At 71.2% G+C, this 113,438-nt stretch carries 98 protein-coding genes and 10 pseudogenes (2 of these 108 cut by a window edge); 57 read left to right on the plus strand and 51 right to left on the minus strand.

Going from position 1 to position 113,438, the window contains the following annotated elements:
• Together HNR25_RS17850 and HNR25_RS17855 are read right to left on the minus strand one after the other, a co-directional pair.
• Nucleotides 1-555 (minus strand): IS3 family transposase gene (locus tag HNR25_RS17850; protein ID WP_184639040.1). Its coding sequence is split into 2 segments (ribosomal slippage): nt 1-255 and nt 255-555, totalling 1,212 coding nucleotides (it extends 656 nt beyond the left edge of the window); the frame shifts between segments, so codons are not numbered across the junction.
• Nucleotides 556-597: 42 nt separating this feature from the next.
• The gene (locus HNR25_RS17855) at nt 598-1,704 is read right to left on the minus strand and encodes a hypothetical protein (protein WP_184636967.1); all 1,107 of its coding nucleotides are present in this window, start codon (nt 1,702-1,704) and stop codon (nt 598-600) included.
• A gap of 254 nt (nt 1,705-1,958) precedes the next feature.
• Between HNR25_RS17855 and HNR25_RS17860 the strand changes: the two genes are divergently transcribed.
• Together HNR25_RS17860 and HNR25_RS17865 are read left to right on the plus strand one after the other, a co-directional pair.
• Nucleotides 1,959-2,723, plus strand: coding sequence for a DUF5919 domain-containing protein (locus tag HNR25_RS17860; protein ID WP_184636969.1), 765 nt, complete (start codon nt 1,959-1,961; stop codon nt 2,721-2,723).
• Nucleotides 2,716-3,183 (plus strand): NUDIX hydrolase, encoded by a 468-nt coding sequence (locus HNR25_RS17865; RefSeq protein WP_184636971.1) that lies wholly within the window; start codon nt 2,716-2,718, stop codon nt 3,181-3,183. The genes HNR25_RS17860 and HNR25_RS17865 overlap by 8 nt, the downstream gene beginning before the upstream one ends.
• Before the next feature lie 116 nt (nt 3,184-3,299).
• Here HNR25_RS17865 and HNR25_RS17870 read toward each other — a convergent pair whose 3' ends face one another.
• The 7 genes and pseudogenes from HNR25_RS17870 to HNR25_RS17890 form a co-directional block, all read right to left on the minus strand.
• Nucleotides 3,300-3,725 carry an HD domain-containing protein gene (locus HNR25_RS17870; RefSeq protein WP_246464509.1) on the minus strand — a complete coding sequence of 142 codons (426 nt, stop codon included), beginning with the start codon at nt 3,723-3,725 and terminating at the stop codon, nt 3,300-3,302.
• 23 nt (nt 3,726-3,748) lie between these two features.
• Nucleotides 3,749-4,048 (minus strand): porphobilinogen synthase, encoded by a 300-nt coding sequence (locus tag HNR25_RS26035; protein WP_221457676.1) that lies wholly within the window; start codon nt 4,046-4,048, stop codon nt 3,749-3,751.
• Nucleotides 4,049-4,058: 10 nt separating this feature from the next.
• Nucleotides 4,059-4,346: a hypothetical protein gene (locus HNR25_RS26590; protein ID WP_312862602.1), complete on the minus strand. Its 288-nt coding sequence runs from the start codon at nt 4,344-4,346 to the stop codon at nt 4,059-4,061.
• Nucleotides 4,347-4,421: 75 nt separating this feature from the next.
• Nucleotides 4,422-4,667, minus strand: a pseudogene (locus HNR25_RS26875) (hydroxymethylbilane synthase); the annotation flags it as partial.
• Nucleotides 4,601-4,882, minus strand: a pseudogene (locus HNR25_RS26595) (hydroxymethylbilane synthase); the annotation flags it as partial. The pseudogenes HNR25_RS26875 and HNR25_RS26595, both read right to left, overlap by 67 nt.
• 600 nt (nt 4,883-5,482) lie before the next feature.
• Complete coding sequence (locus HNR25_RS17885; protein ID WP_312862603.1) at nt 5,483-6,601, minus strand: methyltransferase domain-containing protein; 1,119 nt, start codon at nt 6,599-6,601, stop codon at nt 5,483-5,485.
• 305 nt (nt 6,602-6,906) lie between these two features.
• Nucleotides 6,907-7,830 carry a LysR family transcriptional regulator gene (locus tag HNR25_RS17890; RefSeq protein ID WP_184636973.1) on the minus strand — a complete coding sequence of 308 codons (924 nt, stop codon included), beginning with the start codon at nt 7,828-7,830 and terminating at the stop codon, nt 6,907-6,909.
• Between the two features lie 433 nt (nt 7,831-8,263).
• Between HNR25_RS17890 and HNR25_RS17895 the strand changes: the two genes are divergently transcribed.
• From HNR25_RS17895 to HNR25_RS17920, 6 genes are all read left to right on the plus strand, one after another.
• Nucleotides 8,264-9,907 carry a peptide ABC transporter substrate-binding protein gene (locus HNR25_RS17895; RefSeq protein WP_184636975.1) on the plus strand — a complete coding sequence of 548 codons (1,644 nt, stop codon included), beginning with the start codon at nt 8,264-8,266 and terminating at the stop codon, nt 9,905-9,907.
• A 70-nt stretch (nt 9,908-9,977) separates the two neighbouring features.
• Nucleotides 9,978-10,904 (plus strand): ABC transporter permease, encoded by a 927-nt coding sequence (locus HNR25_RS17900; protein WP_184636977.1) that lies wholly within the window; start codon nt 9,978-9,980, stop codon nt 10,902-10,904.
• Entirely contained in the window at nt 10,897-11,805 is a 909-nt protein-coding gene (locus HNR25_RS17905; RefSeq protein ID WP_184636979.1) for an ABC transporter permease, read from the plus strand. Before HNR25_RS17900 ends, HNR25_RS17905 begins: the two co-directional genes overlap by 8 nt.
• Before the next feature lie 11 nt (nt 11,806-11,816).
• Nucleotides 11,817-12,860, plus strand: a complete 1,044-nt coding sequence (locus tag HNR25_RS17910; protein ID WP_376767516.1) for an ABC transporter ATP-binding protein — start codon at nt 11,817-11,819, stop codon at nt 12,858-12,860.
• Entirely contained in the window at nt 12,841-13,866 is a 1,026-nt protein-coding gene (locus HNR25_RS17915) for an ABC transporter ATP-binding protein (RefSeq protein ID WP_184636981.1), read from the plus strand. The genes HNR25_RS17910 and HNR25_RS17915 overlap by 20 nt, the downstream gene beginning before the upstream one ends.
• Nucleotides 13,867-13,967: 101 nt before the next feature.
• Nucleotides 13,968-14,534, plus strand: a complete 567-nt coding sequence (locus tag HNR25_RS17920) for a GNAT family N-acetyltransferase (RefSeq protein ID WP_312862605.1) — start codon at nt 13,968-13,970, stop codon at nt 14,532-14,534.
• Between the two features lie 94 nt (nt 14,535-14,628).
• Here HNR25_RS17920 and HNR25_RS17925 read toward each other — a convergent pair whose 3' ends face one another.
• Complete coding sequence (locus HNR25_RS17925) at nt 14,629-15,318, minus strand: DUF4352 domain-containing protein (protein WP_184636982.1); 690 nt, start codon at nt 15,316-15,318, stop codon at nt 14,629-14,631.
• Nucleotides 15,319-15,989: 671 nt separating this feature from the next.
• On the opposite strand from HNR25_RS17925, the pseudogene HNR25_RS27085 reads away from it, so the two are divergent.
• A pseudogene (locus HNR25_RS27085) lies at nt 15,990-16,088 on the plus strand (hypothetical protein); the annotation flags it as partial.
• Nucleotides 16,089-16,203: 115 nt separating this feature from the next.
• Nucleotides 16,204-16,632: pseudogene (locus HNR25_RS27090) on the plus strand (ATP-binding cassette domain-containing protein); the annotation flags it as partial.
• A gap of 312 nt (nt 16,633-16,944) precedes the next feature.
• Here the strand turns inward: HNR25_RS27090 and HNR25_RS25395 are convergent.
• From HNR25_RS25395 to HNR25_RS17955, 6 genes are all read right to left on the minus strand, one after another.
• The gene (locus HNR25_RS25395) at nt 16,945-17,628 is read right to left on the minus strand and encodes a hypothetical protein (protein WP_221457678.1); all 684 of its coding nucleotides are present in this window, start codon (nt 17,626-17,628) and stop codon (nt 16,945-16,947) included.
• A 488-nt stretch (nt 17,629-18,116) separates the two neighbouring features.
• Nucleotides 18,117-20,087, minus strand: coding sequence for a glycoside hydrolase family 127 protein (locus HNR25_RS17935; protein ID WP_312862607.1), 1,971 nt, complete (start codon nt 20,085-20,087; stop codon nt 18,117-18,119).
• A gap of 8 nt (nt 20,088-20,095) precedes the next feature.
• Entirely contained in the window at nt 20,096-20,911 is an 816-nt protein-coding gene (locus tag HNR25_RS17940) for a carbohydrate ABC transporter permease (RefSeq protein WP_184636985.1), read from the minus strand.
• Nucleotides 20,908-21,891: a carbohydrate ABC transporter permease gene (locus HNR25_RS17945; RefSeq protein WP_221457680.1), complete on the minus strand. Its 984-nt coding sequence runs from the start codon at nt 21,889-21,891 to the stop codon at nt 20,908-20,910. Before HNR25_RS17945 ends, HNR25_RS17940 begins: the two co-directional genes overlap by 4 nt.
• 17 nt (nt 21,892-21,908) lie before the next feature.
• On the minus strand, nt 21,909-23,174 hold the full coding sequence (locus tag HNR25_RS17950) for a sugar ABC transporter substrate-binding protein (protein WP_184636988.1): 1,266 nt from the start codon (nt 23,172-23,174) through the stop codon (nt 21,909-21,911).
• Nucleotides 23,175-23,219: 45 nt separating this feature from the next.
• Nucleotides 23,220-24,245: a LacI family DNA-binding transcriptional regulator gene (locus tag HNR25_RS17955; RefSeq protein WP_184636990.1), complete on the minus strand. Its 1,026-nt coding sequence runs from the start codon at nt 24,243-24,245 to the stop codon at nt 23,220-23,222.
• Between the two features lie 243 nt (nt 24,246-24,488).
• Here HNR25_RS17955 and HNR25_RS17960 point away from each other — a divergent pair, with 243 nt between their 5' ends.
• Nucleotides 24,489-26,204, plus strand: coding sequence for a carbohydrate-binding protein (locus HNR25_RS17960; protein ID WP_184636992.1), 1,716 nt, complete (start codon nt 24,489-24,491; stop codon nt 26,202-26,204).
• Nucleotides 26,205-26,359: 155 nt separating this feature from the next.
• Here the strand turns inward: HNR25_RS17960 and HNR25_RS27230 are convergent.
• From HNR25_RS27230 to HNR25_RS17985, 6 genes and pseudogenes are all read right to left on the minus strand, one after another.
• A pseudogene (locus HNR25_RS27230) lies at nt 26,360-26,850 on the minus strand (IS30 family transposase); the annotation flags it as partial.
• Nucleotides 26,851-27,024: 174 nt separating this feature from the next.
• Nucleotides 27,025-27,372, minus strand: a pseudogene (locus HNR25_RS27235) (hypothetical protein); the annotation flags it as partial.
• A gap of 69 nt (nt 27,373-27,441) precedes the next feature.
• Nucleotides 27,442-27,861: a cupin domain-containing protein gene (locus HNR25_RS17970; RefSeq protein WP_312862609.1), complete on the minus strand. Its 420-nt coding sequence runs from the start codon at nt 27,859-27,861 to the stop codon at nt 27,442-27,444.
• Nucleotides 27,862-27,926: 65 nt separating this feature from the next.
• The gene (locus HNR25_RS17975; protein ID WP_184636994.1) at nt 27,927-28,757 is read right to left on the minus strand and encodes a phosphoenolpyruvate hydrolase family protein; all 831 of its coding nucleotides are present in this window, start codon (nt 28,755-28,757) and stop codon (nt 27,927-27,929) included.
• Complete coding sequence (locus HNR25_RS17980; RefSeq protein WP_184636996.1) at nt 28,754-29,980, minus strand: Tm-1-like ATP-binding domain-containing protein; 1,227 nt, start codon at nt 29,978-29,980, stop codon at nt 28,754-28,756. Before HNR25_RS17980 ends, HNR25_RS17975 begins: the two co-directional genes overlap by 4 nt.
• Before the next feature lie 237 nt (nt 29,981-30,217).
• Nucleotides 30,218-31,099, minus strand: a complete 882-nt coding sequence (locus HNR25_RS17985) for a helix-turn-helix transcriptional regulator (RefSeq protein WP_246463726.1) — start codon at nt 31,097-31,099, stop codon at nt 30,218-30,220.
• A 123-nt stretch (nt 31,100-31,222) separates the two neighbouring features.
• On the opposite strand from HNR25_RS17985, the gene HNR25_RS17990 reads away from it, so the two are divergent.
• Nucleotides 31,223-32,251, plus strand: coding sequence for an aldo/keto reductase (locus HNR25_RS17990; protein WP_184639497.1), 1,029 nt, complete (start codon nt 31,223-31,225; stop codon nt 32,249-32,251).
• A 217-nt stretch (nt 32,252-32,468) separates the two neighbouring features.
• Here HNR25_RS17990 and HNR25_RS17995 read toward each other — a convergent pair whose 3' ends face one another.
• Nucleotides 32,469-33,473 (minus strand): FkbM family methyltransferase, encoded by a 1,005-nt coding sequence (locus HNR25_RS17995; RefSeq protein ID WP_312862610.1) that lies wholly within the window; start codon nt 33,471-33,473, stop codon nt 32,469-32,471.
• A 290-nt stretch (nt 33,474-33,763) separates the two neighbouring features.
• Here HNR25_RS17995 and HNR25_RS18000 point away from each other — a divergent pair, with 290 nt between their 5' ends.
• The 10 genes from HNR25_RS18000 to HNR25_RS18045 all read left to right on the plus strand — a co-directional run bounded on the left by HNR25_RS18000 (nt 33,764) and on the right by HNR25_RS18045 (nt 43,086).
• Nucleotides 33,764-33,997 (plus strand): DUF3500 domain-containing protein, encoded by a 234-nt coding sequence (locus HNR25_RS18000; RefSeq protein ID WP_184637000.1) that lies wholly within the window; start codon nt 33,764-33,766, stop codon nt 33,995-33,997.
• Nucleotides 33,998-33,999: 2 nt separating this feature from the next.
• Nucleotides 34,000-34,704, plus strand: a complete 705-nt coding sequence (locus tag HNR25_RS18005; RefSeq protein WP_184637002.1) for a hypothetical protein — start codon at nt 34,000-34,002, stop codon at nt 34,702-34,704.
• 27 nt (nt 34,705-34,731) lie between these two features.
• On the plus strand, nt 34,732-35,313 hold the full coding sequence (locus HNR25_RS18010) for a HupE/UreJ family protein (protein WP_184637004.1): 582 nt from the start codon (nt 34,732-34,734) through the stop codon (nt 35,311-35,313).
• Between the two features lie 183 nt (nt 35,314-35,496).
• The gene (locus HNR25_RS26060) at nt 35,497-37,146 is read left to right on the plus strand and encodes a response regulator transcription factor (RefSeq protein ID WP_184637006.1); all 1,650 of its coding nucleotides are present in this window, start codon (nt 35,497-35,499) and stop codon (nt 37,144-37,146) included.
• Between the two features lie 155 nt (nt 37,147-37,301).
• Nucleotides 37,302-38,375: a methyltransferase domain-containing protein gene (locus HNR25_RS18020; RefSeq protein WP_184637008.1), complete on the plus strand. Its 1,074-nt coding sequence runs from the start codon at nt 37,302-37,304 to the stop codon at nt 38,373-38,375.
• A gap of 215 nt (nt 38,376-38,590) precedes the next feature.
• On the plus strand, nt 38,591-39,508 hold the full coding sequence (locus tag HNR25_RS18025; RefSeq protein WP_184637010.1) for an ABC transporter ATP-binding protein: 918 nt from the start codon (nt 38,591-38,593) through the stop codon (nt 39,506-39,508).
• An 81-nt stretch (nt 39,509-39,589) separates the two neighbouring features.
• Nucleotides 39,590-40,291 (plus strand): ABC transporter permease, encoded by a 702-nt coding sequence (locus tag HNR25_RS18030; RefSeq protein WP_184637012.1) that lies wholly within the window; start codon nt 39,590-39,592, stop codon nt 40,289-40,291.
• 2 nt (nt 40,292-40,293) lie between these two features.
• On the plus strand, nt 40,294-41,691 hold the full coding sequence (locus tag HNR25_RS18035; RefSeq protein WP_184637014.1) for a sensor histidine kinase: 1,398 nt from the start codon (nt 40,294-40,296) through the stop codon (nt 41,689-41,691).
• Nucleotides 41,684-42,325 carry a response regulator gene (locus HNR25_RS18040; protein ID WP_184637016.1) on the plus strand — a complete coding sequence of 214 codons (642 nt, stop codon included), beginning with the start codon at nt 41,684-41,686 and terminating at the stop codon, nt 42,323-42,325. Before HNR25_RS18035 ends, HNR25_RS18040 begins: the two co-directional genes overlap by 8 nt.
• Nucleotides 42,326-42,417: 92 nt before the next feature.
• Entirely contained in the window at nt 42,418-43,086 is a 669-nt protein-coding gene (locus HNR25_RS18045; protein ID WP_184637018.1) for a class I SAM-dependent methyltransferase, read from the plus strand.
• A gap of 170 nt (nt 43,087-43,256) precedes the next feature.
• Here HNR25_RS18045 and HNR25_RS26880 read toward each other — a convergent pair.
• Together HNR25_RS26880 and HNR25_RS26885 are read right to left on the minus strand one after the other, a co-directional pair.
• Nucleotides 43,257-43,850: pseudogene (locus tag HNR25_RS26880) on the minus strand (MFS transporter); the annotation flags it as partial.
• 76 nt (nt 43,851-43,926) lie between these two features.
• A pseudogene (locus tag HNR25_RS26885) lies at nt 43,927-44,181 on the minus strand (MFS transporter); the annotation flags it as partial.
• Between HNR25_RS26885 and HNR25_RS26890 the strand changes: the two are divergent.
• Nucleotides 44,093-44,281, plus strand: a complete 189-nt coding sequence (locus HNR25_RS26890; protein WP_312862746.1) for a hypothetical protein — start codon at nt 44,093-44,095, stop codon at nt 44,279-44,281. The pseudogene HNR25_RS26885 and the gene HNR25_RS26890 overlap by 89 nt on opposite strands.
• A 262-nt stretch (nt 44,282-44,543) precedes the next feature.
• Here the strand turns inward: HNR25_RS26890 and HNR25_RS18055 are convergent, their stop codons facing one another.
• Nucleotides 44,544-44,939, minus strand: coding sequence for a MerR family transcriptional regulator (locus tag HNR25_RS18055; protein ID WP_246463730.1), 396 nt, complete (start codon nt 44,937-44,939; stop codon nt 44,544-44,546).
• A 736-nt stretch (nt 44,940-45,675) separates the two neighbouring features.
• On the opposite strand from HNR25_RS18055, the gene HNR25_RS18060 reads away from it, so the two are divergent.
• From HNR25_RS18060 to HNR25_RS18080, 5 genes are all read left to right on the plus strand, one after another.
• Nucleotides 45,676-46,230: a PH domain-containing protein gene (locus HNR25_RS18060; RefSeq protein WP_184637020.1), complete on the plus strand. Its 555-nt coding sequence runs from the start codon at nt 45,676-45,678 to the stop codon at nt 46,228-46,230.
• A complete protein-coding gene (locus HNR25_RS18065; protein WP_184637022.1) occupies nt 46,227-47,786 on the plus strand; it encodes a PH domain-containing protein in 1,560 nt (519 codons plus the stop codon). Before HNR25_RS18060 ends, HNR25_RS18065 begins: the two co-directional genes overlap by 4 nt.
• 760 nt (nt 47,787-48,546) lie before the next feature.
• Nucleotides 48,547-49,296, plus strand: coding sequence for a metal-dependent hydrolase (locus tag HNR25_RS18070; protein WP_312862612.1), 750 nt, complete (start codon nt 48,547-48,549; stop codon nt 49,294-49,296).
• A 511-nt stretch (nt 49,297-49,807) separates the two neighbouring features.
• The gene (locus tag HNR25_RS18075; protein ID WP_184639503.1) at nt 49,808-51,352 is read left to right on the plus strand and encodes an OFA family MFS transporter; all 1,545 of its coding nucleotides are present in this window, start codon (nt 49,808-49,810) and stop codon (nt 51,350-51,352) included.
• 257 nt (nt 51,353-51,609) lie between these two features.
• Nucleotides 51,610-51,897: an antitoxin gene (locus tag HNR25_RS18080; protein WP_246463732.1), complete on the plus strand. Its 288-nt coding sequence runs from the start codon at nt 51,610-51,612 to the stop codon at nt 51,895-51,897.
• A 246-nt stretch (nt 51,898-52,143) separates the two neighbouring features.
• Here the strand turns inward: HNR25_RS18080 and HNR25_RS18085 are convergent, their stop codons facing one another.
• Both HNR25_RS18085 and HNR25_RS18090 read right to left on the minus strand, forming a co-directional pair.
• Complete coding sequence (locus HNR25_RS18085) at nt 52,144-52,764, minus strand: class F sortase (RefSeq protein ID WP_221457684.1); 621 nt, start codon at nt 52,762-52,764, stop codon at nt 52,144-52,146.
• Nucleotides 52,761-53,423 (minus strand): hypothetical protein, encoded by a 663-nt coding sequence (locus HNR25_RS18090; RefSeq protein WP_184639739.1) that lies wholly within the window; start codon nt 53,421-53,423, stop codon nt 52,761-52,763. The genes HNR25_RS18085 and HNR25_RS18090 overlap by 4 nt, the downstream gene beginning before the upstream one ends.
• Before the next feature lie 532 nt (nt 53,424-53,955).
• Here HNR25_RS18090 and HNR25_RS18095 point away from each other — a divergent pair.
• Nucleotides 53,956-55,485, plus strand: coding sequence for an ABC transporter permease (locus tag HNR25_RS18095; protein ID WP_184637026.1), 1,530 nt, complete (start codon nt 53,956-53,958; stop codon nt 55,483-55,485).
• A gap of 29 nt (nt 55,486-55,514) precedes the next feature.
• A complete protein-coding gene (locus tag HNR25_RS18100; protein WP_184637028.1) occupies nt 55,515-56,225 on the plus strand; it encodes an ABC transporter ATP-binding protein in 711 nt (236 codons plus the stop codon).
• Between the two features lie 103 nt (nt 56,226-56,328).
• On the opposite strand, the gene HNR25_RS18105 is transcribed toward HNR25_RS18100, so the two are convergent.
• Entirely contained in the window at nt 56,329-57,579 is a 1,251-nt protein-coding gene (locus HNR25_RS18105; RefSeq protein ID WP_184637030.1) for an MFS transporter, read from the minus strand.
• Nucleotides 57,580-57,690: 111 nt separating this feature from the next.
• Between HNR25_RS18105 and HNR25_RS18110 the strand changes: the two genes are divergently transcribed.
• On the plus strand, nt 57,691-58,068 hold the full coding sequence (locus tag HNR25_RS18110) for an ArsR/SmtB family transcription factor (protein WP_184637032.1): 378 nt from the start codon (nt 57,691-57,693) through the stop codon (nt 58,066-58,068).
• Between the two features lie 270 nt (nt 58,069-58,338).
• Here the strand turns inward: HNR25_RS18110 and HNR25_RS18115 are convergent, their stop codons facing one another.
• Nucleotides 58,339-59,100, minus strand: a complete 762-nt coding sequence (locus HNR25_RS18115; RefSeq protein WP_184637034.1) for an alpha/beta fold hydrolase — start codon at nt 59,098-59,100, stop codon at nt 58,339-58,341.
• 327 nt (nt 59,101-59,427) lie between these two features.
• Between HNR25_RS18115 and HNR25_RS18120 the strand changes: the two genes are divergently transcribed.
• Nucleotides 59,428-60,294 (plus strand): IS5 family transposase, encoded by an 867-nt coding sequence (locus HNR25_RS18120; protein WP_184637036.1) that lies wholly within the window; start codon nt 59,428-59,430, stop codon nt 60,292-60,294.
• Between the two features lie 23 nt (nt 60,295-60,317).
• On the opposite strand, the gene HNR25_RS25405 is transcribed toward HNR25_RS18120, so the two are convergent.
• The 3 genes and pseudogenes from HNR25_RS25405 to HNR25_RS18130 all read right to left on the minus strand — a co-directional run bounded on the left by HNR25_RS25405 (nt 60,318) and on the right by HNR25_RS18130 (nt 62,598).
• Nucleotides 60,318-61,133: an SNIPE associated domain-containing protein gene (locus HNR25_RS25405; protein WP_221457693.1), complete on the minus strand. Its 816-nt coding sequence runs from the start codon at nt 61,131-61,133 to the stop codon at nt 60,318-60,320.
• A gap of 106 nt (nt 61,134-61,239) precedes the next feature.
• Nucleotides 61,240-62,007: pseudogene (locus HNR25_RS27265) on the minus strand (DUF4041 domain-containing protein); the annotation flags it as partial.
• A 198-nt stretch (nt 62,008-62,205) separates the two neighbouring features.
• Entirely contained in the window at nt 62,206-62,598 is a 393-nt protein-coding gene (locus tag HNR25_RS18130; RefSeq protein ID WP_312862614.1) for an excalibur calcium-binding domain-containing protein, read from the minus strand.
• Nucleotides 62,599-62,954: 356 nt separating this feature from the next.
• On the opposite strand from HNR25_RS18130, the gene HNR25_RS18135 reads away from it, so the two are divergent.
• The 4 genes from HNR25_RS18135 (at nt 62,955) to HNR25_RS18150 (ending at nt 65,949) form a co-directional block, all read left to right on the plus strand.
• A complete protein-coding gene (locus HNR25_RS18135; RefSeq protein WP_184637040.1) occupies nt 62,955-63,170 on the plus strand; it encodes a hypothetical protein in 216 nt (71 codons plus the stop codon).
• 111 nt (nt 63,171-63,281) lie between these two features.
• Nucleotides 63,282-63,956 carry a response regulator gene (locus tag HNR25_RS18140; RefSeq protein ID WP_184639507.1) on the plus strand — a complete coding sequence of 225 codons (675 nt, stop codon included), beginning with the start codon at nt 63,282-63,284 and terminating at the stop codon, nt 63,954-63,956.
• On the plus strand, nt 63,953-65,470 hold the full coding sequence (locus HNR25_RS18145) for an ATP-binding protein (RefSeq protein WP_312862615.1): 1,518 nt from the start codon (nt 63,953-63,955) through the stop codon (nt 65,468-65,470). The genes HNR25_RS18140 and HNR25_RS18145 overlap by 4 nt, the downstream gene beginning before the upstream one ends.
• On the plus strand, nt 65,467-65,949 hold the full coding sequence (locus HNR25_RS18150) for an LPS-assembly lipoprotein LptE (RefSeq protein WP_184637042.1): 483 nt from the start codon (nt 65,467-65,469) through the stop codon (nt 65,947-65,949). The genes HNR25_RS18145 and HNR25_RS18150 overlap by 4 nt, the downstream gene beginning before the upstream one ends.
• Before the next feature lie 73 nt (nt 65,950-66,022).
• Here HNR25_RS18150 and HNR25_RS18155 read toward each other — a convergent pair whose 3' ends face one another.
• On the minus strand, nt 66,023-66,253 hold the full coding sequence (locus tag HNR25_RS18155) for a hypothetical protein (protein ID WP_184637044.1): 231 nt from the start codon (nt 66,251-66,253) through the stop codon (nt 66,023-66,025).
• A gap of 65 nt (nt 66,254-66,318) precedes the next feature.
• Between HNR25_RS18155 and HNR25_RS18160 the strand changes: the two genes are divergently transcribed.
• From HNR25_RS18160 to HNR25_RS18180, 5 genes are all read left to right on the plus strand, one after another.
• Nucleotides 66,319-67,086: a polysaccharide deacetylase family protein gene (locus tag HNR25_RS18160; protein WP_184637046.1), complete on the plus strand. Its 768-nt coding sequence runs from the start codon at nt 66,319-66,321 to the stop codon at nt 67,084-67,086.
• 259 nt (nt 67,087-67,345) lie between these two features.
• Nucleotides 67,346-68,113, plus strand: a complete 768-nt coding sequence (locus HNR25_RS18165; RefSeq protein ID WP_246463734.1) for an alpha/beta fold hydrolase — start codon at nt 67,346-67,348, stop codon at nt 68,111-68,113.
• A 350-nt stretch (nt 68,114-68,463) separates the two neighbouring features.
• Nucleotides 68,464-69,156: an ArsR/SmtB family transcription factor gene (locus HNR25_RS18170; protein ID WP_184637048.1), complete on the plus strand. Its 693-nt coding sequence runs from the start codon at nt 68,464-68,466 to the stop codon at nt 69,154-69,156.
• Nucleotides 69,153-70,487, plus strand: coding sequence for an MFS transporter (locus HNR25_RS18175; RefSeq protein WP_184637051.1), 1,335 nt, complete (start codon nt 69,153-69,155; stop codon nt 70,485-70,487). Before HNR25_RS18170 ends, HNR25_RS18175 begins: the two co-directional genes overlap by 4 nt.
• Nucleotides 70,488-70,537: 50 nt before the next feature.
• On the plus strand, nt 70,538-71,206 hold the full coding sequence (locus tag HNR25_RS18180; protein WP_184637053.1) for a class I SAM-dependent methyltransferase: 669 nt from the start codon (nt 70,538-70,540) through the stop codon (nt 71,204-71,206).
• A gap of 457 nt (nt 71,207-71,663) precedes the next feature.
• Here HNR25_RS18180 and HNR25_RS18185 read toward each other — a convergent pair whose 3' ends face one another.
• The gene (locus tag HNR25_RS18185) at nt 71,664-72,590 is read right to left on the minus strand and encodes an NAD(P)-dependent oxidoreductase (protein ID WP_184637055.1); all 927 of its coding nucleotides are present in this window, start codon (nt 72,588-72,590) and stop codon (nt 71,664-71,666) included.
• Between the two features lie 469 nt (nt 72,591-73,059).
• On the opposite strand from HNR25_RS18185, the gene HNR25_RS18190 reads away from it, so the two are divergent.
• Nucleotides 73,060-74,073 (plus strand): alpha/beta hydrolase, encoded by a 1,014-nt coding sequence (locus tag HNR25_RS18190; protein ID WP_184637057.1) that lies wholly within the window; start codon nt 73,060-73,062, stop codon nt 74,071-74,073.
• A gap of 304 nt (nt 74,074-74,377) precedes the next feature.
• Here the strand turns inward: HNR25_RS18190 and HNR25_RS18195 are convergent, their stop codons facing one another.
• From HNR25_RS18195 to HNR25_RS18215, 5 genes are all read right to left on the minus strand, one after another.
• The gene (locus HNR25_RS18195; RefSeq protein ID WP_184637059.1) at nt 74,378-75,415 is read right to left on the minus strand and encodes a hypothetical protein; all 1,038 of its coding nucleotides are present in this window, start codon (nt 75,413-75,415) and stop codon (nt 74,378-74,380) included.
• Between the two features lie 189 nt (nt 75,416-75,604).
• Entirely contained in the window at nt 75,605-76,093 is a 489-nt protein-coding gene (locus HNR25_RS27095) for an integrase core domain-containing protein (protein ID WP_184637061.1), read from the minus strand.
• Between the two features lie 25 nt (nt 76,094-76,118).
• Nucleotides 76,119-76,454 (minus strand): hypothetical protein, encoded by a 336-nt coding sequence (locus HNR25_RS18205; RefSeq protein ID WP_184639741.1) that lies wholly within the window; start codon nt 76,452-76,454, stop codon nt 76,119-76,121.
• Nucleotides 76,455-76,586: 132 nt separating this feature from the next.
• A complete protein-coding gene (locus HNR25_RS18210; RefSeq protein ID WP_184637063.1) occupies nt 76,587-77,189 on the minus strand; it encodes a response regulator transcription factor in 603 nt (200 codons plus the stop codon).
• Entirely contained in the window at nt 77,186-78,337 is a 1,152-nt protein-coding gene (locus HNR25_RS18215) for a sensor histidine kinase (RefSeq protein WP_184637065.1), read from the minus strand. The genes HNR25_RS18210 and HNR25_RS18215 overlap by 4 nt, the downstream gene beginning before the upstream one ends.
• A 163-nt stretch (nt 78,338-78,500) precedes the next feature.
• On the opposite strand from HNR25_RS18215, the gene HNR25_RS18220 reads away from it, so the two are divergent.
• From HNR25_RS18220 to HNR25_RS25410, 4 genes are all read left to right on the plus strand, one after another.
• Entirely contained in the window at nt 78,501-79,403 is a 903-nt protein-coding gene (locus HNR25_RS18220; RefSeq protein ID WP_184637067.1) for an ABC transporter ATP-binding protein, read from the plus strand.
• Between the two features lie 89 nt (nt 79,404-79,492).
• On the plus strand, nt 79,493-80,209 hold the full coding sequence (locus HNR25_RS18225; RefSeq protein ID WP_184637069.1) for an ABC transporter permease: 717 nt from the start codon (nt 79,493-79,495) through the stop codon (nt 80,207-80,209).
• A 178-nt stretch (nt 80,210-80,387) separates the two neighbouring features.
• A complete protein-coding gene (locus HNR25_RS18230) occupies nt 80,388-81,101 on the plus strand; it encodes a CPBP family intramembrane glutamic endopeptidase (RefSeq protein ID WP_184637071.1) in 714 nt (237 codons plus the stop codon).
• 81 nt (nt 81,102-81,182) lie between these two features.
• Complete coding sequence (locus HNR25_RS25410) at nt 81,183-81,506, plus strand: hypothetical protein (protein ID WP_221457694.1); 324 nt, start codon at nt 81,183-81,185, stop codon at nt 81,504-81,506.
• 7 nt (nt 81,507-81,513) lie between these two features.
• On the opposite strand, the gene HNR25_RS18240 is transcribed toward HNR25_RS25410, so the two are convergent.
• Complete coding sequence (locus HNR25_RS18240) at nt 81,514-82,128, minus strand: TetR family transcriptional regulator (protein ID WP_184637073.1); 615 nt, start codon at nt 82,126-82,128, stop codon at nt 81,514-81,516.
• A gap of 92 nt (nt 82,129-82,220) precedes the next feature.
• Between HNR25_RS18240 and HNR25_RS18245 the strand changes: the two genes are divergently transcribed.
• The 3 genes from HNR25_RS18245 (at nt 82,221) to HNR25_RS27100 (ending at nt 84,199) form a co-directional block, all read left to right on the plus strand.
• Nucleotides 82,221-82,871 carry an AbrB/MazE/SpoVT family DNA-binding domain-containing protein gene (locus HNR25_RS18245; protein ID WP_184637075.1) on the plus strand — a complete coding sequence of 217 codons (651 nt, stop codon included), beginning with the start codon at nt 82,221-82,223 and terminating at the stop codon, nt 82,869-82,871.
• A 2-nt stretch (nt 82,872-82,873) separates the two neighbouring features.
• Nucleotides 82,874-83,758 carry a CPBP family intramembrane glutamic endopeptidase gene (locus HNR25_RS18250; protein WP_184637077.1) on the plus strand — a complete coding sequence of 295 codons (885 nt, stop codon included), beginning with the start codon at nt 82,874-82,876 and terminating at the stop codon, nt 83,756-83,758.
• Between the two features lie 240 nt (nt 83,759-83,998).
• The gene (locus tag HNR25_RS27100; RefSeq protein WP_345606244.1) at nt 83,999-84,199 is read left to right on the plus strand and encodes a hypothetical protein; all 201 of its coding nucleotides are present in this window, start codon (nt 83,999-84,001) and stop codon (nt 84,197-84,199) included.
• On the opposite strand, the gene HNR25_RS18255 is transcribed toward HNR25_RS27100, so the two are convergent.
• Nucleotides 84,133-84,336 (minus strand): hypothetical protein, encoded by a 204-nt coding sequence (locus HNR25_RS18255; protein ID WP_184637079.1) that lies wholly within the window; start codon nt 84,334-84,336, stop codon nt 84,133-84,135. The genes HNR25_RS27100 and HNR25_RS18255 overlap by 67 nt on opposite strands.
• Nucleotides 84,337-84,383: 47 nt before the next feature.
• Entirely contained in the window at nt 84,384-86,273 is a 1,890-nt protein-coding gene (locus tag HNR25_RS18260) for a S9 family peptidase (protein WP_312862617.1), read from the minus strand.
• Nucleotides 86,274-86,413: 140 nt separating this feature from the next.
• Here HNR25_RS18260 and HNR25_RS18265 point away from each other — a divergent pair, with 140 nt between their 5' ends.
• The gene (locus HNR25_RS18265) at nt 86,414-87,154 is read left to right on the plus strand and encodes a MerR family transcriptional regulator (RefSeq protein ID WP_246463737.1); all 741 of its coding nucleotides are present in this window, start codon (nt 86,414-86,416) and stop codon (nt 87,152-87,154) included.
• A 618-nt stretch (nt 87,155-87,772) separates the two neighbouring features.
• Nucleotides 87,773-87,997 (plus strand): annotated as a pseudogene (locus HNR25_RS27105) (hypothetical protein); the annotation flags it as partial.
• 324 nt (nt 87,998-88,321) lie between these two features.
• On the opposite strand, the gene HNR25_RS18275 reads toward HNR25_RS27105, so the two are convergent.
• From HNR25_RS18275 to HNR25_RS18290, 4 genes are all read right to left on the minus strand, one after another.
• Entirely contained in the window at nt 88,322-89,149 is an 828-nt protein-coding gene (locus HNR25_RS18275; protein ID WP_246463739.1) for an SGNH/GDSL hydrolase family protein, read from the minus strand.
• 192 nt (nt 89,150-89,341) lie between these two features.
• Nucleotides 89,342-89,563 carry a hypothetical protein gene (locus HNR25_RS18280; protein ID WP_184635899.1) on the minus strand — a complete coding sequence of 74 codons (222 nt, stop codon included), beginning with the start codon at nt 89,561-89,563 and terminating at the stop codon, nt 89,342-89,344.
• Nucleotides 89,544-90,716 carry an IS4 family transposase gene (locus tag HNR25_RS18285; protein ID WP_026129722.1) on the minus strand — a complete coding sequence of 391 codons (1,173 nt, stop codon included), beginning with the start codon at nt 90,714-90,716 and terminating at the stop codon, nt 89,544-89,546. The genes HNR25_RS18280 and HNR25_RS18285 overlap by 20 nt, the downstream gene beginning before the upstream one ends.
• A 215-nt stretch (nt 90,717-90,931) precedes the next feature.
• Nucleotides 90,932-92,239, minus strand: a complete 1,308-nt coding sequence (locus tag HNR25_RS18290) for an acyltransferase family protein (RefSeq protein ID WP_184637083.1) — start codon at nt 92,237-92,239, stop codon at nt 90,932-90,934.
• 1,260 nt (nt 92,240-93,499) lie between these two features.
• On the opposite strand from HNR25_RS18290, the gene HNR25_RS18300 reads away from it, so the two are divergent.
• Nucleotides 93,500-96,646 (plus strand): ATP-binding protein, encoded by a 3,147-nt coding sequence (locus HNR25_RS18300; RefSeq protein ID WP_184637085.1) that lies wholly within the window; start codon nt 93,500-93,502, stop codon nt 96,644-96,646.
• A gap of 102 nt (nt 96,647-96,748) precedes the next feature.
• Here HNR25_RS18300 and HNR25_RS18305 read toward each other — a convergent pair whose 3' ends face one another.
• Nucleotides 96,749-97,417, minus strand: coding sequence for a response regulator transcription factor (locus tag HNR25_RS18305; protein ID WP_184637087.1), 669 nt, complete (start codon nt 97,415-97,417; stop codon nt 96,749-96,751).
• Nucleotides 97,405-98,622 (minus strand): sensor histidine kinase, encoded by a 1,218-nt coding sequence (locus tag HNR25_RS18310; protein WP_312862618.1) that lies wholly within the window; start codon nt 98,620-98,622, stop codon nt 97,405-97,407. The genes HNR25_RS18305 and HNR25_RS18310 overlap by 13 nt, the downstream gene beginning before the upstream one ends.
• A gap of 174 nt (nt 98,623-98,796) precedes the next feature.
• Between HNR25_RS18310 and HNR25_RS18315 the strand changes: the two genes are divergently transcribed.
• The 5 genes from HNR25_RS18315 (at nt 98,797) to HNR25_RS18335 (ending at nt 105,227) form a co-directional block, all read left to right on the plus strand.
• Nucleotides 98,797-99,504 (plus strand): ABC transporter ATP-binding protein, encoded by a 708-nt coding sequence (locus HNR25_RS18315; protein ID WP_184637089.1) that lies wholly within the window; start codon nt 98,797-98,799, stop codon nt 99,502-99,504.
• Nucleotides 99,504-102,059 carry an FtsX-like permease family protein gene (locus HNR25_RS18320; RefSeq protein ID WP_246463742.1) on the plus strand — a complete coding sequence of 852 codons (2,556 nt, stop codon included), beginning with the start codon at nt 99,504-99,506 and terminating at the stop codon, nt 102,057-102,059. The genes HNR25_RS18315 and HNR25_RS18320 overlap by 1 nt, the downstream gene beginning before the upstream one ends.
• 123 nt (nt 102,060-102,182) lie before the next feature.
• On the plus strand, nt 102,183-103,199 hold the full coding sequence (locus HNR25_RS18325) for an ATP-binding cassette domain-containing protein (protein WP_184639519.1): 1,017 nt from the start codon (nt 102,183-102,185) through the stop codon (nt 103,197-103,199).
• A gap of 151 nt (nt 103,200-103,350) precedes the next feature.
• Nucleotides 103,351-104,178: an ABC transporter permease gene (locus HNR25_RS18330; protein WP_184637091.1), complete on the plus strand. Its 828-nt coding sequence runs from the start codon at nt 103,351-103,353 to the stop codon at nt 104,176-104,178.
• Nucleotides 104,179-104,273: 95 nt separating this feature from the next.
• Entirely contained in the window at nt 104,274-105,227 is a 954-nt protein-coding gene (locus tag HNR25_RS18335) for a helix-turn-helix domain-containing protein (protein WP_184637093.1), read from the plus strand.
• A gap of 191 nt (nt 105,228-105,418) precedes the next feature.
• Here HNR25_RS18335 and HNR25_RS18340 read toward each other — a convergent pair whose 3' ends face one another.
• Together HNR25_RS18340 and HNR25_RS18345 are read right to left on the minus strand one after the other, a co-directional pair.
• On the minus strand, nt 105,419-105,631 hold the full coding sequence (locus HNR25_RS18340) for an MbtH family protein (protein ID WP_184637095.1): 213 nt from the start codon (nt 105,629-105,631) through the stop codon (nt 105,419-105,421).
• A 103-nt stretch (nt 105,632-105,734) separates the two neighbouring features.
• On the minus strand, nt 105,735-113,438 hold the 3' portion of the coding sequence (locus HNR25_RS18345; protein ID WP_184637097.1) for a non-ribosomal peptide synthetase. Its footprint extends 246 nt past the window's final position; only the last 7,704 of its 7,950 coding nucleotides appear in the window; its start codon lies beyond the right edge, outside the window; it ends in the stop codon at nt 105,735-105,737.

Raw genomic sequence — 113,438 nt, forward strand, 5'->3', positions numbered from 1 at the left:
TTACGTGGCCCTGCTCGCGCAGCTCGGCGGTGATCCTCGGCGCCCCGCAGGCGCGGTCGGCCGCGTGGATCGCCGCGATCCGGGTGGTCAGTTCGGCGTCGGCGGCCGCCCGCTGTTCACGCGCGCCTGCGCGGGCCCGCCAGGCGTAGTAGCCCGAGCGCGACAGCTGAAGCACCGCGCACAGCCGCTTGGCGCCGTAGGCGCCCTGGTGGTCCTGGACGAAGCAGAAGCGGCTCACTGCTTCATCTCTCCCGCGAAATAGGCGGCCGCCTTGCGCAGGATCTCGCGTTCCTTCTCCAGTTCGGCGATCTGGGCGCGCAGCCGTTTGTTCTCCTGCTGCAGCGGCTCGCCCGCGGGCGCGGCCTCTGCCGGGCGGGGGTGGGCCGGCGCGGCCGTCGCCGAGCGCTGCCTGTCGTCGATGCGGATCCAGTTGCGCAGCGTCTCGCGGTTGACGCCGAGCTCGTCGGCGATCTCGGCGATGGTGGCGCCGGGCCGGGACCGGTACAGCGCGACCGCGTCGGCTTTGAACTCGGCCGGATAGTGCTTCATGGCCATGGTGGTGGACTCCTCCTTGGTTTCCATTGTCGGAGATGTCCACTACTCAGGGGGAGGCTCCCCAGCCAAGGGCTCGCCGGCGAATGTGAAGTACCACAACGGCCGGTAGCACTCCCAGGCGGCGGGCCTCAGACCAGTGGGCCCGATGACGTCCTCGATCGCCACGCGTGCCTGCAAGTAGTGCTCCAGCTCCTGGCCTCCGGGGGTGCGCAGACCCGCCATGATCGAGTTGTGGGCCTGATAGACCTGGAAATTGGGGAACTCGGTGATATACGGAGCCAGCGCGCCGACACCTTCCAGTACCGCATCAAGCGGGTCCAAGCCCACGATGTAGGTGAACGAGGTGCTATGGCCGGCCGCCGATGCCCGACGGAGTACCCCCGGCATCTCCGATGCCACGAGGACGGCCTTGCTGGACTTCAGCAACAGGTTCCGGCGGGTGAAGCACTCCGCCGTCAGCCGCAGGACGAAGGGCGCGACGTCGGCAGCGAGTTGCTCGAACGCCTCATCGGATTCCAGGACCGACGTCAGGAAGCCGATGCGTGCTTCGACGTCTTGCTCGTCGAGGACCGTACGTAAGGTGCGCAAGTGTTGCACCGCCGCCGACTCACGCTCGAAGCAGCCGGTCGAGACGGTCACCTCACGCAGCTCCGTCAGGTCACGGCGCGGATGCTGCTCCCGCAGCGCCGCGAGGAGTTGGTGCAGGTCCCGCTGCTCCGACAGCCGCGGATCAGCCGCAGCCTCAAGAGTATTCGGGCAGAAAGCGCACCCCACACAACGACTGCGGGCATTGGGGTTCAGTGTGAGAGCGGTGTAGGCGTCCCGGAAGTACCCACCTACCGCCTCGTCCGCGTCGATGCGCTCCACGGTTCCGACCGGGGTGCTGCCCAGGGCGAGGCGCTCGCCTCTGAGCTGAAACGGAGAATCCGTGACGTTCAAGGGAACGATGAGTCGCCAGGGTACCGATGGGGCACTCGCCAACCGGACCTCGACGCGGGCGCGGTGACGTGGCACGTCGGAACCGATCCCATGCAGGTTGAGGGCGATCAGCAGTGCATCCTCGACCGGTACTCCGTACCGAGCCGCGAGCCGTCCCACCTCCCCGAGCGTGGAGGGCGTGCTGGTAGGCCCGTTGCGAATTGCCGTCATGCGCGTACTCCGTCCAGGCATCCGGGGGATGGCGCGCCGACAGCCGTGCAGGAGCCAGCCGCCGACGACAGGCACAGACTGCCGCGGAATGCGAGGACGTGGAACGTCGTCCCGGGATTCCTTCCTGGACGTCCCGGGACGTTTTTCGGCCTGGCGATCGGTTTCCCAAACCTGCGGCAGACAGACGCCCCGCCACGCAACTGGGGCGTGGAGCGCGCTTGCGGCAGGTGCCATGGTCCGGTTCACTTACCCGAGTGAATGAGCGACTCCGCGCCGCACTCATGCAATCCGGCATGACCGTGAAAGAGGTGGCCGACGCCTGCACGGTCGATCCGAAGACCGCTGGCCGCTGGATCAGTGGACGGGTCCCCCACCGTCGGCACCGCTGGACCGTCGCCAACTTGCTGCAGGTAGACGAGACGTACCTATGGCCGGATTCAGTCCAGAAGACGTCGCACTCCGGTGCCGCTCAGTCCGAGATTGTCGCCACCTATCCCCACCGCGCGAGCGTCCCCCGCGAGGTCTGGCTCTCCCTGCTGTTAGGGACGATGAAGCAGATCGATGTCCTGGTCTTCTCGGGGACCTTCTTCGCGCAGACGAATCCCCACATCGGACGCATGCTTCAAGAACGCGCGCAAGCTGGTGTGCGGGTGCGACTGTGCTTCGGCGATCCGACAGGAGAAGCGGTAGGTATCCGTGGCCACGAGGAGGGCATCGGCGACACCTTGTCCGCCAAGATCCGGGCGTCGCTCACCTACTACCGTGCGCTTGTCGGCCATCCAGGCTGCGAGGTGCGACTGCACGACACGACGCTGTACAACTCGATCTTCCGCTACGACGACCATCTTCTGGTCAACCCCCATATCTGGGGCCAGCCGGCCAGCGCAAACCCGCTCTTCCAACTCCGCCGTACCGCCAACGCCGAATGGTTCGAGCGGTACGCCGAGAGCTTCGAGGCAGTCTGGAACACAGCGCGCCCATGGGCGCCCGACGATCAGGAGCACCATCGCAGTGGGTAGGACTGAGTACTACTACGACCCCAAGGCCCCTAAGGCCAACACGTTGATCCCCGCCAGCAATCTGCTAGTCGTAAATAACGAGGGAGCCATTCTCCTCCAGCGGCGCCGCGACACCGGCCAATGGGCATTGCCCGGCGGAGCTCAAGACATCGGCGAGACTGCCGCCCAGTGCGCGGTACGCGAATGCGCGGAGGAGACTGGCATCGCCGCTGAGGTCACCGGATTCCTCGGTGTCTATACCAACCCGGACCACATCGTCGCCTACAGCGACGGTGAGGTTCGCCAGCAATACGAGAACGCTTACATCGGGCGCTCCTTCGGCGGCAAGCCCACCGTTAACGACGAGGCCGACGGTGTCCGCTTCGTGCAGCCTGCCGACCTCGACAAGTACGACATCCACCCCAGCATGCGCCAGCAGATCAGTGACTACCTCGCCGGGACCTACCCCTATCTCGGCTGAGCCGCCGATGCGGCCTCTATCCGCGCCACGGTAGCGAAGATCTGAGGCGATGCTCGACGGATGAACCGCCCCACTACGCTGTCATCTCCGTAGCGGACCGGATCTCCGCCACCCGCTCATCGGCAGTTGTCCGGTGCCCCGTCGGGCGTCGTCGTCATGTCGCAGTACACCAGGGCGTCCGCAAGTTGCTCATCGTCGACCACCGGAAATTCAGCTTCGAGCGCTTCGCGTAGCCCGCGCTGCTCTGCCTCCAGCAGCGCGAAGGAATGGTTCGCCACGAGACGGGCAACCCGGTCGTCTACCGAGCCGATCGTCCGTAGATGGCGTGCGCCGTCGAGGGGGCGGAAGCCGGTGTTGACGAGCGGTGGCGCATAGCCGATGTCATGCAGCACCGCTGCCGCCTCCAGCGCCTTGGCCCTGTCATCGACGAGAGGCGCCAGCTTCCGTGCGCAGGCGGCCACTCCCTGCGTGTGCGCCCATCGCCGAGGAAGTCGCTCCCGCAGCAGCTCTTCCACCAGAACGTACGCAATCCCGACCGTCATCACGCCGGAAGCATACGACTGCGTCAGAACATGTCGGTGGTGCCCGTCGCCGAAAGCGGGACAGAGCCCTCAACTTGACAGCCCCCGGCCTCAGCTTGGCGCAGGGCTTGGTCTCCGAGGATGCCGAGTGTCGCGTTGTGGTCGTAGCGCCCGTGGTGGTCGGTCAGCACGCAGGTGCGCGCGGTGGTGTAGGAGCACAGGCACGTCTCGGTCATCACCGCCATGCCCGGTGCCGCGTTCTTGGCGGCGCGGATGGCGCGGACCGGGCTGGAGCCGGTCACGGGTTCGGCGTCCTGCACGGTGGTCGGGGGGTGGTTCTCCACGGTGTTCTCCCTAACGGGGCGGTGGTGTGTCCCCGATCTGGGCGAGGATGTTCTCGGCGCCCTGGCCGAGGAGGGTGACTGCGGCGCGTTTGCCGAGGTCGGCGGGGGCGCTGCGTATCCCGGTCTGGGTGGTGCGGATGACGGCTGTGCCGTCGAGGCCGGTGACCTGGGCGGTTATGCGGAGACGGTCGCCTTCGGCGGTGGCGAGGGCGCCGACGGGCACGCTGCATCCGCCGTGCAGCTCGGCGAGCATGGCGCGTTCGGCGGTGACGGCGGCCGCGGTCGCGTCGTCGTGCACAGCGGCGAGCAGCTCCTGCAGGCCGGTGTCGTTCTCGCGGATCTGGACGGCGATGGCGCCCTGTGCGGGCGACGGCGGGAATGTGCGGGAGTCGAGTGCTTCAGTGATCTCCTCGGTGAGGTCGAGTCGGTGCAGCCCGGCGGCGGCGAGGATGGTGCCGGCCAGTCCCGTTTCCCGGCTGCGGCGCAGTCGCGGGGGACGTTGCCGCGGATCGGCACGGTGGTGGTGTCGGGGCGCAGCGCGAGGAGTTGGGCGATGCGGCGAGGGGAGCCGGTGCCGATTCGTGCTCCGGTGGGGAGGTCGGCGAGGGTGGTTCCGCAGAGGGCGTCGCGGGGGTCGGCGCGGTGGGGGACGGCGGCGATGACCGTGCCGGGGGTGCCGGGGGTGGGCGCGGTGGCGAGGTCTTTGAGGCTGTGCACGGCGATGTCGACTTCTCCGGCGAGGAGGGCGTCTTCGAGGGCGGTTGCGAAGACGCTGACGGTGGACGTGCCGAGTTCGGTGAGGCTGGTTGTGCGGTCTTTATCTCCCGAGGTCATCACCGTGTGCTGTTTCCATGTGATGTCGGGGCGGGCGGTGCGGAGGGGGCGGTCACTTCGGCGCCCATGGCTTTGGCGAGGTGGCTGCCGCGGGAGCCGACACGAATCGTTCGAGCTGACACCTTGTCAAATCCTGGTTATGTGTGGTAACGGATGCGCGTAGGTTATCGGTCGTCCGAGGCGTGGGAGACTCCCCCTTCCACGCCTCAGCGCGGCGGTCCGGTCGAATAGGCGGCGCTCCGCACCCACAGGTGGGCAAGGAGGAACGGGGCGGGTGCCGCCCTGCTGGGGGAGGGAGTCAGGGCGGCGCGGGGGACCGGGCGCCGGGCTCCCGCGGTTTTTGGGGCCTCCCCCCGACGCTCGGCCGTCTCGGTCGCACCGGTCAGGCCAGCGCCAGCGTGAATCTGTTCTATGTCTGCCAGGGGCCCTGCCAGGCCCCCAGCGCCCCGACGCGCGGGCATTCACGACGCCGGCGGAGGGCGGGCTCCGCTTCGCTTCAGGGGTTATGCGCTGACGGTGCGATCGGGTCGGTCACCCCATAGGCGGTGTTCGCCGCCTGGGTGACGGTGGACGTCAGGACTACGGCCTCGCCGTGGCCGGCTACTTCAGGGCCACGCGGGTGATGGGCGTATCCGGGGAGTCCAGCCACACCCGCTGCCCGTCGGCGTCCACGGTCAGCCCGAACCGGTCGACCTCGGGGCGGCCGCGGTCCAGCCACCACCGGTAGGCGGTCTCGACCTCGTCCCACAGCCGCCGCGGCCCCGACTGGTGCACGCGCACTTCCGGGCTCTCGGCCACAGCCGCGGCCCACGAGCGGTCGGTGATCCCGTACAGCCAGGCCGTGCCCTCGTGCACGGTGTGCGTGCAGGCGTCCACCAGCAGGCCCAGCAGCAGGCCGGTACCGCCGTAGGCGGGATCGAAGACCTCGTCGAGGGTGAGGTCCGAGCCGGTGACGGCGCCGGGCCAGTCGGTGACGTACTCCTCGTGGACCGGCCATTTTCGACGGTGCGAGCGAGCCTTCATGAACTCCGCCGGCCCCGTGAGCCGACCGCCGGCGGTTCCGTCGTCGCCGACGACCAGACGGGCGATGGCGTCCTGGCGACTGTAGTCGGTGCCCCACGGCGCCACGATCACCCCGCCCGGCCGGGTCTGGGCGATCCAGGCCGGCGGGATGGACCGCACACCCGCGGTGGCGATGACTCGGTCATACGGTGCACCCGGCGCGTGGCCCGCCAGCCCGTCGCCGACCACGACCGTGGGCGCGAAGCCGGCGGCCGCCAGCCGGGCGCGGGCTTGATCGGCCAGGACCTCGTCGACCTCCACGGTGGTGACGGCCCGGTCGCCGAGCCGGCAGCTGAGCAGGCCGGCGTTCCACCCGGTTCCGGTGCCGATTTCCAGCGCCCGCATGCCCGGCTCGACGTCGAGGTCGCGCAGCATCGCCGCGACGATGCTCGGCATCGAGGAGCTGGAGGTGTAGACACCCGGACCGGTCGGAGCTCCGTCGTCGTGCTGCACGGTCAGGGGCACGTTCTCCTCGGCCCACTGCGCCCACGCTTCGTACTCGGTGCGGCGATCGACGGGCGTGCTCGCCTCCCCGGCGGAGAAGGGCCAGATGACGTCGGGCAGGAAAGCGCCGCGCGGCACGGCGCGGAAGGCGCCGCGCCACGCGGGGGCCATGCGGCCCGATTCGAGGAGCAGCTGCTCCAGCTCAGGTGTCACTTCTCGTGCCGACCGGGCGGGGGGCCGCCGTCGGGGCTGGGCGGCGGCGGAGGCGGCGGGGGTTTGGGTTGGGGCTGCGGAGGGCCTTCGTGGCGCGCCATCCTGGTCTCCCTTCGTCCGGGGGCGGCTCCCTTTCCACGGTAGCCCGGTGATCACCTGCTGTAATCGGATCTGGCCGGGAGTGGACATCCGGGTAGGGGCAGGGCCGCCCTTGGCCCCCACCCGAATCGTCGGCGGCCTGCCGGTCCTGCCGGTCGCAGACGTGGTCGACGACCGTGCGGGCCGCGGCTTCCGCGCTCAGCCGCTCAGCCGGGGTGGGCCCCGTCGAGGTGTCCGGGGCCGTCCGTGTCGTCGGCGGCCTGCCAGTCGGAGACGAGGTCGACGAACGCCTGGGCCGCCGGCGACAGCGAGTCCGGCGGCCACACGAGCACGCCCCGGCGGGCCAGCGGCGGTGCGACGCTGACGACCACGGCTCCGAGGCCGGCCGCCTCCATGGCGAGCCGGTGCGGCAGCAGGGTCGCGCCGGAGCCGGCGATCACCAACGGCACGATCGCGGCGCGGTGCGTCGTCTCCACGGCGATGCGCGGTGACGACGCGGTGAGCGCGAGCGCGCTGTCGAGGGCGCTCCGGGTGGTGGTGCCGCTCGGAGTGGTGACGAGGTCCATCTCCGCGATCCGCTGCAGGGAGATCGGCTCCTCGGGCGGGTCCGCCGAGGGCGGGAGGACCGCCAGAACCTCCTGCTGAGGGAGGTCGAGCACCCGCATACCCGTGGTCGGGATGCCGTGCTCGGTGAGGCCGACCTCGCACTGCCCGCGGCGGACGAGGTCGACGATCGAGGCCGCGTTCTCCGCGTCGACGATGCGGAACTCCACACCGGGGTAGCGGTTGCGGAACGAACCGACGAGGGACGCGAGGGGGTCGACGGCCAGGGTGGTGACGGCGGCGATGTCGATCCGCCCCGACACGAGCCCCGACACCCGCTGGGCCGCGGTCTGCACCCGCATGAAGTCGTGCAGCACCTGGCGGGCGGGGTCCAGCAGCGCCTCTCCGACGGGGGTCAGCACGACGCCCCGCCCGACCCGGCGGAACAGCGGCGCCCCGACCTCGCGCTCCAGAACCCCTATTGCATAGGACAGCGACGGCTGTGCGATCCGCAGCGAGCTCGCCGCGCTCGTGAAACTCCCGTGGCTCGCGATCGCGAGGTAGTACTCGAGATGCTTCCGTTCCACACGATCTTCCTACGACTGCGCGAAGGGGGCGGCGGTACGCGCCCGCCCCGGCGGTCACCGGCCTGCGGCCTCCTCCGGCGCGGCCCGGTTTCCGGGCGCCTGTACGCACGGATACACGGCAACATACCCGACGAGGACGGCCGGGGGCGTGCAGCGGCAGGCGGGTCCGGCCCGCCGGAACCCGGCCGGCGGGCCGGACCGCGGGCTTCGTGCGATCGCACATTCGCCGGTCGGATCGGGGCCGGAGAATTCGAATCCCCGTACCGGGAAGTCGAATATCTGATCGATCGGTCCGGGGCCGGTCCGGCGCGTATGCGGGTGCGTGATCCGAACGTTACGGCCGTGGTGTCCCGGCGAAATTCAGGAGAAACGGATTCGGGCATACCTTTGGTCGTTATTCTTCGCTGTTCGTCCGGTGTTCCAGAGGAGGCCCATGAGTATGCGAGCAACCAGGTTCCGCACCGCGTTCGCGGTGGCCGCGGCGGCCGTCATGGCCGTCAGCGGCTGTTCGGGCGGTGGCGACGACGGCGACGCGGGCCAGACGACGGTCACCGTCGACGGCGGCCAACCGGAGAACCCGCTGGTTCCCGCCGATACCAACGAGGTTTTCGGCGGCGACGTCCTGGATACGCTGTTCTCCGGGCTCGTGCGCTACGACCCGGAGACGGCCGATCCGGAGAATTACGTCGCGGACTCCATCGAAACCGAGGACAACCAGACCTTCACTATCACCGTCAAGGAAGGGTGGACTTTCCACGACGGAACCGAGGTCACGGCCGAGAGTTTTGTGGACGCCTGGAACTGGGGCGCCTACGGGCCCAATGCGAATCTGAACGCGTACTGGTTCGAGCAGATCGAGGGCTATGACGAGGTCCACCCCGAAGCGGAGGACCCCGAGGCCGACCCGCCCGAGCCCGAGGCCGAGGAGATGTCGGGCCTGGAGGTGATCGACGACTACACGTTCGAGGTCACGCTGAACGACCCCTACGCGCAGTTCCCGATGCGCCTGGGCTACACCGCCTTCGCCCCGCTGCCGGAGGTCTTCTTCGAGGACCCCGAGGCGTTCGGCCGCGATCCCGTCGGCAACGGCCCGTTCCGGTTCGGCTCCTGGACCGACAACCAGGAGATCACCGTCGAGGCCTACGACGACTTCGCCGGCTCCCACGCCGCCCAGGTCGACGCCGTCACCTGGCGGATGTACGACGACCGCGAGGCCGCCTACGCCGACCTGCTCGCCGGCAACCTCGACGTCATGACCCGCCTCACCCCTGCCGCGATGGCCAACGAGGTCTACAAGGACGACCTCGGGGACCGCTACATCGAGCAGGAGGCCGGGCTGATGTTCACCCTGACCGTCACCGGCAACGAACCCGGCTACGACGACGCCCGGTTCCGCCGGGCCCTGTCCATGGCGATCGACCGCGAGGCGATCGTCGACGAGATCTTCGAAGGCACCCAGTTGGCGTCGAACGGCTGGGCCCCCGGCGTCGTCATCGGCGCCCAGGACGGCGCCTGCGGCGAGGCCTGCGAGCACTCCCCGGACCAGGCCAACGACCTGCTGCAGGAGGCCCTCGACGACGGGTTCGAGCCGCCGGAGGAAGTCGAGATCTGGTTCAACGACGACGCCGACCACCGCGAGTGGGTCACAGCCGTGGTCAACAGCATCAACCAGACCTTCGACGGTGAACTGGAGGCCGTCGCCAAGCCGGTGCCGACCTTCAGCGAGTTCCGCTCCGGCATCAACGGCGACCAGTACAGCGGCCTGCTGCGCACCGGCTGGCAGATGGACTACCCGCACCTGGAGAACTTCCTCTCGCCGCTGTACGAGACCGGCGCCTCCTCCAACGACGGCGACTACAGCAACGAGGAGTTCGACCGGCTGATGGCCGAAGGCCGCCAGGAATCCGACCGGGACGCGGCGGTCGAGAAGTACCGGGAGGCCGAGCGCATCCTCGCCGAGGACATGCCCGCAGTGCCGATCTACACGGCGCGCACCATCACGGGCTACTCCGAGGACATGAGCAACGTCGAGGTCACCCCGTTCGGTGTTCCCGCTTTCGCGAACCTCGAGAAGTAGGCGCACCGGACCGCAGCGGGAGGAGCGCCGCCCCGACGGGGCGCTCCTCGCCGCTTTCGGAAGGACGTGAATGGGTCGTTACGCGCTGCGGCGCCTGCTGCAATCGGTCCCCGTGGTGGTCGGGACCACCCTGTTGATCTACTGGATGATGTGGGCACTGCCCGGAGACCCCTTCGCGGGACGCTGCGGGGAGCGCGCTTGCCCCCAGGACTACATCGACGCCATGAACGCCCAGTTCATGCTGGACGAGCCGCTGCTGGTGCAGTACGGCGCCTACATGGCCAACCTGGTCCAGTTCGACTTCGGGCTCACCTACAACATGGTCCCCGTCGCCACGCTGATCGGCCAGACGTTTCCGGTCACCCTGCGGCTGGCGCTGATCGCGCTCGCCGTCGAAGCCGGCATCGGCATCGTCGTCGGGGTGATCGCCGGTCTGCGCCGCAACAGCTACTTCGACACCCTGGTGTTCGCCAGCACCCTGGTGGCGCTGTCGGTACCGATCTTCGTGATCGCCCGCTTCGCCCAATGGGGGCTGGGAGTCAACCTGGGCTGGATCACCCCCACGGTCTCCAACGAGGCCACCTGGGCGGAGCTGATCGTTCCCGGTGCGGTGATCGCCACGACCACCACCGCCGTACTCGCCCGCCTGGCCCGCACGACGGTCGCGGAGAACCTGAGCGCCGACTACGTCCGCACCGCCGTCGCCAAAGGGCTTCCGCGCAGCCGCGTGATCGGCGTGCACGTGCTGCGCAACTCGCTGATCCCGCTGGTGACCCTCCTGGGCCTGGACCTGGGCACCCTCATGGTGGGGGCGGTGGTCACCGAAGGGATCTTCAACATCGACGGGCTCGGCGGACTGGTCTACAACCACATCCTGCGGCTCGACTCCACCGTGGTCGTCCCGGCCGCCACCCTGTTCGTCCTGATCTACATCTTCGCCAACCTGCTCGTGGACCTGCTCTACGGCGTGCTCGACCCGAGGATCCGATATGAGTGAACCGGCTTCCGCCACCTCCGCCGCGGGCGAAGCGCCCCGCGGGCTGTGGGGCGACGCGTGGGACGAGTTGAAGCACCGGCCGATCTTCTGGGTCTCGGCAGGCCTGATCTTCGTCTTCGTGCTGATGGCGGCGGTCCCGCAGTTGTTCACCCGGGTCGACCCGCAGTGGGCCGACCTGTCGCTGAGCATGGAACCGCCCAGCTCCGAGCACTGGTTCGGCACCGACCGGCAGGGCCGCGACGTCTACGCCCGCACGATCTACGGTGCGCGGGCCTCCATCGTGGTGGGGCTGACCGCCACGGTGCTCACCACGCTGCTGGGCGGAACACTGGGGATGGTCGCCGCCTACCGCGGAGGATGGGTGGACGCCCTCATCTCCCGCGGCGGCGAGATCCTGCTGGGGCTGCCGTTCGTCCTCGGCGCCATCATCATCCTGTCCACCTTCGCGGGCTCCCAGAGCGACGCGGGCCCGGCCACGATCATGATGCTGGTGATCGCCACGCTCACGGTGCTGTCCTGGCCGATGGTGGCGCGCATCGCGCGCTCGGCGGTGTATGCCGTCAAGAACGCCGACTACGTCAACGCCGCCCGCGTCGTGGGCGCAGGACCGATGCGCATCCTGTTCCGGCACCTGCTGCCCAACGCGCTCGCGCCGATCATCGTCTACGGCTCGCTGCTGATCGCGACGTTCGTCAGCGCCGAAGCCACCCTGTCGTTCCTCGGCGTGGGCCTGCGGCCGCCGGTCATCTCGTGGGGCGTGGCCATCTCGGAGTCGGGCGACTTCATCCGCCAGGCCTTCTACCTCACCCTGTTCCCGACCGTCTTCCTGTGTGCCACGGTGCTGGCCTTCGTCCTGCTGGGCGACGCGATCCGCGACGCCCTGGACCCGAAGCTTCGCTAGGAGTAGTCGACGTGGCACTGAACCGCCCCGACAACGACGGGCGCCCGCACGGCGCGGACGACACGCCCCCACTGCTGGAGGTCGACGACCTCCACGTGGAGTTCCGCACCCGCACCGGCACGGCCGAAGCGGTCAACGGCGTGAGCTTCACCGTCGACGGCGGCGAGACCCTGGCCGTCATGGGCGAATCCGGCTCCGGAAAGAGCGTCACCGCGCAGGCGATCATGGGGATCCTCGATACGCCCCCCGGCAGGATCACCGGCGGCGGCATCCGGCTGCGCGGACGCGACCTGCTCGGCATGACCGCCGAGCAGCGCCGGCGCGTCCGCGGCGAGGACGTCTCCATCGTCTTCCAGGACGCGCTGTCGGCCCTGAACCCGCTGTTCCCGGTCGGCTGGCAGATCGCCGAGATGTTCCGGGTCCACCGCGGCTCCTCCCGCGCAGAAGCCAACAAGCGGGCGGTGGAACTCATGGACCTGGTGCACATCCCCGACGCGCGGCGCCGCGCCGGCGACTATCCGCACCAGTTCTCCGGAGGGATGCGCCAGCGCATCATGATCGCCATGGCGATCGCCCTCGACCCCGGGGTGCTCATCGCCGACGAGCCCACGACCGCCCTCGACGTCACCGTGCAGGCCCAGATCATGGAGCTGCTGGCCGAACTGCAGCGGGACCGGGGCATGGCCCTGATCCTCATCACCCACGACCTGGGGGTGGTGGCCGACGTGGCCGACCGGGTCGCGGTGATGTACGGCGGGCGCGTGGTGGAGTACGCGGGTGTGCACGACGCCTACCGCCGCCCCGCCCACCCCTACACCAAGGGCCTGCTGGAGTCCATTCCGCGGCTCGACCAGGTCGGGGCGGACCTGCAGGCGATCGGTGGCACTCCGCCGAGCCTGACGGACATGCCGGTGGGCTGCGCTTTCCACCCGCGCTGCCGCTACCGGCGCGACACCTGCGTCACCGATCCGCCCCCGATGCACACCGTCGCAGGCGACCGTGGAAGCGCGTGCCACTTCTACCAGGAGGTACTGGATGACCACACAGACCGGTGACCGGACCCCCGTCCTGGAGGCGCGCGCCCTCGTCAAGCACTACCCGCTGACCACCGGGGTGGTGTTCAAGCGGACGGTCGGTCGGGTCCAGGCCGTCGACGGGGTGGACTTCGCGCTGGAGCCCGGCGAGACCCTCGGGGTGGTCGGCGAGTCCGGGTGCGGCAAGTCCACTCTGGCCCGCATGCTCGTCGGACTGGAAAACCCCACGTCGGGCTCGATCCTGCTGGATGGGACCGACATCGCGGGCAAACGCGGCGGACAACTCCAGCAGATGCGCCGCGACGTCCAGATGATCTTCCAGGACCCGTACACCTCGCTGAACCCCCGCATGACGGTGGGCGACATCGTCGGCGAACCGTTCGACGTGCACCCCGGGGCGGCCCCGGCGGGCAGCCGCGGCGAGCGGATCCAGGAGCTGCTGGAGGTGGTGGGGCTCGACCCCGAGCACGTCAACCGCTATCCGCACCAGTTCTCCGGCGGGCAGCGCCAGCGCATCGGCATCGCCCGCGCCCTGGCTCTGCGGCCGCGGGTCATCGTGTGCGACGAGCCGATCTCCGCGCTCGACGTCTCCGTCCAGGCCCAGGTCATCAACCTGCTGCAGCGGCTGCAGCGGGAGTTCGGGATCGCTTTCGTCTTCATCGCCCACGATCTGTCGGTGGTGCGCCACATCGCCGACCGCGTGGCGGTGATGTATTTGGGTAGGTTCATCGAGACCGGCCCGGACGCCCGCGTCTACGACGAGACGCGCCACCCCTACACGCAGGCGCTGCTGTCGGCGGTGCCCGTGCCCGATCCCGAAGGCCGGCAGAACCGCCACCGGCGCATCCTCCCCGGGGACGTGCCCAGCCCCGCCGACCCGCCCAGCGGGTGCCGGTTCCGCACCCGCTGCCACAAGGCCGCGGACCTCTGCGCCCGCGAGGAGCCCGCGCTGGAGATCCGCCCGGGAACCTGCCACCCCAGCGCCTGCCATTTCCCCGAAACCGACGAAGCGGTCCGGGCGGGGTGAGCGGACGACCCGGGCCGCGGGCCGGGTCGTGCCCGAGTGCCGTGGGGCGCGGGCGGAGGCCCGCGCCCCACGCGCCGGGGCGGCTGTCCTAGGCTCGGAGCGTGGCGACCGGTGTGGAGATCGCGGGCCCGCGCATCCGACTGCGGGAGTTGGCGGAGGGTGATGCGCCCGGCCTGGAGCGCGTCTACGGGGACCGGGACGTCACCCGCCACCTCACGTTCCCGCCGCGCTCTCCCGAGCAGTGCGCGGACGTCGTCGGCTCCGCGATGTCCCACGCCGCGGCCGAACCGCGGACGATATACCTGCTCGCGGCGGTCGACGGCACCGACACGCTGATCGGCGTCGGCCGGCTGGGCATCGACGAGCACCCGCACAGCGGTCAGATCGGCTTCGTGCTGCGCGCCGACACGCGGGGGCGCGGCGTGGGCGGCGAGCTCGTGCGGCTGCTCCTGCGGCTCGGCTTCGAAGAACTGGGCCTGAGCCGCATCTGGGGCGCACGCTCACCCGAGAACGCCGCCTCCCAGCGGGTCATGGCCGGCGCCGGGATGGTGGAAGAGGGCCGGATCCGGCGCCACGTGCGCAGCTGGGGCGCGTGGCGGGACTCCGTCGTGCACGCGATCCTCGACGACGAATGGCAGCCGGAGGCGCCGTCGGACGTGCGGGGGTGATGAGGGCGGCTGCCCCCCCCGTTCGGGACCGGACCGTGCGACGTCCGCGCGCGCCGCCGCCCGGGCGGGACGGGTCCGCCGGGTTCGGGCCCGCTCACCGCTCCCCGGACACGTCCACCACGGCGGATTCGTCGAAGCTGACGAAGTCCCGCAGCTCCAGCCGGTCCAGTTCCACCCCTGCGGGCACGTCGAACACGAGTTCTCCCTCGACTTCGTTGCCGGGGTTGATCTCGTTCAGGAAGGACTCCGCGCCCCCCGTGATCTCCGCGGCCGTATCCGTCGAGTACTGCTTGTCGTCCACGTCCACCAGGGTCTGCGACGAAGAGTCGAAGTATCCGGACTCGTCGCCGATGTTCTCTACGGTCACGGCCACCACCACGTATCGGCCGTCCGGGGTCTCGGTGATGTACCCGGAGTCGTCCGAGACCTCCGCAACACCGGTCTCCACGCCGGTGACGGTGAACGCGAACGCCCCGGATTCGACGGTGTCGCCGATCCCCGCAGGCGTGTCCTCCTGATCCTCCTGCTGCTCCTGCGTGTCCTGTCGATCGCTGCCGCTGCCGCTGCCGCTGCCGGCCTGCGGCGGGTCGGTGGACTCGACCGTGTCACCGCCGGGCGCGGCCACGATCACGGCCATGCATCCGCCGAACAGCAGCATGAACCCGACGGCCGCGGCGATACCGCAGCCGAGTCCGATCTTGCTGCCGGTGGTGAGTCCGTCGCGGCGCGGCGGATTCGGCGGGACGGGCGGTGGGGGCGGCGGGGGGTGATCGCCGTAGCTCATGGTGCGCCCCTTTCCTCGGGTTTGAATACACAGACAGTTGATCACCGCCTGAAAGCAGTGTCAATACATATGAATGGGGTGTTGCGGTCCGCACGAACGGGTGGGCACGGCGCATCAACGGGGCATGCGCCACCGGAACGACCGGGCACGGCGCAGCGGCCACGCCGCCGACCGCCGCGGCGCCGGGGCTTCGCCGCGTACCCGAGTAATACGGACCGGACGCGCGCACCGCGGTCGACGCCCGCCGCCCGCCGAAGGGATCGTCGTGGGCGCGGCTGGCGACCGACCCGGCCCAGCGGTGGCGGCTGACCGTGCCGCGCGGCAGGCGCCGCGCCAAGGCTCCGACCCAGGAGGTACCGGCATGAGTGCGACCCGGCAAGCGGCGCCCGCGGACGCCGCGGCGATGGAGGACGCTCCCGGGTGGACGCCTACCCGCACCAGTTCTCCGGCGGCATGCGCCAGCGGCTGCTGATCGCGATGGCCGTGGCGCTGCGGTCCTCGGTGCTGATCGCCGACGATCCCACCACGGTGCTCGTCGTCACCGTGCAGGCCCAGAGCATGGAACTGCTGCACGACCTGCGGACCGAGCAGGACACGGCACTGGTGCTCATCACCCACGACCTGGCGGTCGCCGCCGAGCACGCCGACCGGGTCGCCGTGATGTACGCCGGATCCATCGTGGAGGCCGGGCCGGTCGCCGACGTCTTCGCCGCCCCCGCCACCCCTACACGCGCGGACTCCTCGACTCGGTTCCGGGCAGCCAGAACCGGGGAGAGCCGCTGCGGTACATCCCCGGCAGCCCTCCCGACCTGCGGGCGATTCATGCTGGAGCGGCCCGACCGCGGCACGCTGCGCTTCGACGGCCCCGACCCGCTGTCGCTGCGCGGGAAGGAGCTACTCGCCTGGCGCCGGCGGGTGCAGATGGTCTTCCAAGACCCGTCCGCCTCCCTCGATCCGCGGCTCAACGCCGCCGAGCTGATCGGCGAGCCCTGGCGCACCCACCGCGACCTCGTGCCCCGCGGCGACCGCGACCGGCGGGTGCGCCGGCTGCTGGACATGGTCGGGCTACGCGAGGCCGACGCGCGGCGCTACCCGCAGGAGCTGTCCGGCGGGCAGCGGCAGCGCAACGGGATCGCCCGCGCGCTGGCGCTGAAGCCCGACGTCATCGTGTGCGACGAGCCCGTGTCCGCGCTGGACCTGTCCGTGCAGGCGAAGGTCCTGAACCTGCTCGCCGAACTGCAGGCCGACCTCGGGGTGTCGTATGTGTTCATCTCCCACGACTTGTCGGTGGTGCGCCACGTCGCCGACCGGTGACCCGCCGTCGGGGTGCCGGTTCCGGACCCGGTGCTGGCGCGCCGAAGAGGTCTGCGCCCAACAGGCTCCTGCCGCCGAGGCGCACGGCGGTGCCCCGACGCACACGGCCGCGTGCCACGTCCCGTTGGAACCGGTGCCCCACGTGCCCGCCGGATCGGGCGTCGAGCGCGCCTGAGCGGCGCCGGTCACCGGTGAGCATGCCGGTCCGCCTGGCACGGCCCCGGGCCGCGCGGGGCGGACCGGCGGGTGGCGCCGGCCGGAACCGGCCGGTGCGGCCTGCTGTTGCGGTAGGCCTCCGGCGCCGCGGCGGAACTACACCGGTGCGCCGGAGGTCGCGCCGGCGGCGCCGCGCCGCCGAAGCGTCGCGGCCACCGCCCAGGCGGCCACCGCCACCGCCGCCGCGACCAGCAGCACGTTCGGGAGGCCGTTGGCGACGCTCACCCACGGGGTGTCCGCGCGCCGCCACAGATCCACCGCGGCCGCAGCCGCCAAGACCAGCAGCAGGAGCGGCCGCCGCCGGGCGTGGTAGCCGGCGAGGGCCCCGAGGACGGCGCCGACCACGGCCATCGGAAGCATCGGCGACAACGCCATCCCCAGTGCACTCTCCAGTGCGTCGGGCTCGGGAACAGCCGGGGGCGGGGGGTGGCCGAGAGACTCCCAGGCCTCCCGCCGGCGGGCGTCGGACACCTGCGCGAGGTAGGCCCCGGCGGTGTAGACGGCGAGCGCCGCCAGCGCGAACACGCCGCCGATGGCAGCGGCCCGCCCCGCCGACCGTGCGGCCCGGTAGGCCAGCAGGACCGGAACCGCGCACCATCCGAGGAACGTGTCGACGAGCGTGATCAGCGCGAAGTAGAGCAGGGTGGGCACCGTGTGGTCCTGTGTCCCGGCCTCGCGTGCCGTGAACGGGACCCGGTCGGCGCCCACCGAGGCCAGACCGACCGCGACCGCGCCGACCAGCAGGACCAGCACGACGACCAGCGCACGACGGTTCCCCACACATGCCTCCACGATGCTCGAACCGGACGGGTCGGGCGCTCACTGTGCCACATCCCGGGCGTGCGGCACGAAGCATGTTCCGGCCCGTCCCCATCGCGCCGGTCAGTCCACCTGCATGTCGATGACCCTCCAGTGCCGCTCTCATCCCGGTGGGGACGACGCTGCAGCCGGCCTCGGCGTCTCCGTCCTCCAGCGCGGCGACATAGGTCTTCGAGGTCTCGGCCGCGGCGGCCTCGGCTTCGGGGCCCGTGCTCGGCTGCACCGTCGGCGGGGACTGCCGCTCCTCCGCGGCCCGGGTCTCGGCCGGTTCGCCCGCGGAACAGCCCGCTCCAGCCGAGAGCAGCAGGGTCAGGGGATCAGGGCGCGGTGGATCGGTCGCACGTGGGGACTGCCTCCGCTCCGGCGCGCACTACACCCAGTTCTCGGTGCGCGGCCCAGAACTCCGCGCCGGGGTTGCCGGCCGGCCGCTGCGGGCACGGCCGTGGCGATCAGCCGCGGCCCCGGGCGCCGTTCTGCGCTTCCGGGAGGAACACCCGCATCGCCGAGCTTCCCCGACGCGCCCACCGGTAGTAGGGAACGAGGGGAACATCGCGCCACGCGGGCTCGGAGTCCTCGGAGCCCCCGCGCAGCTGCGGCGCCGACGACCGGTACGGGGGGTAGCCGGCGGCATCCGGCGGGGGAGGCGCCGGCCGCACGGCCGCCATCCGCACGACCGCGCCGTCCCCCTCGGCTCGGGGAGGGCGCGCGGTGTCGAGGCGGACGTCCTCCAGCGCCCAGGCTTCCGGAAGGTCGAGGGACTCCGCGCACAGCACGAGCGGCCCGCGCTCGACGGCGACGCAGCCGCGCACCGCGTCGATGCGGGGATCGGGTCGGCTCAACCGCGGTTCGACCGGCAGGTGCAGGTCGAGGACGGACCCGGGAGTCAGCGTGCTGCGCGCCGGCGCCCAGCCGGGTGCGACGCCGCGCGCGCCCGCGCCATCGGTCAGTGTGGCGCCGTGCGCCCAGTGCGGAACCCGCAGCCGCAGGTGCACTTCCCGGTCGGGCGCATCGACGACCTCGATGCGTACGGCCCCGTCGTCGGGATAGGCGGTCGTGATGCGCAGGACCAGGTCGCCGCCGTCCAGGGCCAGGCGCAGCTCGCCGGCCGCGTACTGCAGCAGCGTCACGGTGTCGCCCTCGACCGAGGCCGCGTAGCACTGCCAGGTGGCGAGCGTGCGTGCCAGGTTCGTGGGACAGCATGAGACGTCGAACCAGGGTGCACGCACGCCTCCCTCGGCGCGCGGGTTCACCCGGTCCGGCCCTGCGTCGGCCGCGGCGGTGCGCTGGTGCAGCGGGTTGGCGTAGAAGAAGGCGCGCCCGTCGGGGGCCGGCGAAGCGGCGACCACGTTGTAGAGCGTGCGCTCCATCAGGTCGGCATAGCGCACGTCGCCCGTGGCGAGGTAGAGCCGCCACGAGACCATGACGGAGGCGATTCCCGCGCACGTCTCGCAGTAGGCGCGATCGGGCGGCAGCTCCCAGTCCTCGCCGAAGCCTTCGTCCTGGTGCCGCGACCCCATGCCCCCGGTCAGGTACGTGCGCCGCTCGACCGTGCGCCGCCACTGCCGCTCGACGGCGTCCAGCAGCCCGGTATCGCCCGTGTCCGCGGCCACGTCGGCGGTCCCGGCCGCCAGGTACAGCGCCCGCACCGCATGGCCGCGCCACACCTCGGCCTCGCGGACCGGCACGTCGTCCTGGAAGTAGGCGGCGTCCAGCAGCGCGATGGGCCGCAACGTGCCGTGCCCGCGCCGTTCGACGAACAGGCGCGCCTGCTCGGTGTAGCGCGGTTCGTCCAGCACGCGCCCCAGTTCGGCCAGGCCGAGCTCGATCTCCGGGTGGCCGCACAGGCCCGCTCGGCCGGCGGGGCCGAACTCGCGGCACACGTGATCGGCGGCCCGGCGGGCCACCTCGACGAGCTTGTCCGGGCCGACGGTCCGCGCGCGGGCGACGGCGGCCTGCAGCAGGTGGCCGGTGCAGTACAGCTCGTGCCCGGATTCGAGGTCGGTGTAGCGGGAGCGCTGGCCGGCGTGGCCGAAGCAGGTGTTGAGGTAGCCGTCGCCGTCCTGGGCCGCGGCGATCCGGTCGACGAGCGATTCGAGCACCGTGTTCACCCAGTCCTCGCCCAAGCGACCGTATTCCCAGGCCAGGGCCTCCGCCAGCTTGTAGATCTCCGAGTCGGAGAAGGGCCACCCCGGTCGGGGGCCGTCGGTCGCGCCCTGCGATACCCGGTCGAAGTTCGCGATCCAGCCCAGCCGGTCCACCCAGTCGAGGCAGTGGCGCAGGGTGTTGCGCGCATTCGACCGCTGCATCCGTTCCCAGAAGCCGCCGGCAGGGCGGAATTCGTCGAGTCCGATTCCCCGGCGCGGACCGGTGGCCGGGGCGACCGCGACGGCGCGGGTGCGGGTGCGGGTGTCGTTTTCCACGTGTCAGTTCAGTCCTTCACAGCGCCGGCGGTCACGCCGGCGGCCACGTAGCGTTGCGCGACGACCAGCAGGATCGCCGCAGGAACAGACGCCACCACGGCGGTGGCCATGATGGCGTTCCACTGGGTGGTGTTGTTGCCGATGTACTGGTAGATGCCGAGGGTGATCGGGATGAATGCACCCGAGCGGTTGAGGGTGGAGGCGAAGATGAAGTCCGACCACGCCCACAGGAAGGCGAACAGCGACACCGTCACGGTGGAGTTCCTGCTCACCGGAAGCACGATCGAGGAGAAGATGCGCCAGACACCGGCGCCGTCGATGCGTGCGGCCTGGACGAGTTCGCGCGGGATGCCCGCCATGAACGTCGAGTACAGCAGCACCCCGAACGGGACCGCGATCGTCGAATCGGCCACGATCAGCCCCCAGACCGTGTTGAGCAGGCCCAGGCGCACATAGACCGCGTAGAAACCCATCGCCATGACCACCGCCGGGATCATCTGGGCGACCAGCAGCAGGAAGCTGAGCGTGCGTCCGCCCCGCAGATGCAGGACCGCCAGCGCGTAGCCGGCCGGAGCGGCGATCGCCACGGTGAGGGCCACACAGCCGAATCCGATGACCAGGCTCGTGCCCAGCGCCGGAAGCTGCTGCGACAGGGCGGCGGTGTAGCCGTCGAAGGTCGGGGCGCTCGGGAACCAGCGCGGGCTGTCGCGGCGCAGGTCCTGCGTCTGCGTCAGCGACACGTTCACCATCCAGTAGACGGGGAACAGCATGAACGCGGTGAGCACCGCGCCGAGCGCCGTCTTCCACCACGGGCGGGCCGTCATGATCCCTCCCCCGAACGCTGCATCCGCAGGTGGACGAATCCGAACACCAGCGCGATGACGATGAGCAGATTGCCGATCGCGGCGGCCGGCGAGAACTCGGGCTGGCCTGTGCCGAAGGCCTCCCGGTAGGACCACACCGCGAGGATGAGCGACGCGTCGCCGGGTCCGCCGGTGGTCATGATCCACACGACGTCGACCACTTTGAGGGTGTAGATGAAGCCGAGCAGCAGGGTGATGGCGGTGACCGGGCGCAGCAGGGGGACGGTGATGCGCCGGAACCGCTGCCAGGCCGTGGCCCCGTCCAGGGAGGCCGCCTCGTAGAGGCCGGCGGGGATCTGCTGCAGGCCCGAGTACAGGATCACCAGGTTGAACGGGATTCCCAGCCAGACGTTGGCGATGATCACCGAGATCAGGGCGGTTTCCGGCGAGGTCAGCCAGTCGATCTGCGGCCCGCCGAACGCCTGGACGACCGAGTTCACGATCCCGTACTCGCTGTTGAGCATCCACGCCCACGTCGAGGACGAGACGATCAGCGGCAGCAACCAGGGCACGAGGAACAGCGCGCGCAGCACGCTCGACAACCGGAAGTTCGCCTGGAAGAACACGGCTAGCGCCAGGCCGATCGCGTACTGGAACGCGATCGAGACGAGCGTGAACACGGCGGTGTTGACCAGGGCGACGCCGAACGTGCCGGAGGTGAACACCTCGGCGTAGTTCGCGAACCCGGCGAATTCCGGATCGCCCTGCACGAAGGCCCGCACGGTGTAGTCGTGCAGGCTCAGTTCGACGTTGCGCAACAGCGGGTAGGCGTAGAACGCCGTCAGATAGACCAGCAGGGGAGCGGCGAAACCGATCGCGCTCCACTGCTGCGAGGTGCCCGGGAGCCGGCGGCGTTCGCGCCGTGCCGGTGCGGCGGGCGCTCGGCCCGCCGCACCGCCGCCGGACACGCGTCCCGTCGTTTCGACCGGGGTGGTGGCCATGAGCGGGAGACTCCTCGTCATCGTCCGGTCGCGGCTTCGGCGTCGGCCTGTGCCTTCTTCAGCGCCTCGGCGGGCGTGGCCGATCCCGACAGCGCGTTCTGCACCGCGGTCCACATCGGCTCGGAGATCTTCGGGTAGTCGGTGCCGAGGTTGTCGCTGGTGCGCCCCTTGGCGTCGCGCACCGCCTGGACCCACGGGTCCAGCTCGGGCTGCTTCTGCAGCAGCTCCTCCTGGCCCGCCGCTGTCGGGGGGACGTAGTAGGCGAAGGTCGTAGCGGTCTCGACGAAGCCGGCGGGCGTGGTCATGCACTCCACGATCTGGCGGGTGACGTCGTAGCGGTCGGTCTCGGACTGCAGGGGGGTGACGATGAACTCGCCGCCGGTCGGTGCGGGCGCCGTTCCTCCGCCTTGGGCCGGGATCTGGATGACGCCGGTGTCGAAGTCGGCCTCGGCGGCGTTGTCGACCTGCCAGGTGCCGTTGACGGCGAAGCCGAACTCGCCGGTCGAGAACTCCTCCCAGGTGGTGTTCTGCGAGTTGTTGATGACCGATTCGGGGGCGTAGCCCTGCGCGAGCCAGTCGTCCCACAGTTCGAGCGCCTCGACGGCTTCGGGCGAGTCGAGGTCGCGCAGGTCGGCTCCGGAGCCCCAGAACCACGGCAGGAACTGGAAGGAGCCTTCCTCGGTGCCGGTGGCCGCGAAGGTGATGCCCTTGTCGCCGTTCTCGGTGACCCGGGCGAGTGCGTCGGTCAGCGACTGCCAGTCGGTGACCGACTCCGGGTCGACTCCGGCGGCGTCGAGGATCTCGGCGTTGTAGTAGATCGCCAGGGTGTTGGCGCCGATCGGGATGCCGTAGGTCTCGTCGTCCACGACGCCGGCGGCCAGGAGGTTCTCGTCGACCTCGCCGACCTCCAGGCCGATTTCGCCGACGCTGGCGAGCATGCCGGTGTCGGCCAGGGTGGGCACCGCCGGATTGTCCAGCAGGATGACGTCGGGGCTGTTGCCCTCCTGCGCGGCCAGCAGCGCCCGGTTGGTCAGGTCGGTGGTGTCGGAGGCGGTGCGTTCGATCTGCACGCCGGCCTGCTCGCCGCAGTCGTTCACACGCTCGGCCCAGTCGGAACCCTCGGTGTGCTGCGGATAGGGGTCCCACCAGGTGTAGGTGTCGGTGTCCTGGCCGGCGGCGCCGCCGTCGCCGGACGACGAGCACGCGGTCGCCAGGACGAGTGTTGCGGCGGCCAGGCCCGCCGACGCGCAGCGGGCGGCGGACGTGCGTCTGGTGTCGTGCATGGGGGGTTCCTTTCTGAACAGTCCCGGCCGCGGCCGGAGGCGCGGTCAATCCGCGGGCGGCGGGGCGGCGGTGCTGCCCCGGTCCACCAGATCCGGCGACACGAACCGCACCACGTAGGGCGCGTCGGCCGGGACCTCCTTCTCGACCCGCCGGACGAGCTGGCGTACCGCCATGCGCCCGAGCCGGTCGGGGGCGCTCTCGATCGAAGAGAACGGCAGGGAGAACGTCCGGGCGAACTCGTCGGAGTAGCGCCCGATGACGGACAGGTCCTCGGGTGCCGACAGGTTCCGTTCGTGCAGGACGGTCGGCAGGGCCGCGGCTGCGGCTTCGTTGTTGAGCAGCAGCCCGGTGGCGTCGGGGTAGGCGTCGAGGAGGGCGTGCAGCTCGCGCCCGATCTCGGGCTGGGCGGAGGAGCCGTAGACCGCGTGCAGGGTGATGCCGCGGGCGGCGGCGGTCTCGAGGGCGGCGTTCTGCAGGCGCCAGACGTAGGCGCCGCCGCGCTCGATCACGTGCTCGGGTTGCGAGACGAGGAGCAGTTCGCGGTGTCCGCGTGTGTGCAGGTGCGCGATCATGCTGCGGCCCGACTCCTCGAAGTCGAGGTCGAACACGTCGACGCCGGTGCAGTCGCCCGGCAGGCCCACCAGCGCTCCGTGCTGCGGCGCCGCCCGCAGCACGGGCAGGCGGTCGTCGTGCTCGGCGACGTTGAGCAGGACGACGCCGTCGACCATGCGCGAGTCGGTGATGCGCTTGAGCGCCGCGGGCCCGTCCGGGTCGGAGCTGAGCAGGATGTCGTATCCGGCGTCGCGGGCCGTGTTCGTCACGCCCTGGATGTACTGCAGCATGGCCGGCGCGAATTCGTCCGGCAGGAACTGCGCGAGCAGGCCGATCACGCGGGTCTGGGAGGTGGCCAGGGCGCGGGCGCCGGCGTTGGGCGCGTAGCCCAGGTCGCGCGCCGCCTGCCGGACCCGTTCGCGCACCTCGTCGGAGACGGCGCGCCTGCCGCTGAGGGCGTACGAGGCGGTCGAACGCGCGACCCCGGCGGCGCGGGCGACGTCCCCGATCGTGACCATGATCCACTCCCTTGCTCCGCTGCGAACCGGTTCGAACCATAGCGGGGTGTTTCTTCGACGTAAACCCCGTCTGAATCCGTTTCCCCAGATCAAAACTTTGTTGTATTCGGGGGCTTGTGGCGAACACGGTTCGAAATTAGCGTCCGCGGTCGATAGTGACGTCGAACCGGTTCGTCACGCACTACGAGGCCGCATACGGGGAGTCATGTCCATGCGACACCACGTCCGAGAAGGAGCCACACCATGCTTCGCTCCGTCCAACGAGCGTTGACGCGCCTGTGCGTCCTCGCGCTCGCCGCGGGCACCGCCGGCGTCGGCGCGGCCGCACCGGCCGCCGCCGCGGGCCTCACCCTCACGGTCGACGTCGGCCAGACCGTGCGCCCGGCGACCCAGGTCGCCTCGGGCGGCCTCTACGGCGTCGACTCCGACACCCGCCCGAGCACCGACATGCTGCTGCCGCTGAACCCCACGAGCTTCACCCAGCCCGCGCCCGGCACGGCCCACCTGCCCAACGGCGCGACCGAACCGTGCTGCGACGCCCTCGACGTCGGCCACAACATCACGCGGGCCGGCGCCCAGCAGTTCATCCGCATGCCCGACATCTATCCCGACTTCCCTTACCAGTGGCAGGGCTGGAGCGACTGGGAGCAGAAGGTCACCACGATGGTCCAGGACCGCCTGGCCGCGACCGAAACCACCAACATCCGCGGCTGGGAGCTGTGGAACGAACCCGGATGGACCTGGGACACCGAGGCGGCCGGCTCCTTCCACGACGGATGGACCCGCACCTACGACCTCGTGCGGTCCCTCGACGAGGTCACCCCCATCGTCGGTCCGAGCTGGTCCTACTACGAGCACGACCGCATGCTCGACTTCATGCGCCACGCCCGCGACACCGGCACACTGCCCGACGTGATCGTATGGCACGAACTCGGCGACGCTGACTGGGACTCCTTCGGCGACCACGTCGCCGACTACCGCGCGATCGAGCGGCAGTTGGGCATCGACCCGCGCCCGATCGCGATCAACGAGTACAACAGCGAGAACGAGATGGACATCCCCAGCGTCGCCGTCCACTGGATCAGCGTGCTGGAGCGCCACGGCGCGCGCGAGGCGCACCGCGCGTTCTGGAACGAGGCCGGCACGTTCGACGGGCTGTTCACCCTGGAGGGCCGGCCGACCGCCTCCTACTGGGCCTACCGCTGGTACGGGGAGATGACCGGCAACATCGTCGAGACGACGCCCCAGAGCTGGATCGACGGCGTCGCCTCCTACGATTCGAGCAGGCAGATCGTCACCACGGTGTTCGGCGGCGACTGGGGCGACAACACCGTCCGGGTCGAGGGGCTCGGCGCGCTGGGCCCGCGGGTCGACGTGCAGGTCCGCTACACCCCGGGCTCGGGCCGGCACACCCACGTGCCCGAGCCCAGCGTCGTGACCGACTCGACGATGCAGGTCGACAACGGTTCGATCAGCGTCCCCGTCGAGGACATGAACGCCGAGGGCGCCTACCAGCTCCTGGTCACCCCCGAGGGGGGACCGGCGACGTCCTGGCAGCGGGTCTACGAGGCCGAGAACGCGACCGTCGTCAACGCCGAGACCCTGTCCTCGGGCGAGGCCTCGAACGGGTACTACGTCGGCCGGATCGACGGTGACGCCGACATGCGGTCGGACTCCTTCGTCGACTTCACCGTCAACGTCCCCGAGAGCCGCGACTACACGATGTCCATCGCCTACGCCAACGGCACGGGGGAGACCGCGACCCACGGCCTGGCCTACAACGGCGGTGCGTGGTCCGCGGTCTCCTACGAGCCGACCGCGGGCTGGGGCCGCTTCTCCACCACGGACGTGACCGTCTCGCTGGAGGCCGGGTACAACGTCATCCGGCTGGCGAAGGGCTCACCGAACTTCGACGGCGGCACCGGCTACGCCGAACTGGACCGCATCACGCTGTCGTAACCGCCTCCGCCGCCGAGGGGCCGGGCCCGTGCGGCGGATTCTCGGGATCGTTGCAACACGTGAGGTCAGTTGCTCGCTTCGAGCAGCTTAGCCAGACGCTCGGCTGGGGTGTCCCAGCCGAGCGTCTTGCGTGGGCGCCCGTTGAGCTGCACGGCCACCGCCCGATCGGCGACCTCGGGCGGGCGTTGGCTGATCATCACCGTCGGTGCGGAAAAGCGTGGCTGGCGCTGCTGGGCCTGGCGGCGGGGTTTGCGCCGAGTGCGGCCCGAGCGCAGCGCCCCGGCGCTGTGCCCCGCGGCCCTGGACGTAGAGGGCCTGGTAGATCGTCTCGTGGCACGCGTGCAGCTCCGGACGGTCGGGCAGGTCCCGTTTGAGCCTACGGCTGATCTGCTCGGGGCTCCACCGCTCATCCAGCAGCTCCTGGACGCGGACACGCAGTTCGTGACTCAGCACGATCTTGGAGGGTTTGGAGCGTGCCATGCGGGCCTCGGCGCGTGCCTGGGCGGCGTGGGGGGCGGTAGTAGTGCCGGCCGCGCGGGTCCACAGTGGCGTTGCGGTTGATCTCCCGGCTGATGGTGGAGGGGAACCCAGGCCGCGGGTTCCGGCCCCTCCGGCGGCCGGTAGCGCGTCGAAGGGACCCTGTCCGGCCGGTCGCAAGGCTGCCGGCGGACGGAGCCGGCGGGAACGGGGCGCTCACACCCCCGACACGTCCACCACCGCGGACTTGTCCAAGCTGATGAAGCCCCGCAGCTCCAGCCGGTCCAGCGGGCACGTCGAATACCGGCTCTCCCCCGACCTTGTTCCCGGGGTTGATCTCGTTCAGGAACGACTCGGAGTCTGCCGTGATCTCCGCGGCCGTGTCCGTCGAGTACTGCTTGTCGTCCACGTCCACCAGGGTCTGCGAAGAGGAGCTGAAGAGGCCCGGAGTCGTCCGAGACCTCCATGACGCCGGTCTCCACGTCGGTGGCGGTGAACGCGAACGCCCCGGATTCGACGGTGTCGCCGATGGCCGCCGGCCGATCTCCCCGGTCGGCCTGGGCCGCCCGGCGGAGGAGGGTTTCCGCAACTCATGGCGCGCCTCGTGCTCGTCGGTGTTGAATACACCAAGGGTTGAGTATTGACTGAAAGTGTTGTCAATGTGCGAGGCTTGCGCCCGCTGCCCCGCCACGGCAGGCGGCCGGCGCCGATTGTCCAGTCGCAGGGGTCGCGACCTGCGGTTGCGTGTGGTTCCGGTGCCTCATTCGCGGTGGAGCCGAGGGACCGCGCCGGCGGGCAGCGCGGCGAAGTCCGGCAGGCCGCGCAGCGCCGCTTCCGCGCCGCCGGGGTTGTAGACCGCGATCAACCGCATCGGGGTCCAGCCGGTGTTCACGGTGCTGTGGAATACGCCCCGCGGCACGTAGACCACGTCGCCGGCGGAGATATCGAAGGGATCGGCGTCGTCCAGCATCTGCCGACCCGTCCCGGACAGCACGTAGAGCACTTCTTCCGCGTCGGGGTGGTTGTGCCGGTCGTGGCCGCGACCGGGGTTGAGCACCACTTCGCCGAACGTCAGCCCGGCCTCGGGGGTGTCGGTGTCCGGCTGGACGTACCACTTCGCCGAACCCCAGTCGAAGGTCATGGTCTCCCGGCTGTGCGGGTCGACCGCTGCGAGTCGCACCTCGTGGTCTCCTGTTCCGTCGCTGTGCACCCGGCTCGCCGGCCGGCCCGGTCCTGTCCGCCGGTTCAGCCCGCTGCGGGCCGCAGGCGCTTGAAGCGGCGCATGGTCTCGGTCATGGCGGTCTCGGTGGGAAGCCGCTCCATGCTGGAGGCGCCGAAGAAACCGGACACCCCGCGGGTTTCGGCCAGTACGCGGCCGGCGTCCTCGGGCTCGGCGATCGGCCCCCCGTGGCACAGCACGATCACCTCGGGCGAGGCACCGCGGGCGGCGTCGGCGATCTCCTGCACCCGCTGCGCCGACTCCTCCAGCGTGAGCGCGGTGCGGGCGCCGATCGTGCCCGACGTCGTCAGCCCCATGTGGGCCACCACGACGTCGGCGCCGGCTTCGGCCATGCTGCGGGCCTGGTCGGTGTCGAAGACGTAGGGGGCGGTCAGCAGGTCCAGCTCCCGCGCCTGGCGGACCATCTCCACTTCGAGGCCGAACCCCATCCCGGTCTCCTCCAGGTTCTCCCGGAAGGTGCCGTCGACGAGGCCGACCGTGGGGAAGTTCTGCACCCCGGCGAACCCCAGCGACTTCAGCTCCGCGAGGAAGACCTCCATCCGCCGGAACGGGTCGGTTCCGCACACCCCCGCCAGCACCGGGGTGTCGCGCACCACCGGAAGCACCTCGCGGGCCATGTCCACCACGATCGCGTTGGCGTCGCCATAGGGCATCAGCCCGGCCAGCGATCCGCGCCCGGCCATGCGGTACCGCCCCGAGTTGTAGATGATGATCAGGTCGCTGCCCCCGGCCTCGGCGCACTTCGCCGACAGCCCGGTGCCCGCGCCGGCGCCGATCACGGTCTCGCCCGCCCCGGATACGCGGTGCAGCCGGGCGAGTGCGTGGTCACGGTTCACTGGTGGCGCTCCTGCAGGAGTTCGGTCAGGCGGTCGGTCATCGCCGCGGCGAACCGCGGGTCGTTGACGTGGGTGTCGAGTTCGTGCAGCTCCACCCGGGCCGGGTCGACGCGTTCGCGCAGCGCGGCGAACAGCGCCTCGTCGGCACCGGGATCGTAGAACGGCCCGCCGGGGACCGACAGCGCGGACACTCCGCCCAGCGGCAGGAACAGCGAGACCGGACCGGCAGCCCCGTTCAGCCGGTCCGCGACGCGCCGGCCGATCTCGGCGCACTCCGCGGCCGTGGTGCGCATCAGGGTGACGTTGGCGTTGTGGTGGTAGAACAGCCGATCGGAGAATCCGGGCGGAACCGTCTCCGGAGCGGCGAAGTTCACCATGTCCACCGCTCCCACCGAGACCGCCTGGGGCAGGCCGAGGCGGCCGGCCGCGCGCAGCCGGTCCGCGCCGGCGCTCATGACCCCGCCGACGAGTTCGTCGGCCAGTTCGGTGGTGGTGATGTCGGCGATCCCGGCGAGGTAGCCGTCGGCGGCCAGCGCCTCCAGCGACTGCCCGCCGGTGCCGGTGGCGTGGAACACCAGAACCTCGAACCCGGCGTGCTCGAGGTTTTCGCGTGCCGCGGTGACGCTGGGCGTGGTGACCCCGAACATGCTGGTGCCCACCAGCGGCCGGGGTGCGGCCTCGGGTTCGGGGACGGGGGCGCCGGCCATACCCGCGGCCGCCGCAGCGGCGTTGCCGAGGATGCGTGCGGAGAAGCGGTTGATGCCGGAGATGTCGACGACCGAGTACATCATCGCCACGTCCCGCGCCCCCATGTAGGGGCGGGTGTCGCCCGAGGCCACCGTGGAGACGATGAGCTTGGGCGTGCCGATCGGCAGCGCGGCCATCGCCTCGGCGGCGATCGCGGTGCCTCCGGAACCGCCCACCGCCAGCGCCGCTTGGACCCGGCCCCGTTCGGACAGCCCGCGCAAGGTGGTCGCCGCGCCTTCGGCCATGCGCGCCACGGCCGCGCCGCGGTCGGCGTCCTCGCGCAGCGCATCGACCGCGGCGCCTGCGGCCCGGGCCACCTCGGCGGCGGCGATGTCGGGAACCGCCCCCGCAGGCGGGAACACCCCGCAGTCGATCAGCAGGGGCGTGCATCCGGCCGCGGCGATGCGCGCGCGGAGAAAGTCGTACTCCGCCCCTTTGGTGTCCAACGTGCCGAGTAGCGCGACCGTCGGCGCCATGGCCCAACTCCTCGACTCCGGGAACGGCTCCAGCCCTTGGACGCTAGACCGGCCCGTCGCGGCGCGTCAATGCCGCACTGCGGAGTGTGGAGGACGGCCTCGTGCGGGCCGCAGCCCCCGTCCGCGCCGCCCGCCACGGGTGCCCCGGACGCGGCGGCACCGGCACCGCCGCTCGGGGCCCGACCGCGGCGTCGTCGGTGCGCGGCCAGGAGGATCGGCTCGTGCACCGTCGGCGGTTCAGCCCACGGCGGCACCGGCGCTGGCCAGCAGCCGCAGTCGCTCGTCGCTGACCGACCCCGGAGCGGCGGTGTAGGTCAGCAGGATCTGGTCCCGGGCGTCGGGCAGCGGCATCTTCTCGAAGTACAGCTCCAACTCGCCCGCCGCCGGGTGGCCGAGCCGGTGCGAGCCGTGCAGGTGTTCGCGGACCTCGCGGGCCTCCCACAGCTCCCGGAACCGCGGGCTGTCGCGCCGCAGATCCGCGATCACCCGGCACAGCCGCAGGTCCTGGGGACAGCGGCCGGAATCGGAGCGCAGCTTGGCGGCCACATCGTGGCGCATGCCCTCCGGATCCAGGTGGAGGCCGGCCTCGTGCGGGTGCAGGAAAACCAGGCGGGCGATGTTGAGCTCTTCCGGCGGTACCGCGCCGATCCCGGGCCACAACCGTTCGGCCATCCGGTTCCAGGCGAGCAGGTCCATCCCGCGGCCCAGCACCAGTGCGGGAACCGCCTCCATCGTGTCGATCAGGAACCGGACTTCGCGGCGCACGCTCTGGCGCGGCATCTCCGGCTCTTCACCGGCCTGCGCGCTGCAGGGAGCGCCCCGCGGCCGCCGGGCACGCCGGTCGGCGACGTTGCGCAGGTAGACCCGTTCGGATTCGGAGAGCTGCAGCGCCCCGGCGAGCACGTCCAGCACCTCGGCGGACACCGCCCCGCCGCGCCCCTGCTCGATGCGGGTGTAGTAGTCGACGCTGACCCCGGCGAGCCGGGCGACCTCCTCGCGGCGCAGGCCGGGGACCCGCCGCCGGCTGCCGCCGTCGGGCAGGCCAGCGTCCTCCGGCGAGAGCGCATCGCGGTGGGCCTTGAGAAACAAGCCGATCTCGGCCTCGGCGCGCACCATCATGGGCCAAGTATGCAGCATGGCCCCGGCGGACCCGGGCTGAACCGGGCCTGGATCCGTCCCGCCGAGGCGGCCAGCATGGACCCCGGAGAACACACGGCACGGCCACAGAAGGACATGAGTCATATGCAGCGGCGCATTCTCGGGGGAACCGGCATCTCGGTCAGCGAATTCACGCTCGGCGCGATGATGCTGGGAGCCTGGGGCAACCCGGACCACGACGACTCCATCCGCATGGTGCACACCGCGCTGGACGCCGGGATCAACATCATCGACACCGCCGACATGTACTCCGACGGCGAGTCCGAGGAGATCGTGGGCAAGGCGCTCAAGGGCCGCCGGGACGACGTGGTGCTGGCCACGAAGTTCCACAACCCGATGGGCCCCGACGCCAACCACCGGGGCAACTCCCGGCGGTGGATCGTGCGCGCGGTCGAGGACAGCCTGCGGCGGCTGGGCACCGAGTGGATCGACCTCTACCAGGTTCACCGCCCGGACCCCGACACCGACATCGACGAGACCCTGTCGGCGCTGTCGGACCTGGTGCGCGCCGGCAAGGTCCGGGCACTGGGAACGTCGGCCTTCCCCGCGACCGAGATGGTGGAGGCCCAGTGGACCGCCGACCGGCGCGGACACCTGCGCCCGCGCAGCGAGCAGCCGCCCTACTCCGTCCTGGCGCGGGGGATCGAATCCGAGGTGCTGCCCACCGCCCAGCGCTACGGCGTGGGCGTCCTCACGTGGAGCCCGCTCAGCGCGGGCTGGCTGTCGGGCAAGTACGGCGGCGACCGGGGAACCGACCCGTCCCAGGCGCATCGCAGCGCCTTCCTGCCGGACATGTTCGACGTGAACCGGCCGGGCAACGCCGCGAAACTGGCGGCGGTGACCGAACTGGCGAAGGTGGCCTCGGACGCCGGCGTCACTCTGCCGCAACTGGCCACGGCCTTCGTGCGCCGCCACCCCGCGGTGACCTCGGTGATCATCGGGCCGCGCACGCACGATCAGCTCACCGGCCTGCTCGACGGCGCCGATGTAGGGCTGGACGACGACGTGATGGACCGGATCGACGAGATCGTTCCCCCCGGCACCGACCTCAACCGCGACACCGCCTTCCACTCCCCGCCCGCGCTGACGCAGGCGCACCTGCGCCGCCGCTGAACGGCACCGGACCCGTCCCCGACACCCCGGCGGCCCCGCGCCGCCGGGGTGTGTTCGGCGGCCCCGCGCGCCACGGGCCGGACGGGACGCCGCCTCACCCATACCTCCACGATGCGCACCACGGGACCGGACGGGCACCCACTGTGCCACGCTCCGGCAGGCGGCGACTCGGCGTCCCGCGCCCGACTGGCGCGAGGTTTTCGCCGGATCACCAGGCTCAGCGTGGTGAATCCTCCGCGATAGATCGGTACGCGCGGGTCGGCGTGCAATCCTGCAGAGCCCGGTGCCATCCCCGGGCCGACTCCCACTGGGCGCCGGCCGGCGGATGCGGCGCGAAGAGCCACATGCGCTGGTGCGGGGCGGCCCCGCCGCCGCTGATCGAGGTGCGTGCCGGGGCGGGGAACTCACCGTTCAACTGGTGCCAGGTGTAGTGGAGCGGACCCAGCAGCTCCGTCAGGCGCTCCTCGGTGTCGTGGCCCGGCAGGACCTCGCAGAAGATCCATGGGCGGGACCGGCGCAGTACGTCGACCCCTCCGGCGATGACGTCGGGTTCGGTGGTCTCGGTGTCGATCTTGACGACGGCCGGTGTGGTGCCGGTGCGTTCGCACCAGTGGGACAGCGTATCCACCTGCACCTGTATGCGGCCGGATCCGTTGCGGAAGCCCGCGGCGAGGGAGTTCGAGGCGTCCGATGCGGTGGAGAGCGCGAGTTCGGCGCTGCCGCTGCGGTCGGCCATCGCGAGCTCCTGGACCTCCACGGGAAGCCCGTTGGCGGCGGCGAGACTGCGCGCGGCCGCCGCGACGTGCGGGGTCGGTTCGAAGGCGTAGACGGAGCGGCGGGAGTGCGCGGCGGCGAGCAGCCCGTAGAGCCCCACATTGGCGCCGACGTCCAGGACCGCTCCCGGGTGTGCGTGCTCCAGCGCGGCGAGGAAGCAGGCGAGGGTCTCGGGTTCGAAGCCGGCGAGCCCGTTCGTTTCGAGCTTGCGGGGGACCCAGAGCCTTCGGGGGGTGGAGAAGGTGAGCGTCGCCGGTCCGGTGCCGGGGGCGCCGTCGCGGCGGGGGAGAGCCAGTTCGAAGTCGCGCGTATTCGTCGGCGGCTGCGTCTTCGCCGGTGGCGGTGGCGGTGGCGTCGGCCGCGCGGGCCGAGTTGCTCCCCGGAGGCGGTGGGGGAGGCGGGCGCGGAGACCGCGTGCCGCTCGGCGCACCGTCGGGTGGCGTCGCACGAAACGGCGCAATCGGTTCACGACCACGGGAGACCCCCAGGATTCTGGTGTGTGCCGGGGCGTCCACCGCGGGGAACGGGGGCGCCACTGGAGAACCGTGCCCAGTGTGGCCGGACGCGCTCGGGGCCCTGCCCGAGGCGCGCGACGGGCCCGGTTACATTAACCGACCCGTCATCGGGCGTCCATCCCGCACGGGTGGAGGGCCCGCGGACTGCGGACCAACAAACGCGGATCGTTGCTATGCCTGCACTTAGTGTTATCGGGGTCCGGGTCTCCTTATTTTGACCGGCATGAGCGCGCCGATCCAGCCCCTGTGTACCCGGGGGGTGATCGGCGGGCACCACCTCGCGCTCGCCAACACCTACACCGACGGCGAACCGGTCGGTGCGACCCCGTCGTTCCGGGGCGTCGGTCCGTCCGTCTGGATCGAGATGTCCATGCAGAACGGCGTCGTGCTCGACGGCGTCCACCCGCACGCCGTCTGGCGCGACAAGGACGACGACTACGGCGGCCTGACCTCCTGAGCATGCGCCTACCCGGATTGCTCGTCGCCGCGCTGACGATCGCGGTCGGAAGCGCGGCGGTCCTGCTCGCCGAAGCTCCCGCCGCGGCGCATGTGGTGCCGTCGACGACCATCGAGCTCGACGTCCACGACGACGACATCACCGCGACCGTCACCCCGCCCGCGGACGACCTCGCCACCGCCAGCGGCATCGACGCGACCGGCGGCGGTATCGACGAGGACACCGCGGCGAGCATCACCGACTATCTCGGCGCCCATTTCGACGTGACGCCGCACGGGCGCATGTGGGAAATCGGGTTCGGCGACGTCGCCCCCGCCCGGACGCGGCAATGGGGGACGCGCACGTCCCCGCCCGTCATCGTGGAGGCGCCCCTCACGCCCGCCCACGCCGACGATCTGCGCACCTTCACGCTCGGCTACGACGCCATCATCCACCAGGTCGTGACAGCCGACATCTTCGCCATCCTGAACAGCGACTGGGCCTCCGGCGAGTTCGGATCGGCGTGGGGGCTGGGAACGGTCGCGATCGACACGGCCACCGGACGGGTGGCCCCGCTCCAGGTCGCACTCGACGAAGGCGGGCTATGTCAGGGGTTCGCGAGCATGCTCGCCCTCGGCACCGCACACGTCGCCGAAGGCACGGACCATCAGCTCTTCCTGCTCACCCTGCTCCTGCCGGCGCCTCTTGTGGCCGTCGAGCGCCGCTAGAGCGGGACCGCCCCGACCGGCCGATCCGTGCGGCGCATCACCGCCATCACCATCGCGTTCACCATCGGCCATTCGGTCACGCTCGTGCTCGGAACGTTGGGGCTCCCCGTTCCGCAGCAGCCCGTCGAGGCGCTCATCGCCGTCAGCATCCTCATCTCCGCGGTCCACGCCGTCCGCCCCGTTTTCCCGGGGCGAGAGCCCCTGGTCGCGGGTGCGTTCGGCCTGGTCCACGGGATGGCGTTCTCCATGACGCTGGCCGCGATGGACCTGTCGGACCTGCGGCTGGGCCTCAGCCTGCTCGGGTTCAACCTCGGCATCGAGATCATGCAGCTCATCGTGCTGCCGCCGCTGGTCGCCCTTTCCCGGACGCGCATCTACACGCCGCTGCGTACCGTCGCGGCCGCGGTCACGGCGATCGCCGCGACCGGGTGGCTGCTCGACCGCGTCGGTCTCGCCAACCCGATCGGCGCGGTCGCGGACGCGCTCGGCGGTGTCTCGCCGTGGATCGTGCCGGGGGTGTGGGTGGCGGCGGCGGCCGTACTGGTCCGGCGGCGGGTGTGTGCGGGCCGAGCCGACAGGCCCGCCGATCGGGACACCGTGCGCAGCTGAAACGCCGGGTGGGCGGTGCCGTCCGGTGCCGACGTGCGCGTCCGCTGCTTCCCGGGGGCTGCCACGGCCGCGGAGGTGCCACTAATCTGGCGAGAGGGAGCGGATACCTGCCCGTCGGTCGCCGGGCCGCGCACCGCCCGGCGACCCGCGGTGCTCGCGGAGCGCGAAGTGGGGAGGTGGCCGATGGAAGCCCCGCTCGAACAGGCGCGTGACGCCTACGCCGATCTCCGCTGGCACGACGCCTACGTGCAGTTCCGCGCTGCGCGGGAGGCCGGGGAACTCGGCGTCGACGACCTGGCAGCGCTGGCCGACGCGGCGTGGTGGCTGGGCCGCAACGACGAGTCCCTGACGCTGTCGGAGCGGGTGTACCGCTGCCGCCTGCAGCACGACGATGCGGCTCGAGCCGCGCAACTCGCTGTCGAGGTCGGCTTCCTCTGGCTGATCCGGGGAGAACCGACCATCGGCTCGGGCTGGATCAGCCGCGCCGCCCGCCTCCTCCAGGACGTACCCGAGTGCGGGGCGCACGGCTACCTGCGCTATCTTGAGGCGGCCCAAGCTCTGGACCAGGGCCGCTTCGCTGACGCGCTCGACGCGGCCCGGCACATCCGACAGCTGGCCGACCGGTGCGACGATCGCACGCTGTACGCCGGAGGACTCGTCACCGAGGGCATCGCGGTCGTCAAGGAAGGGCGCGTCGGCGAAGGCCTCGCGGTGCTCGACGAAGCGATGCTGCCGGTACGCGCAGGAGAGGTCGCGCCCAAATGGGCGGGAAACCTGTACTGCCAGCTGATGAGTCTCTTCATCGAAACGGCCGACCTCCGCCGTGCCCGCGACTGGACCGCTGCGACGGAGCGCTGGTGCGACTGGCACAGCAGCCCCGCGATGTTCGCGGGCGTCTGCCGGGTGCACCGTGCCCAGCTACTGCGCCTCGCCGGGGCGTGGGGCGACGCCGAGCAGCACGCGACCCAGGCGTGCCGCGACCTCGCCGACATGAACGTCGGTGTGGTCGCGGAGGGCCACTACGTACTCGGCGATCTGTGCCGGCTCCGTGGCGACCTCGCCGGCGCCCGAGCCGCCTACGATCGGGCGGATGAACTCGGCCGGGATCCGCAGCCCGGCCGGGCCCTGCTACGGCTCGCCGAAGGCTGCTGCGCCCCGGCCGGCAGGGAGCTCCGTACCGCCCTGGCCGGTACCGACCAGCCGCTCGGCCGGGCGCCGCTGCTCAGTGCACAGGTCGATGTCGCGGCGGCCGCAGGCGACGCCGACCTGGCCCGCCGAGCCGCCGGCGAGCTGGGGGACGTCGCCTCCACCTACGGCACGGCCGGTCTCGTGGCCGCCGCGCGGCAAGCCGCGGGAACGGCACGACTGGTCGCGGGCGAGGCGGAGCGCGCCCTGCCGCTGCTGCGGGACGCGATGCGCCGGTGGCGCGCACTGGACGCCCGATTCGACGCGGCGCGGGCCCGGTTCCTTCTCGCGCGAGCGCTCCACGCCCTCGGCGACGTCGACGCGGCGGCCCGCGCGAGTGCCGCGGCCGCAGCGGTGTTCGCGGAACTGGGAGCGGCAGGCGCCCGGTGTGCGTTCGCCGCGCCGCCCGAGGCCGGCGCCGCGGGCGAGGGGGCGCTCCCCGGCGGCCTGTCGCCGCGGGAAGCCGAGGTGCTCACGTGCGTGGCGGCGGGCCACGCGAACCGCAGGATCGCCCACGCACTGGCGATCAGCGAGCGGACGGTCGAACGCCACCTCGCCAACATCTTCCGCAAGCTCGACGTCGCCTCGCGCACGGAAGCGGCATGCTACGCGTTCGAGCACGGGCTGGCCCACCCCCGCGGCTCCTAGCGTGGGCCGCCCGCCGGTGCGCCGGTCGATGCGTGGAAACACCCACGGCGCGACCGGGCGTGTGCGTGGTTTCGCGGAAGCCGCCGTGCGGCTCCGGCGCGCATGCTGGACCCGACTCGGAACCGACCGAGCTCCGACGAACCGGAGGTGCCGCCATGACCGCGACGATCGACGGGCAGCGGGTCCAGCAGTGCGCCGAGCGCGTGTTCGGGGCGTACGTGGAGAGCATGCTCGTGCTGATGATCGACCTGGCCGACCGGACCGGCCTGCTGGACGCGCTGGCCGAGGCACCCGGAACCAGTGCGGAGGTGGCCGACCGCGCGGGCCTCGCCGAACGCTACACGCGCGAGTGCCTCGGCGCGCTGGTGACCGGAGGCCTCGTCGAGTACGATCCCGCCGCCGAGCGGTACACGCTCCCGCCCGAGCACGCCCTGTGCCTCACCGGGGACGGGGCGAGGAACGTGGCCCCGGTGAGCCGGGTGCCGACGCTGCTCGCCCACTACGTCGCCGACGCGGCGAGCGTGGCCCGCGACGGCGGCGGCATCCCCTACGAGCGGTTCCGGCCCGACTTCACCGCGGTCATGGACGGGCTCTCCCGCGCGACGTTCGACCAGCACCTCGTCGGCTCCGTCCTGCCCGCCGCCGACGGTCTGGTCACCGACCTGCACCGCGGTATCCGCGTCGCCGACATCGGCTGCGGAACCGGCCACAGCACCGTCGTCCTCGCACGCGGGTTCCCGGAGTCGACCTTCGTCGGCTACGACGTGAGCGACGACGCACTTGCCGCCGGCCGCGCCGAGGCCGCCCAGGCCGGGACCGCGAACGTGCGGTTCGAGAACCTCGACATCGCCCGGCTCCCGGACGACCCGCCGTTCCACGCGGTCGTCGGCTTCGACGTCATCCACGACCAGGCCGACCCGGCCGGCGTCCTCCGGCGGGTGCACCGCGCGCTCGTACCGGGCGGGGTGTTTTTGATGATGGACATCAAGGCCTCCAGCCGCCTGGAGAACAACATCGCGAATCCGCTGGGGCCGCTCCTGTACTCCGTGAGTACGCTGCACTGCATGACCGTCTCGCTCGCCCAGGGCGGCGCCGGGCTCGGCACGGTGTGGGGCGAGGAGCTGGCCCTGCGGATGCTCGCCGACGCCGGCTTCGCGGACGTCACCGTCCACGAGGTTCCCGACGACCCGCTGAACCAGGTCTACGCGGCGCGTGCGGCGGCCGCCTGAACCGGACGCCGCCAGACGGCCGGGCGGACCGGCCGCGCGATCCCGGGCAGGTGGACCGGGACAAGCAGGGTGTGCCGGTCCGGCGCCGTTGCTCGCGAGGTGCCGGGGAAGGACGGCATCCACCGTTCGGCGGATGCCGGGGTCGGCCGGATCCGCGGCGCATCGGAACCGGACGGGCGATTCGCTCCGGACCCCGGCCCGCCAGGCTTGCGGGCATGGCGATCATCGAGGTCGAAGAGCTCGGCAAGAGGTACGGCGGCCAGGCGGTCCTGGACCGGGTCTCCTTTTCCGTTGAGGAGGGGGAGGTCTTCGGGATACTCGGTCCCAACGGGGCCGGTAAGACGACCGCGGTCGAGTGTGTGGAGGGGCTGCGGCGTGCCGACTCCGGGGCGGTGCGGGTCCTCGGGTTCGATCCGTTCCGCCAGGGCTCGGAGCTTCGGGAGCACATTGGCGTCCAGCTCCAGCACACGCAGCTGCCCGACAACATCAAGGTGTGGGAGGCGCTCGACCTCTACGCGTCGTTCTACGCCAAGCCCCGGGACTGGCGGGAGCTGCTGGAGCGGTGGGGCCTCGCGGACAAGCGGAACGCGCGGTTCGCGAAGCTGTCCGGAGGGCAGAAGCAGCGCCTGTTCATCGCCCTGGCCCTGGTCGGGGACCCGACGGTCGCGTTCCTCGACGAACTCACCACCGGACTCGACCCTCAGGCCCGCCGGGCCACCTGGGAGCTGGTCAAGCGGGTACGCGCCGAGGGCGTGACCGTGGTCCTGGTCAGCCATTTCATGGACGAAGTCGAAGAGCTGTGCGACCGGGTCGCGGTCCTCGACGAGGGGAGCGTCGTCGCGCTCGACAGCCCCGCAGGGCTGATCGACGGTGTCGACACCGAATATCGGATGAGTCTCCGGCTCATGGAGGGCGACACCGCCGATCCGGGCCACCTGCTGGAGAACCTCGACGGGGTGGCCTCGGTGTCGCGCTCGGGCGACCTGGTCGTCGTGACCGGGCGGGGCGACTTCGCCACCGCCGTCTCCGCCCGCCTGGCCCGCGAGGGTGTTCTCGTTCGCGACCTGCGCGTCGACAAGCGCACTCTGGACGACGCCTTCATCGCGCTGACCGGCCGCTCCCTGCAGGTCTGACGCCTGATCCGACCGACTCGACCGACCCGGCCCGAATCGGGCCCCGGACGGCCCGCCACCCCGAGAACGGAACGAACCGCCGTGAAGATCCTCGCCAAGCTCACCACCGTCGAGACCAAGCTGCTGGTGCGCGAACCCGGCGCCGTGTTCGCTCTGCTCCTCCCGCTCTTCATCCTCGTGGCCTTCGGGGGCGCGATCGAGGAGGGAGACACCGTCCTCCTGCCGATCGCGGTCACCATGGCGATCAGCCTGGTCGGCCTGTACCTGCTGCCCACGACCCTCGCGACCTATCGGGAAAGGGGCGTGCTGCGCAGGCTCTCGGTGACCCCGGTCCGCCCCGGCAACCTCCTCACCGTGCAGCTCCTGCTCCAACTGGTCCTCTCCGTACTCGGGGTCACCCTGCTGCTCGTCGTCGGAATCGGTTTTCTCGGGGCCCACGGGCCCGGGGCCCTGCGGTTCCTGACAGCCTTCGCGCTCGGCACGGCCGCGATGTTCTCCGTCGGTCTGCTCATCGCGGCGCTCGCCTCCAACGGGCGCTCCGCCAACGGCTTCGGCGTGCTGCTCTTCTTCCCGCTGGCCTACCTGGGCGGAGTCATGCAGCCCGTCGACCGGATGCCCGATATCCTGGCGCTCATCGGCGAGTACACCCCGATGGGCGCTCTGCGGCAGAGCCTCGACGATGTCTGGAGCGGCGGAGTCCTCGCCCTGTCGCCGTTGGTCACCATGGCCGTCTACGCCGTGGTCGTCAGCCTCGTCGCGGCCAGGTCCTTCCGCTGGGAGTGAACATGGAGACGGTGCCGGAACGCGACCTCGACCTGCGGGAGGAGCGGCTGCGCCGTCTCACCGGCGCCGTGCCCTACGCTCTCCTGGCGGCCTCCACCGTCCTGACCCTGGCCACCCAGGACCTTCCCCTGGTGCGGCTCCTGGAGACGCTCGGAATCGTGGCCCTCACGGCGGCCCTCGTCTGGACGATGACCGGGCTGAACCGCGACTGGGTTTTTCGACCGGGGGCGCGGGCGGCCTTCGTCGCCGCCCTGGTCGTGATGATCGCCGTGCTCAGCACCCGCGGCGTCTGGTTCGCGAGCTTCTTCGGCTTCATGGGATACGTGTACTCCTGGCAGTTCCTCCTGGGCCGGTGGAGATTCGCGGGGGTGACCGCCACCGCCGCCGTCACCGTCACCGCCTACATGGGCGGGTTCCCCGTCACCCCTTCGTCGCTCCTGCTGTATCTGTTCTTCGTCGCCTCCGTGGTCCCCCTGGTCGCGGTGTTCAGCCACCTCGGCGAAGTCACCGCGGAACGCAGCGACGAGCGCAAGCGGACGGTGGAGCGGCTGCGGGAAACGATCCGGGAGAACGACGGACTCCACGCCCAACTGCTGGTTCAGGCCCGCGAGGCCGGGGCGCACGACGAACGCGAGCGCATGGCCCGGGAGATCCACGACACCCTGGCCCAAGGGTTCGTCGGCATCATCACCCAGCTCCAGGCGGCCGAACGGGCCGAGGGCGGAGCCGGAGGACGGGGCGGGAGCACTTCGGAACCCGCCGAGTCCACCGAGTCCGGCGAGTCCGCCGAGAGCGCCGCCGGTGTCGCCGACGCGGCGGAGAGGGACCGTGCCGAGTGGCGGCTGCGGGTCGCCAACGCCATCCGACTGGCCCGAAAGAACCTGGCGGAGGCCCGCAGGTCCGTGCACGCCCTGGGACCGGCGCCGCTGGAGACCGCTCCGCTGCCCGACGCCCTGGCCGATTCCACGGCCGAGTGGTCCCGGCTCAACGGGGTACGCGCGGACTTCGCCGCGACGGGACCGGTCCGCCCCCTGCACGCGGAGGTCGAGGCGGTCCTGCTCCGCGCCGTCCAGGAGTCCCTGGCCAACGTAGCCGGGCACGCCGGTGCCACCCGGGTCGGGGTGACCCTCTCCTACATGGAGGACCTGGTCGTCCTGGACGTGCGCGACGACGGTGCGGGCTTCGAACCGGCCCCGGTGCCCGCGTCGGCTCCGGGCCCGGAACCGGGCCCGGGGAGCACACCCGGTGGCGGCGGCGCGGACGGCGGGTTCGGCCTGACGTCGATGCGGCAGCGGGTGGCCCGTCTGGCGGGCACACTGGGGATCGAGTCCGAACCAGGAGCCGGTACGGCGGTCTCCGCCGCCCTTCCCGCCGTTCCGAGGGAGCCCCGCGGTGAGTGAAGCACCCGTCCGTGTCCTGATCGTCGACGACCACCCCGTCGTCCGGGACGGTATCCGCGGCATGTTCGCCGGCGACCCGGGGTTCGAGACGGTCGGGGAGGCCGGGGACGGCGCTCGTGCCGTCGAGCTCGCCCGATCTCTGGAGCCCGACGTGGTCCTCATGGACCTGCGCATGCCGGGGACGGGCGGTGTGGACGCCATCAGCGAGCTGGCCCGATTGGGGCTCGGCGCCCGCGTCCTGGTCCTCACCACCTACGCCTCCGACAGCGACGTCGGTCCCGCCATCGAGGCCGGAGCCACCGGCTACCTCCTCAAGGACACGTCGCCCGACGAGCTGATGCGCGCCGTCCGCCTCGCCGCTCGCGGCGAGACCGTGCTCTCCCCGCTGGTCGCGAGCCGCCTGGTCGGCCGGGTCCGCGAGCCCGCCGTGCCACTGAGCGACCGGGAATCGGAGATCCTGAGGCTCATCGCCGGCGGCTTCACCAACCGGGAGGCGGCGGCCCGCCTGTTCATCAGCGAGGCCACGGTCAAGACCCACGTCCTGCACATCTACGGCAAGCTCGGCGTCAACGACCGGGCCGCCGCCGTCGCGGCCGGTTTCCGGCGCGGTCTGCTGGACCCGGGCGAGGGGTGATGTCCCGGCGGGGCCCTGCGGCCCGTCGACGACCTCGCGGCCGCCGCTTCGAGTGCGGCGCCCAGACCCGGAAGGCACTAGTGTCCCGGTGCGTGACCGAACCTTTCGCGCACCTCGACGCCACAGCCGAGGCCTACGATGCCGTGGCCGTTCGCTACACCGAATTCGCCCGCGACGAACTCGACGCACTGCCGCTGGACCGGGCGGTGCTCACCGCGTTCGCCGAACTCGCGCGGACCGGCGCTGCCGGACCCGTCGCCGATCTGGGCTGCGGATCCGGACGGGTGACCGCATACCTGAGAAACCTCGGACTGGAGGCCTTCGGCGTCGACCTGTCGCCGGCGATGATCGATCTCGCCCGCCGGGCCTACCCGGATCTGCGGTTCGACGTCGGATCCATGGACGCCCTGGACGTGGCCGACGACGCGCTGCACGGCGTCGTGTCCTGGTACTCGGTCATCCACGCCCCACCGCGGGACATGCCGTCCTACATCGCCGAGTTCCGGCGGGTCCTCATCCCCGACGGCCCCCTCCTCCTCGCGTTCTTCGAGTCGGAGGGGGACCCGGTCGCGGCGTTCGACCACCGAGTCGCGGCCGCCTACCGGTGGCCCGTCGACGATCTCGCCCGGCTGGCCGGCGACGCCGGCTTCGCCGAAGTCGGCCGGATGCTGCGTGAGCCGCGCCACGGGGAGCGGTACCGCCGCGGGCATCTGCTGATGCGCAAGGACGGCACGGCGGTCCAGGGGCGTTTCGCGCGGTGACCCCCGAGGCCGTGCCGTGCGGTGGGCTGCGATCGCAGCGGTACTACCGTCCGGTGGGCGCCGTCGGATCCGCAGCGGGACGGCGCGACGGCGCTGCCGCCCAGCGCGCCGGCGACCGCGATACCCGCATAGAGACCGCTGGTATTGAGCGCCACCGCCTCGGTTCCGGCGTCGCCGGCCAGCCGCAGCGCCCGGGTGTTCATCGGCGGGTTGAAGCCCCACCCGGCGAAGCCGTACACGGCCAGCGCGGCGGCCACCAGCCACACCGGGGCCGACCCGCCTCCGGCCAGCCCGATAGCGGCGAGCCCGAGGGTGGCCGCCACCAGCAACCCGAAAGTGGCCAGCAGCGCCGCATCGGCTCCCCACCGGTCGGTCAACCGTCCGCCGACGAACGTGCCCACCGCACCGGCCGCGCCGACGACCCCGATGAAGCCGGCGAGGATCCACCCGCTCTGCCCGCTCAGGTCATGGCTGATCGGGCCGATGTAGGTGTAGGTGAGCATTCCGCCGCCGGCACCCAGCACGGTGCCGAGTACGCAGGTCAGCACCGCCGGGCGGCTCAGGATCCGCAGTTGTTCGCGTACCCCGATCTCCGGCGCTCCGGGCAGGCGCGGCAGCAGCAGGGCGCCCGCGGCCGCGACCGCGCACGTGGCCAGGGCTACCGCGACGAACGTCGAGCGCCAACCGAACGCCGCGCCCAGCGACGAACCGACGGGGACGCCGACGAACAGCGAGGCGGTCAAGCCGGCGGCGACGACGCCCACGGCCGCCCCGACCCGGTCCCCGGTCGGGACGGGCCAGCCGCGCGGCCGTCGCGAAGACGGCGGGCGTGATCGACGCGGCGATCAGGGCTGCCAGCACCCGCAGCGCCATCAGCGCCGCATAGGACGGCGCCAGGGCGGTCAGGAGGTTGAGCGCGGCGAACACCGTGAGGCCGCCCACCACCAGGGCCTTGCGCGGCCAGCGAGCGGTGGCGACAGCGATCGGGGGCGCCGCTGCTGCGTAGGTGATCGAGAATACGGTGACCAGCTGCTCGGCCGCTGCCTCGCTGATCGCCTGCTCTTCGGCGATCGCGGGCAGCACGCCCGCGATCACGAAATCGTCCGTGCCGATGACGAAGGCGGCCAGCAGCAGGCACACCAGCCATCCGCTGCCGCCGGAACCACTGTTACGAGAAACCATGCCGGGAACGTAGGAGGTTGACGTCAGTGTCAAGGTCAACCCGACCGGCCACGGCATCGCGGGGTCCGGCCCGTCGCCGGAGGCGGTCCTGCCGCTGCGGGAGGGCGGCGGCCCCGACGTGGGGACCGTCCGCCGGACGGCGGAACCGCGGGCACGGCGGGAGTCCGCGGGCGTGGCGCCGCGGGTGCAGGGCGGCGTGCGGCGGTTCGGTGCGTATCGGCCGCGCCCGGGCCGGGATCGTGGCTCCGCGTGCTGCGCGCGTGCCGGTTGCGGGGTCAGGCGCTTCCCTCCGCGGCGATCCTCCTTTCGATGGCGGTGCCGTGCGACGCCAAGCGGTCCCGGAGGCGCTGCAGCAGCGTGATGCGCTCGTCCAGCCCTTCCAACCGCTCCCGGACCGTGTCCAACTCCGCGTGGCAGGGCGGCGACTCGGTCAGCGGCCGGTCCAGGCAGCCGTTCTCGATGTAGTGGCGGACGTCTTCGTAGGTGAGCCCGACGTCGAAGAGCGCCTTGATGTTGCCGGCCCGGGTGACGGAGACCCGGTCGTAGACCCGATAACCGTTCCCGTTCCGCGGTGGCGACAGGAGCCCTCGCTGCTCGTAGTAGCGCAATGAGCGTGTACTGACGCCGATGTGTGTAGCGAGTTCACCGATCTGCATCGTCACCTGAGGCATACCCGCAATCTAACCGCGAAGGGCTCCGTGCGGCACGGCGGACGGCCCTGAACTGAGAGGGGGAACGGCTGTTTCACACCTTGCCGCGGGGACCGGCAGGATTCATTGCCACGACCCCTTGTCCGCAGGACGGGATTCGAAACCGGTTCCGCTGCTTTCGTGTACCGCGGAATTCGGGGAAGCTGGCCTGGTGGTGCGCCATTCGATCCCGATGATCGGTCGTTCGTGCCGGTGCGTTCGAGAAATCCGGAATGCGAGCGGAAACCATACGGGCCGATCGTTTCCCGAAGGCCTGCCGGCGGCCCGGTGCGGTCGAAACGGCGAAGAAGCGCCGGCCGGAGGGAACCGATCCGGTTCCGGGATCGTTGGGCCCGGTGACCGCGCGGTGTCCGGCTGCGGTAATCGGGAGGGTGCCAGGACGGCAGACGAGGTCGGTGAGCTGATGATCAAAGGTGTCGACTACGATGTCGGAACGGAATACGATCCGGGTACAGCGACGCGGAGGGCGAGGACTCCCCTCGCTCCTATTCCGGCGACCACCGAGAGCCCGCGAAGGCGTTCCACGCAGTGCCGGATACGCATGCGCGCAGATGAAACCTTTTTGTTCGGCGCGGACCGCTGCCGATCCGGAGTATCCGGGCGCCGGTTCCTCCGGGAACACCGGGTCGCCGACCCTTCCGCGTGCCGGCGGAGGCGCGTTGCGTTGCCCCCCGAATGATCGTGGAGGACCCCGTCCATGACCGAATCCCGAACCCCGGTCCCGCGGTCGCGCGGTGCACCGAGCCCGGAGAGTCCGCGTACAGCCACGATCCGGCTGCGGCCGCCGGCGAACCGGGTCGAACGCCGGGCGATCGCCTGGTGGGCGATGCGCGCCGCGGTCTTCGCCCTCATCCCCTGCGGAGCCGCCGGGATCGCCTACGCGGTCGTCGAGCAGGCCCGGGAGTGGCTCGGTCCGCCCCTGGTGGTCGCGGTGGCGACCGGCATCCTTCTCACCGCCGTGACGCCGTGGATCCGTTACGCGGTCCACCGCTGGGAGACCACCGAGGAGGCCGTTTACGCCCGATCCGGCTGGTGGGTCCGGGAGTGGCGCGCGGCACCGATCTCTAGGATCCAGACCGTCGACACGCTGCGCGGCCCCTTCGCGCAGCTCCTCGGATTGTCGACGCTCGTGGTCACCACCGCCTCCGCCCGCGGGGCGGTTCGCATCGGCGGATTGGACACGGCCGTCGCCGACGAGGAGGCCGAGCGGCTCACCGAGATCACCCGGCGGACCCCGGGGGACCGGACGTGACCGCGGAAGCCGGCCCGGCGGACCGGACCGAGGGCCAAGACTCCGCACGGGAGAAGGCCCAGGCGCAGCGGCCGTGGCTGCGCCTGGACAAGCGCCTGATCGCCGTCGACCTCGTCCAACTGGTGGCTGCCCAACTGCCCACGCTCGTCGCCGTCGCGGTGTTCGACGTCCCGCCGACCCTGGAGTCGCTGTGGCCGGTCGTGATCATCGCCGGAATCGGCGTCGCCACCTCGGTGAACAACATCGTGCGCTGGATCAAGACGCGCTACCGGGTCACCGAGGAGTACGTGGAGCGGCGCACCGGGCTGTTCGTGCGCAGGTACCGCTCGGTGCGCCGGGACCGCATTCGCAGCGTGGACAGCCAAGCGAACCTGCGCATGCGCGTGGCGGGCCTGCGGGTGGTCTACTTCGGCGCGGGGCAGCAGAACACCGCGGGGGAGCAGGCGCTGTCGCTGAACGCCGTCTCCAAGAAGACCGCCCAACGCCTGCGCCGCGAACTGACCGGCGCGGGCGAGGAACCGGCCGGCACCGAACCGGACGGGGACGTCTTCGCGAGGGTCCGATACCGCTGGGTCGTCTACAACATCTTCAACGTGTGGGCCTACGCCGCGGCGGTCGGTTTGCTGGTGAGCGCGTTCGTGCTCGCGACCACCTTCGGCATCGACCTGTGGGGACCGGCCGCCCGCGTGTTCGACCCGGACGTCCTGGGGTGGGGCGGGGCGGTGGCCCTCGCATTGCCGGCGGTCGGCGCCGTCGGTGTCGGCAGCCTCGCCGTCAGCTTCTTCACCGGATACTGGAAGTTCACGCTCAGCCGGGTGACGACCGACGGCGGGACTGTTCTCCGCACGAGGCAGGGGCTGCTCCGCACGCGCGAGGTCAACCGGGACGACGCACGGCTCCGAGGCGCGAAGCTGACCGAACCGCTGCTGTGGCGCTGGATGGGGCTGACCGAGACCTCGGTCATCACCACCGGGCTGTCCGTCTGGAGCGATGCGCCGGTGATCCTTCCCCGCGGGCCCCGGAGCGTGGCCCGCCAGGTGGTGGATCGTGTCCTGGGGGAGGAGGAGCGCCCGCTCGACGCGGGGCTCGCCCGCCATCCGGCGGGAGCCCTCCGGCGCCGCCTTCTGTGGGCGAGCCTGTTCACGGGGACCGTCGTCGCGGGTACCGCCTGGTCGGGGGCGATGACGGATGCGGTCGGTCCCGATGCCTGGTGGATCACCGCGGTCGTGCTCGGGCCGGTGGCCCTGCTTTTGGCGCTGGCGGCCTATCGGGCGCTGGGGCACGCTGTCGCCGGCGCGTATCTGGTGATGCGTTCGGGGATGATGAGCCGCGGCACGGCGGCTCTGCGGCGCCACGCGGTGAGCGGAGTCGCGGTGCGCCAGTCGCTGCTTCAGCGGAGGATGGGGCTGGCTTCGGTCACGGTCACCACCGCGGCCGGCGAGGGTGCGTACGAGGCGCTCGATATGGCGGTGGACGACGCGTTGTCGTTCGCGGCCGACGGTCCGCCGGGCATCCTCGAACCGTTCCTCGTCCGGGAGGGACCGCGCAACCGGTGAGGCGGGCGCGGCATGCCCCGCGCGCCGCCCTGCCCGGTCTCGCGCTACGTGTCGCGTACAGCATCGTCACTTCATCGGTGCTTCTCTATCCTCGCGAACGCATAAAGGAGATGGGGAAACCGGTGAATTCGTGTTGACGAGGGCTCTGTGATCGGCGGAGTCGACGGCGCCGTCGGCGGCCACGGTGAATCGGTCCTGCTCGGCCGGATCGGTCCCCGCGTACGGGGGATCGGGGCATGATCACCGTGTCGTTCCTCCCTCGCGGGAAGATCAGAAGAAATCGGGAAACGCGTCTTTCGGCGCCGCCGTCGTGATCGTCTATATCCACGTGGGGCCCGACCGGTGTTGTCACGGGGGCACGGGGGCGGCCGCGGGTTCCCCGCTCTCACGGGTGTCCGAGAAGACCGGGCAGCATCCCGCGGCGCGACGGCGACCCGACGCGGGCCATCGCCGCTCGGGGACCGGGTCCCCGGATGCGGTCCCCGAGCCGTATTCCGGCGGTGATCGTTTCCCGCACCGGAAAACGTCTCCGCCGAGCGTCACGATGACCCGAGAAGCACACGCCCTCCTCTGAAGGACTTTCCTATGGCTCCTCGCAACTTCAGCGGATAGTTCTCCGACTGGCCGTCCCTGGTGATCTTCCTGTTCTTCCTCCTCTTCATCAACGTCATCGACTAGCCGCCCCCGAGACACGCGACGAGCCGCCTCCCAGAAGCCGTTCAGCGGGGTTCCTCCCCTCCGCACCGCTTGGAGACCAGCGATGATGGCGCCCTCCCACGCCGCGACCGGCCTGCTGGTCGGCGTCCTCACCACCGCGGCCATGGCCCCCGCCATGTCCGTCGGCCCGCCCGAACTGCTCGCGGGCGCCGCGCTCGGCGCCGGGGCCGCACTGCTGCCCGACATCGACCATCCCGACTCCACCGTGGCCCGCGCCCACGGCCCGCTGACCCGCGGCCTCGCGCACGGTGCGCGGTGGGTCTCGGCCGAGATCCACCGCCGCACGGCCACCCCCGAGGACGCGGTCGCCGACGGTGCCCACCGGTTCCTCTGGCATACGCCCGTCGCCGCAGTCGCGACCGGCGTCCTGGTCGGCCTGGGGGCCGCCGCGAGCGGCGTCGTCCTCGGCGCAGTGCTGTGGTTCACCCTGGGCCTGGGGCTGCTGGGGCTGGCCCAGAACCTGCCGCGCGGGCGCCGCCGGAAGCGGCTGATGAGCTGGCCCGTCGTCACGCTCGGGGCGGCGCTGGGCGCCGCGGCACTGGTCCACGGCGGGGTCGCGCACGGGCCCTTCGCCGGCGCCGTCGTGGGCGTCGGCATGCTCACCGGAGCGCTCGGCGACGGGCTGACCCGTTCCGGGGTCCCACTGGCGTGGCCCTTCGCGGTCAAGGGGCGCCGCTGGGCGATGATCGGCCTGCCGCGGCGCACCCGCTTCGCCACGGGCACATGGCCCGAGCGCCTCGTGTGCTGGGGATCGCTGATCTCCGCGCCTCTGGCGGTTCTGGCCCTGGCGTGAACGGTTCGCCTGTAGCGCATGCACCCGAACCGGGTCGAGGTGCGGGGGTTCACGGTGTTGCCGGAGACGGCCCCTCATCCCGCCGGTAAGAAGCCCCGGACCGGTGCCGCCCGTCAGCGTGCGGGAATCCAGGGGCCGATCCGGAAGGTTTGCGACCGTGCGGACGTTGGATCCGGAACCGGTGGGCGCCGCGCAGTTCGGTGCCGCCGATGACGAGAAGGGGCACGGGCGGTCAGCCTACAGCCGGCCGGCCTCCCCGCTTGGCGGCCGGTTCGGCACTGGGTGCGGTGGGTGCCTTCGATCCGTCAGCTTCAGCGGGCAGTCCGCCGACCGGCCTTCCGGACGCACACGGGTTCCCTCTGCAACGGGACCGTGGCATCATGTCGTCGGTCGTCTGTATGTGGTATGCGTCGCCGGGTCCACTATCGGCACGCGGCGCGTGCCGGGTGCACAAGCTCACCCTCCGGGCCGCGGCGGCCCGAGGCCGTGCCAAGGGGGCCGCTTGTCCGCGCTGAGCGTGCTGGACCGTGGGAGATCGGTCGCGTCCCGGAGCTACAACCGCTGGCTGATCCCTCCCGCTGCGCTGGCGGTGCATCTGTCGATCGGGCAGGCCTACGCCACCAGCGTCTACAAGAACTCGCTGGTCGCGCATTTCGACGCCAGCCAGACCCAGATCGGCATCATCTTCTCCATCGCCATCGTGATGCTGGGGCTGTCCGCGGCGGTGGGAGGCACCTGGGTCGAGCGCAACGGGCCGCGCAAAGCGATGCTCGTCGCGGCGCTGTTCTGGAGCGGCGGGTTCCTCGTCGGGGCGTTGGGTATCGCCACTGCGCAACTGTGGCTGCTCTACCTCGGCTACGGCTTCCTCGGCGGCATCGGCCTGGGCATCGGCTACATCTCTCCGGTGTCCACCCTCATGAAATGGTTCCCCGACCGACCCGGGCTGGCCACCGGCATGGCGATCATGGGCTTCGGCGGCGGGGCGCTCGTGGCCTCGCCGGTGTCCAACCAGCTCATGGCACTCTACGATCCCGATTACGACGCCACCGTCTCCGGTTCGGCGGCCTCCGGCGGAGCGCTCGTCGGCCTGTTCATCACCCTGGGGCTGGGGTATTTCGCGCTCATGATGATGGGCGTGCTGCTGGTGCGCGTTCCCCCGAAAGGCTGGCGGCCCGACGGCTACGATCCCGCCTCGGACACTCGCGCGCCGGTGGCCGGATCCGAGGGCGTATCCGCCGGCAACGCCCTGCGCACCCCGCAGTTCTGGCTGCTGTGGACCGTGCTGTTCACCAACGTCACCGCGGGTATCGGCATTCTGGAGCACGCCAGCCCGCTGCTGCAGGACTTCTTCCGCGACGCATCGGGTACCTCGGCCGTCACCGCGGCGGCGGCCGGCGGGTTCGTCGGGGTGCTGTCGCTGTTCAACATGGCCGGGCGGTTCGTGTGGTCCTCGACCTCCGACATCGTGGGGCGCAAGCCGATCTACGCGTTCTACCTGGGTGCCGGCGCGATCCTCTACATCCTGACAGCCACCGTCGGCGGAACCTCCACCGTCGTCTTCGTCGTGACCGCCGGCATCATCACCTCCTTCTACGGCGGCGGATTCGCCACCGTTCCCGCCTACCTGCGCGACCTCTTCGGAACCTTCGAGGTCGGTGCCATCCACGGCCGGCTGCTGACCGCGTGGTCGGCGGCGGGCATCGCCGGACCGCTCATCATCAACGCCTTCCTGGACGCTCAGGGCGAGCCCGGGACTCTGACGCGCGACGCCTACCAGGCTCCGCTGTTCACGATGGTCGGGCTGCTGGTCGTGGGATTCGTCGCCAATCTGCTGATCAGGTCGGTCGCCGCGCGCTTCTACGAGCCCGCCGCGACGCACCCCGTTTCCGCGGGCGCACCCGCGGAAACCGCTGGGGCGGTGTCCGAACCGACCGGTCCCGCCGCCCAGCGGAGCCGCACCCCGCTGCTGGTGGTGTCGTGGACGATCGTCGCGGTCCTGCTGGGCTACGCGGTGGTCAGCGTCGTCGTCACCGCTTCGCGCCTGTTCACCGGCTGACCCGAGTGGTGCAGCGGCGGCCGGAGGAACGGACCCCGTGTATCGGGTGCTGCCTTCCTCCGCGATGGTGGGAGCGCGCAGGTCTGCGCGTCTGCGAGCTCCAGGACGGGCCGCGGCAGCTGCGGCCCGCAGCCCGGGCGCGGAACACGAGGGGAGCCCTCGTTCGTTCCCCGAACCGAGTGCGGGGCGACATGCCGCATGACCGGGCATGCCGAGGGGCGTGCTCCCCGAGAGCCGTCGAGGACGAGGTGAGCACCATGGCCAACCTGCAGCGCCTGCTCCGGCAGGCACTCGGTTTCATCCGCAAGAATCCCCGGAAGGCGAACCGGTATCTGCACACGGCGAGCGAGACCGTGAAGAAGCGCACCGGCGGCCGGTACAACCGGCACATCGACAAGGCCACCGGCATGGCCTCGAAGCACCTCGCCAAGCAAAGCGGCCGCCCGGACCAGCGTGCTCGGGACGACCGAAACCTTCAGCACCGATCCGGGGGATCGGTGCCGGAGTACCGCCCCGACGGCCCCGATCACCGGCGGGACCGCTGACACGTTTCCCGGCCCCCACCGGGCGACGAGTACGACGATCAGCCCGGCGCGCCTGCGCGCTGGCGCTCGTGGACGGGCTTGTGCATTCACCGGCGGGGAGACCGGTGGGAGACGCGCACTTTACCGAGGAGGGCGTTGACCGGGCGACGTCGGTGACGGCCGGTACGGACCGGCACTCGCCCGGATACGGGGCCGAGGGCCGGTGCGGCGTGTGTCCGGTGCAGGCCGATCGGCGATGTGGGCGGGTCACCCGATCAGACGGGCGTATACGACGATGTTGGCCGTGTAGTGCCCGGTCGTGGTGTCGAACGCGCCGCCGCAGGTGATCAGTCGGAGTTCGGCCCGCTCGCGCGACGGGGCGTACACCCGTTGTGTGGGGAAGTCGTTCTTGGCGTGCGATTCGACGCGTTCGACCGCGAAATCCGCCGTGGTGCCGTCGGCGCGGCCGACTCGAATCCGGTGCCCGCGCTGCAACGACTCGAGGCCGAAGAACACGGCAGGTCCGGTGCGAGAGTCGACGTGGCCGGCGAGGACGGCGGCGCCCATCTGGCCAGGGGCGGGGCCGCCGCTCCACCAGCCGACCGCCTGCCAGGGACCGGGGGCCGCCAACTGCCCTCCATCGGTGAGTCCGAGGCGGACGAAGCGGCTGGTGTCCAGGCCCAGTGCGGGGATCTCCAGTGACACCGGCCGCGCCGGGGCCATGGGGGAGGCGTACTCGAGCATCGGGGGCGGTTCGGGAACCGCCGTCGGGCCGGCGCCGGGTTCGAGGGTGGCCCCGCCCATGAGCAGACCGGCCACCCCCATACCGGCCGCCAGGGTCCCCGCCGAGCGGCGGGAACCCTTCGAGCGGGTGCGGTGTGCCTTCACCGGCGCCCTGCCGGTGCGCGGCCGGTACGCCACCGGATGAGCGCGACGCCGAGTCCGGCGAGTAGCGCAACCGCCGCTGCGGCCAGTGCTGCCGCCCGGTCGAACTCGGATGCTGCACCGCCACCGGTGTCGACGCCGCCCGCAGGCATGTCGCCGGTGCCGTCGTCGGCCCCGGTGTCGGACCCGCTGTCTGCGCCTGTGTCTGCGCCTGTGTCGGTGCCGTCGTCGCTTTCGTCGGATGCGTCCTCGCCGGCTTCGTTGCCGCCGCCGTTGTCGCTGGCGTCGTCGCTTTCGTCGTCTTCGCAGCCGATGCCGTCGTTGTCGGCGTCGAAGCGGTGCGGGTCGCCTGGACTGACCTCGAAGTTGTCTTGCTCGACGTCGGGACAGTCCAGGTCGGGCGGCGGAGACGGTACCGGGACCTCTGCGCCGTCGTCGCTTTCGTCGTCTTCGCAGCCGATGCCGTCGTTGTCGGCGTCGAAGCGGTGCGGGTCGCCTGGACTGACCTCGAAGTTGTCTTGCTCGACGTCGGAGCAGTCCAGGTCGGGCGGCGGAGACGGTATCGATTCCTGCGCCAATGCCGCGCCGGGTGCGGCGACGGAGAGTGCTGCTCCCAGTGTCAGGCTCGCGGTGGCCGCCGCGGTCGTGCGCCAGAGTTTCATGCGATGCGGCTCCTTCCTCTGATCGGCGACCCGCGGTCCCCGTCCGGAAGCCGGAGAGTGTGCCGCCGCGTTGGCGCGTCGTCCCGGCATAACCGGGCAATCAGGGTCACCAACAGGGATAACTACCCTTAGTGCGCAATTGAATGCGAATAGTTTGATCATGGCATTGCGCAGCATTTTCCGCCGACGCCGCACCATCCCGTACAGCCGCGGTCGAACCTCGAGCGGGCTGTTCCGAAGGCCGTGGCACGTGCGGCGCGCGGACTGAGTGCTGCTGGGGCCGGAGTGGCCACCCGTCACTACACCCGCGGGCGGCTACAACGTCGCGGCGTGCCGTTGCAGTACCAGCCGCCCCCCGCTCGGCTGCTGTCGCGCCGACACGGCGCCGCCTTCACAGGTTTCTCCTACACATTCCCCAGGCTTGTGCCACACCCCGTCTCTAACGTGCTGCCCCAGTACCGCGCAGAACTTCCGCTCCGGCAGACCCGGGGCGAGCAGCCGCAGGCACCGCGACCCGAAGGCAGATGCATCCATGTTCTTCACCTATCTGAGGCGTGAGCTGGCCAACCGCCGAAAGCAGTCCATACTCGTCGCCGCCGGAATGGCTCTGGCTATCACGCTCGTGATGGTCGTGAACAGTCTGTCGGCGGGCGTCGAGGACGCGCAGGAGAGCTCCTTGGAGGCGGTCTACGGCGTCGGCACCGACATCACCGTCTCCCAGGAAGCCTCGGCGCCCGCCGGAGGCGGCGACGGCGCCGGAGGCGGCGAAGGCGGCGGCCGTGGGCCGGGGAGGTTCGAGTTCGGCTCCGGCGAGGGGACGAGCGAGGACGGGCGCACCAGTCTCGCCGAATCCCAGCTGACCACCGCGCCGGGAACCGCCACCTTCGACGCCGCAGCTCTGGAGACAGTGCTCGGCGTGGACGGCGTCGAGCGTGCCGCGGCCACCCTCTCGCTGAACAACACCAGCTTCCAGGGCGAGATGCCCGACATGGCCCAGAGCCAGGGCCAGGGTCAGGGAGGCCCGCCGACCGGCGGCGACGGAGGCGGCGGCGAGGGCGGCAGTTCCTTCGACGTCGGCTCCTTCTCCGTGCTGGGGCTGGACCCCGGGAAGTCCTCGATCGGCCCGATGTCGGCGGTCGAAGCCGCCGACGGGCGCTCACTGACGGAGGACGACGCCGGCAAGCAGAAGGCCGTCGTCGACTCCGACTATGCGACCGGAGCCGAACTCGCCACCGGCGACACCGTGGAGATCGGCGGTGAGGAGTTCGAGATCGTCGGGCTGGTCTCCTCGACCTCGGCCACCGGCGAAGGCACGACCGACGTCTACGTCCCCCTCGGCAGCGCCCAGCAGATCGCCGAGTTGGACGGCGAGGTCAGCGACATCTACGTGCAGGCCGCATCGTCGACGGAGATCGACGGGGTCAGCGCGGGCATCGAGGAAGAGCTGCCCGACGCAGCGGTCAGCACCCAGCAGGAGCTGGCCTCGACCGTTTCGGGATCGCTGGCCACGGCCTCCTCCCTGCTTGCGCAACTCGGTACCTGGCTGTCGGTGATCGTGCTGGCCGCGGCGTTTTTGATCGCTGCGCTGCTGACCGGCTCGGGTGTGGCGCGGCGGACCCGCGAGTTCGGCACACTCAAGGCCCTGGGCTGGTCCAACGGCCGGGTGGTGCGCCAGGTCGCCGGCGAGTCGGTGGTGCAGTCGCTGATCGGCGGTGTGGTCGGCGCTGCCGTCGGCGTCGCGGGAGTGCTGGCCGTCAACGCCGCGGAGTTCACACTCACCTCGGGTACCTCGGGCGGCGGGTCCGGGCGGGGACCCGGCGGCGCGGGCGGACCCGGCGGCGCAGGCGGCGGCACGTCCTCGGCTCCCGGCGGGGGCATGGGGGCGATGCCCGGTCAGGGCGGCGACCAGGCCTCCGACGTCGTTCTCACCGCGCCGATCTCCGTGCAGCTGATCGTCGTCGCGGTAGCGCTGGCGGCTCTCGGCGGGCTTCTCGCCGGGGCCTTCGGCGGCTGGCGCGCGTCCCGGCTGCGCCCGGCCGAAGCGCTGCGGTCCCTGGCCTGATCCGAGCCCACCCGTCGAAGGAGTCCGACATGTACACACTCACCGGCCTGGTGAAGAACTACCAGCAGTCCCGGGGCACTGTGCACGCCCTGCGCAACGTCGACCTGACCATCCCCAAGGGGCAGTCGGTCGCCGTGCAAGGGCCCACGGGCGGCGGCAAGTCGACCCTCCTGCAGATGCTCGGCGCCCTGGACCGGCCGACCTCGGGCGAGATCAAGCTGGACGACACCGTCCTATCCGCGGCGGGCGGGCGCAGCCTCGCCCGGCTCCGCGCGAAGCGGCTCGGGTTCGTCTTCCAGAACTTCAACCTGATCCCGACGCTGTCGGCGGTGGAGAATGTCGAGACGGCGCTGGCACCCCTGGGTACGGGCAGTGCCGAGCGCCGCAGGCGTGCCGAAGGGGCGCTTGCCGACGTGGGGTTGGCGGAGCGCGTCGCGCACCTTCCCTCCGAACTTTCGGGCGGCCAGCAGCAGCGCGTGGCCGTCGCCCGCGCTCTCGTCAAGGCTCCCGAGGTGCTGCTGGCCGACGAACCCACCGGCAACCTGGACGAGGCCACCCGCGACGAGATGATGGACCTGCTGGAGAACCTGTGGCGGGAACGGGGACTGACCCTGATCCTGGTCACGCACGACTCGGCGGTGGCCGACCGCGCTGAGCGGCACCTGCACATCAAGCGGGGCCAGGTCTCGGAACGGTCCGGATCGCGGGGCGCGGCATCCCCGGCCCCGCCGGACTCCTAGCGGGCGCAGCCCGTCTGCAAGCCCTGCCCCCCTGACGGGCGGCCGGCCGGCGACATGTTCACGGTGGGGCCTCGTCTCGGAGGACGGGATACAGCCCGAGCTGTCAGCCATCGCGGTCTCCGGCCGCGGTGGTGCTGACGGGGCGGCTCCGGGCGACGGTGGAGTGAACGGGGCGCCGGTCGCCGCGGATGTTCACGTTCGCCGACAGGCCGAGGAGCAGCGCGAGGACGCCCAGGACGGCTGCGAGGGCGGTGACCGCTGCCGGCAGGCCCCATCCGCTGATGGCATAGCCGGTGGCGACGGTGAGAATCGCGGCAGGCAGGTAGGCGCTGATGTTCAACGCGGCGTTGGCTTCGGCACGACGGCTGCCGTCGACGCGGTGGGCGATGAGCCGCAGGCCGCCCAGCTGGCCGAGACCTTGCCCGCAGCCGGACAGGAGCGCGGCGGCGAGGAACACGGCCGGCTCTTCGGTGGAGAGTGTGGCCACGACCGCGGCCATCGCCAGGACCGTGCTGCCGGCCCCGAGCGCGAACAGGCGCTGCACGCCGAGCCGGGTCAGGACGATCTGCGACCCGGTCGCGGCGAGGAACATCAGGCACGCCGCGCCACCGGCCAGCAGGGGCGAGGTGTTTCCGACCGCAAGCACCAGCAGCGAGGGTCCCAGGGAGAGCACGAACGACGTCGCCGTCAGCCCGGGGGCGAAAACCGCCGCGCCCCGGAACACATCGATCCGGTTGCGCGTGGGCACATGCGGCAGTCGCGGCCACAGGAACCCCCGGTCGCGGTCAGCGGGGCGCTCCAGCGGCAGTCCGAGGTATCCGAGCAGGGCAAGGACGAGCAGCACGATGTTGACCGTGAACACCGCGCCGACCGGGTGCGATGTCGCCTGGTAGACCACACCGCCCAGGAGCGGGCCGAGTCCGGCGCCCGAAACCATCGCGGTGGAGGCGAGCATCGATGTCGTGTGGCGCCGCTCCGTGCCGCCGAGATCGACCACCGCGGCCATTCCGGCAGAGACCACGATGCCGACGGCCACACCGACCAGCAGTCTCGCGACGACCAGCGTCGCTACGCTGCCGGCGGTGATGAACAATCCCGCTGAGACCAGCGCGATCACGATCCCCGGCACGACGACCGCCGTGCGGCCGTACCGGTCCGCCGCCCGTCCTGCGATCAGCAGTGCCAGTACCAGCCCCGCGATGTAAGCGGCGAACACCACCGTCAGGGTTCCCGAGGAGAAGCCCAGTTCACGCTGCCAGTACACGTACAGCGGGGTTGGCGAGTTCGACAAAGCGAACACCGCCGTCACCGCCCACGCCGCCCGGAGCAGGTGCCACACCGACGCGGTTCGCATCGGCGCCTCCGCCGCTACTGCCATGGCCGTCCCCCGCATACACGGTACGAGAATTTTCGTATTTGACCGTAGCAGTACGAAAAATTTCGTACAACGCGGTAGGGTGGGGGCATGCGAAACGCAGGAGCCCCGACGGAGAGGCCGCCGCTGCTTCCGGAACCGGCAGTCGACGAACTACGCCTGGAGGCGGTGATGGGGGCGCTTGCCGACCCGCTCCGCATGACCGTGGCGCGCAAACTCCTGTGCGAATCCGACGAGTTCGACCACCCGTGCGGCTGGTTCGGGTTCGACCGCCCCAGATCCAGCCTCACCCACCACTTCAAGGTCCTCCGCGAAGCAGGCGTCATCCATCAACGGCAGTACGGCCTCGAACGCCGCAGCCGCATCCGCAGCGAAGGTCTGAACCAGCGGTTCCCCGGGCTGCTCGACCTCGTCGCCGCAACAGGGACCGACCGACCGGCCACCGGCACCCGCGCCGAGCCGTCCTGACCCGCGACATCCAGACATATGCCAGCGGTTCCGGAGGCAGGCATGCGCGGAGCGGCCGGTTGCGGTCGGAGCTGCGTGATTTCGCGGGCCCGCCGGTGGAATCCACGGGTATCGAGACGGCGGCTCGGGATCTGCGTCCTCACGCCGGGACGGAGGCCGGCCCGCGGGCGGATGAGCGGTCCGCCGTCCCAGAAGACCGGATTCCGAACGGCCGGCGGCGAAGACCGTGTGGCCGACCGGCGCCGCGCCTCGTCCCCGGCTCACGGCGCGTCAACGCCGCAGGAAGGCCCTGACCATCGGCAGCACCAGGTCGGCCCGCGCGGCGACCTCCATGTGCGTGGTCCCAGGCAGGATGGCCAGCTGCGAGTCCGGCAACCGACGGTGCATCTCGACCGCGTGCTCGGGCCGGACGAAGTCGGTGTCCCCGATGATCATCAGGATCGGCATGGTCAGCTGAGCCAGTTGCCCGTCGGTCCACGGTTGGAGTCCGTGCACGGCCGGCTGGATCTTCTCCAGGAACGCGAAGAAGTGGTCCGGGTCGGGAGCCACCTCGGTGTAGGCCCGGTGCATGGCCGCGAACTGTTCTTCGGTCGGCAGCCGCGGCGAGTCCTGCTCCGGCGCCGTGATCTCCGGGTAGTACGCATCCGGCCGGAAGTGCGACGCGGCCAGCACCACCCGGCCGACCCGTTCCGGGTGGCCGGTGGCGACCTCGGTCGAGACCAGTCCGCCCAGGCTGTAGCCGAAGAAATCGGCCCGTTCGAGATTCAGGTGGTCCAGCAGCGCCACCACGTCGTCCGCGCACTGCCGGATACTGAACGGCCGCTCGCCGTCGACGGTATGACCGTGCCCCTGCAGTTCGACACCGATCACCTGCCGATCGGCGGCCAGCCCCGGAAGCACCGCATCGAAGCTCAAGTGGAACGTCTGCACGCCTCCATGCAGCATGATCAGCGGAGGTCCGGGCCGGTCCGCTCCATGCACCTCGTAGTAGAGGTCGATACCGTTCACCGGTGCGTAGGCGCCCTGCGTCATCTGTCGATCCTTCCACTGGAGCGGGTGGTCGCTGGTTCTGACCGCCGACACAGCCGGAAATCATCGGGATCGGATCCGGTTTCCGCACTGCTTAGGGCATGTTTGCAGATCACGGTGCCATCGCGGGGATACGGCTCAGTATGGGGCCGGAACACCGCAGGTGTCCCGGCCCCACCGCGGGCGCAGGGCCGAGCCCGTCCCTAGGCGACGGCCTCAGAGACTGTTGGGTAGCTGAGGGGTGGCCGTGGGTCACCGCCCGGAACACGGCGGAATCACGATCGGCGCGCCCCGTCGACAAACAGGACATCCCCGCCACGATGCCTTTGTGTGTGCAAATGCGAACCCGGCGGGGATGCCCGCCCATGCTATCCGTCCGACCTCTCCGACGCCGCCTGGGCGATCATCGGCCCCCTCATGCCCGCCCGCGACCCGGCCAAAGGCGGCGCCGCCCGCAAGTACGGCGACCGGCTCGTGCTCGACGGGATCCTGTTCGTGCTGCGCTCGGGCTGCCAGTGGCGGATGATCCCCCGCGACCTGCTGCCCTGGGACGCGGCCTACCGCTGGTACCGCGCCTGGACCGCCGACGGCACCCGGGACCGCATCCACGACCACCTGCGCGAGCTGGTGCGCACCGCCGAGGGCCGCGAGGCCCCGCCCTCGGCCGCGGTGCTGGACGCCCAGTCGATCAAATCCGGCGAAGGCGGCCCCGACCGCGGGTTCGACGCAGGCAAGAAGACCACCGGCCGCAAGCGCCACCTGATCACCGACACCCTCGGGCTCGTCCTGGTGGTCGCGGTGACCTCCGCCTCGGTCCAGGACCGGCCCGGCGGGCGCCGTGTGCTGGCGCGGCTGGCCGCGGCCTTTCCGTCGGTCGGCCTGGTTTGGGCCGATGCCGGCTATGCCAACAGGATCGACAGCAACCTGCTGAACTGGGCTTATGAGAAGTGGCGGCTGGTGGTCGAGATCGTGCGGCGCCCCGAGGGCGCCAAAGGGTTTCAGGTGCTGCCGCGCCGCTGGGTGGTGGAGCGCACCTTCGGGTGGCTGGTGCGCAACCGGCGCCTGGCCCGCGATTACGAACGTCTGACCGGCAACTCCGAGACCATGGTCAAGATCGCGATGATCCGGCTGATGGCGACCCGGCTGGCCGGTCAGAGCGCATGCTGGAGCAACCGCCTGCCCGACCAAGCCGCGTAATCACCCGCATACCCAACAGTCACTCAGGCGCGTGCCCCCTTACCTGCTGAGGTCGGACCTTCGGAGGCCTCTCCGGATCGGGTTCCCACGGCTTCCGCGACGCTCTGGTGGTACTCCACCGCTTCGGAGATCTCGGTGCACTGGAGAAGATCGCCCGCAACGTCGGTGAGTGGGTCGCGGACCTCCGCGGGAGTGGTGTAGAAGAATTCACGGCGCTGGTTTACCCGGTTCACGTGCTTGCCAGCCAGTCGGCGGTGCATCTCCGCTTCGACTCCTACGGCGTCTTCAGAGAAGTGGATGGCGTGAACGTCGAAGTTGAACGGAACGGAGGCGTCACTGAGTTCGCGGACGCGGTCCATCGGTTCCAGGCGCCGGGTCATGCCGACTTTGACCATGCGCTCCCCGAAGGAGCCGAGGTTGGAGATCACGTAGACGTATCCGGTGCGGACGTTGGCGGCGCGCTGCTCGACGTCCTCCATAGCCTGGGCGAGGCCGTCGATCTGGTTCTGCAGCCGCTGGGCGCCGTCGTGGTCGCCCTTGTCGCGTAGCGCCGCCAGAGCGTTCTCGTAGTGACTGCGCTCCTTCTCCAGGCGGGCCTTCTCGCGGTCGAGTTCGGCTTGGGCCTGGCGCTCTTCGCGCAGCCGCGCCCGCTCTTCGCGTTCGCGCTCCTTCTCCTCGGCCACCTTGTTGAGGTGGTCGGCGGTCAGCTCCAATTCCCGCACGCGCAGGAGGTGGTACGTGTGCGAAATGCGGATGTCCATGGACCGCCCGAGTTTCTCGACGGTCGCGCGGGTCTTGGTCAGCCGGTCCGTGGCGGAGGCGAGCTTGTAGGGCTTCATCGCGCGCACGAGGGTGTCGGCCTCGTTGTTGTAGGCGCGCAGGAGTAGCTTTCGAGAACTCGGCGACCGTCTTCTTGCCCTCGGCGAGGGAGCCGTTCACGGTGAAAGCCGTGGTTGCCTCGACGGCGCCGCCATCCTTACGGTTCATAGCCTTGACGTGGTCTTTGAGCTTGGCCAGCTCGGCCTTGTAAGCCACGGAGTCGTCCAGTGGGTGGGAATACCGGTAGACGCCGGCCTCCTGAAGGGCGGCCAGGTCCTCGGTGTCGACGATGCCCTGCCGTAGGGCGGCCAGATGCGATTCCAGGCGCGCGATCTCGGCGGCCCGGTGCGACTCGGCCGCCTGGCGGGCCGCTTCAGCCTGCTCCCGCTCGGCGCGTCGCTTGGTCTTCAGTGTTTCGATCACGTCGGTGAGGTGCTGTTTCGTGTGCTCCAGTTCAGCAGCGTCCATCGCACCCAGGCGGGTGAGTTCCGACCTCAGGCGCGCGTTCTCGTCCATCAGCCGGTTGACGTGTACGGCCAGCTCGCGGGCTTTGGAGCGGGCCCCGAACACACCGATATCCGTGTCGACGTGCCCGACGACAGGCGCCGGGGCGGGTGCAGGACCGTGGTGCCCGGTCGGTCGGGTGGCGGAGGTCGAGGGTCGGCCCGCTTGAGGTGCAGATACACCTGTCGGCAGGACGGTCGGAGCCTCGGCAGGGACCCAGAACTGCCAACCGGCGGGCGGCGGTCCCCAGGCGGGGTCGGGGTACCAGTCTGGCGGCGGCACCCATTCGGGCGGCGGGACGGGCCAGTTCGGCGGTGAGTTGTACCGGTAGCCGTTAACCGAGGCAGCCGGTGGAAGGTCGGCGGCGGGGTTGTCGCGGTCGGCGTTCATGCAGAGGCCGCCGACAGGACAGTCGGGATGGCGTCGCGGCGCTGGTGATCGGGTGCAGGCACACGACTCCCCGGGGACGAGGGGGCGACCGAGCGGGGGACGCGGCGGGCAGTGCGGACTCGCAGAGGATACGTCGCGTACCTCCGCGCGGGTGGGTTACCGGCAGAAAGCGGCCGTGTGCGGTCGTCATCCGTTCGACTACTCGCATCCCACACCGTCGCGGTCGCGGTCGAGGTGTGGCCCGTAGCCGGGGTCGCCTTCGTGCACGGGGGCGGCGCCTGCCGCGCGGGCTGCGTCGCAGTTCTCGTAGTACTCGCTGAGACCGCCGTCTGGGGCGGGCGCTTGCTCGGTGACGGTCCGGCGCACGGTCGCGGTGGTGGTGACGTCGACTTCGAGGGTTTCGGTGGAGGTCACTTCGACCTCGTGGGTGCGGGTGGCGGTGGCGCTCGCCGTGACGGTGACCGTCGTCGTCGGTGCGGGAGACGGTGCCGGCGCACCCCCGGCGGCCCCGGTGTCCCCGCCCGCGCAGCCTTGGGTGGTCGCGGCGATCAGACCGGCCGTGATGAGGGTGCCGATGATGGATACGGACACGCGAGTTCCGTGCCTGCCGCGTTCGGGGGATCCGCTGGAAGAGGGCTGCATCCCCCGAGGATGCCCTTGTTAGGTGGGATTGTCAGTCCATATGAGGAAAAAGCGTCGTGCCTTCGGAGTGACGTGAGGTGACGGGGGTGACTCAGACGGGAGAGGTGCTTGGCGTCGGTGTCCTGGTTCGGCGCCGAGTGCGCTGCCGAGCCGAGCGACGATGTGGGACAGCCCGAGGCCGCACTCCGCGGACCGGTAGAACATCTCTTCACGGCCACGCCTGCGCCGATGAGAACGCCGGCCGTCCTCGGGCGGATGTCTCCTTACCTGCCGGCGACTCGCGTCGGCCGCGCAACCTCACCGCCGTGGGCGCAAGCCTTCCGGACACCGTCGACTTCATCGAGGGCGCGGACACGGAGGGGAGGATCCTGGTCGGCCGAGGCGAACTCCTTACCGCTCTGCGTCGCGTGACCGACCTCGAAGGAGTCCGAGCCGAACTCCTCGATGAGGTACTCGACGGGCCGGTGGTCACCCCCCTGCGACGCACGACAGGGTCGATGTCCTCGTTGGACGGAGACTGACTGCTCCGCTGTCGCGACCGTTGTGGAGGCGTGTCGCGGTTGTGTCACAGAACCGGCTGACGCCGCTCGATTGCCACGGCAGGGGCAGAGGTGTCTTCTAGCATCGGCGGCGTGGCTACTGTTCTGCTGATCGAAGACGACGCGCTCGTCAGGCGCGGCCTGCAGCTCGCTCTGAAACGCCACGGGCACCGTGTCGAGGCCGTCGAAGACGGCGAGGACGGCCTGGCGCGGTTCGGCACCGGTGATGTGGACATGCTCGTGCTGGATCTGATGCTTCCCGGCATCGACGGTTTCGAGGTCTGCCGCCGGATCCGAGAGTCGTCGCAGGTTCCGATCATCGTGCTGACCGCCCGCGGCGACGATTTCGACGTGATCACCGGGCTGGAGGCGGGCGCGGACGATTACGTCATCAAGCCGGTGCAGCCCACCGTGCTGGATGCGCGCATCCGTGCCATCCTGCGCCGGTCGGTGAGCGATCCCGACGGCGTGCGCACGCACCGAGGTCTGCGCATCGACACCGAGTCTCTGGCAGTCACCGTCGACGGCAGGGAAGTCGGTCTCACGCCCACGGAGTTGCGCCTGCTGCTGACCCTGTCGAAAGCACCTGGGCGGGTGTTCAGCCGCGAACAGCTTCTGGAAGAGGTGTGGGATCAGGGGTATCTCGGGGATTCCCGGCTGGTGGACAACGGTGTGATGCGGCTGCGGTCGAAGATCGAAACCAGCCCGGCACGACCGGAATACGTACAGACCGTGCGCGGATTCGGGTACAGGTTCGGCCCGGTGTGAGAACCTCCAGGATCCGACGGTTCCTCCGCAGCATGTCGGGGCTGCGGGGGCGGCTGATCGTCACGGTCGTCGTCGCCGCCGCACTCGGTGCGACCGCAGCCGCCTGGGCCGGGGTGCAGCAGTCCACGGCGTCGCTGATCGAGGCGAACCGGCGCTACCACACCGAAGACCTCGCCGAGAGGATCACTCAGGCGGCCCCGTCTGCGCAGTACCCACCCGGCCGCGGATCCCTCGACCGGCTGCGGATCGCAGCGGGCGAGAATTCGCTCGTGCGCTACGACGACGCGATGTCCGGCGACGGCATCTTCGCCTCGGGTGCGCAGGCGGTTCCGGCCGAACTGCGTCAGGCGCTGAACGCCCAAGCCGCTAGCGAGGACCCTGGCGTGCTGACCCAGCGGGTAGATATCGACGGGAGACCGTGGCTGCTGATCGGTGCCCCGGTGATGATCACCGCCCCCGACGGGACCCTGACTCCCTCGGGGATCGAGGTATATGCGGCGCGCGACCTCACGGACGTAGAGGAACAGGTCGACGGCCTCGCCCGCGGCGCGGCGACCACGACGCTGGTGGCGCTGCCGTTGGCGGTGCTGCTCGCGCTGCTGGCTTCGCAGGGGGTGCTGCGCCCGGTGGCACGGTTGCGGGACACGGCCCAGCGTCTCGCGCAGGGAGACCTGGACGCGCGTACCGACCCCGCCGGGGTCGACGAGTTGGCTCGGCTGACCCGCTCCGTCAACGACATGGCCGCATCGCTGCAGGACTCGATGGAGTCGATGGCCAGGATGGAAGAAGGGTCCCGCCGTTTCGCCGCCGACGTCTCCCACGAGCTGCGCACGCCGCTGACGACCCTGACCGCTACCGTCGAAGTCTTGAACGACATACTGACGCACACGAACAGCATCCGTTCCTCGGATGAGCAGGAGGCTCGGGAATCCGCACAGCTGGCCGTCATCGAGACACGCCGCCTGGTGGAGCTCGTCGAGGACATTCTGGACATCGCTCGGATCGACGCCGGCACAGCGCAGCTGCGTCGGGAGGAGACCGATCTCTTCGAGGTGGTCAGCACCTGCGTGCACACCCGCGGCTGGTCCGACGACGTCACCATCGCCCGGCCCGCCTCCGCCCCGGGCGACACCACGGTGGTGGCTGACCGGCGCCGCATCGACGTGATCATGGCGAACCTCATCGGCAACGCCCTCACACACGGCGGCGCCCCGGTGCGAGTGGTTATCACGGCGACGACCGAAGAGGCGAGTGTGCAGGTGATCGATTCCGGTCCCGGGATACCCGAGGATGTTCTGCCGCATGTCTTCTCCCGGTTCTACAAGGCCGACGCCGTACGGACCCGCACCCCCGGCAGCGGCCTCGGCCTGGCGATCGCGTGGGAGAACGCCCGAATCCACGGCGGGACGATCAGCGCCGCGAACCACCCCGACGGCGGCGCGGTCCTGACCCTCCGGCTCCCACAGGCACCGGAACAAGCCACCCGCGAGGACGGTCGGGAGCAGATCCCATGAAGCGCCGCATGATCGCAGCGGCCCTGGTCGGCGGTGCCTCCGCCTTGTTGGCGGGCTGCGGGGTGCAGCCGTCGGGCGTCGAAGACGGCCCCTCGGCACCCACGGGTGTCGCGCCCGGAACGACCCTGTACTTCCTCGACCACGACGGCAACCTGACCGCGCAGCAGCGGAAGACCGGACGGCTGGGGACCGCGTCCGAGGCCGTGTCGCTGCTGCTGACCGGCCCCGGCGACTCCGACGTACACACCGACATCGACGACCCCGCATCCGTGACCCGGACCGAGGTCACCGTCAGCGGTGAGCGCATGAGCGTGCGGGTGCCGATCGCCTCCACCGAACTGACAGCCGACGGTGTCGATCAGATCGTCTGTACCGCCCTCGCCAGCCACATCCAGGCCGGAGGATCAACGGAAACCCGCGTGGGCATCCGGTTCACCGATCGCGCCCAAGACTCGCGAACCTGCCCCGTGCTGGACTGACCCGCCCCTTGGCTTGTGGCTGAGACAGGCCCCGTTCCCGCCCCCATCCGTCGCCGCCCAGACGTCCGTGGGGCTACCCTGCGCCGCTGTCGATCGACGGTGCCGCGGGCGTCGGCAGCGCGAACCACATCACGAGGAGTGCGGCCGAGGCGACGAAAAACGTGACCAGTCCGGTGCGTCCTCGCACCCACCGCACCCGGAACCGGATCACCGCCCGATCGACCGCGCCGATGACGAACGGCCACACCGGATAGAACTGCTCGTCGACCGCGATGCTCCGTCTCGCAAGGCCACAGGTAGGCACCGATTGCGACGGGATCGCGACATGACGACGACGGCACGGACGAAGGCCGGCGAAACACTGAGGGCATGCGTCAGGAAGAGCCCGCACGACCCCGTGCCACCGATCGTCGTCGAAGGATCGCCGGTGCCACTCTCGCCGCTTCGCTCGCCGTCACGATCACCGGAATCGCGGCGATCGGCCTCGCCCCAGACCGGTTCGACGCTGTACGCGTCGAATTGGACGACTCCACGTCCGGATCGTCATCCGACGGCGGTCCTTCCGGAGCGGGCGTCTACCGGGTCGACACCGACGATCCCGTCGTATTCGTCACCATCGACGACGGGCACCATCCCAGCAGCGAAGCTCTCGACATCATCCGAGAGCACGAGATGCCCGTCTCTGTGTTCCTCAACGAAGATCCGGTCGTCTACAACCATTCCTACTTCGCCGAGTACGTTGAGATGGGCAACTATGTCCACTCACACACGCTCTCTCATCCCGATCTCACTCGGCTCGACACCGCTCGGCAGGAGAACGAGATCTGCGGCATGGTCGACATTCTCGACGACCGCTACAGCGAGGCCGGACACGTCGGCTCGCTGCTGCGACCCCCCTACGGCGCCTCGAACGAGGCGACCGCCGCGGCGGCTCAACGCTGCGGCCTGGACACCATCGTCCACTGGACCGTCACCGCAGAAGACGGCCGACTCTCCTTCGCAGCCGGAGACGGGCTCCAACCGGGCGACATCATCTTGACCCACTTCACCGAAGACCTCCCCGACAACCTCGACCGGATCCGTGAACTCGCCGACGACTCAGGCCTAACAATCGCACGTCTGGAAGACCGCCTTTGAGCTCCTCCCTTCCTCTGCGGGCCCCGCCTGCTCTCCGGTGGGCTCGACGGGCGCGTGGAGTCGGGACGGGCGAGGGAGCCGGTCCACCCAGTGCACGTCGGCCGGGAGCGGGCGGTCCTCCTCGCGAAGGCCGCGCAGGCAGTCCAGGACCCCGCGGGCGGGCGGGGGCACGCAGGCGCCCCGCTCGGGTCGCCGGGCAGGCTCTAGCCTGGGCGAGACCGCCCCGCCTGTTCGACTCCCCGGAAGACCTCCTGGGTCCATGACCGAGATCTACACCTCCCCGGCCGGCGAGCGCGAGCTCCAGCGCCACTACCGCACTGCCCTGGATTCCTGGCCGGTGCCCGCCGAGCACCTGCGCATCCCCACCGGCCAAGGCGAGACCTTCGTGCTGGCCTGCGGACCTCAGGACGCGCCTCCGGTCCTGCTCCTGCACGGATCGGGCGCCAACGCCACCGCCTGGAGCGCGGACATCACCGAACTGGCGCGCCGCGCACGCGTGTACGCTGTCGACGTCATCGGCGAACCCGGGCTGAGCGCCCCCGCGCGCCCGCCCCTGGACTCCGACGCCCACGCACGATGGCTGACAGAGGTCCAGGACAGACTCGGGCTCACCGGCGCCGCGGTGGTGGGGATGTCGTTCGGCGGATGGCTGGCCCTGGACCTCGCTACCCGCTACCCGGAGCGGGTACGGCGCTTGGTCCTGCTGTGCCCGGGCGGACTGGGGCGGCAACGCACCGCGAAGATCCTCCTGAACACGGCGCTGCGCGTCTTCGGCGCCTGGGGCCGGCGCAGGTCCGTCCAGGCCATGACCGGCCTCTCGGCAACCGAGGCTCCCGCCACCCTGGAGACGGTGGAGCGCACCTTCGCCCACTTCCGGCCGCGTACCGAAACGCTGCCCCGCTTCTCCGACCAGGATCTGGGCCGCCTGACCATGCCCGTTTCGGCGATCGTCGGCCAGCGCGACGCCATGTTCGACTCGCGCCAGAGCGCCCGGCGCCTGCGGGATCGGGCCCCCACGCCACGGTGACCGTCCTGCCCGGTACCGGTCACGCCCTCGTGGGCCAGGGCGCGGCGATCGCGGCGTTCCTGGATACCTGAGACCACCACCTGCTGTGGCGGGTGCCCAGCGCCCACCGGTGGCGGTACGGCGTGTGCGGTCGCTGGTCCTGGCGGCGGGGCGGACGTGAAGGTGGGCTCCTCCGAACTCGGCCACTCCGCGACCTCCTCCACTCAGGACACATGCCAGAGCGTTGTCCCCGGCGTCGCGCAGGCGGTGGAGGAGGCCACGGCCGCGCCCTCCTCCACCGGTTCCAGCATCGGCGAACATCACACGAGCCGGGCGTTCCACTGGAGCTTTCGAGCAGATACGCTATTCCAATGAATAGTGGAACAGATGGCCGAGAGGCGGGGCGTGCCGAATTGTGGGGTGAGTTCGCCCGGGTCGGCAAGGCGCTGGGCAGCGGCACCCGCTTGCAGATGCTGGACCTGCTGGCCCAAGGCGAGCGCTCGGTGGAGTCGCTGGCCCAGGCGTTGGGGTTGGGCGTCTCCACCGCCTCGGCGCACCTGCAGACCCTCAAACGCGCACAACTCGTGCGCACCCACCGCGTGAAGAACCACGTCTTCTACGCGCTGGCGGGCGACGACGTCGCCGCCCTGCTGTCGCTGGTGCAGGGGGTCGCCGGCACCCACCTGGCCGAAGTCGAACGGGCCTGGCACCACTTCACCGGCCCAGGCCCCGGCCACGGCGAGGTGGAGGAGGTCGACCGCGCCGAGTTGCTGGCCCGCCTCGATGAGGGCAGTGCCCTGGTGCTCGATGTGCGCCCCGAGGACGAGTTCGCCGCGGGACATCTGCCCGGGGCGGTGTCCATCCCCGTCGACGATCTGACCCGGCGCCTGGACGAGGTGCCCGAGGACACCGACATCGTGGCCTACTGCCGCGGCGACTACTGCGTGATGGCCGTGGACGCGGTGCGTGTCCTGCGCTCCCACGGCCGTCGCGCCTACCGCCTGAACGAAGGACTGCTGGAGTGGCGCGCCTCCGGAGGCCCGGTCCACACCGCCTCCGCATGACCTCCGGCGCGCACCGTCCCGTCCGCCGCCCCGCGAAAGGCAAGCTCGCCGTGGCCGCCACGACCGCCCCCGACGTCCGCGATACCGGCACCGCTCCCAGCGCGCCGCAGCGCCGCACCCTGGTCACCGTGGCCGCCGCCCAAATCCCGGGCGGCGCCGGGCTGGCCGCCGGAGTCACCGTCGGCGCGCTGCTGGCTCAGGACATGCTGGAGACCAGCAGCCTGTCCGGGCTGCCCGCCGCCCTGTTCACCCTGGGCTCGGCCGGCGCCGCGTTCCTGGTGGGCCGGATCTCCCACCGGAAGGGCCGGCGCACGGGGCTCGTCGCGGGCTATGCCGCAGGCGCTGCGGGCGGCGCGGGGGTGGTGGCCGCGGCCGCACTCGACAGCATCGGGCTGTTCTTCGCCGCCCTGCTGGTCTACGGCGCGGGTACGGCCACCAACCTGCAGGCCCGCTACGCCGCAGCCGACCTCGCCAAGCCCCACCGGCGGGGGCGCGCGATCAGCACCGTCCTGGTCGCCACCACCCTGGGCGCGGTGGCCGGACCCAACCTCACCGAGGCCACCCAGCCACTCGGACGCGTCGTCGGGGCGCCGGCCCTGGCCGGCCCGTTCGTTCTGGCCGCGGCCGCCTACGGCATGGCCGCCCTGGTCCTGTGGGGGTTCCTGCGCCCCGACCCGCTGCTGCACGCCCGGAACATCGCGCTTACGCCGGCAGGCGCGGGAGCACCCGCGGGTGAGGAGGCGTCCGGACCTGCGGCGCCCGCGCGTGGGCGCGTCAACCCGGGTATCGCGCTGGGCGGGGCCGCGATGGTGCTCACCCAGATCGTGATGCTGGCCATCATGACCATGACCCCCATCCACATGCAGGCCCACGGTCACGGACTGGGCGCCACCGGGCTGGTCATCGCCGTGCATATCGCCTTCATGTACCTGCCCTCGCCGCTGACCGGCGTCCTGGTGGACCGCCTCGGCCGCGAACCCGTGCTGGTCGCCTCGGGCACCACCCTGCTCGCCGCCGGCCTGGTGGCCGCCACGGCCCCGGTCGACTCGGTGGCCGTGCTCGCCATCGCGCTGGCCCTGCTGGGGCTGGGCTGGAACTTCGGCCTGCTCGCCGGTACCGCGATGGTCACCGACGCCGCCGCCCCGGCCACCCGGGCCCGCACCCAGGGCGCCGTGGACGTGGGCGTGGCCCTGGCCGGTGCCGGCGGCGGAATGCTCAGCGGCGTGGTGGTCGCCGCCGCAGGGTTCCCCGCCCTGGCCGTGGGCGGGGGCGTGCTCGCGCTGGCGATCGTGCCCTTCGCCGCCCGGCGGACCCGCCGCCCGGCAGGCTGACGCGGTCCCGCACCCACCGTCCACCGCCCCCCTTCGAGAGGAGTTTCGCCATGCCCGCCGACCCGGACCCGGATCTGGCCCAGCAGCAGCGCACGCACTGGCAGCACACCTACGGCGACCATCCGCGCATGTACGGCCGCGCCCCTTCGTCCCCGGCCGAGCACGCCGCCGCGCTCTTCGCCGAGACGGGGGCACGCGACGTGGTGGAGCTGGGCGCGGGCCACGGCCGCGACGCCCTGCACTTCGCCCGCGCGGGCTTTCGCGTCACCGCAACCGACATCAGCCCGACCGGCCTGGCCCAGCTCCGACACGACGCCGAGACCGAACAGCTCACCGGCCGTCTGGCGACCGCGGCCCACGACGCACGCGCCCCCCTGCCCCTGGCCGCGGGCAGCGTGGACGGGGTGTTCGCGCACATGCTGCTGTGCATGGCCCTGTCCACCGCCGAGATCACCGCCCTGGTGGAGGAGGTCGCGCGCGTGCTGCGCCCCGGCGGCACCTTCGTCTACACCGTCCGCCACACCGGCGACACCCACTACGGCGCCGGCACCGCCCACGGCGACGACATCTTCGAACACGGCGGATTCGCCGTGCACTTCTTCTCCCGGGACCTGGTCGGGCGCCTCGCCCGCGGCTGGGACCTCGACGAGGTGCATCCTTTCGAGGAGGGCGATCTGCCGCGCCGCCTCTGGCGCATCACCCAGCGGCGCCCCCGGTGAGCGCTTCGGCGATCCCGAAGTCCGCAACCGAGCAACCCCCGGCGACCTTCCGAGCGAACTCCGGAATCGCCGCGCGAGCGGAGCCGACCGCCCCCTTGACGGCGCAGCCGCTCCCACTCCCGCAGCCGACGGGAAAAGCCGACGTTGGCTCCGGTGTGTGACGCGGCGGCGTGCAGCATCGCGGCCGATCCCGTCGATCGGGTCGCCTTGTCGCCGCTGCCGGACCGTGGGCCCACGTCGATGCCGGCACGCAAGCGCAGCCGCGGTTCCCGGTCGTGGACGGCCAGACCCGGCTGGGTGTCCTCCAGGGCCTTCTGCAAGCGACCGAGCATCGGGTGGTGCTTCCGGGCGCAGGCTCCGATCCGGCGCCCCGCCGCGGTCGAAGCACCCGAGGATCCTCCGGTGTGGTGCGCGGACCGGTGCCGGGGGACGGGCGACGGCTTCGGCGAGCCCGGCCTCAGTATCCGCGATCCGGGTCGACGACACCGACAAGGTCCTCGCCCGCCGTCCAGCGCCGGACGTTCTCGGCCAGCCGCCGGCGGAATCCCCGCAGCGTCAGCGCCGCGTCGGCTACGTGCGGCGTCACCACGGCTCTGGGGTGCCCCCACAGCGGATGGCCGGCCGGGAGCGGCTCCGGGTCGGTCACATCGAGGCCTGCGCCGGCGATGCCGGCGCTGTCCAGGGCCCTGACGAGCGCCTCGGTGTCCACGACGGGTCCGCGCCCGACGTTGATGAGCCAGGCGGTCGGCTTCATCGCAGCGAGCTCGGCCGAGCCGACCAGACGACGGGTGTCGGAGGTGTCCGGGGCGGCGACGACCACATGGTCCACCGCCTCCCAGAAATCGCCGATCTCCGCTATCGGCCGGGTTTCGGCGGCTCCGGGCACGGGACGGCCGCCGCGGTTCACGACCCGCGCCTCGGCGCCCAGAGCGGCGAGGGACGGGACGAGGGCGCGGGCGATGCTCCCGCCGCCGACGATCCCCACCACGGCCCCGGCCAGAGTCCCCGTGCGGGGCAGCAGCTCCGTCCTCGCCCATTCGGTGGACCGAAGGCACTCCGGAAGCGCCCGGACCCCCGCCAGCAGCAGCGTCAGCGCGTGTTCGGCCACCGGGGCCGCGCACACTCCCGCGGCCGACGTCCATACGCGCGCCCGGTCGATGATCCCTGCCTCCACCCACCGTTCGACGCCGGCGGAGGGAAGCTGCACCCACGCGATTCCGGCGGGAAGCGGTTGCGGAAAGCCGGCCGGATCAGTCCATGCGGTCCAGGCGAGCGCCTGGGCGTCGGCGAGGTCGACCAGGACGGCACCCGCCTCGCGGACCGTCTCGACGACGGCCGCGTCCGCGTCCGGTGCGACGGCGAGGCGCAACGGTTCCGACCGCATGGGCTGGGCCCCCTTTCTCCACCGATCGGCCCTGCTGATGCACCGGCGCTTTCGCCGGGAGGTCCCCGGCGTGGGACCGGTTCGAGGGGCGGCATTCACCGTGCTGCGCGTAGCTGGAGCGCCGCCGCCGCACGGGGCGGCCCGAGGCTCCCTCGAAACTACCCCGGACGCGACACTCCGGAAGGGCGGCGCGGCGGCGCGCGCAGGGGGCTCCGCGTGCGCCGGGGTACCTCGCAAGCGTTCGCCCAGGTAAAGGTCGCTTCAGCGTCTGGATCGGTCCAGGTTTCGGAAAAGTCGGTTTCCGCGGTGGACCGCCGGAAAGCCCCTGCGTTGAGGTGGTACCCCCGTGCCAGTCCCGGTGGTGCGCCGGTCCTGGCCCCTTCACGTGCTTCGGGCATCGCCGGCGGGTGCTTGCCCGTGCGATCGAGATTCGCTCCCGCGCAACGCCGACCGGATCGGAGAAGAAGACATGTCCGAGAACAAGGTGGTCCTGGAGCAGGCGGCCCAGGAGTTCGCCGACGCCAATGCGAGCGAGCCCTTCATCTACCAGCTCCCGCCCGAGCAGGGCCGGGAGATCCTGGAGGACGTCCAGAGCGGAGAGGGCGTAGCCAAGCCCGAGATCAACGACGAGTGGATCACCGTGGAGGGCGGGCCCACCGGGCAGGTGCCGGTGCGGATCGTGCGCCCCGCTGGGGCGACCGGGGGCCTTCCGGTGATCTTCTACATCCATGGGGCCGGCTGGGTGTTCGGCAGCGCGAACACCCATGACCGGCTGGTGCGGGAACTGGCGGTGCGGACCGGCGCCGCGGTGGTCTTCCCCGAGTACGACCGGGCGCCGGAGGCCAAGTACCCCACGGCGATCGAGCAGAACTACGCGGCGGCCCGGTGGGTGGTCGAGCACGGGGGTGAGAAGGACCTGGACGGGTCCCGTATGGCGGTGTGCGGGGACTCGGTGGGCGGAAACATGTCCGCGGTGCTGGCGCTGATGTGCAAGGACCGCGGGGAGGTGGAGCTCCAGGGACAGGTCCTGCTGTACCCGGTGACCGACGCCGACTTCGACACCGGCTCTTATCACGAGTTCGCGACGGGGTACTTCCTGAACCGGGACGGCATGATCTGGTTCTGGGACCAGTACACGACCGACCCCGGGCAGCGGGCGCAGGTCTACGCCTCGCCGCTGCGGGCGCCACTGGACCGGCTGCGCGGCCTGCCCCCGGCGATGGTGCTCAACGGTGAGGCGGACGTGCTGCGCGACGAGGGAGAGGCGTACGCCAACCGGTTGCGGGAGGCGGGGGTGCCGGTCACGGCGGTCCGCTTCCAGGGGATGATCCACGACTTCATGATGATCGACAGCATGCGCGACACCCATGCGAACACGACCGCGCTGCTACTGGCGACGGACTTCCTGGCCGACGTGCTGGAGGCGCGGTCGACCGTGCCTCGCCAGCAGGCAGGTCAGCGCACTGGAGCGTACGTGCGCTGACCTGGCCGTCGGCGGGGACGTGGCCGTCCCCGCCGACGCCGATCCGGACGCTGTGCCGGGCACTGTCGATCAGGCCGGGGTGAGGCCGATGGCGGTGCAGGCCTCGCGGAGGGCGTCGAGGCCGAAAGCGTCGATGGGCCGACGACACCCGGCGCGGCTTCGGCGCCGTCGGCCAGGCTCTGGGCAGCCCAGGCCATGAGCTCGCCGGTGAGGCTGTAGGGGTTGGGCCCCGTGAGATGGACCTCCGCAAGCGGGCGGCGCAGTCCCATGACAGTTCGAGGCTGAGCGCGTCCGGGGTTCTCCGCTATGGCTTCAGGATCTCCAGCACGGCGCCCACGTTCGTTTCGAGGGCACCGACCAATTCCGGACCGCCGGCGTCGCCGGGCACCTCCAGCGGCACCCACGCGTGGCGATCATCGCGTCGGACCTTGCGAGACAGTTCCGACGTCATGAGTCGCTGCAGGGCCGCCTGGAATCCACCGGATCCCTTGTCGTCCTTGTGGAGCATGAGCCAGAACGGGGTCAGCCCCTCGTCGGCGAACTTGCGCCAGACCCCGACCTGCACCCAGGTGTCCTGACTGATCATCGGCAGATACCGATACGCCCATGGCTTCGACACCGCGTCGCCTTGCATCGGCAGGTCGCTGGGTCGCAGCGACCCCAGAAACCGTCTCGTGACGCGGTCCACGATCGTGGCGAGGTCGCTCGCCCGCCTTTGCCAGTCGCGGCCGGTGGCGGTTCCAGCGAGCGGCGGTACCACGCCTGCGCCCAGCGTGTGGCACATGGCCCTCAACTGACGCAGGTCCCCGAGGAGCCCGGAATCACCGGACTCCTCGGCGACGGCAGCCCACACGTTGAGCCACTCGTCCCAGGTGACGACAGCGTGTGCCGGCGCCTCGGCCCGAGGGTCGATCGTCCGCTCAAGGGTCCGCTGCGCCTCGCCCGCTCTGGCGGGCGGGACGAGCACGAACAGGGCACCGCGGTGGGGTCCGGAACGCCGGTCGAGGACCTCGAGATAGGCAGCTGCCTGCTCGTCGGTCAGATGTGCACCGAACTTGGCCTCGACGAGGGCGACGGCGTGGCGGTTTGCATCGAGCATCCCGATGTCGGGCCGGGCCCCGCTGGTGTGCACTGGCTCGGAAACGAACCGTTCCACGCTGGTGAGGTCCGTGCCGGCCCGTGTCCCCAGGTGCGCAAGTATCGCAGCGCGCAGCCCCGGGTCGGACGCCAGCCAGGTCAGCGACTTGGTTGCCGCGACCTCGCCCATGCTCATGAACCAGCCCTCGCCGGCGAGCTGGCCCAGCAGCGGGACCCGGCCATCCGCGGAGTCGGTGTCTGCCATAGCCACACGGTAGACCGTCGCCGTCAATCGGCCGGGGAGAGGTGGCGGAGGCGGGTGCGGGCGTCGGCCGGTGGTCAAGCGCCAGTCGACCAGGCAGCTGGTCGGCGGTCGCGTCGGTCGGCCGGACGATGAGCTTCTCCCGCTTGCACACACGCGTCGCCGAGGCTCTGGCCCATTCGGCGACCGCGATTACCCAGGACACGTATCAGAGCGTGTTCCCGGATGTGGATAAGGCGGCGGTGTAGGCAACAGCGGCCCTGGTGCCGTTGAAATCGGCGATGCGGCAGCGGCCGGTGAGAGAGGGGCTTGGCGGGTGCCCGGATTGCGGCAGGGGTGATTCAAAGTCGTTGATCGTCTCAGGTCTCGCTGGTCAGGCGATCCCGATGAGATCCAGCTGTATGAGGGCTGGACGCTGGTGACAGCGGCATGGAGGCGTGAGGCCGGAGGCCGACCGCCGGCGGCGCTGCGCGGCCGATGGTGGTCGTCGTGGATGTTCCAGGTCGCCAGCGCGGCTGCGCGTTCCTCCTCGCTGTCGTAGGACCGGGCGTAGAGGACCTCTTCGGCCATGATCCGCTGGTAGCGCTCGGCCTTGCCGTTGTGGCGGGGCGTGAACGGCCGGGTCCGGGGGTGCTTGGTGCCGCATTCCTGGCGCGGGCGAAGGTGTTCTTCGCCGCCCACGGCATCACCCGCCTGCATCGGGTGGTCACCGACAACGGGGCTTGCTACCGCTCGCAGGTGTTCTCCCGAATCGTCGGCCGGCGGCCGCGGCGGTGCCCTTCTCGTCGTCCAGCGCCTCGGTGCAGGCCAGGCGGGATGGGCCGAGGGCGGCGAGGTGGCGGGTGACGGTGCGCCGGTCGAGCACGATGCCCCGGGCGGCGAGTTCGGCGGTGATGTGGGCCGCGGACCGTTTGTGCTCGTGCCGCAGGGCCTCGATGGTGGCGACGGTCGCGCCGGATGCGGCCTGCGGCCTGCGGGCAGTGGTGCGGGGCGGAGGAGCGCTCGACGAGGCGGCGTCGTTCCTCGACGGGCAGGGGCGCATTGCGGTGGGACACGAGAGCAGGTCCTTTCCGGCGGCTCGATGCGCGGTTGGCGCTTCTCACCATCGCCGCCGGGGACCTGCTCTCCTCATGTCACCCCGTGCCAGTGTCAACAACCTCCCACCCCGCGACGCCTAGAGCCAGTCGTGTTCGCGCGCGTACCGCGCCGCCTCGTGCCGGGTCCGTGCCTGGGTCTTCTGCATCGCGTTGGAGAGGTAGTTGCGCACCGTGCCCTCCGCCAAGTGGAGCCGGGTGGCGATGTCGGCGGCCGAGTAGCCTGCACCCGTCGCCCGCAGTACGTCCATCTCCCGGTCGGTGAGCGGATTGTCGTCGACGACCGCGAGCGCGGAGACGTCCGGGTCGACCCACCGCCTGCCATTGCGCAGTGTCGTGATGACCGACGCGATGTGGGCCGGTTCCGCGGACTTGCTGACGAAGCCCTGCACACCGAGCTTGAGCGCCCGGCGGAGCACCCCGGGCCGGGCGTGACGGGTCAGCATCAGGATCACCTGGTCCGGCAGTTCGCGGCGGATCGCCGCAACGGCGCCCAGCCCGTCCACGCCGGGCATCTCCAGGTCGATGACGAGCACGTCGGGCCGGTGGCGCAGTGTGGCCGCCACGGCCGACTCCCCGTCCTCGCCCTCGGCCAGTACGGTGATCTCGCCCTCGAGCGGCAGCAACGAAGCCAGCGCCTTGCGGAGGAGAGCCTCGTCGTCGGCGAGCACCACGGTGGTCATCGGTCGTCCTTCCGCTGGGGGAGTGTCGCGGCGGTCAGGAACCGCCCGTCCTTCTGCTCCACGGTTAGCGTGCCGCCGTCGCGCTCCACCCGGTCCCGGAGAGCGGAGAGCCCACTGAGGTCGGGCGGCGCGGTCTCGTGCACGCCGTCGTTGACGATGGTGATGCCCGTGCCCGAGAGCGTGATCCGCACCTGCTCGGCCTGGGCGTGTCGCAGGATGTTGGTGGTCGTCTCCCGCAGGACCTGGCCGAGCAGCTCGCCCGCGGGGGTGCCGGCCCCGGGCCCGGCCCCGCTCTCGGTCTCGCCTTCGACGGGAGCCTCGCGGTCGACGCGGACGCGGATGCCCGCGGCCTCGAAGAGGTTCTTCGCGTTCTCCACCTCCGCGGACAGGTTGAGCCGCCGCTGCGCGTAGGCGAGCTCCTTGGTCTGGGCGATGGTGTCGCCGACCAGGTCGTGCACCTCGCTCAGCTCCCGCTCCACCTGGTCGGTGTCTCTGTGTACCAGCTTCCGGGCCAACGCGACCTTCAGCTTCACCACGTGGAGGGTATGGCCCTGGATATCGTGCAGGTCGTTGGCGAAACGCACGCGTTCCCGGGCCACGGCCAGCTCCGCGTCGCGCTCCCGGGCCCTCTCCAGTTCTGCGATGAGGTCGGAGACCATGTGGTTGAGGGTCGCGAAGACGACCCCCAGCACGGCGACGCTCAAGGAGCCGACGGGGTATTCGAGCAGGGCGCCGGAAACGTCTTCCGGTGTCCTCAGCGTCTTCACGGCGATCACGACCACGACGAGGGCGACCAGCCCCAGGGCGGCGGCGCGGCGGTGGCGCGGCAGTTGGAAAACGACGACGGTGCCCACGACGGAGATGCCGAAGGACGCGGACGCGCTGTCCAGCGCCAGTACTCCGAAGATCCACACGGCCGAGGCGACGACCAGACTGGGAAGCGTGAGGCGATAGTGATGGCCCCCCGACCGCCCCCGGACGGCCAGCACGGCCGCCACCACGCCCAGGACCAGGACTATGACCTGGCCCAGGTTCTCCGCGTTCATCGAGATCAGCAGTGCCCCTACGGCGGAGAGTGACGCGAACACGATGTTGAGGTTGAGCGTCCGCAGTTGTACCTGCGTCACTTCGGTGCGCTCGAACGTCATGTGGGCCCTTCCGGGAACGAGCAGCGGGGCGCGTCCCAGTATTCTGCCGCCCCCGCCGGGCCACCAGTGACCCCATGTCATGTCGTCACTTGGAGAAACGTCATGGCGAAGTGGTGACGTGGCCGCACTGCCGGGCAGGCGCCCTGAGCGCTGGAATAGGGGCATGAGCTCCACAGCGACCACACCAGTCATCGACGTCGAACGTCTGAACGTCGAGTACGGCGGCTTCCACGCCGTCAAAGACCTGTCCTTCCAGGTGCAGCGCGGGGAGCTCTACGCCCTGCTCGGCACGAACGGTGCGGGCAAGACCTCCACTCTGGAAACGGTCGAAGGCCACCGCGCCGCCTCCTCGGGCACCGTGCGGGTCTTCGGGCAGACCCCGCGCGATCGGGCGGCCGTCCGGCCCCGCACCGGAATCATGCTGCAGGAGAGCGGATTCTCACCGGACCTGACCGTAAAGGAGTCGGTCCGGCTGATCGGCAGGCTCACCCAGCGCACCGACCGGGTCGAGCGTCTGCTCGACATCGTCGCTCTCACGAGCAAGGCCGGGACCAAGGTGTCCCAGCTCTCCGGCGGTGAGAAGCGGCGCCTGGACTTCGCCACCGCCGTCTACGGGGCCCCGGAACTGGTCTTCTTGGACGAGCCCACCACCGGCCTGGACATCCAGTCCCGAGACGCCCTGTGGGACGAAGTGGGCCGGCTGCGCGAGGACGGCTCCACCATCGTCCTGACCACGCACTACCTGGAGGAAGCCCAGCAGCGCGCCGACCGGATCGGGCTCATGCACCAGGGGGTCTTCCACCGTGAAGGGACCGTCTCCGAACTCACGCGGACTCTGCCCGCCACGGTTCGCTTCTCCCTTCCGCCCTCCGCTCCGGACCTTCCGCTCCCGGCCACACGCGAGAGTGACGGGACGTTCCTCGTCGAGACCACCAGTCTGCAGAAGGACCTGCACGTGCTCCTGAACTGGGCACAGGACCGCGTTGTGGAACTGGGCGAACTCCAGGCCGGACCGACCCGGCTCGACGACGTCTTCCGCTCCATCGGCAGCGAGCAGAACGCGTAGACCGCCGGCCGGTCCGGCCGCCGGCGCCGCTCGCGCCGTCCGAGCAGTCCGCCACCCACCCCGCACCTTCCGACAAGGGGATTCTCACCATGTTCGCGATCGCTCAGAGTGAGTTGATCCAGGTCTTCCGGAACCGGCTGGTTCTGGTCACCATGCTCATCGTTCCCGCCGCGTCCAGCGCGTTCTACATGTATTTGCACGACCGCATCCCGGGCCTGGACCTGGGGGCCGTCGCCGCGGTGCTGATGTTCCTCGTGGTGGCGATGGGGCTTTACACCACCGCCGTGACCACGCTCGCCTCGCGCCGCCAGAACCTCTTCCTCAAGCGTCTGCGCTCCACGGCGGTGGACGACACCCGCATCCTCTCCGGGCTGCTGCTCCCGGTCACCGCCATCACGATCGTCCAGGTCGCCGTGATCCTGACCGTGCTGTCCGTGGTCGCCGACCCGCCGGCCGAGCTGCTCCTTTTGGTGGCGGCCGTCCTCGCGACGGTGATCATGATGCTCGGCCTGGCGTTGGCCACAGCCGGGGTGACCAACTCGCCCGAACACGCCCAGGTGACCACGCTGCCCGTCCTCGTCGGCGTACTCGCCGTGTCCGGCTGGGTCGGGTTCAGCGGCACCGAGGAGTTTTCCCTGGTCAAGCGGATTCTTCCCGGCGGCTCTGCCACCGAGTTGGTCGTCAATGCCTGGAACGGCGGGGTCGCCATCGCGGACTCGCTGGTCCTTCTGGTGCCCATTCTGGCCTGGGTCGTCGTCGCCGGCGTCCTGGCCACGCGGGTCTTCCGCTGGGAGCCGCGTCGCTGACGAGCCCGCGAGGGGCGGTCGGCCGGGTGGTACCGGCACCTGCGCCCACACACGTCCGCGACCGCGCTGCGGTCACCGTCCCCGTGCAATCCGAGGAACCTGAGGAAGGCGACATGGAACCGCCCCCGCCGCAAACGCGGGCGCAACGCTTCTACACGCCAGTTGCAGAGGAGAGGTCATGATCGACGACACACCCGGCGAAACGGTGCCCGGAAACGCCCGGCCGAAAGCGCCGGGATGGCTGGAGATACTGGCGGGAGGCGCCGCCTACGCGGCGTCGTTCCTCCTCGTGGCCGTGCTGCTGCCACTCGTTGAGAACGTCGCGATCCAGGGCGTCGTGGGGCTCTTCGTGTCGGGCGCGATGGGGCTCATCGCCTTCGCGGTCGCGGCGGTCGTCCGGATCCGCGGCCTGGCGGCCTTCGGCGTCCGCCGCGCGAAGCCCCACCATATTCTCGTCGCCGCACTGCTCGGCCTTGTCGCCTATCTCCTGGGCACGGTCACCGCGATCGTCTACATGACCGTGAGCGGTGATGTGCAGAACGTGCAGACCAGCTATCAGGCAGCCGCGGACGCTGGCTGGTGGTCGCTCGCCCTCGTGTTCGTCGCCGGTGCGACCATCACGCCGCTCGGTGAAGAAGCGTTCTTCCGCGGCGTGCTCGCCAACGCGGTTTTCGCCCGCTACCGCGCTTGGATCGCGGTACTCGTCAGCGCCGCGATCTTCGCTGTCGCGCACGGCATCAACCCCGTCCTGCCGGTGGCGTTCGTCGTGGGGGTGCTCACCGCCCTGTTGTTCCGGTGGTCGGGATCGATCTGGCCGGGCGTCGTGCTGCACGGCGTCAACAACGCGACCGCGTTGCTCGTCCCGCTCCTCGTCGCGCCTGCCGGGGTGTGACGAGAGACGCGTATGCGTCGCCGGAACAGGGCGTTCAACTCGCGGGCGCTTCCTCGTCACGGCAACAGGTGGGCACGACCGATGAACCAGGACGCGGACGAGCCGCTCTCCGAGGCCGAGACACTCGGTGCGCCGAAGGATCTCGAAGGCCCGATCCTCGCGGAGGACCTTCTGCTTCTCCTGTTCCAGCCGAACGCCGGTCTTCGGTCCGGCACCGGGACCACCGCGGGTGAGAACACGCTCTTGTCCACCCTCGCGGGAGCGGTGTCGGCCGGCCCTCGGGCTCGGCGAAGAGGTGCGGACCGCGGCGGAGGTGCCGCGAGCAGCTCGACCACGAAGCTCCTGGCCGGGCGCATGCGGGCGCTTCAGGTGGGGCACGCCACCGCCCCACCGGCTGCTGCCTGAACAGCCCTCATTCTGCACTCGTCGAGTTCTGGAGAACGGCGGAGACCGCGGTAGCAAGCGTCTCCTCTTCGGCCTGCGAGAGTGCATCAATCGCGGGAAGCGCTCTTTGTAGTGCGAGGCCTTTGAGAACGGTTCCGAGGAAGCGCGCATGCCGAGGCACTTCGGACCGCGAAAGGAATCCCTCGTCCGCCAGTGTGTTCAGCCATCCCTCGATGCGCCGCTGGCCATCGCTTTCGATTGAGAGGTAGGACTCACGTACCGCTGGTGTCTGTTCGACGGCGACGAACGTGCTGATGGTCGTGAGCATGGCGTCACGTGCCTGCTGGCCTGCGCCGGCCTGGGCCAGTACCTGGCGGAGGCTTCGGAGGAGGCGCTGGTGTGCGGGCAGCGATGCGTCGAGCATCCATTCCGCGGGGGCCAGCCAGTCGCCGATGCGCTCCATGACCCGGTCTCTGAGTTGCTGTTGCGTGGGGAAGTGGTGGCGCATCGATCCGATGCTGACCCCGGCACGGGCAGAGACGGCCCGCACGCTCAGGCGTGCGGTGACGCCGTCCTCGGCGATGATCATCGCAGCTGCGGCGAGGATCCGCTCTCGGGTATCGAGCGGTGACCGTTCAGTCATATCGACCTCCTGTTGCCCACTAGTATACCGTACTAGTACGGTGTACTAGCTGGTGGCGAGTCCCCAGCGCACGCTTGAAGCCAGGGGGAGCAATGATCGATCGCCTGCAGAAGCGCCTTGCCCTTGCGCGTGCCGAACCAGGGGACGGCCGCGATCTTGCGCGGTACCGGTGGTGGCAGGTCCCCGGTCGCGCGCTGTTCCACCTGGATCCGGGCGGCTCGGGCCCACCGGTTCATTACACGGTGGACGTGAGGCATTGGGGGAACCAGGCCGCCGGAACCGTGCGGGCGCAACTCTTCCGCGACGGGCGGCAACAGGCCGTCAGCAAACTGCCCGCAGCCTTCGCCGTCGAGGGCGGGGTGATTGAGGTTGCGATGAGCGCTGTGGGGATGAAGCGCTGCCACTACGTGACCCACCACGGTGCCGCACGACAGCTACGCCCCGATCCTCGATCTGCCGAGGGCCTGCGAGCGCGCTTCGAAGACCGCCACCCCGCGGCCAGCCGATGGGTCGGTGTCGCCTCCGTCCTGGCCCTGACGGTCGGTATCGGGCTTTTGGCGTTACAGGTTATCGACCCGCTATCGAATGTGCCGCCGGTCGAGGAGTATTTCGGTCATATCGAGGTGCCGTTCACGCCTCCGCTCTGGTTCACCACCACTTCGGCGGTACTGGCGGCGACAGCAAGCACGGAGCGGGCGTTGAGACTGCGCTACCGCTCGTGGATCGACGCGATTGGGAACTGATCATGCCTTCCAATGACAATGGAACTAACACGCGGCGATTCGGGGCGCACCTCTCCCTGAGCCGGTGGAAGCCGATTATCGTGATCGCCATCCCCCCGATCGCGATGATCGCATTGCAGATCGCCTTGTTCCAGGTGGCCGGACTGATTGACGGAAGCGGCGGTCAGTCCGGGAAAGTTACTCCACTGCAACTGCTTGCAGTGAATCTCAGCATGAGCCTCACCGGTTTGCTCACCGTGCCGCTCATTGCGCGGTTGGCGAACGTTCCCTGGCGTGCGGTGCTGAGCTATCCGCGGAAATTCGACCGCCGTCGCCTCACTGTGTACTTGCTCTGGGCGCTTTTGTTCACCGTTCTCGGAAACGCGGGATTGGCGACCTTTGCTCTCGATCACACCCCTTGGGTGGGATTCGGTGTAACCGGAACCACGATAGCTCTGCTCGTGGTCATTTTGTTGACCACTCCGTTCACGGCGGCAGCAGAGGAGCTCATGTTCCGGGGGGCGATGATGCCGGCCGTGGCCTCGTGGGTGAGACCCGAGCGACTTGCGCTGGGGGCGGGCGCTGTGGTTTCCAGCTTCGTGTTCGCTGCTTCCCATTTCGCATCGGATCCGTGGCTGTTCGGCTACCACGTCTTCTTGGGGTTGGCCACGGCTGTGATGGCCATCCGCAGCCAAGGGCTGGAGGCGCCGATCGCGTTCCACGTGGCCAACAACGCCTTCACCGCGGTCCTGAACGTCTTCCTCGCAGACGGGGGCGCCTTCTCCGTTGAACGCGGCTCCGGATCCGGTGGGCCGCATCTGTTCATCCCCGTCGTCTTCGTGCTGGCGACGCTGGTTGTCGTCTGGGTGCGCGAGGGGCGGGCGAGGACGGCGAGCGTGAACGGATGAGATCGATTCTCCTCGACCGTTCTGGAGCGCGAAGTGGCCGCCGTATCGGCGGTCGTCTCCGTCTGAGTACAGGTCGTCGCGAGCAGGACGGAGACGGTGACGGGGACGCCGCGCCATGCCGCGCGGCGCCGGTGGCGGTCGGCCCGTTTCGTTGTGGACCAGCGCTGGTGCCGGAGAAGGAGCGGAGCCGACCAGGGCCGTCCGCGCGCTCGGCCTGCACACACGCGCAGCGTCAAGGTGATGAACCGGCGCGGCCTGCCGGATCGGTTCCTCGCCTGCGGCCGGCGGGACCCGCTCGGCGGAGGCTTCGCCGGTGCCAGAAAGCCGCCTCCGGAGCGGCTCGGCACCGCACATCCCTCCATGGTCGCGATCCCTCAGCCCACCACCGGCCGCCTGCTGATCAGAGCTGATTCAAAGTCGGTGATCGTCTTGGTTGTATGAGGGCTGGACGTTGCGCGGAAGGTGCTCTCCTCGTCTGCGGCCTGGAGCGGTGTGGTCAGGAGCACCACCACCAGCAGTGCCGCTGTCGTCCCCGTGATCGCGAAGGCGGAGCGGTCAAGGGGGTGAGAGGAGGTCATGTCGGTCCTTCCGGTCGGGGAGGCGGGGCGCGCAAAAGACATTCGGCTCAGGCCAGGTGCTGGGCGAGATGCGTGGCGATCGCGCGCTGCAGGCGGATCTCGTTCTCAGGGTTGCCGAAGCCGTGGCCCTCGTCCTGGACTAGCAGGTATTCGACAGGGACCCCCCGATCGCGCAGCGAGGTGACGATCCGGTCCGACTCCTCGCGCCGCACCCGGGCGTCGTTCGCGCCGTGGGCGATCAGCAGCGGAGTCGTGATCGCCTCGACCCTGCTCATCGGGGAGCGGGCGAGCATGTCCGCCTCCTGCGCGGGGTCGTCGGGGTCGCCGACGTAGGCGAGCCAGCCGCTCGCGATGTACGGACGGCTCACGGGCGGGAAGCTGCGCAGGAAGCTCGACAGGTCCGCGATGCCGACGAGATCCACGGCTGCGGCGAAGCGCTCCGGGGTGAAGGCCGCACCGACGAGAGCGGCGTACCCGCCGTAGGAGCCGCCGATGATCCCCACGCGGTCCGGGTCGGCGATGCCGCGGTCGACGGCCCAGTCGACCGCGTCCAGGAGGTCCGTGTGCATGGCGCCGGCGAACTCGCCCCGCGCTGCGAGGGTGTGGCGCCTGCCGTAGCCGGAGGATCCGCGGAAGTTCACCTGCAGCACGGCGTGGCCGCGGTCGGCCAGGAACTGGACCTGTGCGCTGAAGCCCCAACTGTCGTGCGCCCACGGTCCGCCGTGGACCACGAGCGCCAGCGGCAGCTTCCTGGCGGGAATGCCGACGGGAAGGGTGAGGTAGCCATGCAGCGGCAGCCCGTCCCGGGCGAGGAGCCGGATCGGCTCCATGGGCGCGAGATGTGCGGTGTCCAGGTGCTGGTAGGGCTGGAACAGGCGGCGGCTGCGGCCGGTGGCGTGGTTGTACAGCCAGGCCTCCGGTTCGCGGTCGTGGAGGAAGGTGGCGACCCAGCGCGTCCCGGAGGTGTCCGAGCTCAGGGAGTCGAGCACGCCGTCCGAGAGCGCGGCCAGCGCCGCGTGCACCTCGGCGAAGCGCGGGTCGACCACCTCGATGTGGGGACGGGGCCCCGTGAACCGGGCGGCGAGGATCTCCCCGGTCGCACGATCGGTGAACAGGGTGGGTGGCAGCACACCGGGGGCCAGCACGCTCATGATGTCCAGGCTCCGCCCCGGGACGGCGGCCAGCACGCTCACCTCCGCGGTCTCCCGGTCGATGCGCACCAGCTGTAGGTCATCGCCCTCGAGATAGAGGCTCAGGATGAGGCCCGTGCCATCGGGGGTGGAGCGCTGCACCTCGACCCCCACGGGCTGCTCGGCCCCGCCGGCGCGCAGCAGCAGGCGCTGCTGCCCGGAATCCGGGTCGATCGTGCAGAACTCGGTGCTCCCGTCTTCGGTGACCCGGGAGACGAATGCCGGTTCGCCATCCCGGTCCAGCAGCAGGTCCACCCCGGCCTCGGTCTGCTCGTGCAGAAGAGTGATCTCGCCGGAGCCCACGTCGATCAGGAACATGTCCAGGCGCGCGGGCCGCTGGTTCATGGTGGCCAGCACTGTCCCGGGCCGAGAGGGCATCGGCTCCGCGGAGAACACCCGCGACCCCGGCTCCAGAGGGGTCAGGTCCTGCGGTGCGGCCTCGGGATGCTCGAGGTCCACCCGGAACAGGTGCCAATCCTCGTTCCCGTCGGTGTCCTGGAGGTAGAGCAGCCAGCGGGGATCGTCGCACCAGAAGAAGGTGAGGATCCCTCGTCGGGAGTCGTGGGTGACGCAGCGGGCCTCCTCGTGCTCCTGATCGATCCCCCGCACCCAGACGTTCTTCCGCCCACCTGCCGGCGCCAAATATGCGAGCCAGGCTCCGTCGGGGGAGATCACGGGGTGGGAGAAGGCGGGGTCGCGGAACAGGTCCTCGGCCTCGAATCGGCGGGGGACTGACGTGGCACGCACGGTCATGGGGCTCCTTCGGCGAGGTGCGATCGGTGCCCTCAGCCAAAACGATGCCCTGGGGGCAGAGTCAAAGACGGCCTTCCCTTCCCCGGTCCGAGCGGGGAGGATGGCCTCATGCCCGACCTGCTGAGCGACCGCTGATGGCCTGGAGCACGCGCCGGCTCGCTGAGCTCGCGGGCACGACTGTGAAGACCGTCCGGCACTATCACGCGATCGGACTCCTCGAGGAGCCCGCCCGGGCCGGGAACGGCTACAAGCAGTACGGCACGTCCCATCTCGTGCGCCTGCTGCAGATCGCGCGCCTGCGGGAGCTGGGGATGCCGCTGTCGGGCGTCGCAGAGCTCGAGGAATCCGGTGAGGCCTTCACGCAGACGCTCCGCACCCTCGATTCCCAGCTCTCCGCCTCCATCGCCCACCAGCAGGAGCTGCGCGCCGAGATCGCCGACCTCCTGCGCCATCGCCCCGATCCCGACGTCCCCGCCGGGTTCGCCGACGTCGCGGACGATCTCACGCCTGCCGACCGCGCGATGGTCATGATCAGCGCCCGGGTCTACGACGAGCAGGGCCTGCAGGACATGCGGGCCATCGTCGCGCACCACCGGGAGGCCGACGATGCCTTTGACGAGCTGGCGTCGGACGCCACCGCCGACGAGATCCGGGCCGTCGCCGCGCGTCTGGCTCCCGCGCTCCGCACGATCCACGAGCAGTACCCGGGTATGCGGACCCCACCGCTGGGCGTCGGCAGTCGCACCTCGTTGCAGGACCTCGTCCAGGCGGTCACCGAGCTCTACAACCCCGCCCAGGTCGAGGTGCTGCGCCAGGCGTACCGGCTCGCGCTCGACGACCCCACGGACTCCGCCCGGGACGCCGAAGGACAGTAGATGTCCAGCACCGTCTGGCGAGCATCCACGAGACGGATCGCGCCGACATCACCGTGACCGGACACGACGAGAGCCGTGCAGGATCGCAAGGGTCTCCATATCGGAAGGACAGTCTCATGCCTCGTGGCCCGAAGAAGGGCTGGTGGCAGACGTTGTCTCCGGACGTTCCGGATCGTGTGGGCAGCTCGGATCCCTCGTTGCTCGACATGAGGGGAGGGCACCGAGCGAGAGTCCGAGGAAGCCGTCCGCACGGCGGGCGCGACGAGCAGCTTCCCCGTACCGGATCGGCAGAGCCAGCGACCACCTCGCAGATGGCTGTCGGGTGCCGAACGCGGCGGAGATCCGCTTTAACGTGTAGCGGCCTCGTGTCGGTGTGAGGTCTCAGGACGTCCTTTGCCGTTCGTATTCAGGACACGGTTGACCACCATGCGGCATGACCGCCGGTGAATCCAGGACCGGCGTCGTGGGACGAGTGTGGATCAGCCGACACTGGCGGAACTACCGCTACAGGGCGGTATGCGAGGTTCCGGGCGGATCACCGATCGGTGAGGTCGCAGCGCGCTACGGGACGTCCGCCAGTCACGGCACACCTGGAAGAACCGGTTCCGACAGGACGGCATGGAAGGTCTCGCCGACCGTTCCAGGCGCCCCCGCACCAGCCCGAGCCGCGTCTCCGCCGGGGAGGACTCGCTAGTCCACCGCTCGGCCCTCGAGCACTATCTGACGACCTACGGCTCGCCCGAGCCGCCGCCGTCGTCGTGGCTCATGGTCGAAACACTGACCATCGGAACGTTGGCCAACGCGTACTGCACCCTGAGCAGTCGGGCCGACCGGACCGCGGTCGCCAAGAGTATCGGGCTGACCGCCCCGGTGCTCGTGTCACTGCAGTCGGTTCTCGATTCTGTGTCTCCGCGCAGTGCCTGGGCGAGGCGACTACCACGACCTCCTCGCCAGCCGCCCGCCGATGAACCTCCGCGGCATGGGCGTCCCCGATGGCTGGGCGGACGACGGCTTCTGGAACAAGCACCTCGCCTGAGCCCCGCCCAGCGCTCGAGGAGCAGGACACGGTCGAGCAGGGATGCGCTCTCGTCCTCGCTGCCGGCGTCGCGGGTGTCGGTGCCGGCTACAACGACATCCCGCTGGCCAAGTCCCGGAACGTCGGGAGTCTCAGCAGCCGTGGAAGAGTTCGCTGTCGGCCCAACCTGTGTTCGCCCAGCTGTCGGGGTCCGCCGGGGCGAGGCCGTCGTAGCGGTCGGCGAGCTGTTCGAGGATCCAGCTGGTGAATCGGGCCGCCCCCTGAGGGCAGGTGTGGATCCCGTCGTCGCTGCGGTCGATCACGCCGTCGCGCTCCCTCGCGTACTCGTCGCCCCACACCTCGGAGGCATCGAGGTAGTCGACGTCGGCGAGGTCGTCTGCGACCTGTCGAGCGGCATCGTCGGCGGTGGCGAGCTCCTCCATGTGAGGCTCGTAGAACTCGTCGGGCTCGATGGGAGGCATCGACACGAGGAGAAGGTCGGCGTCGAGATCTGCGGTGGTCTCGGCGAGGCGTTCGTAGGTGGCGCGCTGTTCGTCGGAGGTGCCCCAGTCGTAGGTGGTGATCTGGTAGAGCACGACGCCGCCTGCGGCCTGTTCGAGTGCTTCGGGGATAGCCTTCCATTGTTCTTCGGCGTTCGGTCCGACGAGGTTTCCGCCTCCAGTGGAGGTGGCGTCGATGAATTTCGCGCCGCTTTCTTCCAGCCCTTGCCGGAGGGCGACTGCTTGGCCGGCGGCGACGGAGTCACCGAGGAAGAGTACAGGCGACAGGTTGGCATCGGCGCCCTGCGTAGATTGCGTCGATCCCTCGCTAGCGGCGTCGTCGGTTTGACCGGTTCCGCAGGCGGCCAGTGGCAGGGCTGCAATAGCGACCGAGGCGATTCCTGTCGCGCGGCGGACCCGACCGCGGAGTCTCTGGAGAACGGTGGCCGGTGTGGCGGTATTCGTCGTGTCTGTTCGCATGGTGCGACTCTTACAACCTGCTGTCGCGACCGTTGTGGAGGCGTGTCGCGGTTGTGTCGCAGAACCGGCTGACGCCGCTCGATTGCCACGGCAGGGGCAGAGGTGTCTTCTAGCATCGGCGGCGTGGCTACTGTTCTGCTGATCGAAGACGACGCGCTCGTCAGGCGGGGCCTGCAGCTCAACACCGTTGTTTTAGGGTGTTTTCGCTGGTGGGGTGAGGCGCCAGATGTGGACGCGATGTCGGGTTCTACCCGAGGCGGGTGTGGCGCGCTTGCGGGTGGGGAACCGGAAGGAGCGCCGGGTGACCTCACGGGGTGCGGACCGCCGGCGCCGCCGGGGCAGCAGGTCGTCCCAGAGCTCGTCGAAGGCCCACACGTCCAGTACGGCCAGGTCCTCAGGGGGAAAAACGCCCACCGGTCCGGTTGACCGAGCGGCGGGCGGTGTTGAGCGCGGTGGTGAAGCTGATGCGGTCGGGATCGAGCTGTGCGTACCCGGCGGCGCGGGTGATCAGGTCCGAGACCGCCTGATAGACCAGCAGCAGCGCCCAGGCCTCCTGACGGATGAGGTCGGGACTCTGGGAGCGGAACCGCACCGTCGTTCCGCCGCGCAGTTCGGTCTTGACCGCGTCGTAGAGGATCTCCGATTCCCAGCGGGCCGCGTACAGCCCCGGGAAGTCGGCGATGGGGTGGAGCACCGGGTCGATCAGGCTGGTGACCAGGGTGATCGTCTCCCCGGCCGTGGTGTGGCCGCCGTGTGCGGTGACGGTGTCGGTGTAGACGGTGTACTCGACCACACGCACCAGCGGACCGCCCTTGGACAGGTGCGCGGTGTAGGAGCCGTCGGCCAGGACCTCGACGGGGGCCAGGGCGAACTGGGCGCCGGCGCGCATGATGACCTGGGCGCCGGTGGCGGTGATCGTGCAGTACAGGTCGCTGCCGCAAAACCCCGAGTCGAAGACCGTGAGCATGTCGGGCGCGAACGAGGCCGCCATGCGCTCGCACAGGGCTTTCTCGCTGGTGGTGTAGGCGTCGAAGGACGCGTCGATGAGGCAGCGGGTGCCGATCTCGCAGTGGGCGACCAGACGCAGTTGAGGGAAGGCCCCCTCAGAGGGGCCGCCGAACGCGGCCCGGTTCGCGGTGGTGTCGGGGGTGTCCAGGCAGGTGCCGTCCACCGCAGTCAGGCGGTAGCCGCGCCACCATGCTCCCGGGGTGTCGCTCTCGGCCAGGGGCCCGGCGGTGCGGGCGAAGAGCAGCGTGAGGGGTTCGGTGCCCAGCCGCTGCCGGGCCCGGCTCACGCTGGAGGCCTCGGGCGCGCCCGAGGCCGGCACGGCCAACTCCCGGGCCCCGCCGCTGAACGCGCAGCCGTCAGCCAGCCTGCGCCAGACCTCTTTGTAGGAGAGGTTGCGCCACAGCCACAGCGCCAGGACCAAGTACAGGGTCAGCCGTGCGGGCAGCTCGCGCCGCCGTTGCTGGAGGGCGCCGCCCCGGGTGGCCACCTCCTCGACCAGGTGCGGGTCGAAGGTCTGGGTCAGCACCCCGAAAGAGGCGCGGTCAGCCGCGTTCGTCACGCCATCGAGTATCCCGCGGGTAGAGGCGGCCGCGAACCCTCGGTGCCAGGCTCGCACCACCCCGAGGCCCTTACCAGCGAAGATGCCCTAAAACAACGGTGTTGGGCCTGCAGCTCGCTCTGAAACGCCACGGGCACCGTGTCGAGGCCGCCGAAGACGGCTGCTCCCGTGAGACAGTCCCTGTTCTCATCCGTGGGCGCCCAGACATCCGCGGGTCAGAGTGCGCCGGTGTCGATCGGCGGTTCTGAGGGCGTCGGCAGCGCGAACCACATGACGAGGAGCGCGGCGGAGGCGACGAGGAACATGATCAGTCCGGCGCGTCCTCGCGCCCACCGCATCCGGAACCGGATCGGATCCTCCACCAAATGCTTCGACGCGACGGCGAAGGCGACCGATATCCCGATGACGATCGCGGAGTGCAGCCAGTGCGGCAACTCCGGATGCTCCGGCACAGAGAAGAGTACGATCACCGGCCAATGCCACAGATAAAGGCTGTACGAGATCTCGCCGAGCCGGGTAAGCGGTTTCGCCTGCAGCATCCGCATGGGCAACAGAAAGCGATCCGACCCCGCCGTGTTCTGCGTCTGCACGGTGGTGACGGCGGCGCACAAGCCGATGAGAATCGCGCAGGAGATCGCGTGCGCGAAAAGGCCGCCGGTGAACAATCCCAGCGTGGAGGTCCCCTCCGTGAGCACCCAGAACGTGAGGATCCCCACCGTGAGGATCCCGATCGCCCACGTGGTGGCACCGCGACACGACCGCACGATGTGTTGGAACGCGCGTCGGGCCGGGGCCGTCGCCGCTGCGGCGCCCAAAAGCAGAGAGAACGCTCTCGTGTCGGTGCCCGTGTACACACGCGTGGGGTCGGCAGGATCGAGCAGGGCGACCATCAGGACGAGCGAGCCGGCTGAGACGGCGATCGCGAACGTCAGCACAGCGACATCGACATGCCCGACACGTCGCCGGAACCGTTCCACCGCCCAAGCGACCGCGCCGATGACGAACGGCCACACCACATAGAACTGCTCCTCGACCGCGATACTCCACAGGTGCTCGAAGACCCGCGACTGACCGAGGGCGTCCCAGTAGCTCGCGTCCTGCGCCAGCAGATGCCAATTGACCAGATTCAACTGCACCCACAGGCCGTCCGCCAGTGTTGTGGAGACCATGCCGCGATCGGTGACCGGGTAGCCGAACCGTTGCAGTGTCCAGACCGCCACGGTCACCACGACCAGCACCAGCGCCAGTGCGGGAAACAGGCGCCGGAGTCGACGCCCCCAGAATGACACGAGCGAGATCCCGCCGGCCGCCCCCGCTTCGCTAAGAAGCAGCCCCGTGATGAGGAACCCCGATAACACGAAGAACAGGTCGACGCCGAGGAAACCGCCGGGCATGTTGCCGGTATGGAACAACAGCACCCCCGACACAGCGAGGCCGCGCAACCCGTCCAGGGCCGGAATGTGCGAAGGAGTGTGGACGGCTCCGGGAGGCCGGACGGAGGAAGCCGGGTGTGAAGAGCGCATACCGCCGACAGTGCCGACCCGGGGTCACCGGTGCCTCGCCGTCATGTCGCAGCCGTGTCGCAGGGCCACAGGTAGGTACCGATTGCGACGGGATCGCGACATGACGACGACGGCGCGGACGAATCTCGATGGCGTCGCCGTCGATTTCGAGCCGAACGGCCGGGCGGGGCTCGGCACGCTCGCACCAGGCCCGGAGGCTCCCCACGATCCGGCTGAGTATCTCGACCGAGGCGTCGGCGACGACGGCCAGGCCGCCCAGGTCGATGCCCCAGTCCGCGCGGGCGCCGGCCGGAGGCGGTCCCGTCCGGAGAGGGCGCACCTCCTCGACGTCCAACTGCAGCAGTTCGCTGTGCAACGCCGTGACCAGTTCGGCCAGGTCTTCTGCGTGCGTGTCGTCACTGGAGACGTGGATCCGCATGGTGGTGTCCATCGAGCAGCCCCCACTGCCCGGTGCCGCCCCCCGGATGCGGGAGCCGACCCGGTGTCAGATCACCCGGGTTCCAGTCTGCGCCGCCGATTCTGCCCAGGGCAACCTCTCACCTGCGGCTTCGTGCTCCGGTCGGGGTCTGCCGCTGACCGGTGCTTCGGTCGGGTCGCAGGGTTCGAGGGAGCGCCTGCCGGTGCAGTAGAGGCAGGCTGCCGGGTTCGGGCAGGTGGATCCAGCCTTCGCGGGCGGCCAAGTCGGCCTCGGCGTCGGTGGGCGGCCTGCGCCGCGACTGGGACGCCGTCGTGGGGACTGACCCTGCCGCACAGCTCCGGCGTGGCCGAAGGCCACGTCAACCGGCTCAAGCTGCTCAAACGGCAGATGTATGGGCGCGCCAACCCTGCCCTGCTGCGCAAGCGCGTGCTACTCGCGGCCTGACTGCAGCAGAGCGAGGCTTCACCGAATCCGTGCCAGAGCCCGCTTTCGAACGACGTCGACAGCTGGTCCTTCAGCTACGCGAAGCACGATGAAAAGCGCTTACCGTGCGGTGACGCCGTGTTCCGCCCGCGTCCATGACAGCCGAGCACCGATGGAGCACACAACCTCGTTCGGGGCGGCGTCGTTCATCGCCTGCGGCCCGGAGTTGGTGCCGATAGCCGGGCGCGGAGCCCGCCCGGGGCCGCTTGCGGGGTGAACGGGCCCGGTTTCCGGAAGAACGATAGGGATTTGTGGGCGTTATGCCCCTCTGGCAGATTGGCGGCGTGCGTGTCTCGATGCTGGGGCCCTTCCAGGTCCGGGACGGGAAAGGGCGACCTCTCCCGCTCGGGGGGAGGCGCATGTCCGTCCTTCTCGCACGATTGGCCCTGTCGCCGGGGCGGGCGGTCGGGGCGGAGACGCTCATGGACGATCTGTGGAGCGACGGTCCACCCGCCGGCGGCGCCGATACCCTCCGGCGCCTCGTCTCGCGCACACGAGCCCGGATGCTCGAGCACGGTCTCGCGATCGGACCGACCGCCGTCGGCGGCGGGTACCGCCTGGATGTTCCGCCCGACGAAGTCGACGCCCACGCATTCGAGCGTCTCGCCGCCGACGGGGCCCGGCTGCTGCGCGAGCACGCCCCGGAGCGGGCGGTGGAGACCTTGGAGGAGGCCCTCGCACTGTGGCGCGGAGCCCCCTTCGGCGGGGTGGGGGCCGACTTCGCCCGGCAGGAGGCCCCGCGCCTGGAGGACCTGCGTCTCGCCGCCGCCGAGGACAGGATCGAGGCACTGTCCCGCACCGGTGACCCCACCGGGCTCGTGCCCGAACTGCGCACCCTCTGCGCAGCCCATCCCATCCGGGAGCGCTGCCACGGCCTGCTCATGCGGGTCCTGCACGAGACGGGCCAGAACGGTGCCGCCCTGGCCGCCTATGAGGACCTGCGCCGGGCCCTGAGCGAGGAGCTGGGCGCCGACCCTTCCCCGTGGATCGGCGAACTCCACGCAGAGATCCTCCGCGACCGCACCCCGTCCCCGGCCCGGGGGTGGTCCAACCCCTACCTCACCCGCTTCGTCGGCCGCCGCGAGGAACTCGTCTCCATCGACGGCCTCATGGATCGCACACGCCTGGTGACCCTGCTCGGCCCGGGAGGGGTGGGCAAGACCCGCCTCGCCGCCGAGTACGCCGACCGGACCGCCGCGGCCCGTGTGTGCTTCGTCGAGCTGGCACCCCTGCGTGAGGGGGACAGCCTGGTCGAGGCCGTCGCCGCCACCCTCAGCGTCGGCAACGCCCCCCTCGCAGCCCCGGGCCGCGATCGGACTGCCCGGCTGGTGTCCGCCCTCTCCGCTGCGCCCACTCTGCTGGTCCTGGACAACTGCGAGCACCTGCTCGACACGGCCGCCGACCTCGCGATCCGCCTACTCGGCAGCTGCCCCGACCTGAACGTCCTGACCACCAGTCGCGAACCCCTGGCGGCCGACGGCGAGGGCCTGGTGCGGGTCGAGCCTCTGGAAGTCCCCGGAGACGCATCCGAGGGCGCCTCTCGGGGCGACGGCGGCGAAGCCGTCGCGATGTTCGTCGAACTCGCGTCCCTGGCGCGCCCCGGGTTCGCCGTCGACGCCGACAACGCCGGCGCGGTCGCCGAGATCTGCCGCCGGCTGGACGGGCTCCCCCTGGGCATCGAGCTGGCGGCGGCCCGCACCCGGTCGATGACGGTCCAGCAGATCGCCCGCCACCTCAACGAGCGCTTCCGGCTGCTATCCGGGCCGCGGCGCGTCGGCAGCGCCCGGCACCGGACCCTGCGCGCGGTCCTGGACTGGACCTGGAACCTGCTGACCGAGCACGAGCGACTGCTGGCGCGCCGCCTGTCGGTGCTGCCCGGCGGTGTCACCATGAGCAGCGCGCAGGAGATCGGCGGAAGCAGCGGTGTATCCGCCGCCGACGTCCCCTTCCTGCTCTCTTCGCTCACCGACAAGTCCCTGCTGGTGGCCGTCGAGTCGCCGTGGGAGGAGCCCCGGCACCGGCTCATGGAGACTCCGCGGGTCTACTTGGAGGAGCGGCTGCGCGAGTCCGGCGAGGAAGGGCGGGTGCGCGACGCCGCCGCCCGCTACTTCGCCGACCTGGCCGAGGACTCCTTCACGATGCTCCTCGGCTGCGACCAGCCGCGTGGCCTGGCGATCCTGGACACCGAGCATGACAACCTGCTGGAAAGCGTCCGGCACGCCTGCCGGGGCGGGGATGCGGCTTCGGCGGTACGGACCGTCACCGCGCTCAGCTGGTACTGGGTCATCCGGGGCCGCTATGAAGAGGCCGATCGTTGGTTCGGGGAGCTCGACCGCCATCCCGACGCGCTCACCCGTTCGGCGCGGACGGTCTCGGCGGCGGTCCGCTCCATCCTCCCCCGGCCGGCGGCGGGCCCGCAGGCGGAAACGGAGTCCCTGGAGGAAGAGCCGCCGGGTTCGGGGCGTGCCGGCGCCATGGACTCGGGCGTTCGTCCGCCGAGGGAGGGGCACGCGGGGGCGGGAGCATACGTCACCGGGCAGCCGGCCATCGACGCAGCGGTCCTGGCCGACTATCCCCCGCTGGCGATGATCACCCCGAACCACCGCCTTCTGGCCGGGGACCACGAGGGCGTGCGGGCGGACGCCGAGACCGCCCTGGCCCACCCGCACCGCTGGGTGCGCGCCGCAGGCAGGGCCACCTTCGCCCTGGTCGCCGAGGCCGCCGGCGACGCGGCCAGGGCCGAGCAGGACACGGAGGCCGCCGTGGCGGACTTCCGCGAGCTGGGCGATTTGTGGACCACGGCACAGCTGGCCGCCGCCCTGGCCGGGTTCCGCTCCGCCCGCGGCGATGTGGACAGCGCGGTCGCCAGTTTGCGTTGGGCCCTGGACCTGGAGCGTTCGCTGGGCGCCTCGGAGCGGTTCACCCCCATCCTGAACCGGCTGGGTGGCGAGCTCATCCGCGCCGGGCGGGCCGATGAGGCCGAGGGGGTCTTCTGGGAGGCTCTGAACGCCTCCGAGGCCCCGACTGCCGAACACCGGATCATGAGCCTGACCGGGCTGGCCGACTTGGCGCTGCTCCGAGGGCGGACGGCCGACGCCCGCGACCTGCTCGCCCGGGCCCGGCACCTGCTCGTCGGGCCGCTGGCGGATTCCGACTACCTGCGGGTGGTGATCCTGTGCCGGGAGGGTGCGCTCGCGCTGGCCGAGGACGTACCGGAGCGGGCGCGTGCGACAGCGCTGCGGGCCTGGGAAGCGGCCGGGCTCCTCGGGGTCGCCGCCGTGCGGGCGGAGGCGGCCGAGCTGCTCGCCGACACCCTGTGGCACGCGGGGGACCCGGAAGGGGCGATCCGCGCGCTCGGCGCCGCCACCGGGATCCGGGGGAGGCGCGACGACGGTAGCCCCCGGGTTCGTGCCCTGGTGCGGGCCTTGGCCAGGGCGCTTGGCGAGGACGGCTTCGAGCGCGGCTATGGCGAAGGAGTGTCCGGGGCAGCGCCGCCGCCCGGGTAGGAACGGTTCCGCAGGACGGGGTGGCGGCACCCGCCTCTGCGCCGCGGTGCGGGGCGGGCTACTCCACCGGAGCCGTGTCGTCGGGGAGGCGGCCCGGGGCGGCTACTCCGACGGGGCAGCAGGGGAGGTATGGGTGTCCAGGTAGGCCAGTACCGCCTGGACCCGCCGGTGCCCGCTGCCTTCCTGGGTGAGCCCGAGCTTGACGAAGATCGAACCGATGTGCTTGCCCACCGCCGGGGTAGACAGCCCAAGCAGTTCGCAGATCCGCGTGTTGCCGTGGCCCTCGGCCATGAGACCCAGTACCTCCGTCTCCCGGTGGCTGAGCGTCGCCAGCGGATCGCCCCGATTCTGGTGGCGCATCAGGTGCGCCACGACCTCCGGGTCGAGTGCGACCCCGCCCTGGGCCACCCGGTTCAGTGCGTCGGCGAACTCGGCGACGTCGCCGATCCGGTCCTTGAGCAGGTAGCCGACGCCGGTGCTGTGGGCCAGCAGTTCGGCCGCGTATCCGTCCTCGACGTGGGCCGAGAGCACCAGCACCGGAAAGCCCGGGATGTGGGCGCGGATCCGGGCCGCGGCCTCCAGCCCCTCGCGGCGGAAGTCCGGCGGTAGGCGGACGTCGAGCACCACGGCGTCGGGGCGCTGCTCGTCGAAGAGGGGCCAGAAGCCGTCGAGGTCCCCGGCCGCCCCGACGACCTCGAACCCTTCCGTCTCCAAGAGGAGCACGAGCCCCTGGCGCAGGAGGGCGTCGTCCTCGGCGATCAGAACGCGCACGGCAGTCTCACCTCGATCGTGGTCGGCCCTTCGGGCGGGCTGGTGATCCGGGTCCGTCCTTCGAAGGCCGCCGCCCGCTGCCGAATCCCGGACAGGCCGCCCCCGCCGCGCTCGTCGGCGCCGCCCCGGCCGTCGTCGGTGACCTCGACGGTGACCTCGCCGCCGTGCTCGCGGATGGCGACGCGGGCGGAGGCGGCCCCGGAGTGCTTGGCGACGTTGGTCAACGCCTCGGTGACCACGAAGTAGGCGGCGGTCTCCACCGCTGCCGGCAGTCGGGGCAGCTCCCGTACGTCCACTGTGCAGGGGATTGCCGAGCGGGAGGCCAGGGAGGCCACCGCGGTGGCCAGCCCTTGGTCGGCGAGGATGGGCGGGTAGATGCTGCGTACGACATTGCGCAGCTCCTTGAGGGCGTCCTCGGCGGCGCTCTTGGTCGCCGCGATCAGCTCCCGGCTGCGGTCGGGGTCCTCGGCGAGCAGGCGCTCCACCAGGCCCAGCTGCATCCGGACCGCGACCAACCGGTTCTGGGTCCCGTCGTGCAGATCACGCTCGATCCGGCGCAGTTCCAGGCCGTGCGCCTCCAGAGCGGTTTGGCGCAATGCGGTGACTTCGGCGATGCGAGTGCGAAGCCGGGCCTTGCCGGGGGTGGTCAGCATCCGAAGGGCCAGCAGGGCGTGCCCGGTGGCCAGACGTGGGACGCAGAACACGAACAGGCCCAGGTAGGCGATGCCGACGAGCGGGGTGAGCAGGGCCGCCGGCCAGGAGTCCACGGGGTAACCGCCGGGGCTGACCGCAATCGACGGCGGCAGCATCCACCACCACAGGGGGCAGGTCAGGGAGACGATCACCCCCACGGCCAGGACGAACGCCGGGAGCGTGCAGGCCAGGCCGGCCAGAGAATTGACGGCCGACCACCGGACCGCGGTCCAGAATTCCGCTCTAGCGTGCGCGGCGCCGTCCGCTTCGGAATCGCGGGCGAGGTGCGCGCGGGCCAATCGGACATCCCTTTCGGAGCTTCGTTCCAGTAGCTCGGCCAGGCGCCTGAGCACCGGGGCTCCGACGAGCAGGATGACCAGCGCTTGGGTGAACAGAAAACCACTCAGCAGCAACCAGGCGTGCAACGATGAGACCCCGGTCGACACGGTGTAGCGGGCGCTGCGGGCCGCCCGGGACACCGCCGCTCCGCGGTCGGGCAGGAGTGCGCCCACGCGCTCCAAAGAAGCCCCCTGTGGATCGAAAAAATGAAATAGGTTGCTTTCGGGGGCGATGGTAGCATTCTCCGGAGAAGCGACAAGGGAGGCCCGGTGTTCGGGAGAAGAACCGCGAAGCGGAGGGGGGGTTCCGGGGTGCCCGGAACCCCGGAAAGTGTGCCCGCGCTAAGAATGAGCGAAGTTTATCGGAAATACGGGTCGGGAGAGGGAGAGATCATCGCCCTTCAGGGTATTTCCGTAGAGCTTGCCAAGGGCGACTTCACTGCGGTAATGGGCCCCTCCGGTTCGGGTAAGAGTACGCTCCTGCACTGCGCCGCCGGACTCGACCGGCCTACCAGCGGCCAGGTGCTGCTGAGCGGGACCAGCCTGCCCGGGATGTCGGAAAACCGGCTCACCCGGCTGCGCCGCGAACGCGTGGGCTTCGTGTTCCAGGCCTACAACCTGCTGTCCGCTCTCACCGTCCAGGACAACATCGCCATGCCGCTGCGGCTGAGCGGAACCGCCCTGGACCCTGCCTGGGCCGAGGAGGTGGTGCGCCGGGTCGGCATGGCCGACCGACTGCACCACCGCCCCGCCGAGTTGTCCGGCGGTCAGCAGCAGCGGGTGGCCATCGCCCGCGCGCTCATCACCCGCCCCGACCTGGTGATGGCCGACGAACCCACCGGCGCCCTGGACACCCGCAGCGGCGAGCAGGTGCTGTCACTGCTGCGGGACACCGTCGCCGCCCTCGGCCAGGCGGTCCTCATGGTCACCCACGACCCCGTCGCCGCCACCTACGCCCAGCGCGTGCTCTTCCTCGCAGACGGGCGGCTCGTCGACGCCCTCGAAAAGCCGTCCCCGGCCGCCGTGGCCGAGCGGATGAGCCGACTCGGGGAGTGATGATGCTGGACATCGCCTGGAAGACCCTGCGAGCCCGCAAGGGCTCCTTCGCCGGGGCGTTCATCGCCCTGCTGTGCGCTACCGCCCTGATCGCCGCCTCCGGGATTCTCGCCGAGTCCGGTCTGCGCTCCTCGGCGGAGCCCCACCGCTACGCGGCCGCGGACGCGGTGGTCGGCGGCGAGCAGATCCTGCGGCTGCCCGGCGGCGACTTCACCGTCGCCGAACGCCTCCCCGAGACCGTCGGCCTGCCCGCCGACCTGGTCGGCGCGGTGGGCGCCCTGGAGGAGGTGGAACTGGCCGTCGGCGACACACGCCTGCCCCTCGCGGTCGGGACTTCGGGTGGTGCCGAACCGCGGCCCGTGACCGGCCACTCCTGGGACACCGCCCCGCTGGGCCCCTTCGCGCCGATCGAGGGGGCGGCCCCGGCGCGGGCCGGGCAGGTCGCTCTCACCGCCGGCCTGGCCGCCTCTCTCGGCGTCGGCCCCGGGGACACGGTGCGTCTCACCAGAGCCGCCGAGCCCGGCGACTACCGGGTCAGCGGCACCGTCGCCCACCAGGATCGGGCCCCGGGGGACGGGCGCGGCGACGCGGTGTTCCTGCACGCCGACGACGCCGCCCGCCTGGCCCCTGCCACAGAGGCCGTCGACGCGATCGGGGTCGTCGCCGCTCCGGGCGTGGGCGGCGACGAGCTCACCGCCGCACTGGAGGGCGCCGCCGGCGACACCCCCGTCACCGTCTACACCGGCGTGGACGCCGACCGGATCGAGTACGCCGACGTGGGAGCCGCGCGCGGGCTCCTGCTGACGATCTCAGGCTCGTTCGGCGGGCTGGCGGTGCTCATCGCCCTGTTCGTGGTGACGGGGACGCTGGCCCTGTCGATCAACACCCGCCGCCGCGAACTGGCCGCGCTGCGCGCCATCGGCTCCACCCCCGGCCAGGTGCTGCGCATGATCGGTGCCGAGGCCCTGCTGCTGTCCCTGCTGGCCGGGGTCCTGGGCTGCCTGCCGGGGATCTTCCTCGCCCGGGCCATGCGTGCGGTCTTCGCCCACCTCGGGGTGATCCCCGCCGACCTGCCGCTGGTCGTGGGGCCGCTCCCGCTGGTCGGCGCGGTACTGCTGACCGTGGTGACCGCGATCTGCGGAGGGCTGGCCGCGGCGCTGCGCCCGGCCTGGGCCAACCCGGTGAACGCGCTGCGCGGCTCGGCCGCGGCCCCCCGCGCACCGGCGCGCTGGCGGTCCATCGCCGGGATGGTGTGCCTTGTGCTCGGCGTCAGCGCGGCCATGACCCCGGTCGCACTGCGCAACGACGCCGGGGCGGCCGGGACCTCCAGCGCCGCGCTGCTGCTGGTGATCGCGGTTGCCCTGTTCGGTCCGGCACTGTTGCGCCCCCTGGTCGCGATCGTCGTGCGCCCGCTGCGCCGGATCCGGGTCAGCGGATTCCTCGCCGCCGAGACCGTCGGGGCCGATCTGCGCCGCCTGGGGTCGGTTCTGAGCCCGCTGGTGCTCGCCGTCGGATTCACCCTGTCCATGGTTTACACCCAGTCGGTGCTGTCCGAGGCGGTCTCCACTCAGGTGGAGGAGGGGGTCACCGCGGATGCGGTAGTGACCGACGTCGTCTCCGGGGGCGTCGGCGCCGAGGCCGTCGGCGCACTGGCGGAGCTGCCCGAAACGGGGGCGGTCACCCCGCTCCAGCAGAGCCGGATGTTCGTCCCCTACTCCGTATTCGGGGATCCCGACTTGGCCTCCTTCGCGACGCGCGGGGTCGCTCCCGAAGGGTTCGGCGACAACCTGGACCCCGGGAGCGTCGACGGCGACCTGGGGGCGCTGTCCGGGAAGACCGTCGCCATGGAGAGTTCCGGGGCGAACCTGCTCGGTGCGGACGTCGGGGACGAGCTCGAGGTGCGGTTGGGTGACGGCACCCCGGCCACGCTGCGGTTGGTCGCCACCTATGAGCGCGGGTTGGGGCTGGGCGGGGCGCTGGTGCCGCGGGAGGTCCTGGACGGGCACGCCGCGCCGCCGTCCCGGGTACTGGTGGGGGCGGCCGAGGGCACGTCGCCCGCGGAGCTGAGCGCCGCACTGGAGGCGTTCACCGGAGGGTCTTCGACGCTGGAGCTCGCCGACCGGGAGGGGTTCGCCGACAGCGCCCGAGCCGAGGCGGAACTGGCCGCCTGGGTCAACCTGACCGGCCTGGGAGTGATCCTGGGCTACATCGCGATCTCGGTGGTGAACAGCCTGGTGATGTCCACGGCCGCCCGCTCGCGTGAGTTCGCCCTGCTGCGGCTGGTCGGCGCCACCCGCGGTCAGGTGCTGCGGGCCCTGCGCTGGGAGGCCTGGGCGGTGGTGGTACTGGCTGTCGTGCTGGGCACGGCGGTGGCCCTGCTGCCGTTGACGGTGCTCAGCCTGGCCTTCCTCGGCACTCCGGTCCCGGCGGGCCCGCCGCTGGTGTACGTCGGTGTGGTCGCCGGAACAGCGGTCCTGGGAGTCTGCTCGGTCATGCTCCCGGTGCGCCTGGCACTGCGCACTCCGCCCGTGGAGGCCATCGGCCTCGGCGAATGACGGTGCGGCTCCTCCTGCCTTCCCGCGGGCAGCCGTCCGCCCTTGTCTGCCCCTGTCCGCCCGGTGTCCTCCTCATGTCCGCCCCGTCTCGGAGAGTGGCGGCGGACATGAGGAGGACACGTGATGCACACCTGCATCCAGGCCGAAGGCCTGGTCAAACGATTCGGTGAGACGACCGCTCTGGACGGGGTGGACCTGGAGGCCCCCGCCGGGGCGATCCTGGGGGTACTGGGACCCAACGGGGCGGGCAAAACCACGACGGTGCGGATCCTTGCGACGCTGGCCCGGCCCGACACGGGCAGCGTGCGCGTGGCCGGCTACGACGCGCTCCGCGACCCGGCCGCGGTGCGCAGCCTGATCGGTCTCACGGGGCAGTATGCGTCGGTGGACGAGGAACTCACCGGCAGGGAGAACCTCGAACTGGTCGGGCAGCTGCTGCGGATGCCGAGACGGGAATGGAAGGCGCGCGCCCGGGAGTTGGTGCGCCGCTTCGACCTGGAGGAAGCCGGGGAGCGCCGGGTCAAGACCTACTCGGGCGGGATGCGGCGCCGCATCGACCTTGCCTCCAGCTTGGTCGGCCGGCCCCGCGTGCTCTTCCTGGACGAGCCGACCACCGGGGTGGACCCCCGCAGCCGCGGCGACCTGTGGCGGATCGTGCGCGAGCTCGCCGACGAGGGCACCACCGTCCTACTCACCACGCAGTACCTGGCAGAGGCCGACGAGCTCGCCGACCGGATCACCGTGATCGACCACGGCCGGGTGGTGGCGGGCGGCTCGCCCCAGGAGCTCAAGCGCACGACCGGCTCCCAGACCCTTAACGTGCGCACGGTCGACCCCGCCGATACCGACCGCGTGGTCGGTATCGTCACCGAACTGGTCGGAACCGGGGCCGTGCTGGGGCCGGACGGCACCACGATCTCCGCCCCCACCGACGACCCGGTTCTGTTGTCGGCACTGGTCCGGCGCCTCGACCAGGAGGCGATCGCTACCGACGAGCTTGCGCTGCGGCTGCCCAGCCTCGACGACGTGTTCCTCTCCCTGACCGGTCGGCCCCGGCCCCACGAGGTCGCGCCCGTCCCTTCCTCGGCCGAACGGTCCCGCCACGACAGCCCCGGCGCGGCCGAGGGGACTCCCGCATGAGTCTCCGCGGGTCGCCCCTCGACCGCCGGGGAGACGTGCACGGCCGCGTCGATCCTGCTGCGGACCCGGGATCCAGCCCCCGGGCACGCCCTCACCAGGACAGTGAAGTCACAGCCCCGCCCGAAAGGGCCGCACCAAGGATGGTCCTCGAATGAGCGCCCCACCCCTTTCCGCACCGGTGTCCACCCCGACTGCGGAGGCCAAACTCCGCATCGGCGCCGTCGAAGGGGTCGCGCACAGCCTGACCCTGGCTAAGCGCAACCTTCGCTACGTACTGCGCACCCCGACGACCCTGATCGACACGGTAATCCAGCCGGTCCTCTTCCTCCTGGTGTTCGTGTTCCTCTTCGGCGGCGCCATCTCCGGCGGCTGGCAGGACTACCTGCAGACCCTCGTCCCCGGACTGATGGTGCAGATCACCATGTACGCCAGCATGGGCACCGGGATGGCGCTCAACACCGACATCTCCAAGGGCGTGTTCGACCGCTTCCGGAGCCTGCCGATCGCTCGCGCGGCGCCGCTGGTCGGCGCCGTGCTGGGTGACGTCATCCGCTACGTCGTGGCGGTCGTCGTCCTCCTGCTGCTGGCCGTCGCGCTGGGCTTCCGGATTCAAACAGACCCATTGTCGGCGCTGCTGGCCTGTGTCCTGGTCGTGGTGTTCGGACTGACCCTGTGCTGGATGTCGGTGCTGGTCGGCATGTTGGTCGCGAGCCCGCAGGCGGTGCCGGGACTGGCGACGGCGATCATCCTGCCGCTGACCTTCGGCAGCAACATCTTCGTCGCCCCGGAGACCATGCCCCGCTGGCTGGAGGTCTGGGCCGCGATCAACCCGGTGAGCTACTTCGTGGACACCGTGCGCGGGTTGATGATCGGCGGGCCCGTGGCCGAGCCGCTGGCGGTGAGTGCGTTCGCCGTGGTCGCCTGCCACGCCGTCCTGCTGCCGCTCGCGATCAGCGCCTACCTGCGCAAGGTCCGGTGACCCGGGGACGGCGCCGGGCCGTTGCGCGGCGACCCTGTCCCGCCGCCCGCGAACGGTCCGCACAACGATCCGGAGAGGACCGGAAAGGAGATCCCATGACCAGAGTCCGCCTGACGTTGACGGACACGGCGCGGATCCGTATTCGTCCCCGGCTGTCCCCGCTGATCGAAGCCGGCCACGCCCTGAGGATCGTGCTGAGCGGACCGGTCCGTCCCGGGGCCGCCGGGTGGGTCCGGGACGCCCGTCCTCGGCTGGCCGCCTCGCCGTTCGTCCGGGCGGAGCTGCGAGAGGCCAGTGAACTGGTGCCCGACGTGCTGCCCCTGGTGCAGGCGGACGAAGGCCGCGTCACCGGCGTCCACTGGGCCTGCATGCCCGACCGTCTGCGGCGCGCGGTGCGAATCCTGGACCAGGTGGCCCGGGCCGCCGTCGCCCCGGATCAGGCGCGGGTGCGGCAACTCCAGGCGCTGGCCGCCGACCGGCTCGCTGCCCGGATCGCCGAGGAGGGGGCGGCGGCGGCCGTGGAGGCCTTGGGCGAAGCCTGCCGGTGGACGGACGCGGGATTGGAGATCGCCGACGGCCGTGACCGGCATCTGGATCCCGACGGGGAAGGGCTGGAGCTGCTGCCGTCGGTGTTCCTGGAGGCCGGTCCCCGGGTGGAGCAGTGGAGCGACCCCGAGTCGGGGCGCCGCCGGACCGCGCTGCTGTTCCCGGCACTGGCCCCCGGCGAAGCGCTCGACCTCCTGCTCCGGCGGCCGGGCCGCTCTCCGGAGGCACTGGGCCGCCTCCTCGGCCGCACCCGCTCAGCCGTCCTGGGTGCGGTGGTCGTCCCGGCCTCCACCGGTGAGCTGGCCGAAGCCCTGCACGTGTCCCCGACGTCGGTCAGCGAGCACACCGCGGTGCTGCGGGAGACCGGGATGATCACCACGACGCGCGAGGGCAACCGGGTCCGGCACCGGGCCACCGGCCTCGGCCTCGCCCTCCTCGCCGACTGCGGAGCCGGCCCCGCGGGCCGCCCCGGAGGCGGCCCCGGCCTGGCCGCGACCGCCTGAGGATCCAGCGGTGCCCCGGCGACTCGGCGCGCGGCGGTCGGCCGGGTACGCCAGCGGGGCGCTCGGCCGGCGGAGCGGCCGGTTCCGGTTCGGGCGCGGTCCGGGGCGCCCGCCCGCGCCGGAGGCGCACGCGGCGGGGGCGGACGGCCGCCCCCGCCGGCGTCGCACCGGTGGCTTCCCCGGCCCCGGGCCTACTCGCCCAGGGCGTTCACCAGGCTTGTCGGGCGCATGTCCGTCCAGTTCTCCTCCACATACGCCAGCGCTTTCGCCCGGGACGTCTCCTCCAGGACGGTTTCCCAGCCTTCGGGGATCTCGGCGAAGGACGGCCACAGGGAATGCTGCCCCTCGGCGTTGACCAGGACCAGGTATGTGGCGTCGTCGTTCTCGAAGGGGTTGTCGCTCATGGTTTCCTCGTTCCTCTCGTGATTTCGCGGTGAGGGTTCGTGCGGTCGAGGCCGGGGGCAGGGGCCCGGACCGCAGCGGCAGCACGAATGCGGCCCGACGGCCTCAGTCCCGGCGGGCGCGCCGGGACGGGGCCGCTGCGACCAGCTCGCGCAGCGCGTCGGTGAAAGACCGGGCGAGCCGCTCCACGGTCGTATCCCGGTGCCGGTTGGTCGAGTAGGTCCACGAAAACGCCAGTTGCTCGCCGGTGACCGAGCCGGTGACGTCGAGCAGGTTGGTGCGTTCCTCCTCCGGGGCATGGTCCGGGCCGGGAACGGGGACGAAGCGGCGGATCGGCCCGTCCTCCGCCTCCCCGGACTCCCCGCCGAACCGTCCCAGGTAGTTGAAGGAGACCGGGATGTCCGGCAGGGCCCGCAGCGGCTCGGTGTCGGGACCCTCCGCCAGGTACCGAAGCGCTCCGAAGCCGATGCCGCGCGGAGCCCGCCGGGACTGGCGCTTGACGGCGGCCACCGTCGCCGGCCAGCCGGCCCCTTCGGGCAGCTCCAGCAGGACCGGATGGATCGTGGTGAACCAACCGACCGTGCGGGACAGGTCCACGTCCCCGAAAAGGTCGTCCCGACCGTGCCCCTCCTTCTCGACCAGTACGCGGTCCGAACCGGTCCAGTCGGTCAGGACCCGGCCCAGCGCGGCCAGCAGCACGTCGTCGATCCGGCACCGGTAGGCCCCCGGCACCCGGGAGAGCAGGGCGCCGGTCTCCTCCCGGGACAGTTCCGAGACGGCCACGCGCTCGGAAGCCACGTCGTTGCGGCCCTGGTCCAGGTCCACCGGCACCCCGGCGGCGGTGCTGGAGGCGGTCCGGGTCCAGAACTCCAGGTCCGGGGCGAACCCGCCGTCGCGGGTGAAGGCGGCCAGGCGCTCCGCCCACACCGGGAACGGAGTGGTTTTCGCGCCCAGGTCCACCGGGCCCCCGTTGCGCAGCTGCCCGTAGGCGGCGGCCAGATCTTCGAGGAGTACCCGCCAGGACACCCCGTCCACCACCAGGTGGTGCGCCGAGAGCAGCAGCCGGTGCCGGTCGGCCGCCCCGGTGTCCACCACCACCGCCTCGAACAGCGGCCCCTCGGCCAGGCGCGCGGCGGGGCGCTCCCGGCCCGCCTCACGGGCGAGGAGGTCCTCGACACCGTCCTCCGGCAACTCGGAGGCGTCCACCACCCGTACCGCGCCAGGGGAGGCTCGGCCGTCCAGGTGCTGGCGCGAGCCCGCCCCGGTGTGCTCGACCCGCAGCCGGAGCATGTCGTGGTGGGCCAGGAGGTGTTCGGCCGCGCGGGCCAGCAGCTGCGGGTCGGTCCCGGGCGCGGCCTCAGCCAAGAGGGACATGTCGAAGTGCTCGGGGGCGCGCGGGTGCGTGTCCAGGAACCAGCGCTGCACCGGGGTGAGGGGGACCTCGCCGGTGACCGGGCCGACCGCGGCCTCCTCCGCGCCGGATGCCGACTCCTCCCGCTCGTCCACGGCCGCGGCCAGGCCCTCGACGGTCTGGTGCAGGAACACGTCCTTGGAGGTGAGCTCCCGTCCGGCCGCGCGGACCCGGGACACCAGCCGGATGCTCAGGATCGAGTCGCCGCCCAGGTCGAAGAAGTTGTCCTGGGCGCCGACCTTCTCGATGCCCAGCAGCTCCCCCCAGATCCGGGCCAGCAGGGCCTGGGTCGGCCCGTTCGGCGGTACGTACCCGGCGGTGCCGAAGGCGTCGTCGCCGGGCGCCGGCAGGGCCGCACGGTCGGTCTTGCCGTTGGCGCCGATCGGGATGTCCTCCAGTACCACCACGGCGGACGGCACCATGTAGTCGGGCAGTAGCTGTCCCGCGCCCTTCCGCACGGCCGCAGCGTCCACGCCGGAGCCGCCCGGTGCGCTCTGGTCCGCAGCGACATATCCGACCAGCCGCCGCACGCCGGGGCGGTCCTCCCTGACGCTGGCGGCCGCGTGGCGGACCCCGGGCAGTGCCGCCAGCACCGACTCGACCTCGCCCAGCTCGATCCGGAAGCCGCGGATCTTGACCTGGTGGTCGTCGCGCCCGAGGAACTCCAGCTCGTGCCCGACGGTCCAGCGGACCACGTCCCCGGTCCGGTACAGCCGCTCCCCGGATCCCGAGGGGTCGGCGACGAAGCGCTCCGCGGTCGTGGCAGGGGCGCCGTTGTAGCCCTGGGCCAGAGACGGGCCCGCCAGGTAGAGCTCGCCGCGCACGCCGGTGGGGACCGGCCGCAGCCACCGGTCGAGGACCGCGGCGCGGGTCCCGGCGACGGGGCGGCCGATCAGCGGACGCACCCCAGGCCGAACCGCCCAGACGGTGCTGTTCACGGTGTTCTCGGTGGGCCCGTAGAAGTTGTACACGGCGCGTACCCCCGCCGAGGCGAGCCGTTCGGCCAGAACTCCGTCCAGCGCCTCGGCGCCCACGGTCAGGACCGCGAGCAGGTGCCGTCCCTCCTCCAGCAGCCCGGCGGCCACCAGCTGGGCCAGGTAGGAGGGGGTGGTGTCGAGGTAGTCCGCCCGGTGCCGGTCCAGGAAGGCGCAGAGCGCCTCGGCGTCGGTGCGGGTGCGCTCGCCGACCACGAGTAGTCGGTGGCCGCTCAGCAGCCACACGAACGGGTCCCACGAGGCGTCGAAGGTCCACGCGGCCAGATGCGCGGCGGTGAGCACACGCCCGGCGGTCTCCGGCCGGTCCAGCACCGCGGCCCGGTAGGCGGCGACCATGGCCACCAGATTGGCGTGTGTGACCACCACCCCCTTGGGGGTCCCGGTCGAGCCCGACGTGAACATCACGTAGGCGGGGTGCTGCCCGTGCAGGGGGCGGGTCCGCTCGGCGTCGGCGAACGGGGCGTCCGACTCCTCCCCGGCCTCGTCCACCAGCGTGACCGGCGGGCCTCCCGGCGATCCGGCTGAGACGCCGCGGGCGGCCTCCGCCGTGTCTCCGGTGGCCAGAATCCGCGTGGCGCCCGAGCTCGCCAGAACGGTGCGCGCCCGCTCGGCGGGAGCCGCAGGGTCGATCGGCACGTAGGCCGCCCCGGACCGCAGCACCCCGAACAGGCCGACCACCGCCTCGGCGGTGCGGGGCAGCACGGTGGCCACCCGGTCGCCGGGGCCGACGCCCGCCCTGGCCAAATGCCGGGCAAGGCGGTTGACACGCTCGTCCAGTTCCGCAAAGGACAGTTCGGTCACGGGTGCGTCGGACGGGGTAGGCCCCTCCGGGGACGGGCCGACGGCGGACTCGGAGCGCTCTCCGGCGATCAGCGCGCAGCGCTCGGGAGCACTCGCGGCTAGCTCAGCCAGGTCGTCGAGCACGTGTGCCGCGTCGGCCCCGGTCGACGCCGCGGCCAGTGCCGCGGGAGCTTCCGCGGCCGCCCGGAGGGCGGCGCGCTCGGCTTCGGACAGGAGGTCCACCGTGTGCACCGGCGAATCGAGGCCCGCCGCGAGCCCTGCCAGCAGAGTGCAGACGTGGGTGGCGAACCGGTCGGCGGTCTCGGGGGCGAACAAGTCGGTGTCGTATTCCACCGAGCCGTGCAGGCGCCCGCCGTCCTCGTAGAAATCGACGCTGAGGTCGAACAGCGAACTGTGCCGGGCCAGCGGCTGCTCCGCTACGGTCAGCCCGTCGATCTCCCAGGTCTGCCCGGGCGCGTTCTGCAACGCGACGACGGCCTGTACCAGGGTGGGCCGGGAGGGGTCGCGGCGCGGCGCGACGGCGTCCACCACGGTGTCGAAGGGGACGTCGCCGTTCTGGAAGGCGGTGAGCAGCGTCTCGCGGACCTCCGTCAGCAGTTCGCGTCCGGTGCGTGTCTCGTCCACGTACTTCCGCAGCGCGAGCGTGTTGACGAAGAACCCGACCGCGTCCTCCAGCTCCGCGTGGTCCCGGCCGGAGGTCACCGTCCCCAGGACGATGTCACGCTGCCCGGTGTAGCGGGACAGGACGACCTGCACCGCGGCGGTCAGCACCATGAACAGGGTGACGCCGCAGGAGGCCTCGACCTCCCGGACCGCGGCCAGGGTCGCGTCCGGGACTGCGAAGGTACGGGTCGCGCCGCGTCCCCGGCGCACCGGGGGCCGCGGGTGGTCGGTCGGCAAGGCCAAGGGCTCGGCGCCGTCCAGCAGTTCCCGCCAGTGGTCGAGTCGCCGCTGGAAGGGGGCGGACTCCAGGTAGGCGTCCTGCCAGGCTGCGAAGTCGCCATACTGCAAGCGGGGGCGGCGCAGCCCGGCCCGCTCGGCTAGCGCCTCCGGCCCGTCCCCGCTGCCCGCCGGCGCGGCGGCCCGGTATAGGGCGCCGAGCTCGCGGGTCAGCACCGACAGCGACCAGGCGTCCACGACGATGTGGTGGATGCCCAGAGCGAGCACGTGTTCCTCGGGGCCCATGGTGACCAGCAGGGACCGGAAGAGAGGGCCCGTCGCCAGGTCGAAGGGGCGGTGGATGAATGCGGCGAGCGCCTCCTCGAGCTCGGCTTCGCGCTCCGGAGCGGGCACGGCGCTCAGGTCGGCCGACTCCGGGGCCGGCGCACCCTCGGGGGCGCCGATGACCTGTACCGGCCGCCCGTCCCGCTCGGCGAATACGGTGCGGAGCGACTCGTGCCGATGGACCAAGGCGTCCAGAGCGGCGTCCAGAGCGGCCGTGTCCAAGGGCCCGTTCAGCCGCAGCGCGCCGCCGGAGTTGTATTCGGCGCCGCCGGGCTCGTACCGGTCGAGGAACCACAGGCGGCGCTGGGCCGCCGACAGCGGAAGGCCGCCGTCGCGGGGAACGGGCACCGGGGCGCCGACGAGATCCCCGTCCGTGTCACCGTCGCGGTCTGCGCTGTCGGCGTCCCGAGCCGCCCCGGTGCCTCCGGTGGCCCCGGCGGTCAGCGGCCCAGCCAGTTCGGCGATGGTCGGGCGGTCGAAGACCGTGCGCACCGACAGCCGGACCCCGAACGCGTCGGCGGCGCGCGCGACCATCCGAAGCGCCGCGACGGAGTCGCCGCCCACGCGGAAGAAGTCGTCGTGCACCCCGACGCGCTCCAGGCCGAGCAGGTCGCACCAGAGCCCGGCCAGGTCGCGCTCGGCGGGGGTGCGCGGCTCCGTGTAGGCGCTCCGGGATTGGGCCGCCCAGTCGATCGCGGGCAGCGCCGCGCGGTCGGTTTTGCCGTTGGGGGTCAACGGGATGCGGTCGACTGTAGCGAACGCGGCGGGGACCATATACCCGGGCAGCACCTCGGCCGCCCGCTCAGCCAGCTCATCCGGGGAAGGAGTTCGTCCGTCGCCGGGGACCACGTAGGCGGCGAGCCGGCGCCCGGCCCCGGAGCCGGTCCGGTCGGCGACGGCGACCGCCTGCTCGACCTCGGGCAGGTCGGCCAGCGCGGCCGCCACCTCGCCGGGCTCGATGCGGTGCCCACGCACCTTGACCTGGTCGTCCGCCCGTCCCCGGAACTCCAGTTCCCCGTCGGGGCGGCGGCGCACGACATCGCCGGAGCGGTAGAGGCGGGCCCCGGGCGGCCCGAACGGGTCGGCGACGAACCGCTCGGAGGTCAGGCCGGCCCGGTTCCAGTAGCCGAGCGCGAGCCCGTCCCCGCCGATGTACAGTTCGCCGGGGACCCCGTCGCGCACCGGGCGCAGCCAGCGGTCGAGCACCGCCGTCCGGGTTCCGGCGACCGGTGCGCCCATGGGCGGTGCGCCTGGCCCCGACAGCGGAGTGCTCATGGTGGTGCACACCGTGGCCTCGGTGGGGCCGTATGCGTTGTACATCCGTCGGCCGGGGGAGAACCGCTCGACCAGTTCCCCGGGCCAGGCCTCGCCGGCGACGAGCAGGTGCTCGACAGGGCCCAGGTCGTCGGGGGCCAGGCTCGCCAGCAGCGCCGGGGGCAGGGTGACGTGGGTGATCCGGTACGCGCGGAGTGCTGCGGGCAGCCCGTCGCCGGCCAGGTCGGCGCGCGGGAGCAGCACGGCCGCCGCTCCGTTGAGCAGCGCGACCAGCAGTTCGGCGACGGAGGCGTCGAAGCTCGGTGAGGCGAACTGCAGCATCCGGGAGCCGGGGCCGACCTCCATCGTCCGTCCTTGGGTCTGGGCCAGGGCCGCGATGCCGCTGTGCGATACCGCCACACCCTTGGGACGCCCGGTGGATCCGGAGGTGTAGATCATGTACGCCGGGTCGTGCACCGAGGCGGCCTCGCGCAGCGGCACGCCGTCCCGGCCCTCCCCGGGGTGCAGCACGCGTACCCGGTCGGGCAGCCGGCCGGCCAGGCGATCGGACGGATCCGCGGTGGTCAGCACCGCCGACATCCCCGAGTCCTCGGCCATGTACGCCAACCGCCCGTCCGGGTATTCCGGGTCCAGCGGCAGGTACACCGCTCCTGCGTACACGGCCGCCAGGAACAGCACGGCGGTCTCCGGTCCGCGCTCCAGGCACACCCCCACCCGGTCTCCGCGCCGAACCCCCTGCGCGCGCAGGTAGCCGGCGATCCGGGCGGCCCGGTCGTCGAGTTCGGCGAAGGACAACGTCTCCTCGGAGCCGATCAGGGCTGCGGCGTCCGGGTGGGCGGTCACACGTCCCGCGACCAGGTCCGGCAGCGGGCGAGGGGCGGGGCCGGCGGGTCCGGCCGACGCGTCGGCGCCCCGGCCGCCCGGTCGCTGAGCCCGCAGAGGGCGGACGTCGTCGGCGCACTCGAGCGCTTCCACCAGGTCGGAGACGAAGCGGGCGACGGTGGCCTCGTCGAACAGGTCGGTGTTGAACTCGGCAGACCCGGCGACCCCCTCCGCGTCCTGGCGGAACTCCAGGGTCAGGTCGAACACCGCGTGTTCACGCCGTACCGGGAACGGCTGTACTTCGAGGCTGTCCAGGGACGGCTCGCCACCTCCGGCGTTCTGCAGCACGACCGCGGCCTGCACCAGCGGCGGCACCGCCGGGTCCCGTTCGGTCAGCACCGCGTCGACGACCGCGTCGAACGGCACCTCGGCGTGGTCGAAGTCGGCCAGGACGTCGTTCCGCGTCCGGGCGAGGTTCCCGGCGAACGACAGCGTCTCGTCCACGCGGCCGCGCAAGGCGAGGGTGTTGACGAAGAACCCGGTCAAGCTGTGCAGCCGGGGGTCCTCCCGGCCCGCCGTGACGGTGCCCAGGACCACGTCGTCGCTGCAGGTCCAGCGTGCCATGGCGACCCGGGCGGCGGTCATCAGCACCATGAACAGGTTGGCGCCGCCCTCGTGCCCGACCTGCTCCAGGCGGGCCACCAGCTCAGCGGGCAGACGGAAGGCGTGGTTGGCACCCTGCATGCTCCGCACCGGCGGCCGGGGCCGGTCGGCGGGCATCTCCAGTGGCTGCGCCCCCGCCAGCCGCTCCCGCCAGTGGGCGAGCGAGCGCTCGTATGATGCTCCGCTGAGTCGCCCGCGCTGCCAGGAGGCGTAGTCGGCGTACTGGAACGGGAGCGGCTCCAGGTCTGCGGCGAGGTCGCTGCCGCAACGGTCGGGGGCCCGGAGGGCGGCTGTGTACAGCCGGTCCAGCTCGTCCTGGAGGGTGCCCAGCGACCATCCGTCGGTGATGATGTGGTGCAGTACGGCAAGGAGCACGTGGCGGTGCGGCCCGGTCCGGAACAGGTGCACACGCAGCGGCGGCCCGGCTTCCAGATCGAAGGGGGCGGCGTAGTGGCGGGCGACCAGGTCGTCCAGGTCGTCCTCGTCGGCGTCGGTGATCGGGAGCGAAAGCGGCGAAGGAGGCCCGACGACCTGCCGGCCCTCCCCGTCGACCTCGCGGAAGGTGGTGCGCAGCGGCTCATGCCGGTGGACCAGGGCGGTCAGAGCCCGCCCGAGCGC

The organism is Streptomonospora salina, assembly GCF_014204715.1.
In the GTDB taxonomy this organism is placed as follows: domain Bacteria; phylum Actinomycetota; class Actinomycetes; order Streptosporangiales; family Streptosporangiaceae; genus Streptomonospora; species Streptomonospora salina.

Bases quoted from the DNA above. Each gene is read 5' to 3' on its own strand.
- HNR25_RS17855 (WP_184636967.1), bottom strand. From the start codon at position 1,704: ATGACGGCAATTCGCAACGGGCCTACCAGCACGCCCTCCACGCTCGGG.
- HNR25_RS17870 (WP_246464509.1), bottom strand. From the start codon at position 3,725: ATGACGGTCGGGATTGCGTACGTTCTGGTGGAAGAGCTGCTGCGGGAG.
- HNR25_RS17895 (WP_184636975.1), top strand. From the start codon at position 8,264: ATGAGTATGCGAGCAACCAGGTTCCGCACCGCGTTCGCGGTGGCCGCG.
- HNR25_RS17900 (WP_184636977.1), top strand. From the start codon at position 9,978: ATGGGTCGTTACGCGCTGCGGCGCCTGCTGCAATCGGTCCCCGTGGTG.
- HNR25_RS17905 (WP_184636979.1), top strand. From the start codon at position 10,897: ATGAGTGAACCGGCTTCCGCCACCTCCGCCGCGGGCGAAGCGCCCCGC.
- HNR25_RS17915 (WP_184636981.1), top strand. From the start codon at position 12,841: ATGACCACACAGACCGGTGACCGGACCCCCGTCCTGGAGGCGCGCGCC.
- HNR25_RS17925 (WP_184636982.1), bottom strand. From the start codon at position 15,318: ATGAGCTACGGCGATCACCCCCCGCCGCCCCCACCGCCCGTCCCGCCG.
- HNR25_RS17940 (WP_184636985.1), bottom strand. From the start codon at position 20,911: ATGACGGCCCGCCCGTGGTGGAAGACGGCGCTCGGCGCGGTGCTCACC.
- HNR25_RS17945 (WP_221457680.1), bottom strand. From the start codon at position 21,891: ATGGCCACCACCCCGGTCGAAACGACGGGACGCGTGTCCGGCGGCGGT.
- HNR25_RS17950 (WP_184636988.1), bottom strand. From the start codon at position 23,174: ATGCACGACACCAGACGCACGTCCGCCGCCCGCTGCGCGTCGGCGGGC.
- HNR25_RS17955 (WP_184636990.1), bottom strand. From the start codon at position 24,245: ATGGTCACGATCGGGGACGTCGCCCGCGCCGCCGGGGTCGCGCGTTCG.
- HNR25_RS17960 (WP_184636992.1), top strand. From the start codon at position 24,489: ATGCTTCGCTCCGTCCAACGAGCGTTGACGCGCCTGTGCGTCCTCGCG.
- HNR25_RS17980 (WP_184636996.1), bottom strand. From the start codon at position 29,980: ATGGCGCCGACGGTCGCGCTACTCGGCACGTTGGACACCAAAGGGGCG.
- HNR25_RS17985 (WP_246463726.1), bottom strand. From the start codon at position 31,099: ATGATGGTGCGCGCCGAGGCCGAGATCGGCTTGTTTCTCAAGGCCCAC.
- HNR25_RS17990 (WP_184639497.1), top strand. From the start codon at position 31,223: ATGCAGCGGCGCATTCTCGGGGGAACCGGCATCTCGGTCAGCGAATTC.
- HNR25_RS18000 (WP_184637000.1), top strand. From the start codon at position 33,764: ATGAGCGCGCCGATCCAGCCCCTGTGTACCCGGGGGGTGATCGGCGGG.
- HNR25_RS18005 (WP_184637002.1), top strand. From the start codon at position 34,000: ATGCGCCTACCCGGATTGCTCGTCGCCGCGCTGACGATCGCGGTCGGA.
- HNR25_RS26060 (WP_184637006.1), top strand. From the start codon at position 35,497: ATGGAAGCCCCGCTCGAACAGGCGCGTGACGCCTACGCCGATCTCCGC.
- HNR25_RS18020 (WP_184637008.1), top strand. From the start codon at position 37,302: ATGACCGCGACGATCGACGGGCAGCGGGTCCAGCAGTGCGCCGAGCGC.
- HNR25_RS18025 (WP_184637010.1), top strand. From the start codon at position 38,591: ATGGCGATCATCGAGGTCGAAGAGCTCGGCAAGAGGTACGGCGGCCAG.
- HNR25_RS18035 (WP_184637014.1), top strand. From the start codon at position 40,294: ATGGAGACGGTGCCGGAACGCGACCTCGACCTGCGGGAGGAGCGGCTG.
- HNR25_RS18055 (WP_246463730.1), bottom strand. From the start codon at position 44,939: ATGCCTCAGGTGACGATGCAGATCGGTGAACTCGCTACACACATCGGC.
- HNR25_RS18060 (WP_184637020.1), top strand. From the start codon at position 45,676: ATGACCGAATCCCGAACCCCGGTCCCGCGGTCGCGCGGTGCACCGAGC.
- HNR25_RS18070 (WP_312862612.1), top strand. From the start codon at position 48,547: ATGATGGCGCCCTCCCACGCCGCGACCGGCCTGCTGGTCGGCGTCCTC.
- HNR25_RS18080 (WP_246463732.1), top strand. From the start codon at position 51,610: ATGGCCAACCTGCAGCGCCTGCTCCGGCAGGCACTCGGTTTCATCCGC.
- HNR25_RS18090 (WP_184639739.1), bottom strand. From the start codon at position 53,423: ATGAAACTCTGGCGCACGACCGCGGCGGCCACCGCGAGCCTGACACTG.
- HNR25_RS18095 (WP_184637026.1), top strand. From the start codon at position 53,956: ATGTTCTTCACCTATCTGAGGCGTGAGCTGGCCAACCGCCGAAAGCAG.
- HNR25_RS18100 (WP_184637028.1), top strand. From the start codon at position 55,515: ATGTACACACTCACCGGCCTGGTGAAGAACTACCAGCAGTCCCGGGGC.
- HNR25_RS18105 (WP_184637030.1), bottom strand. From the start codon at position 57,579: ATGCGAACCGCGTCGGTGTGGCACCTGCTCCGGGCGGCGTGGGCGGTG.
- HNR25_RS18110 (WP_184637032.1), top strand. From the start codon at position 57,691: ATGCGAAACGCAGGAGCCCCGACGGAGAGGCCGCCGCTGCTTCCGGAA.
- HNR25_RS18115 (WP_184637034.1), bottom strand. From the start codon at position 59,100: ATGACGCAGGGCGCCTACGCACCGGTGAACGGTATCGACCTCTACTAC.
- HNR25_RS25405 (WP_221457693.1), bottom strand. From the start codon at position 61,133: ATGAAGCCCTACAAGCTCGCCTCCGCCACGGACCGGCTGACCAAGACC.
- HNR25_RS18150 (WP_184637042.1), top strand. From the start codon at position 65,467: ATGAAGCGCCGCATGATCGCAGCGGCCCTGGTCGGCGGTGCCTCCGCC.
- HNR25_RS18160 (WP_184637046.1), top strand. From the start codon at position 66,319: ATGCGTCAGGAAGAGCCCGCACGACCCCGTGCCACCGATCGTCGTCGA.
- HNR25_RS18165 (WP_246463734.1), top strand. From the start codon at position 67,346: ATGACCGAGATCTACACCTCCCCGGCCGGCGAGCGCGAGCTCCAGCGC.
- HNR25_RS18170 (WP_184637048.1), top strand. From the start codon at position 68,464: ATGAATAGTGGAACAGATGGCCGAGAGGCGGGGCGTGCCGAATTGTGG.
- HNR25_RS18175 (WP_184637051.1), top strand. From the start codon at position 69,153: ATGACCTCCGGCGCGCACCGTCCCGTCCGCCGCCCCGCGAAAGGCAAG.
- HNR25_RS18180 (WP_184637053.1), top strand. From the start codon at position 70,538: ATGCCCGCCGACCCGGACCCGGATCTGGCCCAGCAGCAGCGCACGCAC.
- HNR25_RS18185 (WP_184637055.1), bottom strand. From the start codon at position 72,590: ATGCGGTCGGAACCGTTGCGCCTCGCCGTCGCACCGGACGCGGACGCG.
- HNR25_RS18190 (WP_184637057.1), top strand. From the start codon at position 73,060: ATGTCCGAGAACAAGGTGGTCCTGGAGCAGGCGGCCCAGGAGTTCGCC.
- HNR25_RS18195 (WP_184637059.1), bottom strand. From the start codon at position 75,415: ATGGCAGACACCGACTCCGCGGATGGCCGGGTCCCGCTGCTGGGCCAG.
- HNR25_RS18205 (WP_184639741.1), bottom strand. From the start codon at position 76,454: ATGCGCCCCTGCCCGTCGAGGAACGACGCCGCCTCGTCGAGCGCTCCT.
- HNR25_RS18210 (WP_184637063.1), bottom strand. From the start codon at position 77,189: ATGACCACCGTGGTGCTCGCCGACGACGAGGCTCTCCTCCGCAAGGCG.
- HNR25_RS18215 (WP_184637065.1), bottom strand. From the start codon at position 78,337: ATGACGTTCGAGCGCACCGAAGTGACGCAGGTACAACTGCGGACGCTC.
- HNR25_RS18220 (WP_184637067.1), top strand. From the start codon at position 78,501: ATGAGCTCCACAGCGACCACACCAGTCATCGACGTCGAACGTCTGAAC.
- HNR25_RS18225 (WP_184637069.1), top strand. From the start codon at position 79,493: ATGTTCGCGATCGCTCAGAGTGAGTTGATCCAGGTCTTCCGGAACCGG.
- HNR25_RS18230 (WP_184637071.1), top strand. From the start codon at position 80,388: ATGATCGACGACACACCCGGCGAAACGGTGCCCGGAAACGCCCGGCCG.
- HNR25_RS25410 (WP_221457694.1), top strand. From the start codon at position 81,183: ATGAACCAGGACGCGGACGAGCCGCTCTCCGAGGCCGAGACACTCGGT.
- HNR25_RS18240 (WP_184637073.1), bottom strand. From the start codon at position 82,128: ATGACTGAACGGTCACCGCTCGATACCCGAGAGCGGATCCTCGCCGCA.
- HNR25_RS18245 (WP_184637075.1), top strand. From the start codon at position 82,221: ATGATCGATCGCCTGCAGAAGCGCCTTGCCCTTGCGCGTGCCGAACCA.
- HNR25_RS18250 (WP_184637077.1), top strand. From the start codon at position 82,874: ATGCCTTCCAATGACAATGGAACTAACACGCGGCGATTCGGGGCGCAC.
- HNR25_RS27100 (WP_345606244.1), top strand. From the start codon at position 83,999: ATGAACCGGCGCGGCCTGCCGGATCGGTTCCTCGCCTGCGGCCGGCGG.
- HNR25_RS18255 (WP_184637079.1), bottom strand. From the start codon at position 84,336: ATGACCTCCTCTCACCCCCTTGACCGCTCCGCCTTCGCGATCACGGGG.
- HNR25_RS18265 (WP_246463737.1), top strand. From the start codon at position 86,414: ATGGCCTGGAGCACGCGCCGGCTCGCTGAGCTCGCGGGCACGACTGTG.
- HNR25_RS18275 (WP_246463739.1), bottom strand. From the start codon at position 89,149: ATGCGAACAGACACGACGAATACCGCCACACCGGCCACCGTTCTCCAG.
- HNR25_RS18290 (WP_184637083.1), bottom strand. From the start codon at position 92,239: ATGCGCTCTTCACACCCGGCTTCCTCCGTCCGGCCTCCCGGAGCCGTC.
- HNR25_RS18300 (WP_184637085.1), top strand. From the start codon at position 93,500: ATGTCCGTCCTTCTCGCACGATTGGCCCTGTCGCCGGGGCGGGCGGTC.
- HNR25_RS18315 (WP_184637089.1), top strand. From the start codon at position 98,797: ATGAGCGAAGTTTATCGGAAATACGGGTCGGGAGAGGGAGAGATCATC.
- HNR25_RS18320 (WP_246463742.1), top strand. From the start codon at position 99,504: ATGATGCTGGACATCGCCTGGAAGACCCTGCGAGCCCGCAAGGGCTCC.
- HNR25_RS18325 (WP_184639519.1), top strand. From the start codon at position 102,183: ATGCACACCTGCATCCAGGCCGAAGGCCTGGTCAAACGATTCGGTGAG.
- HNR25_RS18330 (WP_184637091.1), top strand. From the start codon at position 103,351: ATGAGCGCCCCACCCCTTTCCGCACCGGTGTCCACCCCGACTGCGGAG.
- HNR25_RS18335 (WP_184637093.1), top strand. From the start codon at position 104,274: ATGACCAGAGTCCGCCTGACGTTGACGGACACGGCGCGGATCCGTATT.
- HNR25_RS18340 (WP_184637095.1), bottom strand. From the start codon at position 105,631: ATGAGCGACAACCCCTTCGAGAACGACGACGCCACATACCTGGTCCTG.